At 69.1% G+C, this 91816-nt stretch carries 88 protein-coding genes, 3 tRNA genes and 1 other RNA gene; 42 read left to right on the forward strand and 50 right to left on the reverse strand.

What is annotated here, in order from left to right:
- The 12 genes from MYF83_RS32735 to dnaA form a co-directional block, all read right to left on the reverse strand.
- Positions 1-314, reverse strand: a 314-nt coding sequence (locus tag MYF83_RS32735; protein WP_248964628.1) for an NUDIX domain-containing protein, incomplete at its 3' end; no start/stop codon positions are given.
- A gap of 479 nt (positions 315-793) precedes the next feature.
- A complete protein-coding gene (locus tag MYF83_RS32740) occupies positions 794-1141 on the reverse strand; it encodes a hypothetical protein (RefSeq protein ID WP_248964629.1) in 348 nt (115 codons plus the stop codon).
- A gap of 496 nt (positions 1142-1637) precedes the next feature.
- Positions 1638-2108, reverse strand: a complete 471-nt coding sequence (locus MYF83_RS32745; protein ID WP_248964630.1) for an NUDIX hydrolase — start codon at positions 2106-2108, stop codon at positions 1638-1640.
- 383 nt (positions 2109-2491) lie between these two features.
- A tRNA-Ile gene (locus MYF83_RS32750) sits at positions 2492-2568 on the reverse strand.
- Positions 2569-2791: 223 nt separating this feature from the next.
- Positions 2792-3628, reverse strand: a complete 837-nt coding sequence (locus tag MYF83_RS32755; protein ID WP_248964631.1) for a DUF3566 domain-containing protein — start codon at positions 3626-3628, stop codon at positions 2792-2794.
- Between the two features lie 209 nt (positions 3629-3837).
- Complete coding sequence (gyrA, locus tag MYF83_RS32760; RefSeq protein WP_308201536.1) at positions 3838-6339, reverse strand: DNA gyrase subunit A; 2502 nt, start codon at positions 6337-6339, stop codon at positions 3838-3840.
- Positions 6340-6381: 42 nt separating this feature from the next.
- On the reverse strand, positions 6382-8325 hold the full coding sequence (gyrB, locus tag MYF83_RS32765) for a DNA topoisomerase (ATP-hydrolyzing) subunit B (protein WP_248964632.1): 1944 nt from the start codon (positions 8323-8325) through the stop codon (positions 6382-6384).
- Between the two features lie 347 nt (positions 8326-8672).
- Positions 8673-9191, reverse strand: coding sequence for a DciA family protein (locus tag MYF83_RS32770; RefSeq protein ID WP_248964633.1), 519 nt, complete (start codon positions 9189-9191; stop codon positions 8673-8675).
- Positions 9181-10431 carry a DNA replication/repair protein RecF gene (recF, locus tag MYF83_RS32775; protein ID WP_248964634.1) on the reverse strand — a complete coding sequence of 417 codons (1251 nt, stop codon included), beginning with the start codon at positions 10429-10431 and terminating at the stop codon, positions 9181-9183. Before recF ends, MYF83_RS32770 begins: the two co-directional genes overlap by 11 nt.
- A 61-nt stretch (positions 10432-10492) precedes the next feature.
- On the reverse strand, positions 10493-11440 hold the full coding sequence (gnd, locus tag MYF83_RS32780; RefSeq protein WP_372500313.1) for a phosphogluconate dehydrogenase (NAD(+)-dependent, decarboxylating): 948 nt from the start codon (positions 11438-11440) through the stop codon (positions 10493-10495).
- Positions 11441-11532: 92 nt separating this feature from the next.
- On the reverse strand, positions 11533-12669 hold the full coding sequence (gene dnaN, locus MYF83_RS32785; protein ID WP_248964636.1) for a DNA polymerase III subunit beta: 1137 nt from the start codon (positions 12667-12669) through the stop codon (positions 11533-11535).
- A 579-nt stretch (positions 12670-13248) separates the two neighbouring features.
- The gene (gene dnaA, locus MYF83_RS32790; protein ID WP_504974984.1) at positions 13249-15207 is read right to left on the reverse strand and encodes a chromosomal replication initiator protein DnaA; all 1959 of its coding nucleotides are present in this window, start codon (positions 15205-15207) and stop codon (positions 13249-13251) included.
- Positions 15208-15915: 708 nt separating this feature from the next.
- Here dnaA and rpmH point away from each other — a divergent pair.
- The 8 genes from rpmH (at position 15916) to MYF83_RS32830 (ending at position 21679) form a co-directional block, all read left to right on the forward strand.
- Positions 15916-16053, forward strand: coding sequence for a 50S ribosomal protein L34 (gene rpmH / locus MYF83_RS32795; RefSeq protein ID WP_010849920.1), 138 nt, complete (start codon positions 15916-15918; stop codon positions 16051-16053).
- A gap of 100 nt (positions 16054-16153) precedes the next feature.
- Positions 16154-16546, forward strand: coding sequence for a ribonuclease P protein component (rnpA, locus tag MYF83_RS32800; RefSeq protein WP_248964638.1), 393 nt, complete (start codon positions 16154-16156; stop codon positions 16544-16546).
- Between the two features lie 119 nt (positions 16547-16665).
- A complete protein-coding gene (yidD, locus tag MYF83_RS32805) occupies positions 16666-16899 on the forward strand; it encodes a membrane protein insertion efficiency factor YidD (RefSeq protein ID WP_229691613.1) in 234 nt (77 codons plus the stop codon).
- A gap of 4 nt (positions 16900-16903) precedes the next feature.
- Positions 16904-17863 (forward strand): membrane protein insertase YidC, encoded by a 960-nt coding sequence (gene yidC, locus MYF83_RS32810; RefSeq protein WP_248964639.1) that lies wholly within the window; start codon positions 16904-16906, stop codon positions 17861-17863.
- 27 nt (positions 17864-17890) lie between these two features.
- Positions 17891-18391, forward strand: a complete 501-nt coding sequence (locus tag MYF83_RS32815; RefSeq protein WP_248964640.1) for a Jag family protein — start codon at positions 17891-17893, stop codon at positions 18389-18391.
- 418 nt (positions 18392-18809) lie between these two features.
- Positions 18810-19499: a 16S rRNA (guanine(527)-N(7))-methyltransferase RsmG gene (gene rsmG, locus MYF83_RS32820; protein ID WP_248964641.1), complete on the forward strand. Its 690-nt coding sequence runs from the start codon at positions 18810-18812 to the stop codon at positions 19497-19499.
- Positions 19500-19723: 224 nt separating this feature from the next.
- Positions 19724-20572, forward strand: coding sequence for a ParA family protein (locus MYF83_RS32825; RefSeq protein WP_308201537.1), 849 nt, complete (start codon positions 19724-19726; stop codon positions 20570-20572).
- A 144-nt stretch (positions 20573-20716) separates the two neighbouring features.
- Positions 20717-21679 carry a ParB/RepB/Spo0J family partition protein gene (locus tag MYF83_RS32830; RefSeq protein ID WP_248964642.1) on the forward strand — a complete coding sequence of 321 codons (963 nt, stop codon included), beginning with the start codon at positions 20717-20719 and terminating at the stop codon, positions 21677-21679.
- Positions 21680-22813: 1134 nt separating this feature from the next.
- On the opposite strand, the gene MYF83_RS32835 is transcribed toward MYF83_RS32830, so the two are convergent.
- From MYF83_RS32835 to MYF83_RS32845, 3 genes are all read right to left on the reverse strand, one after another.
- Positions 22814-23869 (reverse strand): threonine aldolase family protein, encoded by a 1056-nt coding sequence (locus tag MYF83_RS32835; protein ID WP_248964643.1) that lies wholly within the window; start codon positions 23867-23869, stop codon positions 22814-22816.
- Between the two features lie 627 nt (positions 23870-24496).
- Positions 24497-25450: a D-alanine--D-alanine ligase family protein gene (locus MYF83_RS32840; RefSeq protein ID WP_248964644.1), complete on the reverse strand. Its 954-nt coding sequence runs from the start codon at positions 25448-25450 to the stop codon at positions 24497-24499.
- Positions 25451-25523: 73 nt separating this feature from the next.
- The gene (locus MYF83_RS32845) at positions 25524-26756 is read right to left on the reverse strand and encodes an aminotransferase-like domain-containing protein (RefSeq protein ID WP_248964705.1); all 1233 of its coding nucleotides are present in this window, start codon (positions 26754-26756) and stop codon (positions 25524-25526) included.
- Between the two features lie 510 nt (positions 26757-27266).
- Here MYF83_RS32845 and MYF83_RS32850 point away from each other — a divergent pair.
- A complete protein-coding gene (locus tag MYF83_RS32850) occupies positions 27267-27869 on the forward strand; it encodes a GNAT family N-acetyltransferase (protein WP_248964645.1) in 603 nt (200 codons plus the stop codon).
- Between the two features lie 150 nt (positions 27870-28019).
- Here MYF83_RS32850 and trxA read toward each other — a convergent pair whose 3' ends face one another.
- From trxA to MYF83_RS32890, 8 genes are all read right to left on the reverse strand, one after another.
- Entirely contained in the window at positions 28020-28343 is a 324-nt protein-coding gene (gene trxA / locus MYF83_RS32855; RefSeq protein WP_308201539.1) for a thioredoxin, read from the reverse strand.
- A gap of 59 nt (positions 28344-28402) precedes the next feature.
- Positions 28403-29344 carry a thioredoxin-disulfide reductase gene (gene trxB / locus MYF83_RS32860; RefSeq protein WP_248964646.1) on the reverse strand — a complete coding sequence of 314 codons (942 nt, stop codon included), beginning with the start codon at positions 29342-29344 and terminating at the stop codon, positions 28403-28405.
- 234 nt (positions 29345-29578) lie between these two features.
- Positions 29579-30595, reverse strand: coding sequence for an RsmA family anti-sigma factor (locus MYF83_RS32865; RefSeq protein WP_248964647.1), 1017 nt, complete (start codon positions 30593-30595; stop codon positions 29579-29581).
- Positions 30585-31229 carry an RNA polymerase sigma factor SigM gene (sigM, locus tag MYF83_RS32870; RefSeq protein WP_308201540.1) on the reverse strand — a complete coding sequence of 215 codons (645 nt, stop codon included), beginning with the start codon at positions 31227-31229 and terminating at the stop codon, positions 30585-30587. Before sigM ends, MYF83_RS32865 begins: the two co-directional genes overlap by 11 nt.
- A gap of 13 nt (positions 31230-31242) precedes the next feature.
- A complete protein-coding gene (locus tag MYF83_RS32875) occupies positions 31243-32751 on the reverse strand; it encodes a protein kinase family protein (protein ID WP_248964649.1) in 1509 nt (502 codons plus the stop codon).
- A 181-nt stretch (positions 32752-32932) separates the two neighbouring features.
- A complete protein-coding gene (gene murJ, locus MYF83_RS32880; RefSeq protein ID WP_248964650.1) occupies positions 32933-34546 on the reverse strand; it encodes a murein biosynthesis integral membrane protein MurJ in 1614 nt (537 codons plus the stop codon).
- On the reverse strand, positions 34543-36768 hold the full coding sequence (locus MYF83_RS32885; protein ID WP_248964651.1) for a DUF6049 family protein: 2226 nt from the start codon (positions 36766-36768) through the stop codon (positions 34543-34545). The genes murJ and MYF83_RS32885 overlap by 4 nt, the downstream gene beginning before the upstream one ends.
- Positions 36769-36814: 46 nt before the next feature.
- Positions 36815-37393, reverse strand: coding sequence for an aminoacyl-tRNA deacylase (locus MYF83_RS32890; RefSeq protein ID WP_248964652.1), 579 nt, complete (start codon positions 37391-37393; stop codon positions 36815-36817).
- 144 nt (positions 37394-37537) lie between these two features.
- Here MYF83_RS32890 and MYF83_RS32895 point away from each other — a divergent pair, with 144 nt between their 5' ends.
- On the forward strand, positions 37538-38977 hold the full coding sequence (locus tag MYF83_RS32895; RefSeq protein WP_248964653.1) for a CCA tRNA nucleotidyltransferase: 1440 nt from the start codon (positions 37538-37540) through the stop codon (positions 38975-38977).
- A gap of 203 nt (positions 38978-39180) precedes the next feature.
- Entirely contained in the window at positions 39181-40452 is a 1272-nt protein-coding gene (locus tag MYF83_RS32900) for an adenosylmethionine--8-amino-7-oxononanoate transaminase (protein WP_248964654.1), read from the forward strand.
- A 188-nt stretch (positions 40453-40640) separates the two neighbouring features.
- On the opposite strand, the gene MYF83_RS32905 is transcribed toward MYF83_RS32900, so the two are convergent.
- Positions 40641-41939: an MFS transporter gene (locus MYF83_RS32905; RefSeq protein WP_248964655.1), complete on the reverse strand. Its 1299-nt coding sequence runs from the start codon at positions 41937-41939 to the stop codon at positions 40641-40643.
- A gap of 480 nt (positions 41940-42419) precedes the next feature.
- On the opposite strand from MYF83_RS32905, the gene idi reads away from it, so the two are divergent.
- Positions 42420-43022, forward strand: a complete 603-nt coding sequence (gene idi / locus MYF83_RS32910; protein ID WP_308201541.1) for an isopentenyl-diphosphate Delta-isomerase — start codon at positions 42420-42422, stop codon at positions 43020-43022.
- A gap of 317 nt (positions 43023-43339) precedes the next feature.
- Here idi and MYF83_RS32915 read toward each other — a convergent pair whose 3' ends face one another.
- Both MYF83_RS32915 and MYF83_RS32920 read right to left on the reverse strand, forming a co-directional pair.
- Positions 43340-44419, reverse strand: a complete 1080-nt coding sequence (locus tag MYF83_RS32915) for an inositol-3-phosphate synthase (protein WP_248964657.1) — start codon at positions 44417-44419, stop codon at positions 43340-43342.
- Between the two features lie 13 nt (positions 44420-44432).
- Positions 44433-45089: a PadR family transcriptional regulator gene (locus MYF83_RS32920; protein ID WP_248964658.1), complete on the reverse strand. Its 657-nt coding sequence runs from the start codon at positions 45087-45089 to the stop codon at positions 44433-44435.
- Between the two features lie 146 nt (positions 45090-45235).
- Here MYF83_RS32920 and MYF83_RS32925 point away from each other — a divergent pair, with 146 nt between their 5' ends.
- The 4 genes from MYF83_RS32925 to MYF83_RS32940 all read left to right on the forward strand — a co-directional run bounded on the left by MYF83_RS32925 (position 45236) and on the right by MYF83_RS32940 (position 51140).
- On the forward strand, positions 45236-45667 hold the full coding sequence (locus tag MYF83_RS32925) for a DUF5318 family protein (protein ID WP_248964659.1): 432 nt from the start codon (positions 45236-45238) through the stop codon (positions 45665-45667).
- A 799-nt stretch (positions 45668-46466) separates the two neighbouring features.
- Positions 46467-48590 (forward strand): transglycosylase domain-containing protein, encoded by a 2124-nt coding sequence (locus MYF83_RS32930; protein ID WP_248964660.1) that lies wholly within the window; start codon positions 46467-46469, stop codon positions 48588-48590.
- A 12-nt stretch (positions 48591-48602) separates the two neighbouring features.
- Complete coding sequence (locus MYF83_RS32935) at positions 48603-49952, forward strand: glycosyltransferase family 87 protein (RefSeq protein ID WP_248964661.1); 1350 nt, start codon at positions 48603-48605, stop codon at positions 49950-49952.
- 96 nt (positions 49953-50048) lie between these two features.
- Entirely contained in the window at positions 50049-51140 is a 1092-nt protein-coding gene (locus MYF83_RS32940) for a mannosyltransferase family protein (RefSeq protein WP_248964662.1), read from the forward strand.
- A gap of 63 nt (positions 51141-51203) precedes the next feature.
- On the opposite strand, the gene MYF83_RS32945 is transcribed toward MYF83_RS32940, so the two are convergent.
- A complete protein-coding gene (locus MYF83_RS32945) occupies positions 51204-51959 on the reverse strand; it encodes a deoxyribonuclease IV (RefSeq protein WP_248964663.1) in 756 nt (251 codons plus the stop codon).
- A gap of 99 nt (positions 51960-52058) precedes the next feature.
- On the opposite strand from MYF83_RS32945, the gene MYF83_RS32950 reads away from it, so the two are divergent.
- On the forward strand, positions 52059-52241 hold the full coding sequence (locus tag MYF83_RS32950) for a hypothetical protein (RefSeq protein ID WP_248964664.1): 183 nt from the start codon (positions 52059-52061) through the stop codon (positions 52239-52241).
- A 68-nt stretch (positions 52242-52309) separates the two neighbouring features.
- On the opposite strand, the gene MYF83_RS32955 is transcribed toward MYF83_RS32950, so the two are convergent.
- Positions 52310-52621 (reverse strand): hypothetical protein, encoded by a 312-nt coding sequence (locus MYF83_RS32955; protein ID WP_248964707.1) that lies wholly within the window; start codon positions 52619-52621, stop codon positions 52310-52312.
- Between the two features lie 224 nt (positions 52622-52845).
- Here MYF83_RS32955 and rpsF point away from each other — a divergent pair, with 224 nt between their 5' ends.
- The 7 genes from rpsF (at position 52846) to MYF83_RS32990 (ending at position 57396) form a co-directional block, all read left to right on the forward strand.
- Positions 52846-53136: a 30S ribosomal protein S6 gene (gene rpsF / locus MYF83_RS32960; protein ID WP_248964665.1), complete on the forward strand. Its 291-nt coding sequence runs from the start codon at positions 52846-52848 to the stop codon at positions 53134-53136.
- A gap of 101 nt (positions 53137-53237) precedes the next feature.
- On the forward strand, positions 53238-53792 hold the full coding sequence (locus MYF83_RS32965) for a single-stranded DNA-binding protein (protein WP_248964666.1): 555 nt from the start codon (positions 53238-53240) through the stop codon (positions 53790-53792).
- A gap of 71 nt (positions 53793-53863) precedes the next feature.
- The gene (gene rpsR, locus MYF83_RS32970) at positions 53864-54100 is read left to right on the forward strand and encodes a 30S ribosomal protein S18 (protein ID WP_061256131.1); all 237 of its coding nucleotides are present in this window, start codon (positions 53864-53866) and stop codon (positions 54098-54100) included.
- Between the two features lie 17 nt (positions 54101-54117).
- Positions 54118-54564, forward strand: a complete 447-nt coding sequence (gene rplI, locus MYF83_RS32975) for a 50S ribosomal protein L9 (protein ID WP_248964667.1) — start codon at positions 54118-54120, stop codon at positions 54562-54564.
- Between the two features lie 254 nt (positions 54565-54818).
- The gene (locus MYF83_RS32980) at positions 54819-55694 is read left to right on the forward strand and encodes an ABC transporter substrate-binding protein (RefSeq protein ID WP_248964668.1); all 876 of its coding nucleotides are present in this window, start codon (positions 54819-54821) and stop codon (positions 55692-55694) included.
- Complete coding sequence (locus tag MYF83_RS32985; RefSeq protein ID WP_248964669.1) at positions 55691-56632, forward strand: amino acid ABC transporter permease; 942 nt, start codon at positions 55691-55693, stop codon at positions 56630-56632. The genes MYF83_RS32980 and MYF83_RS32985 overlap by 4 nt, the downstream gene beginning before the upstream one ends.
- A complete protein-coding gene (locus MYF83_RS32990) occupies positions 56629-57396 on the forward strand; it encodes an amino acid ABC transporter ATP-binding protein (RefSeq protein WP_248964670.1) in 768 nt (255 codons plus the stop codon). Before MYF83_RS32985 ends, MYF83_RS32990 begins: the two co-directional genes overlap by 4 nt.
- Positions 57397-57483: 87 nt before the next feature.
- On the opposite strand, the gene MYF83_RS32995 is transcribed toward MYF83_RS32990, so the two are convergent.
- A complete protein-coding gene (locus MYF83_RS32995; protein ID WP_248964671.1) occupies positions 57484-58794 on the reverse strand; it encodes an MATE family efflux transporter in 1311 nt (436 codons plus the stop codon).
- A gap of 305 nt (positions 58795-59099) precedes the next feature.
- Here MYF83_RS32995 and dnaB point away from each other — a divergent pair, with 305 nt between their 5' ends.
- Complete coding sequence (dnaB, locus tag MYF83_RS33000) at positions 59100-61799, forward strand: replicative DNA helicase (protein WP_443729305.1); 2700 nt, start codon at positions 59100-59102, stop codon at positions 61797-61799.
- A gap of 109 nt (positions 61800-61908) precedes the next feature.
- Here dnaB and MYF83_RS33005 read toward each other — a convergent pair whose 3' ends face one another.
- The 7 genes from MYF83_RS33005 to MYF83_RS33035 form a co-directional block, all read right to left on the reverse strand.
- Entirely contained in the window at positions 61909-62505 is a 597-nt protein-coding gene (locus MYF83_RS33005) for a dihydrofolate reductase family protein (RefSeq protein ID WP_248964672.1), read from the reverse strand.
- A gap of 134 nt (positions 62506-62639) precedes the next feature.
- Entirely contained in the window at positions 62640-63458 is an 819-nt protein-coding gene (locus MYF83_RS33010; RefSeq protein WP_248964673.1) for a metallophosphoesterase, read from the reverse strand.
- Positions 63459-63481: 23 nt separating this feature from the next.
- A complete protein-coding gene (locus tag MYF83_RS33015; RefSeq protein ID WP_248964674.1) occupies positions 63482-64327 on the reverse strand; it encodes a helix-turn-helix domain-containing protein in 846 nt (281 codons plus the stop codon).
- Between the two features lie 53 nt (positions 64328-64380).
- Positions 64381-65238: an SDR family NAD(P)-dependent oxidoreductase gene (locus MYF83_RS33020; RefSeq protein ID WP_248964675.1), complete on the reverse strand. Its 858-nt coding sequence runs from the start codon at positions 65236-65238 to the stop codon at positions 64381-64383.
- Positions 65239-65324: 86 nt separating this feature from the next.
- Positions 65325-65906: a TetR/AcrR family transcriptional regulator gene (locus tag MYF83_RS33025; RefSeq protein WP_248964676.1), complete on the reverse strand. Its 582-nt coding sequence runs from the start codon at positions 65904-65906 to the stop codon at positions 65325-65327.
- A gap of 77 nt (positions 65907-65983) precedes the next feature.
- Complete coding sequence (locus tag MYF83_RS33030; protein WP_248964677.1) at positions 65984-66775, reverse strand: ABC transporter permease; 792 nt, start codon at positions 66773-66775, stop codon at positions 65984-65986.
- Positions 66776-66788: 13 nt separating this feature from the next.
- Positions 66789-67700 carry an ABC transporter ATP-binding protein gene (locus tag MYF83_RS33035; protein WP_248964678.1) on the reverse strand — a complete coding sequence of 304 codons (912 nt, stop codon included), beginning with the start codon at positions 67698-67700 and terminating at the stop codon, positions 66789-66791.
- A 133-nt stretch (positions 67701-67833) separates the two neighbouring features.
- Between MYF83_RS33035 and MYF83_RS33040 the strand changes: the two genes are divergently transcribed.
- The 3 genes from MYF83_RS33040 to dnaN (MYF83_RS33050) all read left to right on the forward strand — a co-directional run bounded on the left by MYF83_RS33040 (position 67834) and on the right by dnaN (MYF83_RS33050) (position 71235).
- Positions 67834-69333, forward strand: a complete 1500-nt coding sequence (locus MYF83_RS33040) for a sensor histidine kinase (protein ID WP_248964679.1) — start codon at positions 67834-67836, stop codon at positions 69331-69333.
- The gene (locus MYF83_RS33045; RefSeq protein ID WP_248964680.1) at positions 69333-69986 is read left to right on the forward strand and encodes a LuxR C-terminal-related transcriptional regulator; all 654 of its coding nucleotides are present in this window, start codon (positions 69333-69335) and stop codon (positions 69984-69986) included. Before MYF83_RS33040 ends, MYF83_RS33045 begins: the two co-directional genes overlap by 1 nt.
- Before the next feature lie 154 nt (positions 69987-70140).
- Positions 70141-71235 (forward strand): DNA polymerase III subunit beta, encoded by a 1095-nt coding sequence (gene dnaN / locus MYF83_RS33050; protein ID WP_248964681.1) that lies wholly within the window; start codon positions 70141-70143, stop codon positions 71233-71235.
- A 6-nt stretch (positions 71236-71241) separates the two neighbouring features.
- Here the strand turns inward: dnaN (MYF83_RS33050) and MYF83_RS33055 are convergent, their stop codons facing one another.
- The 6 genes from MYF83_RS33055 to upp all read right to left on the reverse strand — a co-directional run bounded on the left by MYF83_RS33055 (position 71242) and on the right by upp (position 75293).
- On the reverse strand, positions 71242-71931 hold the full coding sequence (locus MYF83_RS33055; protein ID WP_248964682.1) for a FadR/GntR family transcriptional regulator: 690 nt from the start codon (positions 71929-71931) through the stop codon (positions 71242-71244).
- A gap of 103 nt (positions 71932-72034) precedes the next feature.
- The gene (locus MYF83_RS33060; RefSeq protein ID WP_248964683.1) at positions 72035-73372 is read right to left on the reverse strand and encodes a helix-turn-helix domain-containing protein; all 1338 of its coding nucleotides are present in this window, start codon (positions 73370-73372) and stop codon (positions 72035-72037) included.
- Between the two features lie 132 nt (positions 73373-73504).
- On the reverse strand, positions 73505-74032 hold the full coding sequence (locus MYF83_RS33065; RefSeq protein WP_248964684.1) for a PH domain-containing protein: 528 nt from the start codon (positions 74030-74032) through the stop codon (positions 73505-73507).
- Positions 74029-74187 carry a hypothetical protein gene (locus tag MYF83_RS33070; protein WP_184610310.1) on the reverse strand — a complete coding sequence of 53 codons (159 nt, stop codon included), beginning with the start codon at positions 74185-74187 and terminating at the stop codon, positions 74029-74031. The genes MYF83_RS33065 and MYF83_RS33070 overlap by 4 nt, the downstream gene beginning before the upstream one ends.
- A gap of 116 nt (positions 74188-74303) precedes the next feature.
- Positions 74304-74522, reverse strand: coding sequence for a three-helix bundle dimerization domain-containing protein (locus MYF83_RS33075; RefSeq protein ID WP_248964685.1), 219 nt, complete (start codon positions 74520-74522; stop codon positions 74304-74306).
- A 132-nt stretch (positions 74523-74654) separates the two neighbouring features.
- Positions 74655-75293 (reverse strand): uracil phosphoribosyltransferase, encoded by a 639-nt coding sequence (gene upp, locus MYF83_RS33080; RefSeq protein ID WP_248964709.1) that lies wholly within the window; start codon positions 75291-75293, stop codon positions 74655-74657.
- Between the two features lie 178 nt (positions 75294-75471).
- On the opposite strand from upp, the gene MYF83_RS33085 reads away from it, so the two are divergent.
- The 4 genes from MYF83_RS33085 to MYF83_RS33100 all read left to right on the forward strand — a co-directional run bounded on the left by MYF83_RS33085 (position 75472) and on the right by MYF83_RS33100 (position 77185).
- Positions 75472-75960, forward strand: a complete 489-nt coding sequence (locus MYF83_RS33085) for a tRNA adenosine deaminase-associated protein (RefSeq protein ID WP_248964686.1) — start codon at positions 75472-75474, stop codon at positions 75958-75960.
- A gap of 17 nt (positions 75961-75977) precedes the next feature.
- Complete coding sequence (locus MYF83_RS33090) at positions 75978-76469, forward strand: tRNA adenosine deaminase-associated protein (protein ID WP_248964687.1); 492 nt, start codon at positions 75978-75980, stop codon at positions 76467-76469.
- Between the two features lie 119 nt (positions 76470-76588).
- Positions 76589-77023 (forward strand): tRNA adenosine(34) deaminase TadA, encoded by a 435-nt coding sequence (gene tadA, locus MYF83_RS33095; protein WP_248964710.1) that lies wholly within the window; start codon positions 76589-76591, stop codon positions 77021-77023.
- Positions 77024-77095: 72 nt separating this feature from the next.
- Positions 77096-77185 (forward strand) — tRNA-Ser (locus MYF83_RS33100).
- Between the two features lie 107 nt (positions 77186-77292).
- Here the strand turns inward: MYF83_RS33100 and MYF83_RS33105 are convergent.
- Entirely contained in the window at positions 77293-77814 is a 522-nt protein-coding gene (locus MYF83_RS33105) for a GNAT family N-acetyltransferase (protein WP_279340394.1), read from the reverse strand.
- A gap of 255 nt (positions 77815-78069) precedes the next feature.
- Here MYF83_RS33105 and MYF83_RS33110 point away from each other — a divergent pair, with 255 nt between their 5' ends.
- Positions 78070-78468 carry a hypothetical protein gene (locus tag MYF83_RS33110; RefSeq protein ID WP_248964689.1) on the forward strand — a complete coding sequence of 133 codons (399 nt, stop codon included), beginning with the start codon at positions 78070-78072 and terminating at the stop codon, positions 78466-78468.
- 64 nt (positions 78469-78532) lie between these two features.
- Here MYF83_RS33110 and MYF83_RS33115 read toward each other — a convergent pair whose 3' ends face one another.
- The 3 genes from MYF83_RS33115 to ypfJ all read right to left on the reverse strand — a co-directional run bounded on the left by MYF83_RS33115 (position 78533) and on the right by ypfJ (position 80909).
- Positions 78533-79465 (reverse strand): hypothetical protein, encoded by a 933-nt coding sequence (locus MYF83_RS33115; protein WP_248964690.1) that lies wholly within the window; start codon positions 79463-79465, stop codon positions 78533-78535.
- Between the two features lie 138 nt (positions 79466-79603).
- A complete protein-coding gene (locus MYF83_RS33120; RefSeq protein WP_248964691.1) occupies positions 79604-79939 on the reverse strand; it encodes a type II toxin-antitoxin system VapB family antitoxin in 336 nt (111 codons plus the stop codon).
- 91 nt (positions 79940-80030) lie between these two features.
- Entirely contained in the window at positions 80031-80909 is an 879-nt protein-coding gene (gene ypfJ / locus MYF83_RS33125; RefSeq protein WP_248964692.1) for a KPN_02809 family neutral zinc metallopeptidase, read from the reverse strand.
- Positions 80910-81410: 501 nt separating this feature from the next.
- Between ypfJ and MYF83_RS33130 the strand changes: the two genes are divergently transcribed.
- Both MYF83_RS33130 and MYF83_RS33135 read left to right on the forward strand, forming a co-directional pair.
- Positions 81411-81641: a hypothetical protein gene (locus MYF83_RS33130; protein WP_248964693.1), complete on the forward strand. Its 231-nt coding sequence runs from the start codon at positions 81411-81413 to the stop codon at positions 81639-81641.
- On the forward strand, positions 81638-81778 hold the full coding sequence (locus MYF83_RS33135) for a hypothetical protein (RefSeq protein ID WP_248964694.1): 141 nt from the start codon (positions 81638-81640) through the stop codon (positions 81776-81778). The genes MYF83_RS33130 and MYF83_RS33135 overlap by 4 nt, the downstream gene beginning before the upstream one ends.
- Positions 81779-81998: 220 nt before the next feature.
- On the opposite strand, the gene MYF83_RS33140 is transcribed toward MYF83_RS33135, so the two are convergent.
- The 3 genes from MYF83_RS33140 to MYF83_RS33150 all read right to left on the reverse strand — a co-directional run bounded on the left by MYF83_RS33140 (position 81999) and on the right by MYF83_RS33150 (position 83880).
- Positions 81999-83090, reverse strand: a complete 1092-nt coding sequence (locus MYF83_RS33140) for a hypothetical protein (RefSeq protein WP_248964695.1) — start codon at positions 83088-83090, stop codon at positions 81999-82001.
- Positions 83087-83581: a SigE family RNA polymerase sigma factor gene (locus tag MYF83_RS33145; protein WP_248964696.1), complete on the reverse strand. Its 495-nt coding sequence runs from the start codon at positions 83579-83581 to the stop codon at positions 83087-83089. The genes MYF83_RS33140 and MYF83_RS33145 overlap by 4 nt, the downstream gene beginning before the upstream one ends.
- A 214-nt stretch (positions 83582-83795) precedes the next feature.
- Positions 83796-83880, reverse strand: a tRNA-Ser gene (locus tag MYF83_RS33150).
- Between the two features lie 116 nt (positions 83881-83996).
- Here MYF83_RS33150 and ffs point away from each other — a divergent pair.
- The 7 genes from ffs (at position 83997) to MYF83_RS33185 (ending at position 91008) form a co-directional block, all read left to right on the forward strand.
- Positions 83997-84092: signal recognition particle sRNA small type (gene ffs, locus MYF83_RS33155), an RNA gene on the forward strand.
- A 106-nt stretch (positions 84093-84198) separates the two neighbouring features.
- Positions 84199-86424 carry a DNA polymerase III subunit gamma and tau gene (locus MYF83_RS33160; protein ID WP_248964697.1) on the forward strand — a complete coding sequence of 742 codons (2226 nt, stop codon included), beginning with the start codon at positions 84199-84201 and terminating at the stop codon, positions 86422-86424.
- A 538-nt stretch (positions 86425-86962) separates the two neighbouring features.
- Positions 86963-87310, forward strand: coding sequence for a YbaB/EbfC family nucleoid-associated protein (locus MYF83_RS33165; protein ID WP_248964698.1), 348 nt, complete (start codon positions 86963-86965; stop codon positions 87308-87310).
- A gap of 5 nt (positions 87311-87315) precedes the next feature.
- Entirely contained in the window at positions 87316-87915 is a 600-nt protein-coding gene (recR, locus tag MYF83_RS33170; RefSeq protein WP_248964699.1) for a recombination mediator RecR, read from the forward strand.
- Positions 87908-88441 (forward strand): DUF5063 domain-containing protein, encoded by a 534-nt coding sequence (locus MYF83_RS33175; protein WP_248964700.1) that lies wholly within the window; start codon positions 87908-87910, stop codon positions 88439-88441. The genes recR and MYF83_RS33175 overlap by 8 nt, the downstream gene beginning before the upstream one ends.
- A gap of 189 nt (positions 88442-88630) precedes the next feature.
- Entirely contained in the window at positions 88631-89905 is a 1275-nt protein-coding gene (locus tag MYF83_RS33180) for an aspartate kinase (RefSeq protein ID WP_248964701.1), read from the forward strand.
- Positions 89902-91008 carry an aspartate-semialdehyde dehydrogenase gene (locus MYF83_RS33185; RefSeq protein WP_279340395.1) on the forward strand — a complete coding sequence of 369 codons (1107 nt, stop codon included), beginning with the start codon at positions 89902-89904 and terminating at the stop codon, positions 91006-91008. Before MYF83_RS33180 ends, MYF83_RS33185 begins: the two co-directional genes overlap by 4 nt.
- An 86-nt stretch (positions 91009-91094) precedes the next feature.
- Here MYF83_RS33185 and MYF83_RS33190 read toward each other — a convergent pair.
- On the reverse strand, positions 91095-91816 hold a 722-nt coding region (locus MYF83_RS33190; RefSeq protein ID WP_248964702.1), incomplete at its 5' end, for a hypothetical protein.

The raw sequence follows: 91816 nt of genomic DNA on the forward strand, positions 1-91816 counted from the left end.
GTGAGGCAGATGTTGAACTGCCGGCGAACCTCCCCGTCGGTGTAGGCGATGATGTGGCGAGCGTCGGTGTAGAGGCCGACCATGCCGGTGATCTCGATGTCGTAGCCGGTCTCCTCTTTGACCTCGCGGATCGCTGCCTGCGGTACGGACTCGGTGAGGTCCATGCCTTCTCCGGGGAGCGCCCACAGGTTGTTGTCTCTGCGTCGTTGCATGAGGATGCGGCCGTGCTCGTCGGTCACGACGGCGGAGACCCCGACTACGAGACTGTTGGGTGTGGGGGCCTGTGGGTCGTCGTAGTACTCAGTGCGGGCCATCGTCACTCCTCCGGCGCTGGGCGTGAGCAGTCCCAGACGGCCTCGAAGCTCTGGGCGTAGGAATCGAACAGGCCACCCTGACCTGCACGGCGCAAATGGTAGACCGGTGCCCCGTAGGCGATGGAGCGGTGCGGGGTGCGTCCGGTGCTGAGCCACCGTTCCACGGTCTACACGTCCACTCAGGTGGACGCGGCGAGTTCCCTGGTGGTGAGCCCTTTGCTGACCATGGCAAAAAAGGCCGCTTCCCGATCACCGGGAGCGGCCTTTGTGCAGGTACTTAGTGGTGGGGCTACCAGGACTTGAACCTGGGACCTCTTCCTTATCAGGCAATGATCAGCATTCGGTTACTGCTGTAGGCGCTGAGCTGCGAGAACTTTCCCGGAACGTTCATGCAAGTCCGGCGGTGTGCGCCCCCGTTGTCACTCAGTTCGTCACTCACCCGGCACCCGGCAGGCCCACCGCATTCCTCGGCCATACCATCACAGCCACGCACCGCCGGCATCAGTCAGGGTGACGACGATCAGCGCGGTGAACTCGTCACGCCATAGCCAGTTGTCCATCTCACGAACTATCTGGGCAAGCTGATCGAGCGGGATGAGGACAGCCTCGTTCGGATCGGTAGGCCACGCAGGAAAGGTGTGCACCTCCACCAGGCCGTAGCCTGCCAGAGACATAAGCGCATCAGCAAGAAGCGGCACTGCTTCGATGCGCTCATCTTGGGTCCCGTTGTGCGTCAAGGTCGCCGCAAGCTCCCATAACAGGGCGTCCGTGTCCGCTTCCTCCAGCACTAAGTGCTCGATAGGCGCCAGACCGGTGAGGTTGCTCACGAGTGGATTCCGAGCTGCCGTAGTCGCCGACGTATGCGCTGTATACGCGCTTCGCCTCGTTCCCGGCTTTCGATCCCGAGCCACATGCGCCTGGCGAGGGTTTGCTGCACGACTTCTCCAAGAGGGGCATCGGAGTACTTCTTCCAGGACTTCGGCCGCCTGCTCAGCAGGCGCTCTTCCACGGCCGCCTCGGCGACTTCGTCCACAGCGCCTCTGGCCGCTTCGAGTACCTGGGCCGCGCGGTGCCGGTTGGCCCGATGGGGTGCCCTCTTGTTCCGGGGAATGTTCTTACGAGAACTCTTGTCGTTCTCGCCATAGTCATTACGGCGATCCTTGGCGTAGCTCAGCCGCTTCTTCTCCTGCGGGCTCCTACGCCTCATGGGTCGCCTCCGAGCAGATCTGCTTACCCCTTGAGCACAGGCTAGCCAGCCAGAATGGCTGCTGGCGAGCGAAATACGGGTGAGCGTCCCGCTTCGCTGCTTGCTGACCAGGGACATCAGCCTATGTACGGGCTCGAGCGGCCTTCTAAGTAGTGGCGTAGCCGTAGCTGCTGCGTGTGGTGCATGTCGAGATCGTTCAGCTCGTCACTAGCTACCCATCGGACCTCTGTGGACTCGTCGCTGATCGTCAGTCTGCCTCCGACCTTGCCCGCGGTGAGGCAGATGTTGAACTGCCGGCGAACCTCCCCGTCGGTGTAGGCGATGATGTGGCGAGCGTCGGTGTAGAGGCCGACCATGCCGGTGATCTCGATGTCGTAGCCGGTCTCCTCTTTGACCTCGCGGATCGCTGCCTGCGGTACGGACTCGGTGAGGTCCATGCCTTCTCCGGGGAGCGCCCACAGGTTGTTGTCTCTGCGTCGTTGCATGAGGATGCGGCCGTGCTCGTCGGTCACGACGGCGGAGACCCCGACTACGAGACTGTTGGGTGTGGGGGCCTGTGGGTCGTCGTAGTACTCAGTGCGGGCCATCGTCACTCCTCCGGCGCTGGGCGTGAGCAGTCCCAGACGGCCTCGAAGCTCTGGGCGTAGGAATCGAACAGGCCACCCTGACCTGCACGGCGCAAATGGTAGACCGGTGCCCCGTAGGCGATGGAGCGGTGCGGGGTGCGTCCGGTGCTGAGCCACCGTTCCACGGTCTACACGTCCACTCCGGTGGACGCGGCGAGTTCCCTGGTGGTGAGCCCTTTGCTGACCATGGCAGAGCGCAACCGCTCGTTCGGCGTCATGGGACGTTTATACGCCCGAAGCGATGGACCGCATCTTCCCTCACGAGAGCAGGGGAGCGTAGTCACTCAGAAGATCACAAAGGCCGCTTCCCGATCATGGGCAGCGGCCTTTGTGCAGGTACTTAGTGGTGGGGCTACCAGGACTTGAACCTGGGACCTCTTCCTTATCAGGGAAGCGCTCTAACCGTCTGAGCTATAGCCCCGCCGGGTGGCGGAGGCAAGACTATCGCTTCCGCGGAGCGGAAGCGAACCGTCTCACCGACAGGGAAAAGCTTACCGTGCTCTGCGCCCGCCCGCGCCAATGGTTCGCCCCGTTATCGTCCGCTCCGGGTGACCCGACACGCGCGCCCGAAGCCGTACGACGCGTGCGGCCGGGGTCCTCAACGGCGTCTCGAGTTCCGGCGTGGTCCGGCCGCTTGGGCGTCCTTATTCGGCCTCGCTGAAGGTCACCTCGACGCCGCCGACCAGGTCGGAGGCGACGTTGTAGATGACGGCCCCGAGCGTGGAGAGCGCGGTGATGAGCACGACGTTCACCGCGCCGAGCAGGGCGGTGTACCCGAGGATGCGCACCGGCTCGAACCAGGACTTGATGTCGATGCCACTGGTCGTCTTGCCATCGGGCACGGTGAGCTGCGTCACGGTGTTCACGATGGAGTCGAAGACACCGAGCGCCGACAGCACGCCGTACAGGACCGCGACGGCCACGAAGAGCACCACGAAGCAGACCAGCGAGACGACGAAGCTGAACTTCATCGCCGACCAGGGCTCGACCCTGCGGAGCACCAGATGGGCCTTGCGGGGCGCCTTGGGCGACGCGGGCCTGTCGCGCTGCTCGGGACGCCCGACGACCGGCTCGGGGGTCGCCAGTGCCGAAACGGCTCCGAACCCTCCCTGCCGGGACTGGGCATTGGGCGCGGGCTTCGGCGCCGCCGCGGGACGGGACCCGGTAGCGGCGCCGGCACCTGGGCCGGAGCCCGAAGCAGGACCGGAGCCGGGACCGAGCCGCGGCGGGGCGCCGGGCGCCCCGGAGGGCCCCGGTGCGCCACTGGGCACGGGCCTGGCGGAGGTGCCGGGCCTCGCCGGCGTCGCCGGCGAGGGAGCGGAGGCGGGTGGCTTGGGAGAGGGCCTGGTCGGGCCCGCACCCTGGCCGTCGGCAGAGGGCGACCAAGAGTTGTCGGGGACGGACGAGGAGCGGATGCGCAGGGTCGCGTCTCCGCTGTCGCCGCCTCCGGCGGGAGCCGCCGCGTCGTCGTCACTGGACACGACCACAACCCTGTCATCACTCTGGTCCGCCGGGGAACGGACCTTGCCCGTACTTTCCGAGGAGTTCACGCTCTCCGTCACCTGGTTGCGTGTCGAAGAGTTTACCGAGGAGGCCGGGCGGGTCCCCTTGGGCGCGCCTCGCTTACGGTTCGACGACGTACCGGATGATTTGCCGGGACCACCGGGATCACCGGAGTTGGCCTGAGGGCTCATTCCTCGTCATCTCCCCCGCTGTCCTCGGTGTCCAGCGCTTCGGCGTTGCGGGCGAGGGCAACCACGCTGTCTCCATCCGAGAGGTTCATCAGGCGCACTCCCATGGTCTGGCGGCCGGACTGCTTGATCTCACCCGCACTGGTCCGGATCACCCCACCAGCCGAGGTGATCGCGAACACCTCATCCTCAGGGCTCACCATGACTGCTCCGACCAGCTTGCCACGGGCACTAACAATCTTCGCAGTCAGTACACCTTGCCCGCCTCTGCCTTGAACAGGATATTGATCCGAAGGTGTCCGTTTCGCATACCCACCTTCGGTCGCGATAAGCACATCCGCGCCATCGCTGACGACATTCATCGCCAGCAACTCGTCGCCGTCGAGGAACCGCATGCCGATGACGCCGCTGGTGGCGCGGCCCATCGGGCGCAGGGCCTCGTCGGAGGCGGTGAAGCGGATGGACTTCGCGCCACGGGAGATCAGCAGGAGATCGTCCTCCTCGGAGACCAGCCGGGCGGCGATCACCTCGTCGTCCTCGCGGAGGTTGATGGCGATCAGACCACCGGACCTGGGGGAGTCGTACTCCGACAGCCGGGTCTTCTTCACCAGGCCACTGCGGGTCGCGAGGACCAGGTAGGGGGAGACCTGGTAGTCGCGGAGGTCGAGGACCTCCATGACGTGCTCGTCCGGCTGCATCGCCAGAAGGTTCGCCAGGTGCTGGCCGCGCGCGTCGCGGCCGGCGTCGGGCAGCTCGTACGCCTTGATGCGGTAGACGCGGCCCTTGTTGGTGAAGAACAGCAGCCAGTGGTGGGTCGTCGTGACGAAGAAGTGCTCGACGATGTCGTCCTGGCGCAGCTGCGCGCCGCGCACGCCCTTGCCGCCGCGCTTCTGCGCGCGGTACAGGTCGGTCTTGGTGCGCTTCGCGTAGCCGCCACGGGTGATCGTGACGACCATGTCCTCTTCGGCGATGAGGTCCTCGATGGACATGTCACCGTCGTAGGCGATGATCTCGGTCTTGCGCTCGTCGCCGTACTTGCCGACGATGTCGCTGAGCTCGTCGGCGACGATCTGCCGCTGCCTCGGCTCCGATGCCAGGATCGCCTGGTAGTCGGCGATCTGCGTCATCAGCGATTCGTACTCGTCGATGATCTGCTGACGCTCGAGCGCGGCGAGCTTGCGCAGCTGCATGTCGAGGATGGCCTGCGCCTGGATCTCGTCGATCTCCAGCAGCTCGATCAGGCCGCCGACCGCCTGCGCCGCCGAGGGCGACCTGCGGATCAGCGCGATGACCTCGTCCATGCGGTCCATGGCCTTGAGCAGGCCGCTCAGGATGTGGGCGCGCTCTTCGGCCTTGCGCAGCAGGTAGCGGGTGCGCCGGACGACGACCTCGACCTGGTGGGCGACGTAGAACTTGACGAACTGGTCGAGCCGCAGTGTCTTTGGCACACCGTCGACCAGCGCCAGCATGTTGGCGCCGAACGTGGTCTGCAGCTGGGTGTGCTTGTAGAGGTTGTTCAGCACCACCTTGGCGACGGCGTCGCGCTTGAGCACGATGACCAGGCGCTGGCCGGTGCGCGAGGAGGTCTCGTCGCGCACGTCGGCGATGCCGTTGACCTTGCCGTCCTTGACCAGCTCGGCGATGGTCAGCGCGAGGTTGTCGGGGTTGACCTGGTACGGCAGCTCCGTCACGACCAGGCACTGCCGGCCCTTGGCGTCCTCCTCGACCTCGACGATGGCCCGCATCGTGATCGAGCCGCGTCCGGTGCGGTAGGCGTCGTCGATGCCGCGCCGGCCGACGATCAGCGCGCCGGTGGGGAAGTCGGGGCCCTTGACCCGGGCGATCATCGCCTCGAGGAGCTCCTCGTCGGTGGCCTCCGGGTTCTCGAGGCACCACCGGACGCCCTCGGCCACCTCGCGCAGGTTGTGCGGCGGGATGTTGGTCGCCATGCCGACGGCGATGCCGGCCGAGCCGTTGACGAGGAGGTTCGGGAACCGCGACGGCAGGACCATCGGCTCCTGGGAGCGGCCGTCGTAGTTGGGCTGGAAGTCGACGGTCTCCTTGTCGATGTCACGGAGCATCTCCATGGCGATCGGCGCGAGCCGGCACTCGGTGTACCGCATGGCGGCGGCCGGGTCGTTGCCCGGGGAGCCGAAGTTGCCCTGGCCGTCGACCAGCGTGTAGCGCAGCGCCCAGGGCTGTGCCAGCCGTACGACCGTGTCATAGATCGACGCGTCGCCGTGCGGGTGGTAGGAACCCATCACGTCGCCGACGACGCGGGAGCACTTGAAGTATCCGCGGTCGGGCCGGTATCCGCCGTCGTACATGGCGTAGAGCACACGCCGGTGCACGGGCTTGAGACCGTCACGCACGTCCGGCAGGGCCCGGGACACGATGACCGACATCGCGTAGTCCATGTAGCTGCGCTGCATCTCGGACTGGATGTCGACGGGCTCGATGCGGTCAGCGGGAGGCCCTGGCGGGGTGTTCACTTCCGTCACGGGTGGTACGTCCTTTTCGAAGATGAGTCTGTACGGCTGCCGCTACACGTCAAGGAATCGGACATCCCGCGCGTTTCTGATGATGAAGGATCTACGCGCCTCGACGTCCTCGCCCATCAGCACGGTGAACATCTCATCGGCTTGCGCGGCATCATCGAGGGTGACCTGAAGAAGAACCCGGGTCGCCGGGTTCATGGTGGTCTCCCAGAGCTGGGAGGCGTTCATCTCGCCCAGCCCCTTGAAGCGCTGAACGCCGTCGTGCATGCGCGGGTCGCGCCTGCCCGCCGTGATGCCGGCGTCGATGATGGCGTCCCGTTCACGGTCGGAGTAGGCGTAGCTGGCGTCCTCGCCCTTCCTGTCCCACTTGATCTTGTACAGCGGGGGCTGCGACAGGTAGACGTGCCCGGCCTCGATCAGGGGCCGCATGAAGCGGAAGAGCAACGTCAGCAGCAGGGTGGTGATGTGCTGACCGTCGACGTCGGCGTCCGCCATCAGGATGAGCTTGTGGTAGCGGAGCTTGGCGATGTCGAACTCGGCGTGCACGCCGGTGCCGAGGGCGGTGATCAGCGCCTGGACCTCGTTGTTCTTGAGCACCCGGTCGATGCGGGCCTTCTCGACGTTGAGGATCTTGCCGCGGATCGGGAGGATGGCCTGGAACTTCGGGTCCCGGCCGCCCTTGGCGGAGCCGCCCGCCGAGTCGCCCTCGACGATGTACAGCTCGCACTTCTCGGGCTCGGTCCACTGGCAGTCGGCGAGCTTGCCCGGCAGCCCTGAGCCGGCCTCCAGCAGCGACTTGCGCCGGGTGAGGTCACGGGCCTGGCGGGCGGCGATGCGGGCGCGAGAGGCCTGCAGAGACTTGTTGAGGATCTCCTTGGCCTCGCCCGGATTGCGCTCGAACCAGTCGCGCAGGGAGTCGTTGCAGGCTTTCTGCACGAACGACTTGGCCTCGGTGTTGCCGAGCTTGGTCTTGGTCTGGCCCTCGAACTGCGGGTCGGTCAGCTTCACCGAGATGATCGCGGTGAGGCCCTCACGGATGTCGTCACCGGTGAGGTTGTCGTCCTTGCCCTCCTTGAGGAACTTCTGCTCCCGGGCGTAGCGGTTGACGATCGTCGTCAGCGCCGCACGGAAGCCCTCCTCGTGGGTGCCGCCCTCGGCCGTGTTGATCGTGTTGGCGAAGGTGTAGACCGACTCGCTGTAGGAGGCGTTCCACTGCATCGCGATCTCGACGGAGATGCCCTCGCCCTCGGCCTCGAAGTCGATGACCGAGCCGTGGACGGGCTCCTTCTTGGCGTTGATGTGCTTGACGAAGTCGGAGATGCCGCCCTCGTAGTGGTAGGTCACCACATGGGGCTCGCCGTTGACGTGGTCTTCCCGCTCGTCGCGGAGGACGATCGTCAGCCCCTTGTTGAGGAAGGCCATCTCCTGGAACCGGCGGGACAAGGTCTCGAAGTTCCACGTCGTGGTCTCGAAGATGGTGCCATCGGCCCAGAAGGTGATCGAGGTGCCGGTCTCCTCGGTGGGCTCGCCCTTGACCAGGGGACCGGTCGGCCTGCTCTCGGAGTAGGACTGCCGCCAGTAGTGGCCGTCGGTCCTGATCTCCACCTCGAGCCGTGAGGACAGGGCGTTGACGACCGACACGCCGACACCGTGCAGGCCTCCGGACACGGCGTAGGACTTGCTGTCGAACTTGCCGCCGGCGTGCAGCACCGTGAGGACGACCTCGACGGCGGGACGCTCTTCGCCGGGGACGATGCCTACAGGGATGCCACGACCGTTGTCCACTACCCGGACGCTGTTGTCTGCGAGGAGCGTGACCTCGATGTGGTCGGCATATCCGGCGAGTGCCTCGTCGACCGAGTTGTCCACAACCTCTTGCACAAGGTGGTGGAGGCCACGCTCTCCGGTCGAGCCGATGTACATACCAGGGCGCTTACGAACCGCCTCAAGTCCTTCGAGAACGGTGATTGAGCTAGCGTCGTAGGACAAGTGCGAAATCCTCCTGCCGCGGACACGCGGCAGGAGAGACCATGATGCGGCTGCCCCTGCCGTGCCCGTCACCGTCGTGAGTGCCTCGATGCGACCACCCGTGGGAGATCGGCGCGCGGCCGGGGGTGACTCGCATGCGGACGTGTCCGGAATCCGATTTCATTCTACCGGTCAGAAGCGCATCAGGTGGCATTGACGGCCGCTGTGGTGGCCTGTCGGGCGTCCGACGCCCTTGTGAGCATCCCCCCACGGGGGATGGGGGTCACTGCCGCCAACGTGATTCTGATCGGTTTACCGGGGGTGAGCACCTCGCTTTCGCCGGCCGGACGAAGCTGTGAGCCCCCTCCTCACCCGTATGTGTCACGCGGACCCCGGCTGCCGGTCACGCGCAGCCCACCTGACGGACGGGGGCCGTTCTGCGGACCCCGGACCTTCACCCGGCGGACCGTGCCGTCGCCGAGCTCCTCGTTCAGCCGTCTGACCAGGGTCGACGCTAGCAGGCGCACCTGGGTTGCCCACGCCGTGGAGTCGGCGACCACCAGCACCTCACCCTCGGCGAAGGTCTCGGGTTTGGTGTGGGCGGCCAGATCGGGCCCGACGATCTCGTGCCAGCGCCCGAAGACCCCGCCGACCGCCAGGGGCTGCTCCCACCCCCGGTCGGTGAGCAGGTCGCGGATCGCCCGGCCGAAGAGTTGTGGATCGCCCGAATCACGCCGGGGCGACGATCGGCGGCGGGGCTCGCGCCGGGGCAGCTGCCCGCGCCTGGCCGCGTCGGCCTTCGCCTGGGCGAGCTTCTCGCGCGCGAGGGCCGCGCCGCGCGCCGCGACACCGTCGGGGGACTGGACTCCGGATGGCTCACCTGACACGTGTGACACTCCCTTCCGCCACATCGAACCGGGCGCCCGCGAGCTGCGCCGGAACGTCCTCCGGCACCGCCGCGGTGATCAGGACCTGCTCTGCGGGCGCCACGATGTCGGCCAGGCTGCGGCGCCTGCGGGCGTCCAGCTCGGCGAACACGTCGTCCAGGATCAGCACCGGGTCGCCGCCCTCGGCCTTGAGCAGGTCGTACGCGGCCAGGCGCAGCGACAGGGCGAACGACCAGGACTCGCCGTGGCTGGCGTAGCCCCGGGCGGGCAGCTCGCCGAGGCGCAGCAGCAGGTCGTCGCGGTGCGGCCCGACGAGCGTCACGCCGCGCTCGAGCTCCGCCTGCCTGACCTCCAGCAGGCTCGCCCGAAGGGCCTCCTCCAGCACCGATCGGTCGGCGGCCGCCACGTCCAGCACTGCGGAGGGCTCGGTGGCCGGCTCGTGGGATGCCGGGCCCGGGGCCTCAGGGGCCGCCGCCAGGCCTGTGGACAGGGTGTGGCGGTACTCGATGTCGGCGGGGGCCGACGAGGGCGCCAGGAGGGCGTACGCCTTCGCCACGAGCGGGCGCAGGGCCGTCACCAACTGCAGGCGCGCGGCGAGCAGTTCGGCGCCGTGGCGGGCCAGGTGGGCGTCCCACACCTCGAGCGTGCTCAGCGCGTCGCCGGCGCCCGCGGCCGAAAAGCCCGCCTCGGCCTCCTGCCGGCGGGAGCTCTGCCGCCGCCCGGGGCGCGCCTGCATGGCGCTGCGCAGGAGGGCGCCCCGCTGCTTGAGCACCCGCTCGTAGTCGGCCCGCACGCCGGCGAAGCGCGGCGCCCGCGCGACCAGCAGGTCGTCCAGGAACCTGCGCCGGTCGGCGGGGTCGCCCTTCACGAGCGAGAGATCTTCAGGGGCGAACAGCACGGTGCGGAGCAGGCCGAGGATGTCGCGCGGCCGGGACACCGGTGAGCGGTTGAGCCGCGCGCGGTTGGCCCGCCCAGGGTTGATCTCGAGCTCGACCAGGGCGCGCCGGTCGTCGCGGACCACCACGGAACGGATGATCGCCCTGGCGGCTCCCTGGCGCACGAGCGGCGCGTCGGTGGCCACCCGGAAGCTGCCGAGCGTCGCCACATAGCCCAGGGCCTCGACCAGATTGGTCTTGCCCTGCCCGTTCGGGCCGACGAACGCCGTCACCCCCGGCTCCAGGGCCAGCTCCACGGAGGAGTAGGACCGGAAGTCGGTCAGCGACAGGTGGGCGACATGCACCTCACGAAGGTTAGTCGGCCCCTACGACAACATCGGCACAACGAGCATCACTCGCCACCGATCAGCGCTGGGCCTCCACGGGAGGCGTCACGTCCGCGCCCGGCGCGTCGGCGCCCTTGGTGTGCTGTCCCTCGACGGAGGCGACGGCGTGGCCGCCGAACTGGTTGCGCAGGGCGGCGACCATCTTCATCGCGGGGGAGTCCTCCTGGCGCGAGGAGAAGCGGGCGTACAGGGCGGCCGTGATGGCCGGCAGCGGGACGGCGTGGTCCACGGCGGCCTGGACCGTCCAGCGGCCCTCTCCGGAGTCCTCGGCGTAGCCCTTGAGCTCCGACAGCTCGGGGTCGTCCTTGAGCGCGCGGACCAGCAGGTCGAGCAGCCACGAGCGGATCACCGTGCCGGTGCGCCAGCTCGCGAAGGCGCCGGGCACGTCGGTGACGATGTCGGTGGCCTCCAGCAGCTCCCAGCCCTCGGCGAAGGACTGCATGATGCCGTACTCGATGCCGTTGTGGACCATCTTGGCGAAGTGGCCCGCGCCGACCGTGCCCGCGTGGACGAAGCCGTTCTCGCCCTCCGGCTTGAGCGACTCGAAGATCGGCATCAGCCTGTCGACGTACTCGGGATCGCCGCCGACCATCAAGGCATAGCCGTTCTGCAGCCCCCACACCCCGCCGCTGACGCCGACGTCGGCGAAGCCGATCTGCTGGGCGCCGAGCTGGTCGGCGTGCTTCTTGTCGTCCAGGTAGTGGGAGTTGCCACCGTCGACGACGATGTCGCCCGGTGAAAGCAGCTTGCCGAGCTCCTCGATCGTCAGCCTGGTCGGCTCGCCGGCCGGCACCATCACCCACACCACGCGGGGGGCTTGGAGCCGCTGGACGAGCTCCCGGAGGCTGCCGACGTCGCTGGCCCTCGGGTCACGGTCGTAGCCGACCACGTCATGGCCGGCGCGGCGCAGCCGTTCCGCCATGTTGCCGCCCATTTTGCCCAGCCCGACCATGCCGATCTGCATCACAGCCACCCCTCGTGAAGATCTCCATCATCGACGACGCCTCGCACGCGCCGTACCCTGCCCCGCCCCGTCCAATCGATGTGGACGACCGGATCCTAGCTCGACAGGCGGATGGGCATGATCAGGTACCGGTAGTCGGGCGTGACGCCGTCGTCCACAGGCTTGCCGCCGGTGAGGATGGCCGGCTTGGTGGAGGTGGTGAACTGCAGGCGGGCCACGTCGGAGTCGATGGCGCCGAGCCCTTCGAGCAGGAACTGGTGGTTGAAGGCGATGTTGATCTCGTCGCCGTCGAAGTCCACCGGGAGCACCTCGACCGCCTGCGCCTCGTCGCCGCTGCCGGCCTCGAGCACGACCTCGCCGCCGCGGAAGGCCAGGCGCACCGGGGTGTTGCGCTCGGCCACCAGCGCGACGCGCTTGACGGCCTCGACGAACGCCGAGGTGGTGAGGTCGGCGTGGGCGGAGAACTCCGTCGGCAGCAGCGAGCGGTACTTCGGGAACTCCGGGTCGAGCAGCCGGGTGGTGGTGCGCCGCCCGGAGCTGGAGAACCCGATCATGCCTTCGCCGGTGCCGCCCGAGGAGCTGAGGGCGATCTCGACCTCGGCGCCCGTGGTCAGCGACTTGGCCGTGTCGGCCAGGGTCCTGCCCGGGATCATCGCGATGGCCGAGAAGTCGGGCTGGTCGGGCTGCCACTTCAGCTCGCGGACGGCGAGGCGGTAGCGGTCGGTCGCCGCGAGGGTCACGGTGTCGCCCTCGATCTCCATGCGGACGCCGGTGAGCATGGGCAGCGTGTCGTCCTTGCCCGCCGCGACGGCGACCTGTGCGACGGCCGAGGAGAAGATGTCGCTGCCGACCCGGCCGGCGGCCGGCGGCATCGTGGGCAGCGAGGGGTAGTCCTCGGCGGGCATCGTCAGCAGGGTGAACCGAGCGCTTCCACAGGTGACGACGGCCTTGGCGCCCTCCACCACGAAGTCCACAGGCTGTGAGGGAAGCGCGCGGGTGATCTCGGCGAGCAGGCGCCCGGAGACGAGCACCAGACCGGGGTCGCCGGTCTGCAGCTCCAGGGTCACCTCGGCGGAGACCTCGTAGTCGAAGCCCGAGAGCTTGAGCTGCTGCTGCTCGGTGACCTCCAGCCTCATGCCGGCCAGCACCGGCACCGACGGCCTGGCGGGCAGGCTGCGTGCGGTCCACGCGACCGCCTCTGCGAGTACGTCTCGGTCGACACGGAACATCACGTGGAACCGCCTCCTGTTGTCTGTGCTGTGTCCTGATCGCGGTCGTCATCCCGGCTGGGCCGCCGTTGATTCAAGTGTTCACTCTCCCGCACGGGAGCACCGCGAGAACCCTTCTATGGGTCTTGAGTTCTTAGTAGAGAGAGATACAGGTCATCTCATTAGGGGGCGTGGATACTGTGGAAGACGGGTGTCTTCCCAGCTCAGCGCCGATTTTTTGTCCACCGCGCCTGTGGGCGGGCGGTGGGTTTCCCGGCCGCGCCTGGGGACGGACGAGCGTTGCACACAGGCCGTCCCCAGTTTCCGGGGTCTTCATCCACTGGTCATCCACGAGGTTTCCACGGGTTATCCACGGGGTAGAAGAGGTGCTCGGGCAGGTGTTCCGACCCTACCCACAGGGCGTCCCCAGGTCGTCCACCAGTGGTCCCCAGGTCTTCCCCAGGATGTCCCCAGAGTTGTCCCCAGCGCCTGACGCGGAGTTTCCCGACCGGTCGCTTGCTTGTTCGGCCGCCGGCGGTGGTTTTCCCGCCATTCACCTGCCCTGAGCCCCGATCCACAGAGATATCCACAGGCTGTGGATCATCAGGAGTTGCGAGAGTTCTGTTTGATGCGGTTCGTCAGCTCTGTGACCTGGTTGTACATCGACCGCCGCTCGGCCATCAGCGAGCGGATCTTGCGCTCGGCGTGCATGACGGTCGTATGGTCACGCCCGCCGAACTGCTGGCCGATCTTGGGGAGGGACAGGTCGGTGAGCTCGCGGGCGAGGTACATGGCGATCTGCCGGGCCGTCACCAGCACGCGCGAGCGAGAGCTGCCGCACAGATCGTCGATCGACAGCCCGAAATAGGCCGCCGTCTGCGCCATGATCGTGGCGATGGTGATCTCGGTGCTGGAGTCCTCGGTGATGAGGTCCTTGAGCACGACCTCCGCGAGCTGCAGGTCCACGGACTGCCGGTTCAGGCTGGCGAACGCCGTCACCCGGATGAGCGCCCCCTCCAGCTCCCGGATGTTCGTGGAGATCTTGCTCGCGATGTACTCCAGCACGTCGCCGGGGGCCGCGAGCCCCTCCTGGATCGCCTTCTTCCGCAGGATCGCGATGCGCGTCTCCAGCTCGGGAGGCTGGACGTCGGTGATCAGACCCCACTCGAAGCGGTTGCGGAGCCGGTCCTCCAGCGTCACCAGCTGCTTGGGCGCCCGGTCACTGGAGATGACGATCTGCTTGTTGGCGTTGTGCAGCGTATTGAAGGTGTGGAAGAACTCCTCCTGCGTCTGCTCCTTGCCCTCCAGGAACTGGATGTCGTCCACAAGCAGGATGTCCACCGCGCGATACCGGGCGCGGAACCCGTCGGCCTTGTGGTCGCGGATCGAGTTGATGAAGTCGTTCGTGAACTCCTCGGAGCTGACGTACCGCACGCGGGCACCGTCGTACAGCCGCTGCGCGTAGTGCCCGATCGCGTGGAGGAGGTGGGTCTTGCCCAGGCCCGAGTCGCCGTAGATGAACAGCGGGTTGTACGCCTTGGCCGGCGCCTCGGCGACCGCGACGGCGGCCGCGTGCGCGAACCGGTTGGAGGCGCCGATGACGAAGGTCTCGAAGGTGTATTTGGGGTTCAGCCTGGCCGGCTCGCTCGGCTTGCCGCCGCGGCCGTCCCATCGGTTCTGCACCGGGCGGTCGTAGGCCTCCGGCTCCGGGCGGGGACGCGGAGACGGGCTCTCCGGCCTGCCGGAATACGGAGGTTGTCCACCGAAGCCGCCCGTCTGTGGTGGATAAGGACGCGCCCCGTCGCTCTGGGGATACGGCTGGGACGACTCGCCGCGCGGATACGGCTGCGAGCCCTCCGCGCGCTGGAACGGCTGCTGGCTCTCACCGCGCTGGAACGGCTGCGCGCCGTCCCCATGCGCGTACGGCTGGGACGGTTCGCCGCGGGGGAAAGCCTGCTGGCCGTCCCCGCCCGGATACGACTGCGCGGGCTCGCCGCGCTGGTACGGCTGGGAGCCGTCGCCGCGGGGATACGGCTGGGACGCGGGCGCCTCCTGCTGGGGAGGCTGCGCCTTCTCCTGGCCGGTCTGGCCCTGCTGGCCGGGGAAGCCCTCGGCGTTCTGGTAGCCGTCCTGCCGATAGGGCTGCGAAGGGCCCGCCGGGGTGCCTCCGTAGGAATCCTCAGAGCCATTCCCATAGGGATAGGAGTAAGGCTGGCCCTGTGGCCTGTTCTGTGGATAGTCGGTGGAAACTCCCTGGTCCGGAAAGGGCTGCTGGCCCATGGAACCCGGCCGGCCAGGCTGTCCGTACCCCGGCTGAGGCTGTCCACCATGGGGATAACCGGAGGCGGGCGCCTGGGGATATCCCTCCGTGCCCGGGCTCTGGGGGTCCCCCGCGCCGGCGACCGGGTCGACCATGACGGCCACCCTCATCGGCCGGCCGAACTCCTGCGAGAGCGCCTGCGCGATCAGCGGGCGGAGCTTGGTCTCCAGGACGTCCTTGGCGAAGTCGTTGGGTGCGGCGAGGATGATCGTGTCGTTCACGAGGCCGAAAGGCCGGGTCATGTTCAGCCACGCGCGCTGCTGAGGCGGAACGCTGCCCTCGGCGAAGCTTTCCAGCGCCCGAGCCCACAATGGGCCGAGGTCGACGCCATCCATTGGTCGGCCCCTCCTCCCTAACGCGGCCCCCGCACGCACGCCGCGATCCGTTTTCCACATGGACGCCTGCCGGAGCATGCTCCGTCGGCGCCGGGCCTCGCGGCTGTCCCCACAGCGTTGTCCGCAGGCTGCCTCCGGTGGTCCACAACGGGTCCACACGCGGTCCACAGAGTGTCCACAGGGGCCACTCGTGGTCCACAACCCTTTCAGACGCGCTGCCAAGCACATCGGTGAGATGGAGGGAAGGTCCGGAGGGCCGACAGTAGCGCTGTGCACATCCCTGTTCAAGACGTTGTCCACAGCCTAGTGGCAGGCTGGGGGCAGCATGGTGCACATACTGTGGATGACGCGGCGGCGGTGGATAGAGCCCCTGTGGAATAGTGGAAAACCAGAGACGGCCGACCTGCGCTGGACCTGCCATCGGCATCGCCGGCCGGTCCAGGGAGGGTCTCCGCCCCCTGTTCCGGTTTGACCTCCGGCCTGCTGGCCCCGTAACGTACGACGGTCGGCTTGTCGCGCGACGGCACTTTGGCGTGCCCACGCATTCGACAGGCCTAGCCCTGTGTGTCAATCGCTCGCACCGTGTGCGGGTGAACTCAAGCCTGGAGCCCACTCGTGAGCAAGCGTACTTTCCAGCCGAACAACCGTCGTCGCGCGAAGACCCACGGCTTCCGGCTGCGCATGCGCACGCGGGCCGGCCGCGCCATCCTCGCCGCCCGTCGTCGCAAGGGCCGCGCGGAGCTGTCCGCCTGACAGCGCGGAGCGCCCGGTGCGTGCTTCCCTCGCCCGTCGGAACTGACCGGCGGGCGATAGCCGTGCCCGGGCTCTTGTCCGTCTGAAAGCAGGTCCAATCGTGCTGCCGTCCGCCTCCCGCATGCGCAGTGCCGAGGAGTTCGCGAGCGCGATCCGGAAGGGAAGGCGCGCCGGACGTCCCACCCTGGTCGCCCACCTCGGCGAGCGAGGCGATCCCCACGATCCGCCTCTGGTCGGGTTCGTGGTCAGCAAGGCCGTCGGTGGCGCGGTCGTCAGGAACCAGGTCAAGCGCCGGCTCCGGCACCTGATGCGCGACCGCCTGCACTCGCTGCCGCGAGGTAGCCTGCTTGTTGTACGCGCCAATCCACAGGCGGCGTCCGCGCGAAGCGAGCACCTCGCCGCCGAGCTCGACGTCGCGCTGGACCGATTGATCGGACGGCGGGCGCCTGGGCGACGGTCCGATCGCCCGGCCGCGACGGATGGACAGGCATGACTACCGGTGACCCAGCGGCGAGAGAGCGGGACGCGGGCCGAGCGGATCTCCCTCTGCCGAGCGTGATCGTGAGTGAGGAGCGGCGGCCCCGCGAGATCTCCGCCGGCGCTCGCATTCTGATGGCTCCGATCCGGTTCTATCGAGCCTTCATAAGCCCCCTCCTTGGGCCGCGATGCCGCTTCGAACCGTCCTGCAGCGCCTATGGCCTCGAAGCGATCGCCGTCCACGGCGCGCTACGAGGGCTGTGGCTGACCGCCAGGCGAATCGGGCGTTGCCACCCCTTCCACCCGGGAGGTTACGACCCGGTGCCTCCGCGCCCGGTCCGGTCCCACGACGAAACGCAAGGGAGCTAGCTCGGTGGAGCTGACATTCCTGGAGCCGCTGTATACAGCTGTCGCTACGGTGATCGCCTGGATCCACGCGGCGTACAGCATCATCATTCCCCCCGACAACGGGCTTAACTGGGCTTTGACCATCATCACGCTCACCGTGCTGATGCGTCTGCTGATCTTCCCGCTGTTCCTTAAGCAGATGCGCTCCTCGAAGAAGATGCAGGAGCTCGCGCCGAAGGTTCAAGAGCTGCGCAAGAAGTACAAGAACGACAAGCAGCGCATGAACCAGGAGGTCATGAAGGTCTACCAGACGGCGGGGGCCAATCCTCTCGGCGGCTGCCTGCCTGTCGTGGCCCAGTTCCCGATCTTCATCTCGGTGTTCACCGTGCTGCGTGCGATCGCGGAGGACAAGGCCGCGCATGGCATGACCCAGCAGCTGGTGGACAGCGCGCGTGCCGCGCATATCTTCGGCGCGCCGATCCCCGCGACCTTCTTCACCAGCAGCGCGGAGATCCAGGCCCTCGGCGCCGACCCGATCGTCACGAAGATCATCCTTGGTATCTTCGTCGCGATCAGCTCCACCACGACCTTCCTCACGGTGCGGCAGAGCGTCACGCGTTCCATGGCGCAGATGCCGGACAACCCCATGGCGCAGCAGCAGAAGATCCTCATGTACATCTCGCCGCTGTTCGCGATCTTCAGCTTGAACTTCGCTCTCGGGCTTATCCTTTACTGGGTCACCACCAACCTGTGGACCCTCGGTCAGCAACACTGGTTCTACAGTCGGCACCCGATGCCGGTTGTGGACGCCAAGGGCAACGTGGTGGAGCCCGAGCCCAAGCCCGGGCTGCTGAGCAAGATCCTGCCTGGCAAGGTGGCCAAGGAGCCCGCTGACGAGCCTCCGCCCGAGCCCGAGCAGAAGATCATTCGACAGCAGCCCACGCGGCAGCCGCGCAGCAAGCGCACAGGTAGCAAGAAGCCGTAGCCGGTTGTCTTAAAGGAGAGTCCGGACGTGACCGAAGTCAACGAGGAGCAGGCCCCGAAGGCCGCGCCCGACATCGCCGCTCTGGAGCAGGAGGGCGAGATCGCGGCCGACTACCTCGAAGGTCTGCTGGACATCGCCGACCTCGACGGCGACATCGACATGGATGTCGAAGGCGACCGCGCCCTCGTGTCGATCGTTGACATCAAGGGAAATGACCTCGTCGGCGCCAACGGCGAAGTGCTCGAGGCGCTGCAGGAACTCACCCGCCTCGCCGTGCACCGGCGTACGGGCGAGCGCTCGCGCCTGATGCTCGACGTCGCCGGCTACCGCCAGGGGCGGCGCGTGGAGCTGAGCAAGCTCGGCGCCAAGGCGGCGGAGGACGTCAAGCGCTCGGGTGAGGCCAAGCCTCTCCAGCCGATGACGCCGTTCGAGCGCAAGATCGTGCATGACGCCGTCGCCGCGGCGGGGCTGAGGAGCGAGTCCGAGGGCGAGGAGCCCGAGCGCTACGTCGTGGTCCTCCCCGCCTGACGGCGCCGGCCGCGACTCCCGCGCGGCGCGAGGCCGCCCAGCGGGTGCCTTGCCCCGACCGGCGGAGAACCTCGCGGATGTGACAGGTCGTGTTAATGGGCCGCCGATCCACCTGGATCGGCGGCCCTACGGCTGTCCGGACCCTTCCGAGGTGGTCGAGCCGGGCGATCCGATGCGTCACTCCTGTTGTAGTGCCGCGGCGGCCCGTGCCCGCGACGGCTCGTGCCCGCTTTCCGTGATCACTTCCCGATCTTTGAGGGCTGCTGACGCGATCTTGCCTTCCCCCTGCCTGAGGGGCTTCTCGTACTCGCCGGGAAAGGGGGCCGTCGCCGGCCGCTCCGACGCGTCGAACCGAGGAGGACTGCCGGGAGGGCTACCCTTACGCGGAGATGTTGTGACCGTTCTAGTTGAGTGAGTGATGGCGGAAAGCGACGAGCTGCCCGACGCGCCCGATGTTGCGCGCGCGGTTTTCACCGGCGAGGCATGGCCACGGGCCCAGGCGTTCGCGGAGATGCTGGCAGGCCCCGGGGTCGTGCGAGGGCTGCTGGGACCGAGGGAGATCCCTCGCATCTGGGACCGGCACCTGCTCAACTGCGCCGTGGTCGCCGAAGCGGTGCCCGAGGGCGCCCACCTCGTCGACATCGGCTCCGGCGCCGGGCTGCCCGGCATCGTCCTGGCGATCGTACGGCCGGACGTGACGGTGACCCTTCTGGAGCCGCTGCTCCGCAGGACGACGTTCCTGGAGCAGTGCGTGGACGAGTTGAAGCTGACCAACGTGGAGGTGCTGCGCGGACGCGCGGAGGAACTGGTGGGCAAGCGGGTGTTCGACGTCGCGTCCGCTCGCGCCGTCGCACCGCTCGACCGTCTCCTTACGTGGTCGATGCCCCTTCTTCACGAAGGCGGCCAGCTTCTGGCGATGAAGGGAGAGCGTGCCGCCGAAGAACTCGACGCCGCGGAGCAGCAATTGCGGGCATACGGGGTGCAGACTGCCGAGCTTGTCACGGTCGGGCGCGGTAAGGTCGATCCGCCCGCGACTCTCGTCCGGGTGGTCGCCGGACGCTCGCCAGCTCGAAGTGCTCAGGGTGCGCGGCGCCGACGGAAGAGGTGACGGGTATGCCGGATACGGCAGGCGGCCTTGGCTGGCCGGCTGGTCATGTCTCCGCCGCGAGCGGAAGGCCTTCGGGTCTCGGCTGGCCTACTTCCCCTGCTGCTGTCACGCCGGTTGAAAGGACGACGACCGTGTCACAGCCCCCCCTTAACCCCGGCGATTCGCCGCTGGTCCGAGAGGCGCTCAGCTCAGTGGTTTCACGTGAAACAGCTCCATCCGCTCCCGTGGCGGCCGCTTCGATCGGCTACTCCTCATCGCTGCAGGAGGGCGACTGGCCCCGCCCCCCGAGGCAGCGGATCATCACCATCGCCAACCAGAAGGGTGGCGTGGGCAAGACGACGACGGCCGTGAACCTCGCGGCGGGGCTGTCCATGCACGGCCAGCGGGTGCTCGTCGTCGACCTGGACCCGCAGGGGAACGCCTCGACGGCCCTGTCCGTGGAGCACCGCGGCGACATCCCGTCCGTCTACCAGGTCCTGGTCGAAGATCTTCCCATCGGGGAGATCATCAGCCCGGTGCCCGACATGCCGAACCTGTACTGCGCTCCCGCGACCATCGGCCTGGCCGGTGCTGAGATCGAACTGGTGTCGCTCGTGGCCAGGGAGGCCCGGCTCAAGCGAGCGCTGGAGGCCTTCAACGCCATCGAGCTCGACTACATCCTCATCGACTGCCCGCCGTCGCTCGGCCTGCTCACCGTGAACGCCATGGTGGCGGCGGAGGAGGTCATGATCCCCATCCAGTGCGAGTATTACGCGCTGGAAGGCGTCAGCCAGCTGCTGCAGAACGTCGAACTCGTCCGCGTGCACCTGAACCAGGCACTCAAGGTCTCCACGATCCTGCTCACGATGTACGACGGGCGTACGCGGCTCGCCTCCCAGGTGGCCGACGAGGTGCGCTCGCACTTCGGCGACACGGTGCTCACCACCGTCATCCCGAGAAGCGTCCGGGTCTCGGAGGCGCCGAGCTACGGGCAATCCGTGCTGACGTACGACGCCGGCTCCAGCGGCGCCATGGCGTACATGGAGGCGGCACGGGAGATCGCCTTCCGCGCCGCGGCCGTGGCGGGAAGCTGACCCCGCCCGGCAGCGGTACTCTCCTGTGGAGTGTCCCGCGCCGGGTCCGATGGTCAGGTCAGGATCAAGTGGAATACGCGGCGACAGAGGCGGTGCCGGCAGTGGCCGTCTCCGTACGAGCGAGCCGTTGGGCGAGGAGGGGTCGTGGGCCAGCAAAGGCGTGGTGGACTGGGGAAGGGACTCGGAGCCCTGATCCCCACCGGGCCGATCGTCGAAGTTCCGGCCGTCGTGGGAGCGGGCCCGGAGACGCAACCGGCGAATGACGGGCTGAAGCCCGTCGCAGGGGCGTACTTCCTGGAGATCCCGGTCGAAGCGATCACCCGGAACCCGCGCCAGCCCCGGGACATCTTCGACGAGGACGCCCTGCGTGAGCTCGCCGACTCCATCCGCGAGGTCGGGCTGCTCCAGCCGATCGTGGTGCGCTCGGTGGGCGGAGGACGCTACGAGCTGATCATGGGGGAGCGGCGCTGGCGGGCGTCCCAGCTTCTCGACCTGAAGGTGATCCCCGCGATCGTCCGGAGCACCCAGGACGACGAGATGCTCCGCGAGGCCCTCATCGAGAACCTCCAGCGGGAGCAGCTCAACGCGCTCGAAGAGGCCGCGGCGTACCGCCAGCTCCTGGACGACTTCGGCGCCACCCACGAGCAGCTCGCCCAGCGCGTCGGACGATCCCGCTCACACATCAGCAACACGCTCCGCCTACTCAACCTCCCCGGCAACGTCCAGGTCAGGGTGGCCGCAGGAACGATCAGCGCGGGCCACGCGCGGGCGCTGCTCACCCTCACCGACCCGGGCGCGCAGGAGCACCTCGCGAGCCGCATCGTCGCCGAGGGTCTTTCCGTACGGAGCGTGGAGGAGATCGTCTCGATGGGCGAGGCGACGGCCGCCCCCGCCCCTCGCGCCCGGCGCACGAAGGACGCCCCCGAGCCCGCACTGGCCCACCTCGCCCACCGGCTCTCCGATCACTTCGAGACGCGGGTAAAGGTCGACCTCGGCCGGCACAAGGGCCGCATCGTGGTCGAGTTCGCCACCATGGACGATCTCGAGCGCATCATCGGCGCAATGGCCCCCGAAGCCGCCAACTCCATCCACACCACCGACGACTGACCCCGGCGCTTCCCACCCACCCCGCCAATCGCCCTCCCCCAAACCCCCGCCGCCCTTCCGTCTCCGCCTCCTCCATCTCCCGCCTCGCACGGCGACCCCTCCAGCACCGGCTCACTCTCATGTGGTGGTCCGTCCGCCGGACCCCCGATGCCGCCTCATGTGGTGGCCCGTCTGCGTCTCCTTGAGCACCGGCTCACAGCGGGGCCCTTAACCCTCTCCTCCTTCACCGCCGGACGCGGTGGCCTCTGCAGGCCCAGATGGCGATCTGTTCGCCGGAGCTTTCAGCGCCACCCCATTCCGGTGGCTTCGTCGCCGCCATCTGTGCCACCTCATACACGCGCGGCCTCGTTGTTGGTCATCTCCGACCCTCTAGCGTGGCTGGTGAGATCCCCGCCTCGCTTGGCCTGTACGTGTTTCACGTGAAACCACTTACCGAAGGGGCCGCCCGCTACGCGACGAGCGTCTCGCGCCCCCTTCGATGCTGAACTGTCGATCCGCCGCCCTCGGCTCGACGGGGCGGGGGAGTGCCTGGGCACCTGGACTGCGGCACATCGGTGTCGGCCGCGGCCATGTCATGGAGCCGGCCGATAGGGGCCACTCGATCGCGTCGCCCGGTGGATCGCTGCCTCATGGGTCCGCGATCGGGGCCGGCAGACCGCCTCGCGGACCGTCGGCGCCGTCTCGCTCGCCCAGCGGCCGCATGGCGGCTCATTTGTGCCAGAGCCAGTCTTCAGCCGAGATCAACGCCACCTGCTCGCATGTGCGTCCCTTGAACGCCAAGCCGTCCACCTGTCCACGCGGCCCGCCCACGCCTCCGGGGCGGCGCCGTTCCTCGGGTCGTGCGGTCCCCTTCTGTCTCTCCGCGCGCCCCTGTCCACCGGGCCCGCAGCCTTCCGCTGGTGTCCGGGCCTCCTCCCCCGCTGTGGTGTTGGATAGATCGGCGCCGCGGCGGCGGGGGTGTGGTGTGGCGGGGCCGGCGCCGGTGTACGGGGCAAGCCCTTGGTCCTCGCGTCCCGCCGGCTGGTCGGGGAGGTGCCGCCCGCCAGTTGGGGGTGGTTTCACGTGAAACTGTGCGCGGTATGGCGGGCGGCGACGGTGGTTCCTGAAAGTTGGGGAGTTGTTGGAGGGGCGCGCTCAGCCGGCGAGGCGCTTGAGGGTTTGGTGGATGTCGTTGACGAAGATGTCCACGTCGTCGGGGGAGGTGTCGAATGCCGTCATCCAGCGGACGATGCCGCGGGGGGCGTCCCACGTGTGGAACAGGTAGCGGGCCTGCAGTTCGCTGATCGCCTCGGTGGGCAGGGAGGCGAAGACGGCGTTGGACTCGACCGGCCACTGGATGCCCAACCCAGGGAGATCCGCCACCCCGTCCGCCAGCCTCCGTGCCATCGCGTTCGCGTGGACGGCGTTCCGCCGCCATAGCTCGTCCGTCAGGAGGGCCGACAGCTGGACGGAGACGAAGCGCATCTTCGAAGCGAGCTGGAGCGTCTGCCGCCGGAGGTACGCTCCCGCTTCCGCCAGCTCCGGACGGAGGACGACCACGGCTTCCCCGACGAGGGCGCCGTTCTTACTGGCGCCGAAGCTGACCACGTCCACTCCGGCATCGGTGGTCAGGGCGCGCAGAGAGCAGCCAAGGAAGGCCGCGGCATTGGCGATGCGGGCGCCGTCCATGTGGAGGAGCATGCCGTTGTCGTGGGCGGTCTCCGCCAGCGCCGCGATCTCGTCGGGGGTATAGCAGGTGCCGAGCTCGGTGACCTCTGAGATGGAGACCACTCGCGGCTGCACCTCGCTGATGTTGCCCCGGCCGCCGAGTCTTGCGGTCACGTCCGCGGGGACCAGCTTCCCGGCGGGTGTCGGCACCGTGACGAGCTTGACCCCGAGAACCCTCTCGCTGGCTCCGGTCTCGTGCGTGGCGATGTGCGCCGTCTCCGGGCAGATGATCGCGTGGTAACGGCGTTCCAGCATCAGGCTGAGCGCGACCATGTTGGCGCCGGTGCCGTTGAGGACGACCAGGCTCGTCGCCTGGTCACCGAACTCGGCGTGTATCTGTTCGGCCAGCGTGGCGGTCCACCTGTCGTCGCCGTACGCCGGAGCGTCACCGGTGTTGGCGGAACTGACGGCTTCCAGCACGGCCGGATGCGCTCCGGCATGGTTGTCGCTGGCGAAGCTCTTGGAGTAAAGCTGTTCGATCACGCCGCCAGGCTACGCCCGGCAGGATGCGCACACGTCCTCCGCCCCATCTCCCCCTCCTGCCCGGGGACGGCAGCCTCACGGACCTGGACCGGTTCCTCGCCGTACGGTGGCGCCGGCTTCGCCGTACGGCCTCTCGCCGTCCCGGCGCCGAAACCAGCGACATCAAGGAGGAGGGAAGGGGGAGCCCAGCCCGGCGAGGGACGAGGGAGGCGGGGTGCGTGCGGGGCCGTCCTGGCGGTCAGGGTGTCCGGGCCACTCACGTTTCCGGTGCTAGCGAGGACGGCAGCCTCACGGACCTGGACCGGTTCCTCGCCGTACGGTGGCGCCGGCTTCGCCGTACGGCCTCTCGCCGTCCCGGCGCCGAAACCAGCGACATCAAGGAGGAGGGAAGGGGGAGCCCAGCCCGGCGAGGGACGAGGGAGGCGGGGATGCGTGCGAGGCCGTCCTGGCGGTCAGGGTGTACCGACCGATACGAAGCGGGAGGGAAGGGGGAGCCCAGCCCGGCGAGGGGGCCGTGGAGGAGGCGATTCAAGCAGTCCGGTGGAGCGGGCAGGTTCAGCGGGTGCGGTGGAGCGGGCAGGTTGAGCGGGTGCGGTGGAGCGGTGGAGCGGGTGAGGGGAAGCGGGGTTAGGGGGTGCGGTGGAGGGCGGCTTGGAGGAGGCCGCGGCAGATGGCGCCGAGGTCCTTGCCTGCGGCTTCCACGGCCATGGGGAGAAGGGAGGTCTCCGTCATGCCGGGGGCGACGTTCACCTCGAGGAAGTGCGGGCGGCCCTCGGCGTCGACGATGAGGTCGGTGCGGGAGAGGTCGCGGAGCCCGAGGGCGGTGTGCGCGGTGACGGCCAGCTCCGCGCAGGCCTCCGCCACCTCGGGCCGCAGCCGTGCCGGCGCGAAGAACTCGGTGTGCCCGGCGGTGTAGCGCGCGGAGTAGTCGTAGACGCCCTCGTCGGCCACGATCTCCACAGGGGGAAGGGCGATGGGCCCGTCACCGAGGTCGATCACGGAGACCGCGACCTCGACGCCTTCGATGTACTGCTCGACCAGCGAGGTGTCCCCGTACGCGAAGCAGCCGACCATGGCCGCCGGAAGCTCGTCGGCCTTGCGGACGATGGAGCCGCCCAGGGCGGACCCGCCGTGGGACGGCTTCACGAACAGCGGGAGTCCGAGACGGTCGACGATGCGGGCCAGGACCGCGGACGCGCCGAGGTCGTGGAAGGTCTCCTTGGGCAGTACGACCGCGTCGGGCGTGCGGACGCCGACCGAGCGCACCATGGTCTTGGCGGTCGGTTTGTCGAAGGCGATCCGGCAGGCCTCGGGCCCGGCGCCCACGTAGGGCAGCGAGAGCAGCTCGAGCACCGACCGGATGGCGCCGTCCTCCCCGCTGCCGCCGTGCAGGGTCACGAAGACCACGTCGGGCGGGTCGGCCAGGACGGCGGGGACCAGGCTCGCGTCGGTGTCCCGTGTCTCTACGTCGATCCCGGCCGCACGAAGCACCTCGCTCACGCGGCGGCCCGAGCGGAGGGAGACCTCGCGCTCGTAGGACAGCCCGCCTGCCAGCACCAGCACATGGCCGAGATCGCTCATCAAGGACCTTTCTCACATCACAGGGCCGGCAGGCGCCCGCCTGGCCGGACGAGGCGCCTGCCGTGCGTCATCTTCAGGCTAGGTCGGGTCCGGGCGTGTCGACTCCGCTGTGGGCGGGGGCCGAGCCCGTGCCGAACGTGTCACGCATGAGCAGTTCCTGCTGGATCACCCCGGCCAGGCGGCGGACGCCTTCGCGGATGCGGTCGGGCTCGGGGTAGCAGTACGACAGGCGCATGTTGCGCGCGCCGGAGTCGTCGGCGTAGAACCCGGTGCCGGGCACGAACGCCACTCGTTCGGCGACGGCGCGGGGCAGGATCGCCTTGGAGTCGAGCCCGTCGGGCAGCGTCATCCAGACGAAGAAGCCGCCGGCGGGCCGGGTCCAGGTGCATCCGGGCGGCATGAGAGCGTCCAGGGCGCCGAGCAGGGCGTCACGGCGTTCGCGGTAGAGCTCGCGGAACGACTTGATCTGCTCCCGCCACGGCTGGGTCGCCAGATATTGCCCGACTGCCAGCTGTGCGAAGCTCGAATGCGACAGGACCGCGGACTCCATGGCGAGCACCAGCTTGTCCCGGACGGCGTGCGGGGCGAGGGCCCAGCCGACGCGGAAGCCGGGGGCGAGCGTCTTGGAGAACGAGCCCAGGTAGACGACTCCGTCCGGATCGTCCGCCCTTAACGCCCGCATGGGGTCGCCGTCGAAGCCCAGCAGGCCGTACGGGTTGTCCTCGACGACGAGCACGTCGGCACGCTGGCAGATCTCCATCACCTGGCGGCGGCGGGCGGCGCTGAGGGTGACGCCGGCCGGGTTCTGGAAGTTCGGCACCGTGTAGAGGAACTTGATCCGGCGGCCTTGGCGCGTGAGCGAATCGATGGTCGCGGCGAGGGCCTCGGGGACAAGCCCTTGGTCGTCCATGGCGACGTGCACCACGGACGCCTGGTAGGCGGCGAACGTCCCGAGGGCGCCCACATACGAGGGGCCTTCGGCGAGGACCACGTCGCCCGGGTCGATGAAGATCCTGGTGATCAGGTCGAGGGCCTGCTGGGAGCCGACGGTGACGACGACGTCGTCCGGGCCGGCCTCGATGCCCTCCAGGCGCATGACCTCGCAGATCTGCTCGCGCAGGTGGGGGTCGCCCTGGCCGGAGCCGTACTGCAGGGCCACGGTGCCGCGGCGCGCGACGAGATCGGCGACGATCTCGCCGACGATGTCGAGGGGGAGGGCCGTGACGTACGGCATGCCGCCGGCGAGCGAGACCACCTCGGGCCTCGATGCGACGGCGAAAAGAGCTCGGATCTCGGAGGCCACCATGCCGGTAGCCCGTGCGGCGTACCGATCGATGTAGGCGTCGATGCGCGACCCGTGGGCCACGGTCCTCCGACCGTGATCCTGCTCTTCCGTCACGGTCCACCTCCTAGGGCATAGCCGAGCTAGGTTTCATTGCGGAGAGACCAGAGTACGGCAGGCGCCGTCGATTCCTTCCCGCAATTCTTCACTTCAGGTGCTTCTCCTGGCATTTCACCCCGATTTCTGGGGTGCGCCTTTGAACGGGCGGGGCCATGTCCGGCCTGCCCGAGCTCGTCCCCGGCGGCGCTACGGGCGTCTTCGCCCTGCGCGGCGGCGCTCCGGCGTATCCCAGGGCCGTGCCCGGGCGAACTCCCCGGCGGCGACCGGCCACGCGGGTTCGGCGGGGAGGATCGCCGATCTCGGCTTTCACTCGGCTACCATGCCAGTTTGGAGACGCCGTAATTGGTGCGCTTTTCCGCCATGACTCGCGTTCGTCTCGCAAGGATTGGGGGCCCCGAGGTGTCGCGTCGGCTGGTGAGTGTCACGCTGGACAACCTTGACGATCTGCCACGCCGCTGCCGGCGGTGCGTCTTCTGGGAGCTTGATCCCGTCAGCGGGGAGCGCGCGCAGATGGGCGGCGATCCAGAGCTCGAGAAGGAGGCGTGGATCTCCGCGACCCTGCTCGAGTGGGGAAGCTGCGGCAAGATCTGCTACGTCGACGGTGTTCCAGCCGGTTTCGTGCTGTACGCACCGCCGCTGTACGTGCCTCGCTCGGTGGCGTTCCCCACCTCGCCGGTCAGCGCGGACGCCGTGCTGCTGATGACCGCGCACATCATCCCGGAGTTCTCCGGGGGCGGGCTCGGCCGGATGCTGATCCAGGGCGTGGCGAAGGACCTGACGCGGCGCGGGGTCCGGGCCATCGAGGCGTTCGGCGACCTGAAGTGGGAGCAGCCCGGCTGTGTCCTGCCCGCCGACTACCTCCTCGCGGTGGGGTTCAAGACCATCCGTCCGCATCTGCGCTTCCCGAGGCTCCGCCTGGAGCTCAAGACCGCGGTGTCGTGGCGTGAGGACGTCGAGGTGGCACTGGAGCGCCTGCTGGGTTCCATGACGCCAGAACGGGTACTTCGCCCCGTCTGAGACGATCTCAGGCCCGTAGCGGCCCAGTACTGGGCGACGGTCGCCTCAGCACAGAGCCCCCCGTGCCGGTGGCACGGGGGGCTCTGCTGGGGGTGGGTACCGCCCGGAAGAGGCGGTGGTACGGCTCGGGCGAGCGAGCCGCAGGGGCGTCTAGATGACGCCGTCGAGCTCGCGGAGCAGCATGGCCTTCGGCTTCGCACCGATGATCTGCTTCACGACCTCGCCACCCTTGTAGACGTTCAGGGTCGGGATCTGGAGTACGCCGTAGTCGCGAGGAGTCGCGGGGTTCTCGTCGATGTTGATCTTGACGATGGTGAGCTTGTCGGCGTGCTCGTTCGCGATCTCCTGCAGGATCGGCGCCACCTGGCGGCACGGACCGCACCACTCGGCCCAGAAGTCGACGATGACGGGCTTGTCGCTCTTGAGCACCTCGGCCTCGAAGGTGGCGTCGGTTACGGACTTGATGTCGCCCACGGTGTTTCTCCCCTTTGACTGGTGGCGTGGCTCGGTGACGGTGGCTCGGAGCGGTGGCTCTAACCGGCGGCGGTGGCGTGCTCCGCGAGCCACCGCTCTGCGTCGATCGCCGCCGAGCAGCCGGTGCCCGCTGCGGTGACCGCCTGACGGTAGGTGTGGTCGACGACGTCGCCGGACGCGAAGACGCCATCGACATTGGTCCTGGTGGTCTGCGCCTCGACCTTGATGTAGCCCTCGTCGTCGACCTCGAGCTGCCCCTTGAACAGCTCGCTGCGAGGGTCGTGCCCGATGGCGACGAACATGCCGGTGACGGGCAGCTCGGTCTGCTCGCCGGTCTTGAGATTACGGACGACGACCCCGCTGACCTTGGTGTCGCCCAGGATGTCGACGACCTGGCTGTCCCAGAGGAAGCGGATCTTCTCGTTGGCGAAGGCGCGGTCCTGCATGATCTTGCTGGCCCGCAGCTCGCCACGGCGGTGGACCACCGTCACGGAGCGCGCGAACCGGCTGAGGAAGGTGGCCTCCTCCATGGCGGTGTCGCCGCCGCCCACGACCACGATGTCCTGGTCGCGGAAGAAGAAGCCGTCACATGTCGCACACCAGGAGACGCCCCGGCCCGACAGCCGCTTCTCGTTCGGCAGGCTCAGCTCGCGGTATCCCGAGCCGGTCGCGACGATGACCGTCCTCGCCAGGTAGGTCTCGGTCACGGTCTTGACGACCTTCGGCGTCGCGGTGAGATCCACCTCGACGACGTCGTCCGCGACGAGCTCGGCGCCGAACCGCTCCGCCTGCTTGCGGAAGTTGTCCATCAGGTCCGGTCCGAGGATGCCGTCGGGGAAGCCCGGGTAGTTCTCCACGTCGGTCGTGTTCATGAGCGCGCCACCGGCGGTGACCGAGCCCTCGAACACGAGAGGGTTGAGGTCCGCGCGTGCCGCGTAGACCGCGGCCGTGTACCCAGCCGGCCCCGACCCAATGATGATCACATTACGGACGTCGCTCACGCCTCTCGCCTTTCATGCCCATGTGGTTCGGTCGGCTGCCGGTGTGCGTCGCCGCACGCGCCCGGCTCCTGGTTGACTGGTTCTTGGATGCCGTTGGCGTCAACAGATCCTAGGCGTCTGCGATTCCCGACCCCGCCAAGCCGCGCCCCCGACACCAAGAAGTCCTCCGCGCGATCACGCGGAGGACTTCGGTGCCACGAGCCGGGAGGGTCGTCCACCCGGCGCGGAGAGGCTCTACTGCCAGCGGCTGACGGAGGGCGGGCGCATGTTGCCGCAGTTGGAGTCCACGACGTACACCCAGACCGCGTTGCGGAGGCGATCCTTCCAGAAGGCCATCACCGTGGCCTCGTTCCCCTCGTAGAGGGCCTGGTCGACGCTGATCGGCTTGGGAGTGGTGTCGGAGTGGAGCCTGTTGCCGACCCGCTCGGAGATCTGCGACACGCATCGCAAGACCGCGGGATCCCCCGACGCGTCTCCGCCGGACCCGGGACCCGTGGCACCGACGATGGTGACCAGGGGGCCGTTGAGGTCCTTGTTGGAGTAGTTGAAGCCGCTCTTGCTGATCATGTAGCCGGCCGACGTCGACCCCGGGCTCAAGGTGCCCTTCTGCGGCACCGCGGACTGCGGAGCCGACAGCGCGATGGCCGGCTGAAGGTTCGCCCCTCCCTCGGTGCCGGTGGCCGACAGCAGGTTCGCGGACACCCCGACGCCGCCGATCACCGCCGCGGCGGCCACGCTCGCCATCGCGGGGATCCGCCAGGAACGCCGCCGCGACGCCTTGCGACGCCTGGCGGGCGCGATCGTGCCGTCGTCGGCCACCACGCCGAAGCGCACGACCTCCTCGGGCTCCGGGATCGCGGGCTCCAGCGGCTGCTCCAGGGGCACCGTGGGCATCTTCTGGACCGATGGCGCTGAAGCCGTCAACGGCAGCGCGGCCGGGACCTCCCAGGGGGAGTCCGCCATGATGCGATCCCAGTCGGGCGCCTCGTCGAGCCTGAGCCCGCCACCGGCCCGCCTGGTCTCGGCCTCGGCGCCGAGTGCCTTGTCGATTCGGAGCGCGACACCCATCGGCATCGCCGGCACCGGAACCGCCGCGAGCACCTCGCGGACCGCCGCCAGGTCGGCGAGGCTCTCCCCGCAGGGATCGCATACCGCGAGATGTTCGCGGACTCGCACAGCCATGGCGCCGTCGAGGAGACCCTCTGCCAGCTCGGCCAGGATCTCCAGGTCGTAGTGCGTATCACCCGTCACGAAGTTGTGCTCCCTTCGCGGATGAGACGCGGGTTAGGTCCGATCGGTTCCGCAGATGGGAAAGAATCGGGGCAAGTTTCGCACGGCCTCGCGCACAGCGGCTCTTGACGGTTCCGGTCGGCACACCCAGCACCTGGGCGGCGTCCTCTACGGAGTACCCCATCATGTCGACCAGCACCAATGCGGCGCGCTGGTCGGCCGGCAGCAGCTTGAGCGCGGCCGTGACCTCCATGGAGACGTCGCGATCTCCTGTCTGGTCGGGTATCGGAGTGTCCCGCTCGGCGGCCTCGACGAGCTCGTCGTCGGCGACCGGGCGGATGGACTTTCGGCGCATGCGGTCGAGGCAGGCGTTCACGACGATGCGGTGGAGCCAGGTGGTCACCGCCGCTTCGCCGCGAAAGCTCTCGGCCTTGCGGTAGGCGGAGACGAAGGCGTCCTGTACGGCGTCGGCCGCTTCGTCAGGGTCACCGAGCGTACGCAGCGCGACGGCCCACATGCGGTCGCGATGGCGGCGGACGATCTCGCTGAAGGCGTGTGGATCACCGCCGATATGGCTCGTCAGCAGGTCGGCGTCGGACAACGCGGACCGTGCGGCGTGCTGAGCCGCCGGCGGGCTATCGGGAGGAGGGTTCACAACGCGTGTCCTGTTAGGCCGATCCTGGAGAGTGCACCACTACGTCATAGATGGTGCCACGAAACTTCCCCTCAAAGGCCGGAAGGCGCGTAAACCAGATCAAAACGTACCGACCACTTGCGGCCTTCTCGGGTGTGAGGGTCACCGTGCCGGAGACATTCTCCTGCTTGGCGGCTGTTTTCAGCGAGCCGAGGTCGGGCGCGTCGCCGATTTTCAATTCGATGGACGAACCGGGCATGTCGCCGAGAGAGACGACCACATCGGAGATCGTGGTCTCCTTGCTCAGCTCCAGTATGAGGCCGACGCCCTTCTTGAGACGGCCGAACTCCGGGGTCTCGTACTTGTCGGTGTGCCACTCGGTCGACGGCTTGCCGTCGATGGCCAGCGGGGCCCACTCGGGATGCTCGGCACGGTCGCTGCCCAGCGGGTCGAACCCGTTGGCGCTCGACGGCTTCACCGTCGAAATCTTGGGGGCCCGCGCCTGGGACTGCGAGGCGGAGGCGGCGGGCGCGGGCGACCGCTTGCCGAGGGTCTGGCCCAGCGTCCAGGCGCCGATGCCGACCGCGGCGATGATCAGGAGGATCACCACGGTGATCATCGCGCGGCCGGCCATGCCGCCGGACTGGCGGGGCCTGGCCGAGGAGACCGGGTGCGTCTGCGCCGGCGGGCGGGGCTGCCTGGCCGACTCGGTGTCGGTGGGAGCCTCCGAGCGCAGGCTGATGGCGGGAGGCGTCGCCGACACCGACACCGGCACGGGCGCGGGCCTCGGCACCTCGGCGAGTGCCTCAGCCACCTCGGCCGGTGTCGTGAGCGCGGGCAGCCCGCGCCGGGGCTCCTGGAACAGGGCCCGGCAGGTGATGGCGTCGAGGAAGCCGGGAACGCCCGCCGTGACCTGGCGCGGCGTGCAGATCTTGCCGTCGTCGAGCGGCGCGGGCGGCAGGTCGACCTCCCCGTCACCCGGCCAGTGGCCCGTCAGCGCCGTGTAGAGCAGGCGACCGAGCCCTTCGGCGTCCTCGCGGCCGGCGTCGTCGCTCTGGATGTCGCACAGGGAGGCGTCCACGGCCAGCCCGAGCAGCTTGACGGTGCTGCCGGCGGTCCAGATGAGACGGTCGGGCGTGAGGCAGAGGTGGGCCAGGCCGGACTCGTGGGCGTGGGCGACCGCCTCGGCCGCCTCGGCGACCAGCGCGGCGGCGCGCTCGGGCGCCATGGGCCCAGAGGCCACCATGTCGGTCAGGGTCTCGCCGGTGACCCACTCGCTGACCACGTAGGCCTGGCCGTCCTCCTCGGCGGCGTCGAAGACCTGGGTGAGCCGGGGGTCGGTCAGGCGGCTGGCCCGGCGGGCCGCGGTCACGACCTCGGCGACGCGGTCGAAGTCGGGGGACAGCGTGAGGACGCAGACGGGCCGCGCGAGCACCTCGTCGATGGCCTTCCACAAGGTGGCGCCACCCGACTCGCTGACGCGGTCTTCCAGGCGGAACCGGTCGGCCAGGCGGCCGCCGGGCTCCACGGCCGGGGCGTTCATGAGGCGATCCTCTCCCTGGTCGCGGGCGATGTCCGTGCGAATGCCCCCACGCCCCTCCTGCTCATCGTCAGCCGGCGGCGCCCGGTCCTCACCGCGCGCCGGGCACCATCGTAGTCCGGAGCGGGTCTCGTCCGTGTTGCCCTTTGAACACGGGCGAACCGGACTTCCGGGTTACCTATGACTAGCGGCCTACCCGCCCCGCCACAAGCCCAATGATCGAGCTGATTTCGGCAATGCGCATCCATTGCGAGGTGACCAGGTAGACCAGCCCGCCCAGCCCACCGCCCGCGACCAGCATGATCGCCGAGCTGAGCGGTGTGACACCGGCCAGCGCCTCGGTCGCCCAGAGCGCGATCAGCGCGACGACGGCGGCCGGGATGGCGGCGCCGTACATGCGCGAGAGTCCGGAGGCCACGATGCGGCCGCCGAGCCCGCCGCCCACCTTGCGGCTCGCCAGCGTCCAGGCGACCGTGCCACCGACGACGTAGGCGGCCGTGAAGGCCAGGGCGAGCCCCATGACGATCAGGTGGGGCGGCAGTGTCAGGTACAGGATGTAGCTCAGCGTGGCGTTCACCGCGACGTTCCCCGCGGCGATGAGCGCGGGGGTGCGGGTGTCGCCGAAGCTGTAGAAGACGCGCAGCAGGAGCTGGTAGATCGAGAACGGCACGAGCGCGAGCCCGAACACCTGCAAGACGTTGCCCATGCTCAGGGCGTCCTCCACCGACGTGCTGCCGTGGCCGAAGATCAGCACGGTCACCGCCGGCCCGAGGACCATCAGTAGCAGCCCGCACGGCACGATCACGCAGGAGACCAGGCGCACCCCGGAGGCGAACTCCTCCCGGATGGCGCCGAACTCCCCCTCGTGCACGTAGCGGCTCATCCTCGGGAGCATCGCCGTGATCACCGAGACGGCGATGATGCCGTAGGGAAGCTGGAACAGCTGGAAGGCGTAGCTGTAGGACGCGATGCCCGCGACGTGCTCGCCGCCCGCCTTCGCGGTGGCGCCCGTGGCCAGGTTCGTGGTGACGATGTAGCCGACCTGGTTGAGCACGACGAAGGCGAGCGTCCACACGCCGGCCTTGCCCATCTCGCCCAGCCTCGCGTGGCGCAGATCGAACCGGGGGACGAACCGGAACCCCACCCGGTGCACCGAGATCACCAGCACGATCGACTGGATGACGATGCCCGCCGTGGTGCCGAGCCCGAGCAGCGCCAGGTCCGAGCCTGACACCGCGCCGATGTCGCCGCCGGCGCGGCTGACGAAGTGGTAGAGGAACCCGACCCCGATGACCACGACGTTGTTGAGCACGGGGGCCCACATCGGCGCCGCGAAGCGGTCACGGGTGTTCAGGATGGCCCCGGCGATCGCGCCGATGCCGAAGAAGGCGATCTGCGGCAGGATGTAGCGCGCCAGCGTGGTGGCGACCTCGGTGCTGCGCGGAGACAGGTCCGTGGTGAGGAGCCCGATCAGCAGCGGCGCGCACAGCACGCCCACCACCGCGATCACGATGAGCGCCAGCGTCGCCACGGTCATCAGCCGCTGCTCGTACGCACGGCCTCCGTCCGCGTCATGCTTCTGCGCCTTGACGATCATCGGCACGATGACGCTGCTGAGCACCCCGCCGATGAGCAGGTCGAACAGGATGAAAGGGATCGTGTACGCGACGTTGTAGGCGTCGCCCAGCGCGGCGACGCCGATGGCCGAGGCGAGCACCGCCGTACGCACGAAGCCGGTCAGGCGGGACACCATGGTGCCCGCGGCCATGATTGCGCTGGCGCGCAACATCCGGCTCATGAAGGCCCCTCTCGATGCTGGGCGGGTTCGGGGACGGCCCGCGGCCCGCGCTGCCCCGCGCCGCGCCCCTTGGCGGTCCGGCGTGAGCGGCGGCGCAGGATGCGCAACACCACGGCGGCGAGCATCACGGCGAGCGCGGCTCCCACGATCACCAGCGCGATGGCGCCGTACCCCGTGGTGTTGACGATCACCTCGACCGGCAGGCCGTACCGCACGCCGCTGGCGGTGGTGAGCTGCACCTTGACCGTCGTCTGGCCGCCACCGTGGGCGACCATCGGGATGTCGAGCGGCCTGGTCTTGCCGGGACTGATCGTGACCGGTGACTCGTACTCGCCGATGGTGAGCAGCTTGCGGTCGCCGGAGGTGATCCTGACGCCGACGGTGACCTCTTCGTTCTGCAGGTCGTTGCGGATGCTGATCGGCACGACGCCGTTCTGGCCCGCGACCGTGCGCTGCTCGCTGCTGGACACCGAGATGGCGTTGGTGCGCGTGGTGACCGACGAGTCGATCTGCTTGATCAGCGGATTGGCGTTGCCGGTGCGCCCGCGCCAGGCCGCCGAGGTGACGCGCAGCAGGGCGGTGTCGAAGACCCGCCGGTGGTCCTTGGTGACGGTGGCGGTGAGCTCGGCGCGGTTGCTGAGCTTCCTGACCACGCCGAGGTAGGCCTTGCTCAGCTCGGCCTGCTGGTCCTTGTCGGTGTACACCAGGTCGCCGCGGGGGACGGCGGTCTTGGACGGCTTGACCGAGCTCAGGGTGACCGGCTTGAGCCACGGCGCGGACGCGGCGGTCTTCAGCAGCGTGGTGACGAACGCCGGATCGGGGTTCCACCGGCGCGGGGGCGCCGCCACGACCGTACGGGACTCGGCGGGCCGCTCGGCGCTGATCATCGCGGTCTCGGCGAGGAAGCGCTGGGTGGTGAGGGCCGTGACGCCGGCGCCGGACGTGCCCGTCGTCGCGATGAGCTGGCTCAGCACCGGATCGGCCAGCAGCACGTTGACCGGCTTCTGCACGGTGTCCACGGTGGCGGCGGCGTCGGGCGTGTAGGTGAGAGGAGTGCTCGGCGGGAGGGCCGTCGCGGTGAGCAGCACCGTGCGGACGTCACCGACCGCCAGGACGTCCAGCGCGTCGCGGTCGATCACCCCGCCGACGGGCCAGTTCGTGGCGGTGCCGACGTCCTTGCCGAGCAGCTCGGTCGCGACGGCGGCGCCCTGCTTCAACGCGATGCCGGTGGCGGTGTCCAGCCCATGGTGGGTGATCGCCGCGACGTCGGGATCGGCGTACGGCGTGGCGGAGACGGGAGCCTTCTCGAGGGCGGTGCGGAGCCTCTGCAGCCATCGTGAGGTGGTCTGGTCGCCCGGCTTCCGTTCGGTGGCGGCGTCGGCGGCGGTGCCGGTCCGGAGGCTGTAGCCCTTCGCCATGGCCTGCGCGTCGTCCAGCACGGCCGGGTCGACGAACCAGCTCACGCCCTTGGACGGAGTCTCGGCGATCTTGAGGATCTTGCCCAGGCGCCCGTCGTCGGCGACGGTCTCGCGCAGGCCGTCGTCGACGAAGGTGGAATCGTCGCCGCGATGGGGCTGGTCGACGATGGGCAGCGCCCAGGCGATCTTCGTGCGGGAGACCTGCTGGTTTTTGGGGGCGTACGGCAGGAACGTGCGCTGGGCGGCGAGCTGCTGACCCGCCGCGTCGACGAGCTCGATCGTGACCGGGTACACGCCGAAGCGGTACATGCCGAGCTCGGCCGGTGTGACGACGAACTCCCAGGGGAACTGCCCGGAGGCGACCAGCTGGTCCACCAAGACGGTCTTGCGGGACTGGTCGAGGATCTGGCCGCCGTCGGCGAAGGACTGCATCTCGGTGCGGGTGGCGAACGGCTGCCGGGAGAAGCGCAACCGGATCGAGAGCCCGGTCAGAGTGGTGGCCCCGCTGTTGGCCACGACCCCGGAGATCTTGACCTGCGCGGCCGGCTCGCGAGGCGCCTGCGGCGTGATGGCGCTGACCTGGACCTGGGTGTCCTGGCGGCGGGTGACCTTCGTCGTGACCGGGGTCATGACGCTTTCACCAGGCGTTGCGCCCACGCGAGCCGTGCCGGCCGAGCCCTCCGCTCGTACGGCGCCCGTCCCCGCCACCTCGGCCACGGCCGCGCCGGTGGCACCGGAGACGGCCACCGGGGTCGTGAGGAACGCGGCGGTCAGTACGAAGATCAGGGCGGCTCCGCGGGTCACGTGCCGGCCAGGGGTGGAGTGGGACGCACGCCCAGAATGGTATGGCCTAAAGCAGAGCGGGCGGCGATTCGCAGCGAGGCAGGCCCATCACCGGGCGTACCTCTCTGGACCCGGGCATGCGCACCGTCTTGTGGCGTGTCGCCTGCAGGTCGACGTACTTCCCCCGGGTGAGTGATAGCAGGTCAAGGGTACGAAGCCGCAGGGCCGTGCGGCGCTCGCCGGTCGGGGAGTACACCAGCTCGTCGGGGTCGTCCGGGTCCGCCAGACGCTCGTCGATCAGGACGGTGAGCTCCTCGGGGAGCAGCAGGGGTGACACCGATGTGGCGGCGTAGTCGGTGGCGGAGTTGACCAGGAACGCGGGCGCCGGGCGGACGCGCCGGGCGCCGAGGAGGGCTCCGACGGCCCCGGGGCGCGGGGGCGAGGCGACCGTCGTGACCACGGCTACGGGCTCGCGCGACGCGCGGGTGGTGACCTCGAAGACCGTGACGCGAATGCAGGACGCCGGCTCGGCGTGGAGAATGGCAGGGAGGTCGTCGGCGCATGTCAAGGCGCGCGGAAGCCGTACGATCTCATGGTGGATCTGGTGGGACAGGAGCCAGCGGTGGATCGCGAGGGCATCTTTCATCTCTCGTGCTCCTTGTCTTGTCCGGGTGCCCCCGACAGATCTACGACCGACCGTAACCTGGTGATCGCTTGGGGTGTATCCCCGGGCGGGTTACACCAGGGCTAGCTCGGAGATTCTCTTCCGTAACCGAAGGACCTACCCAGCTTGTCCGTCTCAAATCTGAGCGTTAGTCAGCAGAGGGCCGTGATCGACCTATTTCGGCGGATTGCGCCGATAGCCGATGAGCTCGGCGAGTTGTTCGCCGCGCAACGGCATGAGCTCGCCGTGGTCGGCGGCTCGGTCCGCGACGTCTTCCTCGGCCGCATCGGCAACGACCTCGACCTGACCACCGACGCGCGCCCTGAGCGGGTGCTGGAGATAGTCAAGGACTGGGCCGACTCCATCTGGACGATCGGCATCGACTTCGGCACGGTCGGCGTCCGCAAGGGCAACTGGGTCCTGGAGATCACCACCTACCGCAGCGAGTCCTACGACTCCAAGTCCCGCAAGCCCGAGGTCGTCTACGGGGAGACCCTCGAGGCCGACCTCGAGCGGCGCGACTTCGCGGTCAACGCCATGGCGGTACGGCTGCCCGGGCATGAGTTCGTCGACCCCTACGGCGGCCTGTCCGACCTCGCCGCCAAGCTGCTGCGCACGCCGGGCACGCCCGAGCAGTCCTTCGACGACGACCCGCTGAGGATGCTCCGGGCGGCGCGCTTCGCCTCCCAGCTCGGCTTCGCCGTCGATCCTCCGGTGGTCGCCGCGATGACGGCGATGGCCGATCGCATCGAGATCGTGTCCGCCGAGCGCATCCGGGACGAGCTGGACAAGCTGATCTGCGGCGCCCATCCCCGGGAGGGCCTCGGCCTTCTGGTGGACACCGGGCTGGCCGCCCACGTGCTGCCCGAGCTGCCCAAGCTGCGGCTGGAGATCGACGAGCACCACCGCCACAAGGACGTCTACGAGCACACCCTCATCGTGCTCGAGCAGGCCATGGCGCTGGAGACCGCCGGGTGCGACCGGGTGCTCCGCTGGGCGGCCCTGCTGCACGACATCGGCAAGCCCAAGACGCGCCGGTACGAGGAGGCGGGGCGGGTCTCGTTCCACCACCACGAGGTCGTGGGCGCCCAGCTGACCAAGAAGCGCCTCAGCGAGCTGCGGTTCCCGAAGGACGTCGTCGCCGACGTCTCCCGGCTGGTGGAGCTGCACCTCCGCTTCCACGGCTACGGCACCGGAGAGTGGACCGACTCGGCGGTGCGCCGCTACGTCCGCGACGCCGGCCACCTGGTCGAGCGGCTGCACAAGCTCACCCGGGCCGACTGCACGACCCGCAACAAGCGCAAGGCGCAGGCCCTGTCGCGCACCTACGACGATCTGGAGCAGCGCATCGCCCGCCTCGCCGACGAGGAGGAGCTGGCGAAGATGCGGCCCGAGCTCGACGGCAACGAGATCCAGCAGGTGCTGGGCGTGGGGCCGGGCCCCGTGGTGGGCAAGGCGTACAAGTTCCTGCTGGACATGCGCCTCGACGAGGGCATCGTCGGCAAGGACGCCGCGAAGGAGGCCCTACTGGAGTGGGCACGCGAGCAGGGCATCACCTCCACCTGAGCCCGCCCGCCGGAGGCACGTCCTCCGGCGTGCGGGATTGGTCCGTTCGCCGCTGCCTTGTCGATGTTCCGGGTGAGGTTTGTCCACAGGCTGTCCGGGATACGGGAGGGTTTGTCCACAGGTTGGCTGGTCGTTCGGCGGAGTTGTCCACAGGCTCGCCGGTGCTCACGCCGATGGCCATGGCCCAGGGTTAGGGTTGCCGGGTGGACGCCGAGACCTTGCGCGATCTCGACCGGAGACACCTGTGGCATCCCTATGCCGCCGCCTCTCCGGCCGTCGCCGCCCACCCTGTCACCAGGGCCGAGGGCGTGCGGCTCACGCTCGCCGACGGGCGGGAGCTCATCGACGGCATGTCCTCCTGGTGGGCGGCCATCCACGGCCACAACCACCCCCGGCTCAACGCCGCCATCCGTGACCAGCTCGACCGCATGGCGCACGTCATGTTCGGCGGCCTCACCCACGAGCCGGCGGTACGGCTCGGGCAGCGCCTCGCGCGGATGACCGGGCTGCAGAAGGTCTTCCTCGCCGACTCCGGCTCGGTGGCCGTCGAGGTCGCCATCAAGATGGCGATCCAGTGCACTGGCAGGAGCCGCCTGCTGACCGTCAAGGGCGGCTACCACGGCGACACGTTCGGGGCCATGTCCGTGTGCGACCCGGTGAACGGCATGCACCACCTGTTCACCGGCGTCCTGCCCTCCCACGTCTTCGCCGACAGACCGCCCGGCGACTACGGCACCCGGCCGGGGGCTCCCGCCGCGCAGGCGGCCGACCAGGCGTATCTCGACCATCTGAGCTCCTTGGTCGCGCGGCACGCCGGCGAGCTGGCGGCGATCATCGTCGAACCGGTGGTGCAGGGCGCCGGGGGCATGCGCTTCTACCATCCGGCCTATCTCAGAAGGCTCCGCGAGCTGGCCGACGAGCATGGTCTGCTCCTCATCGCCGACGAGATCGCCACGGGCTTCGGGCGCACGGGCGAGCTGTTCGGCTGCGACCACGCGGGCGTCAGGCCCGACATCATGTGCGTCGGCAAGGCGCTGACCGGCGGCTCCCTCACCATGGCCGCCACGCTGTGCACGGCCGAGGTGGCCGAGCGCATCGGCGTTCTCATGCACGGGCCGACCTTCATGGCCAATCCACTGGCGGCCGCCGTGGCCGACGCCTCTCTCGCCCTTCTCGATGAGCGTCCCTGGCGCGAGGAGGTCAAGCGCATCGAGTCCGCCCTCGTCGAAGGGCTGGCCGCGGCCGCCGGCGCTCCCGGAGTCAAGCAGGTGCGGGTCCTTGGCGCGATCGGCGTCATCGAGACCGACGACCCCGTGGACGTGGCGAGAATCCAGGATGTCGTGATGGGGCACGGTGTCTGGCTGCGCCCGTTCGGGCACCTCCTCTACACGATGCCGCCTTACTCGACCGGCCCCGACGACCTCGCCGCGATCATCGAGGCGATGACCGCGGCGGCAGCCACCCTCTCCACCTGATCCTGGCCCCGGTCTCCCGGATCAGCGGGCCGCCTCCTGAAGGGTGCGGGCTGCCTGGTCCCGGTGTCCTGGGTGGGGGCCGCTTCCTGTAGAGCACGGGCTGCCCGGATCCCGGTCTTCCGGTTCAGCGGGGTGCCCGGGTCCCGGTGTGCTGGTTCAGCGGGGTGCCCTGGTCTTGGTCTGTCGGGTCAGCGGGATGCTTCCTGGGGGGCGTGGGGTGTGGGCACGCCGGCGATGAGGCGGTAGCACACGGCGGCGAGGACGTATCCGACCGAGGCGATCACCAGCACCACGTAGGACTTGCCATTCTGTGGAAGGAGCAACGCTGCGGCGACGGCGGCGAGGACGAACATGCCGTTGAAGAGCATGTCGTAGATGGAGAACACCCGGCCGAGGTAGGCGTCCTCGACATCGCGCTGCACGATCGTGTCGGTGCAGATCTTCACGCTCTGCCCGGTCACGCCCAGGACGAAGCCCGCGGCCAGGAAGCCGACCTGCTGGAACGGCAGGCAGAGCGCCAGCAAGAGCAGGCCTCCCGTCGCGAGCATGATGGGGATCCACGCCTCGGGACGGAACCGCGCGGTCGCCCACGGAGTGATCAGCGCGGCCATGAAGAAGCCGGCCCCGGACGTGGCGAGCACGCCGGTGATCTCGTTCAGGCCTGCCTCGGCGTTCGTGGTGAAGTAGAACCGGTAGAGCATCACGGTCATGACGATGGTCATGCCGTACAGGAAGCGGTGGGCGGCCATGCTGGCCAGAGCGGCCGCGGGAGCCCGCAGGTGCACCACGTGGCGCGCCCCGTCGACCAGCCCGGTGATCACGTGGCGCACGGCCTGGCGGGCCTGTGGACGCTCGGGATCGTACGAGGGGCCGAGCAGGTTCCTGTGCATGGTGGACGCGATCAGCGCGCTCAGGCCGAACACCACGCCGGACACCACCAGCAGCATGGCCGTGCCGCTGTGTTCCGGGCCGAAGACCAGGCGCAGCAGGTAACCGGCCCCGGCGCCGATGAACGTGGCGACCGTGCCCGAGGTCGGCGTGACGGCGTTGGCCAGCAGCAGGCGCTCCCCTTCGACCACGTGCGGCAGCGAGGCGCTGAGAGCGGACAGGAAGAAGCGGTTGACGCCCAGGACCGCCAGAGCGGCGCCGTAGAAGCACCAGTCGGGCGCGTTGAGCGCTACCAGCAGGGCGGCGGCCACCAGCAGGAGGCCGCGGACGACGGGTGCGACGACGAGGATCTGGCGGCGCGACCAGCGGTCGATGAACACGCCGGCGAAGGGCCCCAGAATGGAGTACGGCAAGAGGAGGACGGCGAACGCCACAGCCGCCTCGGCCGCGCTCGTCTGCTTCTCCGGGGTGAAGAAGGCGTAGCCCGCCACGGCGAACTGGAACACGCCGTCGGAGAACTGGGAGACGAGACGGGTCGCGAACAGACGTCTGAAGTCCCGGCCTCGAAGGACGGCGCGAAGGTCGGAGACGTATGACACGCGGGTCAGCCTACTGGCCGCGTGTCCTAGGCCACATCCGGAACATCCCTGATATCGCCTAAGAGAGCCGGATGGACGACGGTGCCGTCCCGGTCCGGCGCTCCGTGGGTGGACCAGGAAAACAGACCTCGCCGCCGGTGGTCCAGGGAAACGGACCCCGCCGCCGGTGGTCCGGTGTAACGGAACCTGCCTTGGGTCGTCCGGGGTAACGGAACCTGCCGTCGGGTCTTCCGGGAAACGGGCGCGGCGGTGGTCTGGGGGAATGGGCGTCGCCGTGTTCGTCTGTGTGGCGAGCGAAGGGGAGTCGGGTGGACACGCCGGGTGATGGGCGTGCGGTTCCCGGAGGCTTGCCCGAGGTAGATGCTTGGCCTACCGGGGATGATGTTTGCCTACCTGGGGATGACGCTTCTCCGGCCCGGCGGCGCCGCCCGCGCCGTCGCCGCGTCCGTCCAGTGAACATGATCACGTACCCTCGATCAGGTGACCCAAGACGAACATGTCGTGCTCGTGAACGCGCAGGGTGAGGCGATCGGCACCGCCGCCAAGTCGGTCGTGCACGGCGTGAACACCCCGCTGCACCTGGCGTTCTCGTGCTACGTGTTCGACGGTGAGGGAAGGGTCCTGCTGACCAGGCGGGCGTCCCACAAACGCACCTGGCCGGGGGTGTGGACCAACAGCTGCTGCGGGCACCCGCTGCCGGGGGAGCCCTTGGCCGAGGCGGTCGCGCGCAGGCTCTCCTACGAGCTGGGCCTGGCGGCCGAGAGCATCGAGCTGATGCTGCCCGGGTTCGCATACCGCGCGGTGATGCAGGACGGCACGATGGAGCACGAGATGTGCCCGGTGTACCGCGCCGTCGTCGCAGGGGATCCGCGTCCGAACCCCGAGGAGGTGGGCGCCGCCCGGTGGATGCCGTGGAAGGAGTTCACCGACGACGTTCTGAGCGGGCTGCTGGCGATCTCGCCATGGTGCGGGGAGCAGGTGCCCCTTCTGGCCGCGCTCGGCGGCGATCCCGCCGCCTGGCCCCCCGCCGACCCCGCGGGCCTGCCGCCGGCCGCGCGCGTCTCACACCGATCGGCGCGCTGACCTCTTCTCCGCACCGGCCCGGGCCTCTTCTCTACACCGGATCTCCTGTCGGTACCGGCCGGGCCCGGATCTCTTCTCTTGACCGGCCCCGGCCTGTTCTCAGCGCCGGCCCGGATCTCTTCTCTTCACCGGCGCGCTGATCTGTTCTTTCCACCGGCCCGAGCCTGCCCGTGAGCCGGGTGCTTCTCGCCTGAACGTGAAAGCGTCCGGGGGTTTCACGTGGAACCCCCGGACGCTTTCACGTCGCGGTCACAAGGTCGCCCGGGTTGCGGTCCCGGCGCGACCCGGCGTCGGCGTCACCCGGCGCCGGTGTGCCCTCAGCGCTCTACTTCGCCCCGGATGAACTTCTCGACGGCCTCGCGGGCGTCGTCGTCGGAGTACTGCTCCGGCGGCGACTTCATGAAGTAGGAGGACGCGGACAGGATCGGGCCGCCGATCCCGCGGTCCATGGCGATCTTGGCAGCGCGGACCGCGTCGATGATGACGCCCGCGGAGTTCGGGGAGTCCCACACCTCGAGCTTGTACTCGAGGTTCAGCGGGGTGTCGCCGAAGGACTTGCCCTCCAGGCGCACGTAGGCCCACTTGCGGTCGTCGAGCCACGGCACGTGGTCCGACGGGCCGATGTGGACGTCCGCCTTGGCCATCTCGTGCGGGATCTGCGACGTGACCGACTGCGTCTTGGAGATCTTCTTCGACTGGAGGCGCTTGCGCTCCAGCATGTTCATGAAGTCCATGTTGCCGCCGAAGTTGAGCTGGTACGTACGCAGCAGCTCGACGCCGCGGTCTTCGAAGAGCTTCGCCATGACGCGGTGGGTGATGGTCGCACCCACTTGGGACTTGATGTCGTCGCCGACGATCGGGATGCCGGCGTCGGTGAACTTCTGCGCCCAGACCGGGTCGGAGGCGATGAAGACGGGCAGCGCGTTGACGAAGGCCACGCCCGCGTCGATGGCGCACTGGGCGTAGTAGCGGTCCGCGTCCTCCGAGCCCACGGGGAGGTAGGACACGAGCACGTCGGCCTTGGCGGCCTTCAGTGCCGCCGCCACGTCGACCGCGGCCTCGTCCGACTCCTCGATCATCTCGAGGTAGTACTCCCCGAGGCCGTCATAGGTGGGGCCACGCTGCACCGTGACGCCCGTCGGCGGCACGTCACAAATCTTGATCGTGTTGTTCTCCGAGGCGACGATGGCCTCGGAGAGGTCACGGCCGACCTTCTTGGCATCGACGTCGAAGGCCGCCACGAACTCCACGTCGCCGACGTGATAGTCGCCGAACTGGACGTGCATCAGGCCCGGCACCCGGCTGGCGGGGTCGGCGTCCCTGTAGAAATGCACGCCCTGAACCAGCGCTGCGGCACAGTTGCCGACACCGACGATGGCTACGCGCACGGAACCCATCGCACTCGCTCCTTTACTCGTTCGTCTCATCAGGAACGGGCTCGGCGTCCTGCGCCTGCGCCCTGTCCGCTCTTGCCCGGACGGCTTGCGCTCGTTCGGTATCGATCAGCTCGTTCAGCCAGCGCACTTCCCGCTCGACCGATTCCAAGCCGTGGCGCTGTAATTCCAATGTGTAACTGTCCAGCCGCTCTCGCGTTCGCGCGAGGGCGGTGCGAACCCCGTCGAGCCGCTCTTCCAACCGGCTTCTGCGGCCTTCGAGAATGCGCAGCCGCACTTCCGCCTCTGTGTGGCGGAAGAAGGCGAAGTGGACGCCGAAACTCTCGTCCTCCCAGGAGGAGGGACCCGCCTGGGTCAGCAGCTCCTGGAGCCGTTCCTTGCCCTCGGCCGTCAGCTTGTAGACGATCTTCGATCGGCGGCCGGTGAGTGGTGGAGCGCTGTCCAGGGACCCCTGATTTCCGGTCCGCGCGGTGCCCTCGTCCGGCGGCTCCTCCACGATGAGCCCGTTGGCGAGCAGTTGCCGCAGGCATGGATAGAGCGAGCCGTAGGAGAACGCACGGAACATCCCGAGCAGGGCGTTGAGCCGTTTGCGCAGCTCATAGCCGTGCAGAGGTGTCTCGTGAAGGGAGCCGAGCACGGCCAGTTCAAGGACTCCGCCCTTGCCGACCGCCACTGGAACCGCCCCCTCTCGCACCGATGTGTCCCGCCGATGTATCGAGTCGATACATCCTGAGGATACGTCGCGTCGGCATACTGCGCAATCGAGAAATCCGTCAAGCGGTTGGGCGGAATAGACGAAAAAGTCGTAGTCTGACGCTCATGTGGTCACAGCGAGGGGTCGTGGACTACGGCCTCGCGAAGCGAGCGGCTCTCCAGTCGCTCCGCTCCGGTCGCACGGCCAGGCGCGATGTATGCGATGCCCATCCCTACCTTTTGCGTGCCGCCCGCTACCACGGTGAGCCGACGGAACGCGTCTGCCCCATATGCGAGCACCGGAACGTGACCCATGTCACATACGTGTACGGCGATGCGCTAGGTCGCAGCGCAGGGCGCGTAAAAGCCACGTCAGACCTTGTTCAGATGGCCCACGAATACGAGGAATTCCGGGTCTACGTTGTCGAGGTCTGCCAAGGTTGTTCATGGAATCACCTGACGGTTTCCTTCGTCCTGGGCAACGGCGGGCCACCGGGCAACTCCGGCACCAACGGACAGACCGACTCCGACACAGGCAGGCAGATCGCGGAGACGTAGTCGGGCGCAGTCAAGTCCCTCCGGGAGGCACGCTCTCGCCTGCCGCAGACAGACGTCGAAGACCCCTCCAGATCGCCAGATGACCCAACGAGGACGCGTGAGTTACAGCAGCTATGGCCCCGAGCCGACCGGCCGCCCCGACCCGACCGAGGGTCCCGGTGGATCAGCTCGTCCCGGGCGGCGCCGTCGCTCTTCCCAAGGGGACGCGCCCGCCGGCGGACACCCGGCACCACAAACTTCCACATCGGCGTACGACCAGGGCTCCGGGCGCCGCGCGGCGCCGCAGCGGAGCGCCGACGCCGGCTGGGACACGCCCCAGGGGCCGCCGTCCGGCCGTTCCGGTGGCGCGCCCCGCCCGCGACAGGCCTCCGCGGACCCGCGCTCGCGCGCGGCCGATCCGCGGCGGGCCGCCCCCGACGCTCGTCGCGCCGCACCCGATCCCCGCGCGGCGGCGGGCGACCCACGGGGACGTCGCTCCGAGGCGGCCTTCGAGGACACCCAGTCGATGGGCCAGGTCGCGGCCTCGCCCGTCCCGGGAGCCCCGCGGCGCGAGGTGTCCGATGCCGAGACGGTCGTGAACCGCGACGCCGACGGCGCCAGACGCTCCCGCAGGGCTCGAGGCGGGCCGGGCGGCCCGCCAGGCCCCGGTGGTCCTGTAGGCCCAGGCGGCCCAGGGGGGCCGGGTGGCCGCGGTCCGGGAGACGGGCCTCCCGGTGAGGGACGGGGCCGGCGGACTAGGGGCGAGGGGCCGCCCGACCGTCCCGCCTGGCGGCGGTTCATCCCCAACTGGAAGATCGTGATGGCGGCCTTCGCCGTCCTGGCGGCCGGCGTGTTCGGCATGATCGCCGTCGCGTACGCGAATACTTCTCTCCCGGACGTCAACGACGCCAAGGAGACCGCGATCGCGCAGGGCAGCACCTTCTACTACGCGGACGGCTCGGCGATGGCCCGCCTCGGCACCGAGCGCAAGCTCATCAAGCTTGACGACGTGCCGAAGCACGTCCAGGACGCGGTGGTCGCGGCCGAGAACAAGACGTTCTGGACCGACCCCGGCATTTCCCTGTCCGGCATCGTGCGCTCGGCCTGGAGCACCGCGACCGGATCGCAGGTCCAGGGCGCGTCCACCATCACCCAGCAGATGGTCAGGGGTTACTTCAAAGGCGTCAGCCAGGAGCGGACGATCAAGCGGAAGGTCACGGAGATCTTCATCGCGGTCAAGCTCGACAAGGAGTGGGACAAGAACAAGGTCCTCGAGTACTACCTGAACACCGTCCCCTTCGGTCGTAACACCTATGGCATCGAGGCGGCGGCCAGGGAGTTCTTCGGCCATGGCGTCAAGAACCTCACCCCGGCGGAGGGTGCTTACCTGGCCGGCCGAATCCAGCAGCCGGGCTCGTTCGACATCGCCGAGGAGAAGAAGGACTACTCCGGCACTGAGTACCGCTTCAACTATGTCCTCGGGCAGATGGCCGAGATCAACCCCAAGCTATACGGCGACTATCGGACGAAGCTGAAGTTTCCGAAGCCGAAGCCCCGACAGGTTTCGTCGGCGTTCGGTGGCCTGCGCGGTTACATGCTGACCGAGGTGATCAAGGAGCTGGAGGCCGCGGGGATCCCGCGCTCGGAGATCGAGACCGGGGGCTACAAGATCTACACGACCTTCGACAAGAAGCTCATGCTGGCCGCGAGGACGGCGGTCAAGCAGACCACCGCCGGGCTTCCCAAGGAGGTCCACACCGGCCTGGCCGCCGTCGACCCGACGAACGGCCGCGTGGTGGCGTTCTACGGCGGCGACAACTACCTCGGCAAGCATCCCGACCAGTTCAACGAGGCCTTCCAGGCCCGCAAGCAGGCGGCGTCGGCGTTCAAGCCGTACGTGCTCGCGGCGTGGCTGGAGGCGGGGCACAGTCTGAAGAGCTACGTGACGGGCAAACAGCCGCTCAAGCTGGAAGGCACGACGCCGATCTCGAACGGCCACTCGACCCCGGCCTCGATGGACATCATCTACGCGACCCAGCACTCCATCAACACGGCCTTCGGGCAGATGGGCGCCGAGGTCGGCCTGGACGCCGTCAAGAGGATCGCCGAGGACGCCGGTCTGAGCAAGGACAGCCTCGACAAGGACGTCGAAGAGCACAAGTTCCTGTTCTCCATCGGCAGCGCCGGCGTGACCCCCGTCGAGCAGGCCGGCGGGTATTCGATCTTCGCCAACGCGGGCAAACACTACAAGACCCACACCGTGATCCGCGTCCTCGCCCCCGACAAGACGGAGGTCGTGACCGAGGACAAGACGCCCAAGCGGGTCATCTCCGAGGAGGTGGCGGCGGACGCCATCGTCGCCCTGCGGTCGGTGGTCAAGGGGGGAACCGGTACCGCCGCCGCGCTGTCCGATCGCCCGGTCGCGGGTAAGACCGGTACGAACAACGACAACAAGGAAGCCTGGTTCGTCGGCTTCACTCCGCAGCTCTCCTCGGCGGTCGGCATGTACAAGGAGGATGGCAAGACGGGCGCGGAACTGTCGCTCGGCAACAACTTCGACGGAGGCACCGTTCCCGCCCGAGTCTGGCGGGCGTTCATGGCCGAGGCGATGAAGGGGAGGAAGGTCATGGAGTTCCCGCCGCCGTCGAACATCGGGACGCCGCTCGAGCTCGCGCCCAAGCCGACCCCGACGCCGAGCCCGACGCAGAACACCGACGGGTTCCCCGACAACGGCTGGCCGAACGACAACAACGGCGGTGGCAACGGAGGCGACAACGGTGGCGGCGACAACGGTGGCGGCTGCCTTCCGTGGGACGACACCTGCAACAACGGTGGAGGCACGGACCCCTTCAACCCGGGCAGAGCGCCGGGTGGCGCCGCCACGCCGGCGCCCACGCCGACCACGTCGAGCGGGCGCCGCCCGACGCCCACTCCATCGCGCTGATCGGACGACACCATGAGCCGATCGACGTACCTGCCGGGTCCCACCGGATCCGTGGCGCGCTCCGCGCTGCCGCTCGTCCCTCTGGGGCTGTTCGCGGTCCTCGGCGCGGTGCTCGCGTACGCGTGGAAGGCGCCGTGCAGGTTCGGCGGGGCGTGGAACGACGGCACCCAGCAGTTCCTCAACTTCTGCTACACCGACATCTATCCGCTGTGGTGGAACGAGAAGCTGGATCAGGGCCTCGCGCCCTACTTCGGGCACCCGGTGGAGTACCCCGTCGGCATCGGCGGCCTGATGTGGGTCATCCAGAGGCTCGTGGGCGGCCTGAACGAGCCGGGAGTCTGGTTCTACGACCTCACCGTGCTCGTCATGGCCGCGTCGCTGGTCGCCGGGGTCCTGGTCATGGCGTCGCTGACGCGGGCGCAGGGCCGGTCGTGGGACGCGGCCTGGTACGCGCTGGCGCCCGCGGTCGTGCTCACCGCGTTCATCAACTGGGACCTGCTGTGCGGCGCGCTGAGCCTGGGCGCCTTCCTCGCCTGGTCGAGGCGGGGCCATTTCCTGGCGGGGGTGCTGCTCGGGCTGGCCATCGCCACGAAGTTCTACCCGATCGTCTTCTTCGGCCCGCTGTTCCTGCTGGCGTTGCGCACGCGAAAGCTGCCGGCCTTCCTGTGGGCGCTCGGCGGGACGGTGATCACCTGGGTGGTGGTCAACCTGCCGTTCATGCTGTTCGCGTTCGAGGGGTGGAAGCGGTTCTACGTCTTCAGCAGCGAGCGCGGGGCCGACTGGGGCTCGGTCTGGTACTTCTTCCAGACCAAGCAGTGGCCGTTCCTCGGTGACGCGGGACGGGTGGACACGCTCGGCATCGTGTCGTTCGGTGTGCTGTGCGTGGCCATAGCCCTGCTCACCCTCACCGCGCCCACCAGGCCGAGGCTCATGCAGCTCTGCTTCCTGGTGCTCGCCGCCTTCATGGTCACCAACAAGGTCTGGTCGCCGCAGTACGTCCTGTGGCTGGTGCCCTTCGCGGTGCTGGCCCGGCCGAACTGGAAGCCGCTCCTGCTCTGGCAGGTGGCGGAGTGCTGGTACTTCTTCGCGATCTGGCTCTACCTGGTCGGCATCCAGCCGGGCAACGAGGCCCTCGGGATCGGCGACGGCACCTACTTCTCCGCCGTGTGGGCCCGGGCGATCACCATCGCCATCCTGGCTGCGTTCGTGGTGCGGGACATCCTGCGTCCCGAACACGACGTCATCCGGCAGGGCGGGGTGGACGATCCGGTGGGCGGCGTGTTCGACGGGGCCGAGGACCGCTTCGTCCTGCGGGTGACGCCTCCGGCGCGGCTGCGCGAGCCCGCCGCGGAGTCGCCCTGACAGCCGGGCCGCTGCGCTCCAAATGTGATCGAGAGTCCAGGTTGACCCTCTATTCTCCTATGTGTGCAAACCTCCCCCCAGGAGACCGTTTCCCAAGTGCAGGTGCGTCCCTCCGATGGGGAGGCGCTGCTGCTGTGGCTGGGATCGCGCGCGGGGATCATCGTCGCGGCGACGGTGGGGGCGGGGCTGCTGAGCGCGGAGATGAACCTCACGCCGTTCCTCGAGCGCTGGCTGCACTGGGACGCCCAGCACCTGGCGGACATCGCGAAGTTCGGCTACGACGGTGACCCGGCCGACGACCCCGATCCAGGGCTGCCCGCCTTCTTCCCCGGGATGCCCCTCGCCCTCCGCCTGGTCCACGTGATCGTGCCCGACTGGTCGATCGCCGGCCTGCTGGTCTCGTTCATCGCCGGGACGGTGGCGATGGTGGCGCTGGCCAGGCTCGGCGAGTTCGAGGGGCCGGAGGGCACCGGATGGCGTGCCGTGCTCGCCATCCTGCTCTTCCCCATGGCGGTGTTCCTCTTCGCGGGGTACACCGAGTCGCTGTTCCTGGCCTTCGCGATCCCCGCGTGGCTGTACGCGCGGCGCGGCGCCTGGGCCCCGGCGGCTATCCTCGCCGCCGGAGCGTCCTGCGTGCGCATCACCGGCCTGTTCCTCGCGCTGGCGCTGATCGTGGAGTTCGTCGTGCGCAGGGGACGGGCGCGCTCGGCCGCCTGGCTGCTCGTGCCGTTCCTGCCGCTGGTGGCCTACTCCGCCTACCAGCATTCACGCACGGGGGACTGGCTCGCCTGGCAGCACGCGCAGGAGGCCGGCTGGGGACGGCAGATGGTGTGGCCGTGGGAGTCGTTCCTGACGACCTGGCGGATGGCGTCGGGCGACGGGCAGTTCGTCTGGGCGTTCCGCATGGAGCTCGCCGGAGCGCTGCTCGGAGTCGCCGTGGTGGTCTGGCTGCTGGTCGCGCGGAGGTGGAGCGAACTGGTGTACGTCGGCCTGCAGCTCGGCGCGCTGCTGTTCTCGGCGTACTACCTTTCGGTCCCGCGCGCGGCGCTGCTGTGGTGGCCGCTGTGGGTCATGCTCGGCCAGGCCGCGGTGCGCCGCCGCTGGGTGCTGTTGCTGTACGGGCTGGTGGCGGGGCCGCTCATGGTGCTGAACACCATGACGTTCATGAACGGAGCCTGGGCGGGCTGACGGCCGAGGCGCTTACCCGCTTTCCGGACGGCGTAATCCAGGGATTTATCCACAGGCTGTGGATTAAAGACGCTCGCGCAGGAAGGCGATGTCGGCCGCCTGCCCGTCGCCCGGTGTCTCCACCACGATCGGGGCCCCCGCCGCACGGCACACGCTGAGGATCAGCTCCGGGTCGATCTGGCCCTTGCCGAGGTTGGCGTGCCGGTCGGCCCCCGAGTCGAAGGCGTCGCGCGAGTCGTTGCAGTGGACCAGGTCGATGCGGCCCGTGATGGCCTTGACCCGGTCGACCACGTCGGCGAGCTCCTCGCCGCCGGCGTGCGCGTGGCAGGTGTCCAGGCAGAACCCCACGTCGAAGCCGTCGAGGGCCTCCCACAGCCGCGCGATGCGCTCGAGGCGGCGCGCCATCGCGTTGCCGCCTCCCGCGGTGTTCTCGATCAGGACCGGGATCGGGGTGTCCAACCGCTCGAAGACCTTGCGCCAGTTGTCGAAGCCCACCTGGGGGTCGTCGTCCTTGTTGACGTGCCCGCCGTGCACGATCAGGCCCTTGGCGCCGATCGTCGCCGCCGCCTCGAGCTGGCCCGCGAGCAGCTTGCGGCTCGGGATGCGGATGCGGTTGTTCGCCGTGGCGACGTTGATGACGTACGGCGCGTGGACGTAGACGTCGACGTCCGACGCGGCGATGGCCTCGGCGTTCGCGGGAAGGACCGGCCCCTTCCAGCCCTGCGGGTCGCCCAGGAAGAACTGCACGACCTCGGCGTCGCGCGCGCTCGCGTGAGCCAGCGGATCATCTTGGTCGACGTGAGCTCCGATACGCACCATGGGTCGAGCCTAGCCGTTTCAAGACCTGCACCAGGGGCAGTAGGGGCGCCAGGCTGGTACGCCCAGACACCCGCGTACCGTGACACATAGGAGACGACTGTGGCCTACTACCGCCGCGGGATCAGCCTCTTAGGCCTGATCTACATCCTCATCGGCATCTACGTGGCATGGGTTCACGACTACATCACCCCGAGCCTCCTGAAGAGGATCGCCCAAGCCCTGCTCGCGATCTTCCTGTGGTTCCTGATCCTGCTCGGCGTCGATCTCCATATTGGAGGCTGAGAAGCGCGAGCGGCCCGATCTCAGGTCGCACGCGGGCGTAGGGCGCCTCGGGGGGCGCCCGCACCGGGTCAGGGGATGAACCCGCCGTGGTAGATGCCCACCGCGACGCCTACGAACGACATGACGATGCCGATGATGTTCACCGACCGCTCCGCGGTCGTGGCGGACACATATTGGGAGTACATCCCCACGACGAAACCGATCGCACCCGCCCACGACGCGATGACGTGGGCGGCGACCACCAGGCCGCTCACGAAGGCGATCAAGCCGCAGACCACCGTCACCAGCGTCAGGGTGTTCTCGAAGGTGTGCTTCTTGCCGTCGGAGTTGAGCGTCAAGCGGAAGTGCTCGGGGCCGGCGGAGCGCATGGCCTCTGGCATGGCGGCCACCTCCTCTCCTCACCATCGGACGTTCCCCCTGTGACGGTGGGCAATCGCGGCAGGTCGGCCGGGCGGCCCTGGTAGACTTCGTGGGCTGCGTCCATGTGCGCGTTCCCGAACCGCACGGTCGCTCCGCCGCCGAAGGCGAGAGTGAAGACGTCAGCGTCCTCCTGTCACGGCATGGTGTCGTGACCGCAAGAGTCCAGAGGAGGTTGGAAGTCCGCATGCGTCGTTACGAAGTGATGGTCATCCTCGACCCGTCTCTCGATGAGCGCACGGTGACTCCCTCGCTCGACCAGTTCCTCACCGTCGTCCGCAATGATGGCGGCACCGTGGAGAAGGTCGACGTGTGGGGTCGTCGCCGGCTGGCCTACGACATCATCAAGAAGTCCGAGGGCATCTACGCCGTCATCGACCTCACGGCCACTCCGGCCACGGTCAAGGAGCTCGACCGCCAGATGAACCTCAACGAGGGCATCCTGCGCACCAAGGTGCTGCGCCCGGACGTGCACTGAGCGGCCTCGAGTCATGCCGAAGCCCGGCTTTTGTCGGGCGGTAGCCGTACTCTGAGGCCCGACAGGCTGCGCAGACTCACGCAGGAAGGCGAAAGCGACCGATGGCAGCAGGCGACACAACGATCACCATCGTCGGCAACCTTGTCGACGACCCCGAGCTGCGTTTCACCCCTTCGGGGCAGGCCGTGGCCCGGTTCCGCATCGCGTCCACTCCCCGGTTCATGGACCGGCAGACCAATGAGTGGAAGGACGGCGAAAGCCTCTTCCTGACCTGCAACGTGTGGCGACAGGCGGCGGAGAACGTCGCCGAGAGCCTCCAGCGTGGGATGCGGGTCATCGTCCAGGGGCGGCTCAAGCAGCGCTCGTACGAGACCAAGGAAGGCGAGAAGCGCACGGTTTACGAGGTCGAGGTCGACGAGGTCGGCCCGTCCTTGCGCAACGCCACCACCAAGGTCAACAAGACCGCCCGCCAGGGCGGGGGCGGCGGAGGCGGCGGTTTCGGCGGCGGAGCCGACGACCCGTGGGCCTCGGCCACTCCGGCGCCCTCCGGCGGCGGTTACGGTGGCGGTGGCGGTGGCGGTGGCTACAACCAGGGCGGCGGCGGTTTCGGCGGCTCCGGTGGTGGCGGCGACCTGAGCGACGAACCGCCTTTCTGATCACCCATCCATTCCAGTAACCGATCGACCATTCCCGCGTAATGCGGGGCTCTCTTAGGAGGAGCACCAAGATGGCGAAGCCGGCACTGCGCAAGCCGAAGAAAAAGGTTTGCCTGTTCTGCCATGACAAGATCTCCTACGTCGACTACAAGGACACGGCGCTGCTGCGGAAGTTCATCTCCGACCGCGGCAAGATCCGTGCCCGCCGGGTGACGGGCAACTGCACCCAGCACCAGCGTGACGTGGCGACCGCGATCAAGAATGCCCGTGAGATGGCCTTGCTGCCGTACACGAGCACCGCGCGCTGACAGGAGGCTTTGTAGATATGAAGCTCATTCTCACCACTGAGGTCTCGGGCCTCGGCGCGCCCGGTGACATCGTCGAGGTCAAGGACGGCTACGGCCGCAACTACCTGATCCCGCGCGGGTTCGCCATGCGGTGGACCCGGGGCGGCGAGAAGCAGATCGACTCGATCAAGAAGGCGCGCGACGCCCGCGACATCCGTGACCTCGGCACCGCCAAGGAGGTCGCCGGCCGGCTCGGCTCCCTCCGGGTGACGCTGAAGACGCGCGCCGGTGACTCGGGCCGCCTGTTCGGCTCGGTGACGACCGGTGACATCGCCGACGCGGTCAAGGCCGCCGGCGGTCCCGCGCTCGACCGCCGCCGCATCGAGATCACCAACGCGATCAAGAGCGTCGGCTCCCACCGCGTCTCGGTCCGGCTGCACCCTGAGGTGTCCGCCAACCTCGATGTCGAGGTCGTCGGCTCCTGAGCGATCGGCTCAGCAGGTCCGCGAGGGCCCCTTCCCTGCCGGGAGGGGGCCCTCTGGCATTTCAGGGCGCGGCCACCGGACGCTCGACCTTCCCGGCCTGGGCTCTCTGGCATTCCGGGCCGAGACTTTCCCGGCTTCTGGTCGAGGTCGCTTGGTTGAGCTTTAGGTGCCATTGACGCTGTATGTACGAATGCAACGTTCCCGATATCCTGGGTCGACGAATTCCCTCGGGTAGACCCCCTCTGGAGGCCCAGATGCTCCGTCCCTCGATCCTGCTGGCGCTTGGCGCCCTTGCGACGGCGGCGGTGGCGTGCGCTCCGGCCTCGGACACCTCCACGGCGACCGGCACGGCCGGCCCGACCCCGTCGGCGTCCGCCACCTGCGCGAAGGACCAGCTCAAGCTGGTCAAGCCCGGCACCCTCACCATCGCCACCGACAAGCCGGCCTACGAACCGTGGTTCAAGGACGACAAGCCGGCCAACGGCCAAGGGTTCGAGAGCGCCGTCGCCTATGCCGTGGCGAGCAAGCTCGGATTCGCGAACGGCGAGGTGACCTGGTCCACCGTCCCGTTCAACTCGGCGTTCGCGCCGGGGCAGAAGCAGTTCGACTTCGACGTCAACCAGGTGTCCATCACCGCGGCACGGGCCAAGGCCGTCGACTTCAGCAAGGGCTACTACACCGTCAAGCAGGCGGTCATCACGCTGAACGGCTCGAAGTTCGCCTCGGCGACCTCGCTCGCCGGCCTGAAGGACGCCAAGATCGGCGTTCAGGTCGGTACGACGGCCCTGCAGGCCGTGAAGGACGTCATCCAGCCCGCGGCCGAGCCCAACGTGTACAACGAGCAGATCGACGCGGTGAGCGCGTTGAAGAACAAGCAGGTGGACGCTCTGGTGGTCGACCTGCCGACCGCGTTCTACGTCACCGCCGCCCAGGTGGAGGGCTCGAAGATCGTCGGCCAGTTCGGCACCGCCTCGGGCACGCCCGAGGAGTTCGGCCTGGTCTTCCAGAAGGGCAGCCCGCTGGTGAGCTGCGTCGACCAGGCCATCGGCGAGCTGTCGGCCTCGGGTGAGCTGGCGCAGATCGAGTCGCGGTGGCTCGGGTCGGCCGCCGGTGCGCCGGAACTGAAGTGAGCGGCCAGGCTCCCGAGGCCCCCGCCCCGCAGGACCCGGCCCCGGCGGACCAGGGCGCGACGCGGGTCCGTGGCGGCCTGGAGCCGCCGAGGGGAAGCGGCGGCGAGTGGGTCAAGAGCGACCGGCAGCGGGAGCGTGAACGGCTCCGGCGCCGCACGGACCTGCGATCGGGCTCGATCGCCACGGTCTCGACCGTGGTGTTCATCGTCCTGCTGATCTGGCTGGTCACCGCCTCGCCCGGCTGGCCCAGGGTCAAGGAGACGTTCTTCGACCTCGGGCAGTTCACCGGCGCGCTTCCCGACGTGCTGCGAGGGTTCCTGCTCAACATCAAGATCTTCCTGATCGCCGAGCCGCTGATCCTCATCGTGGGGCTGCTCGTGGCGCTGGCGCGCAACCTGCACGCGCCGGTGTTCTTCCCCCTTCGATCCCTCGCCGTGCTGTACACCGACGTGTTCCGCGGCGTGCCGACCATCCTGGTCATCTACCTGGTGGGGTTCGGGCTGCCCGCGCTGCAGCTCCAGGGCATGCCCACGGACCTCGCCACCCTCGGGATCATCGCGCTGACGCTGTCGTACGGCGCGTACGTCGCCGAGGTGTTCCGGTCCGGCATCGACTCGGTGCACCCGAGCCAGCGCGCCGCCGCGCGGTCGCTCGGCCTCACCCACGGCCAGGCCATGCGCTTCGTCGTGCTGCCGCAGGCCGTGCGCCGCGTCGTGCCGCCGCTCCTCAACGACTTCGTCTCGCTGCAGAAGGACACCGCCCTGGTCGCCACGATCGGGCCGCTGGAGGCGCTGCGTCAGGCGCAGATCCACACGGCCGACACCTTCAACTACACCCCTTATCTGGCGGCGGGGCTGCTGTTCATCCTGCTGACGATCCCGATGGCCCGCTTCACCGACCACCTGGCGGCCCGCTCCCAGCGGCGGAGGGGAGTGTGAGCGCCACGGCGGAGGGCCGGCGGGCTCTGCTGGAGATCGAGGGCGTCTGGAAGCACTACCAGCGCCACAGCGTGCTGCGCGGCATCGACCTGTCGGTGGACTCCCACGAGGTGGTCTGCCTGATCGGCGCCTCCGGCTCGGGCAAGTCGACGCTGCTGCGCTGCGTGAACCTGCTGGAGACCGTCGATGACGGCGCGATCCACCTCGACGGCACCGAGATCACCGACGTGCGGGCCGACCCGGACGACGTGCGCAAGCGCATCGGCATGGTCTTCCAGTCCTACAACCTCTTCCCGTACATGACCGTCCTGGACAACATCACGCTGGCGCCGAGGAAGGCGCACGGCGTGGGCAGGGCGCAGGCCGAGGAGCAGGCCCGCGACCTGCTGGCCCGGTTCGGCCTGGCCGGCAAGGCGGCGGCCTACCCCGACCGGCTGTCCGGTGGCCAGCAGCAGCGCGTGGCGATCATCAGGGCGCTCGCCACCCAGCCCCGGCTGCTCCTGCTGGACGAGGTGACCTCCGCGCTGGACCCCGCGCTCGTCGCCGAGGTACTGGAGATCATCCGAGAGCTCAAGGACTCGGGGATGACGATGATCCTGGCCACCCACGAGATGGGGCTGGCCCGTGACATCGCCGACAAGGTCTGCTTCCTCGACGGAGGTGTCCTGCTGGAGCAGGGGACGGCCGAGCAGATCTTCACCGACCCCCGCGAGCCCCGCACCCGCGAGTTCCTCCAGCGCGTGCTCGACGCCCGTCGCGTCTGACAGCCGCGTTCGCGTCGCGTCCGACCGGCCGCGTCCGACCGGCCGCGTCCGACCGCGTCCGACCGGCCGGGTCCGACCGTCGCGGGATCAGCCGCCGGTGACGAGCCACGCGCGGCCGTAGGCGCGCCACCCGAGGGTGACGAGCCGGGCGGCCATCCACAGGCCGAAGGCCGTCCACAGGGCCACCAGGCCGCCGCCCAGGTGGACGACGGCGAGCACCGCGGGAAGGTAGACGGCCGTCGTGATCGCGGAGGCCCAGGCGAGGTAACGCCGGTCGCCCGCGCCGATCAGCACGCCGTCCAGCACGAACACCACGCCGGCCAGCGGCTGGAGGAGCGCGACCGGCCACAGGACCGCGACGAGCTCGGCGCTGACGTCGGGGTCGGCGCCGAACAGGTGAGGGATGACCGGGCGCAGCAGGATGATGGCGATCCCGAGAACCGCCCCGTAGCCGACCCCCCAGGCCACCATGGTCCGGGTGGCGGCCCGCGTGTGGTCGACCTGCCCGGCGCCGAGCGTGCGCCCGGTGATCGCCTGGCCCGCGATGGCGATCGCGTCGAGGGCGAAGGCGAGCAGCGACCAGATCTGCGTCGCGATCGCGTGGGCCGCGAGCTGGGCGACGCCCATGCGGGTGGCCACGGCGGTGGCGACGACCAGCACGATCCGCAGGCAGATCGTCCGGATGACCAGGGCGATCCCCGCCGCGCCGGAGGCCCTGACCCCCGGGAGGTCGGGCCGCACCGGAACCCGGTGCTCCCGGGCCGCGCGGGCGACGACGACCAGGTAGACGGCGGCGCCGAGGGCCTGGGCGAGGACGGTCCCCCAGGCGGACCCCGCGATGCCCCAGTGAAGGACGAGGACGAAGACGGCGTTCAGCACGGCGTTGAGCGCGAAGGAGCCGACCGAGACGGCCAGCGGGGTCACCGTGTCCTGCAGGCCGCGCAGGACGCCCGTCCCGGCCAGGATGATCAGCATGGCCGGGATGCCGAACAGGCTGATCCGCAGGTAGGTGACCGCCTGGCCGGCCACGTCGGGGGTCGCGCCGAACAGCTCGACGATCCACGGGCCGAGCGGCCAGCACGTCGCGATCAGCGCCAGCCCGATGGCGGTGGCCAGCCAGAGCCCGTCGATGCCCTGCTTGATCGCGCGCGCTAGGTGGCCGGCGCCCACCTGCCGCGCCACCGCCGCGGTCGTGCCGTACGCCAGGAAGACGCAGACGTTGACCAGGGTGGTGAGCGCGGCGCCCGCGATGCCGAGGGCGCCGAGCGAGGCCGTGCCGAGGCGGCCGACGATCGCGTAGTCGACGAGGATGAACAGTGGCTCCGCCACCAAGGCGCCGAAGGCGGGAACGGCGAGCCTGAGGATCTCCCGGCTGCCGACGCGGGGGGTAAGAGTCACTTGTCTATCTTGCCCATTACGCGATGATGGTCGGCACCGGCCCCCACCACTCGGGGGCCGCCGGGCCGACTTTCTTTTCTCCACAGCTCGTGGATACCATTTCCCCTGCTCAGTCGGGGGTCTGTAGTTAACGAAAAGAGTTATCCACAGGGTTGTCCCCAGTGTGCCCACACCTCGTGACGAGAACTGCACACGTTATCCACAACGTTGTCGACAGGACGCGTTGCCGGTTGCTCCAGAACCCGCGAAACTGTCACCCCGGCTACTCAGGGGGGTGGCGCGGGGAGTTCGAGGGAGGGCCGCCAGTGAGCAGTGAAGTTGTCCCGGCCTTCGACGCACCTTTCGAGCGCACGCCCCCGAGCAACATCGAGGCCGAGCAGTCGGTGCTGGGCGGCATGTTGCTGTCCAAGGACGCCATCGCCGACGTGGTGGAGGTCCTGCGCTCCGACGACTTCTACCGTCCGGCGCATCAGATCGTCTATGACGCCATCCTTGACCTGTACGGGCGGGGCGAGCCGGCCGACGCGGTGACGATCTTCAGTGAGCTCTCCAGGCGTGGCGAGATCGCCCGCGTGGGCGGCGGAGCATACCTGCACACCCTCACCGCGGTCGTCCCCACGGCGGCCAACGCCGGGTACTACGCCAAGATCGTGCGCGAGCAGGCCATCCTGCGCCGGCTCATCGAGGCGGGCACCCGCATCGTCTCCTACGGGTACGGCGGGCAGAACGAGGAGGTCGACGAGCTGGTCGACCGCGCCCAGGCCGAGATCTACGCGGTCACCGAGCGCCGCACGAGCGAGGACTACCGCCCGCTCTCCGAGATCATGCCCGGCGCCCTCGACGAGATCGAGGCCATCGGCAGCCGCAGCGGCCAGATGGTCGGCGTTCCGACCGGCTTCCAGGACCTCGACGCCCTCATGAACGGCCTCCACCCCGGCCAGATGATCGTCGTAGCGGCTCGCCCGGCGATCGGCAAGGCATTGGCCCTCGACACGCCACTGCCCACCCCGAACGGTTGGACGACAATGGGAGAGGTGCGGCCTGGTGACCACTTGATCGGGGCGGACGGCAAGCCGACCCGAGTCATCGCGGCTACGGACGTCATGCGTGACAGGCCGTGCTACGAGGTGGAGTTCGACGACGGAACGGTGATCGTCGCCGATGCCGGGCATCAGTGGCGAACGACCACACGTGCGAGCCGTCGTCGGACACCGGCAAGCAAGCGCACTCTCTACTGGTCGGCTGATGCCATTCTCGGGGTGAAGGACGCATACGAAGCGGCTCTCAGTACGCGCGGGAGATCTATCACGCGCAAGGAGGCGCTTGCCGCTGTCGGGCAGGGGTTCCGCCATGTCCTGCACACCGCGCAGAAAGAAGTGGGCGCGAACGGCAAGGTGCTCATTGAAGTCAGTGGCCCACAGCGGAGCTACGTTTGGAATGCTCCTTCCTATCCGGCGGTGAGCCTCTTTGAGGCGTTGCAGGAAAGAGTGAGCAGGCCCAAGAACGCCGCCACGACCGTCCTGCACAGGAGTGTCGTCACCACAGAGGAAATCGCCGCGACACTGCGGTGCGCCTCCGCTGATCGGCGGCCGAACCACGCGGTCGAGGTCGCCGCACCGTTCGACCTTGAGGAGCAGGACCTGCCGTTGCCGCCGTACACACTCGGGGTTTGGCTCGGCGACGGTCATAGTGATCGAGCCCGCTTCACCACAACGGACCCTGAGATTGTGGCCAACCTTGAGGCAGAAGGTCTGCGAGTCACCCGAGTGGGATCCACCATCGCCTATGCGATGGCACTCCCGGATCCGGCGTCCGTGCCGCCCCGCGACTGCCGGGACCACCATGGCACCGTGCGGGCCATCCTCCGCACGTTGGGTGTTCTCGGCGACAAGCACATCCCGCGGCGCTACCTGCGTGCTTCCGTGGCCCAGCGGCGAGACCTGCTTGCCGGACTGTTGGACACCGACGGCTATGTGAGCCGCAGTGGGCAGATCCAACTGGCCGTCACGAACAGGAGGCTCGCCGAAGACGCTCTCGAGCTCGTCCTGAGCCTGGGCTTCAAGGCGACAATGCGAACGAAGGCCGTGAAGGGCCGGTCTCCCGAGTCCTCGACCTGTTACATGATCAACTTTACTACGGCCGAACCGGTGTTCCGGCTGCCTCGTAAGGCCGCGAGGCAGGTGGCAGAGGCGCGATCGTCGGCCCAGGTGCGATACATCGTGGACGTACGACCTGTCCCATCGAGGCCCGTGCGCTGTGTCGAGGTCGACAACGCCGATCACATGTACCTCGCCGGTCGTGCCGGTATACCTACCCACAACAGCACGCTCGGTCTGGATTTCGCCAGATCTGCCGCTATCAAGCACCATATGGCGACTGTCGTCTTCTCTCTGGAAATGTCGCGTAACGAGATCACTATGCGGCTGCTCTCGGCCGAGGCGCGGGTGGCGTTGCACACCATGCGTTCCGGGACGATGAACGACGACGACTGGACGCGCCTCGCCCGCCGCATGAGCGAGGTCGCCGAGGCGCCCCTGTTCATCGACGACTCGCCCAACATGTCGATGATGGAGATCCGCGCCAAGTGCCGTCGGCTCAAGCAGCGCCACGACCTGCGCTTTGTCATCGTCGACTACCTCCAGCTGATGAGCTCGCCGAAGAAGACCGAGAGCCGCCAGCAGGAGGTCTCGGAGATCTCCCGTGCGCTCAAGCTCCTCGCCAAGGAGCTGGAGGTGCCGGTCATCGCGATCTCCCAGCTCAACCGCGGCCCCGAGCAGCGTACGGACAAGCGTCCTCAGGTGTCCGACTTGCGAGAGTCTGGGTCGATTGAGCAGGATGCCGACGTTGTCATCCTGCTGCACAGGGAGGACGCCTACGAGCGCGAGTCGCCGCGCGCCGGCGAGGCCGACCTGATCGTGGCCAAGCACCGAAACGGCCCCACCGCCACCGTGACCGTCGCCTTCCAGGGCCACTACAGCCGCTTCGTCGACATGGCCCCGCACTGAGCCGAGGTCCGCGGGAGCCCGCTCCCGAGGGCGGAGCGTGCGGGGGATGCCGGACATGGGCAGCCACTACGGCAGGCCCGCCTCCTGGCCCGCAAACCGTCCGCGTCGGCTACCGTCCGGGAGATCGGGGAGCGGTGACGCGGAAGGTCAGGTGGGTGGCGGCCGGTGACTCGACCACCTTCGTGCGCTCCAGCTCGACCCTGCCGCCGTCGAAGAACCGGGTGCCGGCGCCGAGCAGCATCGGCACCAGGTGGAGGCGCAGCTCGTCGACGAGGCCGGCGTTCAGATACTGCCGGGCGACCTCCGCCCCGCCCATCACCAGGACGTCCTTGCCGCCCGCCACCGCCCTGGCCTGCTTGAGGGCGCTCTCGATGCCGTCGGTGACGAAGGTGAAGGTGGTGGGGCCCTTGACCAGGGTCTCCCTGGCCCGGTTGGTGAGCACGAAGCACGGCATGCCGAAGGCGCCGTCGTCTCCCCACGGAGCCTCACCCACGTCGAAGGTCCGCCTGCCGAGGATGAACGCGCCCGTCCGCGTGAACATCTCGGCGGAGATCTCGCGGTCGAGCTCGCTCACCGGGCTGCCGTCGACGCCGATCCAGCCGTGCAGGCGCTCGCCGTCCTCCCCCAGGGGGTGGTCGACGCCGATGTTCGGCGCCGCGGTGAAGCCGTCCAGTGACATGGTCATTTCCAGGACCAGCTTGCCCATGGGATCTCCTCGGCGGGTGACGGATGCCGATGATGTCATTCGCCACCGACAGATCAAGAGCTCTCGCATCGCCGGCGTCGGCGCGCATGGCGATTCGCCTGGCGCAGGCCGGTGACGGTGCATGGGAACGCCGGCTAGGGGAGGTGCACCACGCGGGCGTGGCTGGTCAGCCGGCCGTCGCCGGACAGGACGTGCAAGGCGAACCCGGGAGGCAGGCCGGTGTCGACCGGCGGCCACGCCGTGGTCTCCTGCGGGAGCAGGGTCGTCGAGGCCACGCCGGGCGCGACGTAGACCGGGAGGCCGGCGAACATGGTGGCGGCCGGCGTGTGGACGTGACCCACCAGGAGGCCCACCACGCGCGGGTGCGCACGCAGGACCTGCTCCAGGCGCTCAGGCTCGTTGAGCCGGATGTCGTCGACGTAGGGCACGCCCACCGGCACCGGCTGGTGGTGCATGCCCACGATGACCGGCGTGCCGCAGGAGTCCAGGACCTCGGTGAGCCACCGTAGCGTCTCGTCGTCGAGGCGGCCGTCGTGCCGCCCGGGGATGCTGGAGTCGCACAGGGCCACGGTGACACCGTCGAGGGACAGCACCTGGTTGACGGCCGAACCGGAGCCGTTCACGCCGGTGCCCTCGGACTTGGACTCGGACTCGGCGAGCATGACCTTGCGGAACTCCGGCCTGCTGTCGTGGTTGCCCGGGCAGATGATCGTCGGGTAAGGGAAGCGCAGGAGCTCACGGGCGAGTTCGTACTCCTCGACGGTCGCGTGGTCGGCGATGTCACCGGTCACGAGCACGGCGTCGATCGGCCCCGGCAGGCCGGAGATGTGCCGCACGACCCGCTCGACCCGCTCGGTGTTCCGCGGCGAACCGTCGATGTGGGGGTCACTGACGTGGACCAGGGTGATCACGTGTCCAGGCTGCCACGGTGGCCGGCCCGAGGGGATGGCCACTTGGCCTCACTTCCCCCAGGCCACTATTCGGCCGCACCGGCTCCAGGCCACTGTGCGGTCCCGGCGGATCGGGAAGCGGCCGACCTGAGGATCTCGGCGGTCTTCTGGTCGGCGGGGAAGAAGGACTCTATGGCGAGTTCGGCGACCGTGATGTCGAGGGGAGTGCCGAAGGTCGCGATCGTGCTGAAGAAGGCCAGCTCGCCACTCTCGTGGCGGAGGCGCAGCGGGACCACGATGTCACCGGGGCCCGGCAGCTCCACCTCCGGCTCCGGCTGGTCGCAGGGATAGGAGCGGAGCTCCTCGTGGAGGGCTTCGAGCTCCGCGTCGGCGGTGATCGCGATCTGGCGCCGCAGCCGTCCGAGCAGGTGTCCGCGCCATTCGCCGAGGTTGACGATGTGCGGAGCCAGGCCGTCCGGATGCAGGCTCGCCCGCAGCACGTTGACGGGCGCCGCGAGCACGCTCGGCGATGCCAGGTCGGTGAACAGCGAAAGGCTCGCGTTGGCTTCGACGAGGTTCCATCGCCCGTCCACCACGACCGCGGGGTAGGGCTCGTGCCCGGTGAGGATCTGCCTGAGCGCGCCGCGCACGGCCTCCATACGCGGCGCGTCGAGCGTGCTCTCGGAGTACACCGGGGCGAAGCCGGCCGCGAGCAGCAGACGGTTGCGTTCACGCAAGGCCAGGTCGAGCTCCTCGGCCAGATGGAGGACCATGTCGCGGCTCGGCTTCGACCGCCCGGTCTCCAGGAAGCTCAGGTGCCGGGTGGAGATGTCGGCCTGGATGGCGAGGTCGAGCTGGCTGAGCCGGCGGTGCTCTCGCCACTGGCGCAGCAGTTCGCCTACAGGCCGGTGGGAGAGCGCCGTAATCGTCATGTCCCGAGCGTATGGTCCCGTCCGACGAGTCGCGATTACGTCACGGGTAATCGTCAGGCGGTGGACCCGCCGTCGACGACCAGGTCGTGGCCGACGGCGAAGCCGGCGTCGTCCGACGCGAGGTACAGCACGGTCGCGGTGATCTCCTCGAGCGTGCCGACCCGGCCGATGGGGAGTTGCTCCTTCATGCGCGCGTCCCGGTCGGCCTCGGTGTCGCCGGGGCGCATGGACATCGGCGTGTCGTGCGGCCCAGGGCTCACCGCGTTGATCCGGATCCCCTCGCGGATGTACTCCAGCGCGGCCGTGCGGGTCAGCGCGGCCACCGCGGCCTTCGAGGCCGCGTAGGCACCGAGGCCGGGCACCCTGAGGTGGGCGCCGATCTGCGAGGCCACGTTGACGATCACGCCTCCGCCGTTCTCGCGCATGGCGGCGATCTCGTGCTTCATCGACAGGAAGACGCCGGTCGTGTTGATTTCGAGCGTGCGCGCCCAGTCGCTCTCGTCGATGTCGGCGACCTGGCCCATGGTGAAGACGCCCGCGTTGTTGATCGCGATGTCCAGCCTGCCGTGCCGCCGCACGATCTCGCCGACAAGCCGTGCGACGTCGGTGGAACTGGTCACGTCGGCGGTGAGCGCGGCCGCCTGGCCGGTCGCTCCGGTGGTCGGCGGCGCGGTCTCCGGGCCGGTCACGGCGGAGGTCGGGGTGGTCGCCGGTACCGTTCCAGTGGTGAGGGCGGCGGCCCGGGTGTCGCCGGTGTCGGCCTCGATGAGCTTGACGGTCTCGTCGAGAGGGTCCCGGCGGCGTGCGGCGACGACGACCGTGGCGCCCTCGCGGGCGAAGCCCCGGGCGATGGCGCGGCCGATGCCGGACCCGCCTCCCGTCACCAGGACCACCTTGTCGGTGAACCTCATGATTCCTCCTTTATATTTGACCGTTCGTTCTAATTGGTTGCCGCACGCGGCCGGTCCCGCGCTCGCGGGCGCCGGCTTCGAGGTGATCAGTCCAGGATCGACAGGGCCTGGGCCGCGGCGTCGTGGAGGCGTGCGGGGTCGGAGGACCCCTTGCTCACGAGCCGCAGACCCTGCAGGAAGACCAGCAAGAACCTGGCCATCGCCCGCGGGTCGCGGTCGGCGGGCAGCTCTCCCTGGGCCCGGGCCCGGGTCAGCGCGGAGGTCAGCGCCGTCTCGATCGCCGCCCAGTTGGCTTCCACGAACCGTGCGATCTCGTCGTCGGCGGGCATCATCTCGGCCGCCGCGTTGACCACCATGCATCCGCGACGCAGCACGTCGGTGACCGAGTCGGCGACATAGGACTCGACCAGCGCCCGCACGGCGGGCAGGGCCGGACCCGGCTGGGAGAGGATCTCGACAGGCGAGGGCCGGCGTGTCTCGATGTAGCGCCGCAACGCCTTCACGTACAGCTCGTGCTTGCCGCCGAAGGTGGCGTACAGGCTGGCCCGCCCGATGCCGAGGCGCTCGATCAGGTCGGACATGGAGGTGGCCTCGTAGCCGCGCTCCCAGAACAGCTCCAGAGCCTCCTGGAGCGCCGCCTCCGGATCGAACTCCTTCGTGCGTCCCATACGGGCGACTCTAACAAGAATGATCGGTCAAGTACAGCCGGTCGCGGCCGCCCCGCGCGGGCCGCGACCGGCGGGCGTCACTCCCAGCGGAAGGCCCGGGCCGCGAACACGCATCCGGCCACGGCCCACACCGCGAGCACGCCGAGGTGGAGCAGCTGCGGAGCGGCTCCGGCCCAGGTGTCGCGCAGCGCCTGGCCGAACGCGCCCGTCGGGGTGAAGTCACTGAGCCGGCGCAGCCCCTCCGGCATCAGCTCGCGGGGCAGCCACATGCCGCCGAGGAACAGCAGGGGGAACATCGCGATGGCGCCGACGCCTCCGGCGGCACGGCCGTTCGGGACCACGGCCGCGATGGACAGGCCGAGCGCGAACATGGCGCACACCCCGGCGACGAAGATCAGCACGAACCACAGGAGGTGCGCGGGCACGCGCGTGCCGAGGACCAGGTGGCCGAACAGGATGGTCAGGAACGCGGCGAGGATGGTCGTGGCCAGGTTGAGCAGCAGCTGGGCGCCCAGCAGCATCCCAGGGGAGGCGGGGGTGATGGACAACCGGCGCAGCACCCCGCGCTCGCGGTAGACGGCGAGCACGCTGGGGATGATGCTGAACGCCGACGTCACCACCGAGAGCAGGATCATCATCGCGGGCAGCTGCGTGTCCACCACCCGCTCGCCGCCGAGCGAGGGGTCGGGGTCGCGGAAGCCAGGGATGGCGCTGCCGAGTATCAGCAGCAGGCCGAGCGGAAGGACGAGCGTGAAGAAGGCCGTCAGCGGCTCGCGGACGTAGAGCCTGGCCTCCGTGAGCAGGAGCTTGCGCAGCCCCGCACGCCTGCGCGCTGATCCGCGGGGGAAGGTCGTGCCGATGGTCGACATGGCGGGGGGTCTCCTAGGACGCGTCGGTGGCCGCATGGCCGGTGAGGGCGAGAAATGCGTCGTCCAGCGTGGCGCGCTCCATCTGGAGCCCCGCGGGGACGATCCGGTTGGCCGCGAGGGCCGTGGTCACGGCGACCAGGAGGTTCTCCGACCCGGTCACGGTGAGGTCGTCGCCGTCGCGGGTGACGCTCGCCACCTCCGGCAGAGACTTCAGGACCTGGTCGGCGCCCGGCGGCGAGCGGAAGCGGACCCGCTGCCCGCCGTCCACCCTGGCGATCAGGCCGGCGGGCGTGTCCACGGCGGCGACCCGGCCCCGGTCGATCACGGCGACCCGGTCGCAGAGCCGCTCGGCCTCCTCCATGAAGTGGGTGACCAGGACGATGGTGACGCCGCGCCCCTTGACCAGCTCGATGAGCTCCCACGTCTCCCGCCGCGCCAGCGGGTCGAGCCCCGTGGTCAGCTCGTCGAGGATCGCCACCCGCGGGGCGCCGACCAAGGCGAGGGCGATCGACAGCCGTTGCCGCTGCCCGCCGGACAGCTTGGCGAAGGGCGTGTCGCGCTTGGGCCCGAGGCCGACGTCCTCCAGCAGCGCCCGCCAGTCGGCCGGACGGTCGTAGAAGGAGGCGTACAGGTCGAGGGCCTCGCCGACCCTCAGCCGGTCGGGGAGCGAGCAGTCCTGCAGCTGCACCCCGACCCTCTGCCGCAGCTCCGCGCGGTCCCGGCGCGGATCGAGGCCGGTGACCGTGATCGTGCCACTGTCGGGGGTGCGAAGGCCGGACACGCACTCGACCGTCGTGGTCTTGCCGGCGCCGTTGCGGCCGACCACGCCGAAGAGTTCGCCCTCCTCCACGGTGAACGACACGCCGTCGACCGCCACGTGCTCGCCGTACAGCTTGCGCAATTCGGTGATCTCGATGATTCCCATGCCGTCGACGCTAGGAATCGCGGCGCGGCGTCGGAATGCGCCTGCGGCCCGAACGGGGGTGTACCTAGCTACACCTCTGGACGGGCGTCACGGCTACTACGAGCCAAGGCTTCGATGAAGCAGACTGGGCCGCATGGTTCTCCGGACGGTGGTCGGCTTCGGGCGCGCTCTCATGCTGCTCGTCCTGGCCGTCGGGAACGCGGTGATCGCCACGCTGGCGGCGCTCGCGCTCCTGTTGTGCTTCGGTCTCGGCATGGTCTTCCTGTTCCCGGCCACCATTCGTGTCGTCCGGCGCCGAGCAGGTCAGGCACGCAGGCTCGCCCTCGCGTGGGCCGGGGTGCAGATCGCGGACCCCTACCGCCCCGCGCCGCCGCCGCCGGTGCCGCAGCGCGACGGATGGTACCGCGAGGGGCGCAACCTGTACCGCACGTCCCTGGTGCCCAACTTCAACAGCACCTGGGCCTGGATGATCAAAGATCCGGCCACCTGGCGTGATCTGGCGTGGTTGCTGGCCGACCCGCTGGTCGGCGGACTGCTGGTGCTGGCCCCGCTGCTCGTGACGGGATTCGGGGCGATGCTGGCCTACCAGGGGCCTCCGGTGGTGGCGGCGGCCGGCGTCGCCCTCGCTGTCGCGGGGGTGCTTCTGGCTCCGCTCGTGGTCCCCGTCCATGGCCTGTGGACGCGGCTCCTGCTCGCCCCCACCCGCAACGCCCGCCTGACGAACGCCGTGCGACAGTTGACGCAGGTGCACACCGAGGCGGTCGACTCGCAGGCCGCGGAGCTGCGGCGCATCGAGCGCGACCTGCACGACGGCGCGCAGGCCCGCCTGGTGGCCATCGGCATGACGCTGGGCGCGGCCGAGGAACTGGTCGACTCCGACCCGAAGGCGGCGAAGGCGCTGATCGCCAAGGTGCGCGAGGCCTCGGCGGCCTCGCTGGTCGAGCTGCGGCAGCTGGTACGGGGCATCCATCCGCCGGTCCTCGCCGAGCGCGGGCTCGGCGACGCCGTACGGGCTCTCGCCCTCGACAGCCCTTTACAGGTCAGCGTGAGCGTCGATCTGCCGGCGCGTCCCGAGGCCCCCGTCGAGTCGGCCGCCTACTTCGTCGTGAGCGAGCTGCTCACGAACGCCAGCAGGCACGGGGGAGGCCGCGAGGTCACGGTCGACATCAGCCGCCGCGGCGCCGCCCTGCGCATCACGGTCACCGACGACGGTCACGGCGGAGCCGATCCGTCGCGCGGCAGCGGCCTGCGCGGCATCGAGCGGCGGGTGGCCGCGTTCGACGGCGTCCTGGCCCTGCACAGCCCCGGGGGAGGGCCGACGACGGCCAGCGTCGACATCCCGCGGGCCTTCGCCGGACACGCCTCCTGCGAGAACACGCTGCCCCGGTGGAAGTACAGGCTGATCGGCGCGTGCTGGGGGCTCTTCTGGTTGCCGCTGTTCCCCCAGGGGCTCGTCGCGATGTGCTTAAAGATCTTCGGTGTTCAGGAACGGAGCTGGTTCCTCGCGCTGTACATGCCCACCCCCTTCCAGTGGCCGGTCATCCTCGGCATGATCGCTCTTGGTACGAGCATGGTCGTCTACGCGGCGATCGTCACGGGCCGGGGCAAACGAGCCGATGTGGAGCCCGACTGATGAGAGTGGTGCTCGCCGAAGATCTGTACCTGCTGCGCGACGGCCTGGTCCGCCTGCTGGAGGCGCACGGGTTCGAGATCGTCGCGGCGGTCGAGTCCGGGCCCGAGCTGCTCAAGGCCCTGCTCGACGAGCGCCCGGAGGTGGCGGTCGTCGACGTGCGACTGCCGCCCACCTTCACCGACGAGGGGCTCCAGGCGGCGCTGGCGGCTCGCCGCTCGATCCCGGGGCTGCCGGTGCTCGTCCTGTCGCAGCACGTCGAGCAGTTGTACGCCCGGGAGTTGCTCGCCGACGGCACCGGTGGTGTGGGCTACCTGCTCAAAGACCGGGTCTTCAACTCGGCCCAGTTCGTCGACGCGGTGCGCCGTGTCGCGTCGGGAGGCACCGCCATGGACCCGGATGTGATCGCCAAGCTGCTGGCCAGCAACGCCCGCCACGAACCGCTGGGGCGGCTCAGCCCGCGTGAGCGCGAAGTGCTGGAGCTGATGGCCGAGGGCCGCTCGAACGCCGCCATCGCCCAGCGCCTGTTCCTCAGCGAGAGCGCCGTGGCCAAGCACACGGCGAACATCTTCGCCAAGCTGGACCTGGCCGTCTCCGACGACGACAACCGGCGCGTGCTCGCCGTCCTCGCCTACCTCAACGGCACCAGAGGCTGAGCGGCCCGCGCCGTGACCCGGCGCCGGAACCGGCGATCGCGGGCGGCCGGGGGAGAGCGGGCGGCTGGGTGATGCTCGGGTTGCTTCGTGGGTAAATGTCCCACCCAGGCGCTACCTTCTGGGGAGCAGACGTTTTCGAAGGGGATGGATCAGGGTGAAGTTCCAGGTGAACCGCGATGTCCTGGCCGACGCGGTGGCGTGGAGCGCCCGGACACTGCCGGGCCGCCCCGCCGTGCCGGTGCTGTCCGGCATCCTGCTCGAGGCGCTCGACGACGTCCTCACGCTCTCGGTGTTCGACTATGACGTCTCCGCCCGCGCCGTGATCGAGGCCGACGTCGCGGAGCCGGGCAAGGTGCTGATCCCCGGCCGCGTGCTCGCCGAGATCACCCGCAGCCTGCCCGCCGAGCCGGTCCAGATCGTCACCTCCGGCGCCGAGGCGGTGCTGACCTGCGGGGGCGCCGAGTTCGGCCTGCTGACCATGCCGGTGGAGGACTTCCCGAAGCTCCCCGCGATGCCGCCCAAGGCGGGCGCGGTCGGGGGCGGCGTCTTCGCCTCCGCCGTCAACCAGGTGGCCGCCGCCGCGAGCCGCGACGACACGCTCCCCATGCTCACGGGCATCCGCGTCGACATCGACGGCGTCAACGTCTCCATGGCCGCCACCGACCGCTACCGCATCGCGGCCCGCGACTTCCTGTGGCACCCCGAGCGGCAGGAGGAGAAGGCGGCGGTGATGGTGCCCGCAAGGGTGATGGTGGAGGTCGGCCGTTTCCTGCGCGCGGGAGAGGTCTCGATCGGGTTCGGCGACGGGGTCGCGGGGTTCGAGTGCGCCGGCCGCACCACGACGGTCCGGCTGCTGGACGAGCAGTTCATCGACTACCGCTCGCGGCTCACAGACGACTGGCCGATCCACGCCGAGGTCACGGTGGCGCCGTTCGTCGAGGCCATCAAGCGTGTGGCACTGGTCGCCGAGCGCAACACCGCCATCCGGCTGACCTTCACCCAGGGCGAGGTGCTGGTGCAGGCAGGCGGGGGGGACATCGGGCGGGGAGCGGAGGCGGTCGCGGCCGAGCTGGCCGGTGACGACATCCAGATCGCCTTCCAGCCGCACTACCTGCTCGACGGCCTCGCCGGTGTGGAGACCGAGAAGGCCCGGATCAACATGGTCTCCCCGACCCGCCCTGTGCTGATCACCGACGAGGGCGACGATCCCGCGTTCCGCTACCTGGTGATGTCCCTGCGCCTGGCCTGAGCACGCTCAGTCGAGCAGCTCGGGGGTCTCGGCGAGCGCGATCGCGATGTGCTCCATGCAGGCGTGCCCGGCGCGCTCGGCGGCGGCCGCGTCGCCGGCGGCGATCGCACGGGCGATGGCGTCGTGCGGAATGTGCCCGTTCTCCAGCGGCGCTCCCGCGGCGGCGATGCTGGCCCGCAGCGCGGCGGAGAAGTCCTTGTACAGCTCGATCAGCACGCGGTTGTGGGTGGCCTCGACGACCGCGACGTGGAAGGCCAGGTCGGCCTCCACGAAGCCGTTGACCTCGGCCTCGGCCCACGCCTGCTCCCGCCGGAGCAGCGCGGCCTCGATCAGCTCGATGTCCACCTCGGTGCGCCGCACGGCCGCGAGCCTCGCGGCCTCGACCTCCAGCGCCCGCCGTACCTCGAGGATCTCCATGTGCTCGGCGGCGCGCAGGCGCCGCGCCATGGCACCGGAGAGCTCGCTCGTGGCACGCACGTAGGTGCCGTCACCCTGGCGGCATTCCAGGAGGCCGGCGTGGGTGAGCGCGCGCACCGCCTCTCGTACGGTGTTCCGGCCGACGCCAAGCTGCTCAGCGAGAACCGTCTCCGTAGGGATCTTGGCATGCAGCTGCCAGGACCCAGAGGTGATCTGCTCCTTGAGCTGCTCGATCACCTGGTCGACGAGGGAAGCCCGCTGCGCCGTACGCAGACTCACAGTCTGCCTCCTCCGGGTAACCAATCATCCTACGAGTCAATGATTGGTCGACCTTAATTATTCCAGGGGCTCCGCGCCAAATCCGGAGCCCCTGGCGGGAGGCCTACCGTGCGAAGACCGCGGATGTCACGGCACCGGTGACGGTCGACCTGACCCCGACCGCTTCGAGTGCCCTACGATACGCGCGTGTCTGCTGGCCGCGGTTACCGGCCTTGCCCCAAAGGTCACCCAGCTCGCGCCAGACCTCCGCGATCTCGCGGTCGCGGATCGCCCCGGGCGACGGCACCGCCGCCAGAAGGGCTCCAGCGCGCTCCAGATGGGCCGTGACGTCCCCCTCGGACCGTGCCAAAACACTTTCGGCCAGCACCAGGTGCGCGGACGCCGTGATGGTTCCAGGCTCGTCGGACAGCAACGCCAGCGCCTTGACGGCGAGGTCGTCCGCACCGCGTACGTCACCGGACCGCAGATGGACGCGGGCCAGCACGACGAGGCTGCGGGCGTACTCCACCGACTCGGCGGGAAGGACGGAGAACACCTCGGTGGCGCGGGAGACCAGCTGGTCCGCCTGGCCGAGGCCGGTGTCGGGCAGGGACGCGGAGATCTGCGCCCAGCGCATGGCGATCTTCGCCATCTGGACCGCGATCCGCGCGGGCCGCCCTGCGGACAGGGCGTCGTCGGCGAACTGCACCGCGAGCGCGGAGTCCTCGCCCTCGGCCGCCGAGACGCTGGCCTGCCAGAGCGACAGGATCTCCGTCGTGCGGTCGGCCGGCACCGGCACGCCGGTGACGGCGAGCACCTGCTCGATGTATGGCAGGCCGATCTCTGCGTCGGCAAGCGCCGCGGCGAGGTCGACGGCGACCTCACCGTGGAACAGCGACAGCTGCGTGACCTGCTCCAGGGCCTTGAGACCCAGGTCGCGGGCACGCATCACGTCGCCGGCCCTCTGGTAGCACCGGCACAGCGCCACGGTGAGCGGCAGGTCGGCCAGGCGCTCCGGATGCGCGGCGGCCTCGCGGCGGAGCCGCTCGTACGCCTCGACGGCACGGCCGATCTTGCCCTGTTCCTCGAGAGCACGGGCGCGCCCCAGGCGGGCGTGCGCGGCGAGGAGAGCGTTGTCCTCCCCCGCGGCCTTGACGATGTCGCCGAACCGGTCGGCGGCGAGGGCCGCGTCTCCGTGGTACAGCTCCAACTCGGCGTGGCGCAGCCCGAGTTCGGTGTCGATTCGCTGGCGCGGCTCGATCCCGTGGAGGAGGAACTCGGTGGTGCAACCAAGGCGCTCCGCGAGCAGTCGGGCGACCACTGGCGTCGGCGTGCGCTTGCCGGACTCGATGAGTGAGACATAACTGTCGGAGAGGTCCGGTCCTGCCAGCTGGGCCTGAGACAAACGCCTGCTCAGACGCAGCCCGCGGACGCGGTCACCGATGGTTCCCTGACTCGGCATGTGATCTCTTAAGGCGGGGTTATGGTCAATGGTCCCGCCATGATGGCACGAAGCAGCCGAATCGGGTATACCCACGTCAAGAATCCCGAGGGGAAGTCTGTCTCACCCCTCGGGATTCAGGACGAATCTGGACTAATCATCGTCGTCAGAACTGGGAAAGAGCATCTGGCAAACCTCGAGGTACAAGGTCTCCGGGTACGGAATGAAGGGGACCGTCGACAGCGCCTGATCTTGACCAGCCGACTCCAGCACGAACTCGCCGTACCCGAGCATGCGGCCGAGAAGCGAGCGCTGGAAGCTCATGTCGGTCACCTTGCCGAGTGGCATCATCGCCACCCGGCGGGTGATCAGGCCGGTGGTCAGGAGCATCCGTTTGGACGTCACGACGAAGTAGTCCACCGACCACTCGGCTACTTTCCAAACGAAGCGGATGAGTAAGAGAAGCCAGGCCCACCAGACGATCACCAACGCCTGTGACCCTTGGTTCTCGCCGAGCCACTTGCTCAGCAGCCCCGCCAGGACCAGGCCGCCGAAGACCTCGGCGACCGGCCGCAGCAGTACGGCCGGGTGACGCCGCACCATGATGACCTGGTGTTCGTGGGGGAGAAGGTAACGATTGACCGACGACGGAGCAGAGTCCCCGTGGGTCACAAGTCTCATGTCAGCTTCGTGAAGAATAGCGCCAGCGAATCCGCGGCGTTCACCACAGTGTCCATTGCTCCCTTGACCGCGCTTGCCGCGTCAGCCGGTCTGGTGAACAGGTAGAAAGCCACAAACGCGATGGCTGCGTACGTTAGAACCTTCTTGACCTGCACTGCTGCCTCCGTTAACCAACTCACCCACTGCACCCACCGTATACATTACCCAGCTCATTGGCTCGGTAAAGCGCATCCCGACCCCACAGTCTTTAGGGGTCTGGATGTGACCTGCGTCACCCTTGCTCGCCGGCGACCGTGGCCAGCACTTGGAGGTGCTTGCGCGCGATTCGCTCGACCAGGCTCGGGTACGCGTAACCAGTGACCTCCATCGCGCCGTGGTGAGCCGCTTCGATGCAGCGAGTCACCGTCGCGGCGGGATGGACCCCGGCGAACTCGACCTTAAGCACGGTCTCGACCTGTGTATAGGCGTCAAAATCCGGCGGCTGGTCCATTGCTCTCCCAGGGGTGCGTCCGCGGCCCAAGGGGACCGGGAACACAGTGACATCGTCATCACTCTGCGTACCCACAGAAACACAGTATGTAACTAGACGTGTGTCAACCAGCGGAAGAAAAAGGAAAAAGAATCAGACGACGCCGTACAGGCGGTCCCCGGCGTCGCCCAAGCCCGGCACGATGTAGCCGTGCTCGTTGAGCCGCTCGTCCAGAGCCGCGGTCACGACCCGCACGGGGTTGCCGGAGTCGGTGAACACCTGCTCCATGTAGGCCAGGCCTTCGGGGGCGGCGAGCAGGCAGATGGCCGTGACGTCTTCGGCGCCCCGCTCGAACAGCAGCTGGATCGCCGCGGCGAGCGTGCCGCCGGTCGCGAGCATGGGGTCCAGCACGTAGCACTGGCGGCCCGAGAGGTCCTCGGGCAGCCGGGTCGCGTACGTCTGGGCTTTGAGGGTGCCCTCGTCGCGGATCATGCCGAGGAAACCGACCTCGGCGGTGGGCAGCAGGCGGGTCATGCCGTCGAGCATGCCGAGACCCGCCCGCAGGATCGGCACGACCAGCGGCGCGGGGCGCGCCAGCCGTACCCCGTGAGCCGGGGCGACAGGGGTGGAGACCGTCGCGTCGACGACCCGCACGTCGCGTGTGGCCTCATAGGCCAGGAGCGTGACGAGCTCATCGGCGAGCCGCCGGAACGTCGGGGAGTCCGTGCGCACGTCCCGCAGTGCGGTCAGCTTGTGGGCAACAAGCGGATGGTCAACGACGAGGGTCTTCATGGCTGCCAACGCTATCTCCTGTGACCGGGTAAACGGTACGAGCAGCCAGGTAACGGCCATCACACCCTAAGCTGTCCGGGCGCACCCGTTTTTGATCACAATTTGCCCGAGGGGCCTACGGGGGCTGAGTGATTCTGGGAGCATTACCAACTGTAAGAACCGCGTCGGTGGGGTGAAGATGACAGACGTAGATGCTCTTGACTTCGCCATCGTGGTCTACCGCGAGGACGACCGCTGGGAAGCCGAGATGTTGCCCATAGGTCTCACTGCGGACCTTCATGGGCTCATCCATGCCCTTCGTCAGCAACCGAGTATGGGTGCCACGATTGGCCTGGTCGCCGTGGGGGATGACTTCTTCGTGGCATTAAGGGTGTTCGGGGAGCGGGTCGACGTCTTCCTGTCCGACATCACGGCGTCGTGGGACTGGCCCTTGGCTCAGCAGGTGCTGGAGCTCCTCGACGTCCCCGTCCCCGATGAGGAGGAACTCGACATGGTCCTCCCCGCGGGAGATCTGTCGATCTTCGCAGACCTCGGGCTCGACGAGATGGAGCTGGGCGCCCTCTCCGGTGACCTCGAACTGCTTCCGGATGAGGTGCTTTCCAGCATCGCCGCACGGCTCGGGTTCTCCCAGCCGTTTGAACGTGCCGTCGACTCAGCCATCGGCTGACCTCGGGAGCCCCGATCATGCCCTCGAGACCAACACACAGCGCTCTGTTCGCCGCCGCCTTCGTCCGCACGCCCGACGGGTGGAGCGGGGCCGAGGTCGATCTCACCAACGCCGAGATCGCCGACGACCTCGGCGACGCCGTGCAGGAGGCTCTGGGCCTCAACGGTGAGGAGCTCGCGCTGCTCTGCGTCGAGGTGGAGGACGAATGGTTCGCCATCGTCCGCTACGACGACGACGTCGAGCCGCGGGCGTTCCTCTCCGACGCCCACGCGGCGGCCGGTGACGGCCTGGGCGAGCTCTTCAACGAGCTCGCCGGGGTGCTGGTGCCGGACAAGGACGCCGACCTCGGGGTCCGGCCGGCCGGTGACTTCGAGCTGCTGAGCGACCTCGGGGTGACCTCCGAGGAACTCCTGGAGCTCAGCATGGAGGAGGGGGTCCTCCCCGCGGACACCCTGTCGGTGATCGCGGAGAAGCTCTCCTTCGCGGACGAGCTCGACCGGCTGCACTAGCGCCTCCGCCCGTGAGCCTGCGTGTGCCGAACCCCCGTGTGCCGAGCCTTCGTGGATGAGTCTTCCGCCATGAGCCTTCACCCGTGAGCGGCCCGTCGCCGGGGGAGTTCGAGGGCCCGATGAGGCTCGCGCTCGAGCAGGCGGTGCGGGCAGGCGAGCGCGGTGAGGTGCCCGTCGGGGCCGTCGTCCTCGGGCCGGCCGGCGAGGTGCTCGCGGCCGCGGGCAACGACCGCGAGGCGAGTGCCGATCCGACCGCGCACGCCGAGATACTGGCGCTGCGGGCGGCGGCCCGAGCACGCGGCGAGTGGCGGCTGGCCGGGTGCACGCTGGTCGTGACCCTCGAACCGTGCACGATGTGCGCGGGAGCCGCGGTGCTCGCCCGGGTGGACACGATCGTCTACGGCGCCGTCGATGAGAAGGCGGGCGCGGCCGGGTCACTGTGGGACGTGGTCCGCGACCGGCGGCTGAACCACCGTCCCGAGGTGATCCTGGGCGTCCTCGCCGAGGAGTGCTCGGCCCTGCTGAGGGACTTCTTCGCGGGACGGCGCGGCTGAACCGGTCTTTCCTCTGCATACCGGACACCTGCGACGCGCGAACATAGGCGTGCATCCGGTAGGCTGCTCGGCGGTGGAGTCGCCTAGTGGCCGAGGGCGCACGCCTCGAAAGCGTGTGATGGGGCAACCCATCCGTGGGTTCAAATCCCACCTCCACCGCCACCACGAAGGGCCTCCGACCGGATCACCGGTCGGAGGCCTTTTTCGATCTATGTGCGGGACCGGCCCGCACCTGTGGATCAGTGGTGGGTGACTGAGAATGTCCGCGGCTACAGGTCCTCGAACGGCTTCGCGTACCTGAACGCACCGCGCATGTCGGGCGCGTAGCCCGCCAGGGTGCGCACCTGGAAGTGGGGTCCCCACGCCTCGACCGGCGGGGTGATGCCGAACTCGCCCGCCGGTCGGAAACCGAACAGCGGATAGTAGTCGCGGTGGCCCAGGAGCACGACGAGCGGTTCGCCGAGCGCGTCCGCGGCCCCCAGCACGGCGTGCATGAGCGCGTGGCCCACACCTTGGCGCTGGTGGGCGGGGAGCACGCCGAGCGGGCCGAGCCCGAGCGCGGGGGTCGACCCGACGGAGGCCCGGCTGCAGACGACGTGCCCGGCGACGGCGCCGTCCGCCGTGATGGCCACAAGGGAAAGCTCCGGAATCCAGGCGTCGCACGCACGCAGCGCGTCCACCAGGCCGGCCTCCACGGAGGTGTCGGCGGGGGCGTCCGGTTTGGCGAACGCGGCGGCGTGCACGTCGCGGATGGCTGGGATATCTGCCGGAAGTTCGCGTCTTATCAACATCTGCCTAGGTTTTCCGGTGCCGAGTCAAGCCGTCAACCGATTAAACCCCGGCACCCGCAAGGCTCATGGCCTGAGCTGCGCAGCCTTGCCCCAACCAAGGCTTTGCCTCTTATGGGAAGCTCGCTGGATTTCGCCCGGTTAAGGTGATGTCTGTAGTTTTCGCGCCGTTTTGGCGAATCCCGAGTAAACCAGAACGACGCTCCTTATGTCGGGATATGTCCCGGCGGACCATAACGACAAATGGAGTGATCTCTTATGCTCAGACACACTCTTGCCACGGGAATCCTGGTGGCTTCCGTGCTCGCCATTCCGGGGGCGCTGGCGATGCAATCCGCCGACGCGTCCACCATGGCCTCGACCTCCGCCTCCGCGGCGGCGTCGAACGCCGGCCAGGAGTCCACCTGCAAGGGCAAGCGATGCTCCTCCAAGCAGCGCGGCCACCACAAGAAGAGGTCGGCCATCAGGCACCACAAGAAGAAGCGCGCCGCCAAGCACACGAGGCATGCCGTCGCCAGGCACGCCAGGCACGCTGGTGCCAAGCACAAGAGGCACGCCGTCGCCAAGCACAACCACAACCACATCCGCGCTCAGCACAGGAAGCCCCACGTCCACGCCGTGCACGAGGAGACGCCCGCCATCGTGCGCCACCACTGACCTCACCTCTCCGTCGCCCCGGGAGGACCTCCTCACGGGGCGACCTCCGGGCCGCGCCCGCCGGTCAGGGGTCGAGGGTGCTCTCCTCGACGTTCTCCGTGCGGCCGTAGAGCACCTGCTCGTTGATCTCCAGGTTGTTGATCAGCCGCAGGGTCGCCGCGACGGCGTTGCCCACCAGCTCGCCGGCGACCTCTCCGTACTCCACCTGCAAGAGGATGTTGGCGGCACGGTCGTCGTCCGCCACGCGCTCGGAGTCGCGCCAGGTGCCCTCCGCGCCGATCTCCGTGGCGGCGCGCATGAGGGGCGCGACGGCGTGCGCCTTGGCCCGGGGAACCGTGAGCGTCAGCGACTCGCGCTGCACGCGGTCGAGCCGGACCCCGTCCTCCTCGCCGCCGAACAGCAGGGCGTGCAGGAGATCCTTCGCCTCGCGGAGCAGCGCCTCTCCCCGGGGTGAGCGATGAGCGGCGGAGATGAGCGGGCCGCCCTTGTCCGGCGGGTCGAGAAGGTGACCTTCCTGCTGTAGCTCCTCGCGCCCCAGCGCACGGTAGCGCTCGACGTAGCGCGGCATGGACGCCTGGTCGAGGCCGAGGCGGCGGATCCGCGCCGCGTGCGCGGCACGGTCGTCCTCGCTCTCGTCGGTCTCGTGATCACTGCGGCTCCATGGAGGTGCCTGGTCCTCGTCCTGGGCGGACCGGCGTTCGTGGCCGCTTTCGCGGGCCTCCCCGCGCGCGTGCTCGCTCTCGCCGGCATCGTGCCGTTCGTGACCGCTCTCGTCCTGGCGGGCGGGATGGGCGGGCAGGGTCTCGCCGGCATCGGGACGTCGTGGCACCTGCCGAGGGATCATGTGCGCCACCTCCGTGGCGGGCAGCGCCAGTGCCATCAACTGCTCGACCAGCCACTCGGTGGGCTGCTGGCCGAGACGCTCGCGTACGCGCTCGCGCAGCTCTCCTGCGAGCTCTTCACGGATCTGTGCCACGAGCTGTGTGACATCTGGCATTTGATGACCGCCCCGGCGTTCGCGTTCCAGCGGCGTGAGCCGTGTCGCCCCTGCGACGGTCGAAGCCTAGGTAACCGAGGTGCGGCGGGTGGCGCGTACGAGAACTGTTTTACCTACGAGGCCGGCGGCCGGTATTGATCATTCCGGCCATTCGCTCTTTTCGGATGGCATCCCGCCGGGGGCGTCCACTTCGAGCACCCGCGCGTGGAGGACCGAGCGCTGGTGCAGGGCCGCGCGCAGCGCGCGGTGCAGGCCGTCTTCGAGGTAGAGCTCACCACGCCACTGCACTACGTGGGGGAAAAGGTCGCCGTAGAAGGTGGAGTCCTTCGCGAGCAATGAATGCAGATCGAGCACCGCCTTCGTGGTGATCAAAGAGTCGAGCCTGACCTGCCGGGGCGGTATCTTTGCCCATTCGCGATGCGACAGGCCATGCTCGGGGTACGGGCGGCCATCACCGACTGACTTGAAGATCACCCTACGCAGTTTAAGAGAGTTTTCGAGCTTTGCCTGCTTCAGCGGTCGCGTGGTGAGGTGTCGATCGGCTCAGATGCGGCTCAGATGCGGCTCAGATGCTGCCCGAGAAGGTGTCGCATCGCCCGGGGTCACCGGACTTGTAGCCGGTGCTGAACCACTTCATCCGCTGCTGCGCCGTGCCATGGGTGAAGGCCTCGGGATCGACGCGGCCCTGCGCCTTCTCCTGGATACGGTCATCGCCGACGGCCGCCGCGGCGTCGAGCGCCTCCTGGATGTCGGTGTCGGTGAAGGGCTTCTCGTAGAAGCCGGTGTCCACGGCGTTCTTGGCCCAGACGCCGCCGTAGCAGTCCGCCTGGAGCTCCAATCGGACGGAGGCGCTGTCGGGACCCTGGCTGTCACCGCTGACGCGGTCCATGGTGCCGAGGAGATCCTGAACGTGGTGGCCGTACTCGTGGGCGATGACGTACGCCTGCGCGAACGGGCCGCCCTTGGCGCCGAACTTGCTCTGCAGCTCGTCGAAGAAGCTGAGGTCCAGGTAGACCCGCTTGTCGCTCGGGCAGTAGAACGGCCCGACCTGCGAGGTGGCCTGCCCGCAACCGGTGTTCACGGCCTCGGTGAACAGGACTGTCTTGGCCGGGGTGTACTGGCCGTTGCCCCTCTGGTCGAACGCGTCTTTCCAGTAGGCCTGGATGCTGTTGACCACGCCGACCACCCGGCAGTTCTCCGACTGGTCGGCGTCGGAGCCCTTCTTGCACTCCTGGGAGAGGTCGGAGGTCGGCTGCACGCCCGTCGTCCCTCCGTCGCCACCGGTGATGTCACCGGGGTTGATCCCGAATATCAGGGCGGCGATCAGCGCGATGATGCCCGCCGCGCCTCCGCCGATGGCGAGCCCGCCACCGCGAAACCCGCCCCCGCCACCACGGTTTTCGACCTGGGAGGCGTCAAGGTCGACATCGTCACGGAAGTCCATCGGCCCGTTTTCCCTTTTTCTTCGTTTTCAGGGTGTCGTCTGCCCCCCTAGTTCCCCGCAAAAAAACGATCATGCACGTTCCGTATGGAGAGCCAGGCCAGACGGCCGGCCGGCCATCCAGACCTCACGCGGAGCCTGCCGCCCGGACCTCGCGCGCCGGTCACCGGGACCTCCGTGGACCCGGTCTCTGTCAAGACCGTCACCGCTGAGTGCCAACGGTGTGCCGTGATCGGCCCTGCCTGGGGCGCCGGTTCCGGGATGACAGGTGCGCCGCGATTACCGTGCTGATCGACGATCACTTTTGGTGAGACGGAGGTCACCTTGGGTGCCATGGACGAGGTACCACGGCCATCCCACGACAAAGCGCCATCTTCATCCCGCGACGCGACATGGCCTTCTCCTAGGGACGAGGCATGGTCCTCTCCTCGCGAGGAGCGGCCGCCTCCCGCGCGCGGTGACGAACTGCCGCCTCCCGCCTACTTCGTCCGGAGCCTGCCGATCATGCCGGTGAGCGCGTGGCTGCGGGCCAGGGTCATATCCCAGGGCCCGTACGTCGCCGGCCTGGTACTCGCCTTCGCGGCCGGCACCGGCCTGGGCCTCGGTCTGGGCCCGACATGCGCCCACGTCGGCGGCGCCGCCGATCCCGGCGTCGGCGACCAGCCCGCACCCGGCCACGCCGCCCGGCCGATCAACGGGAACGACGACCCTCGGTGGGCCAAGCCGCCTCCATGAGGCGCCAACGCCGGTGGGCCGGACCGCACCAAGCCGATCTCGACCACTACACCGCAGTCATGGACCACCTGAGCATCGTGGCCGCACCGGTCGTAGACACCCCCGGGCTGCTCGCCGCCATCCGCGACGAGATCTGATCGACGGCACGCAGGTCGGCATACGTGCGAGGCCGGTCCGACTCGAACGTCAAAGGGGCCGGATCGCTTGCGCGGTCCGGCCCCTTTGAGCTGGCGGAGGATAGGAGATTCGAACTCCTGAGGGGTTGCCCCCAACACGCTTTCCAAGTCTGCGGATCTCTGTTCGGAACAGGTAGGCCGGCCTCGCCCTACACCTGGTGATGCGCGGATACGGCCGCGGTCAGCGGATGAGTCCCGGCACTACGAACGGGCCACCGTCACGCGGCGCGAACAGCTCCCTGCTCTCGCCCGTCCGCACGTCCACCGCATACACCACCGACGCCAGCCCGTTCGGCTCCTGAGGTACGGCGAGCACGGTCAGTTCCGTGTCGTTCAACCAGTTCCCGAGCTGTGAAGGAGCGAGGCCCTCCGGAAGGCCGGATATCGGAATACGAGTCTCCCTGCCGCCACGAATCGCGTCGAAGATGACGATCGAGCCGTCCAGCCGAACCATCGGCTTTCGATTCCGGTCGACGGTCTGCCCCAGCCGGACGAGCATCCGCCCGTCGGGTCCGAGGGCGCTGTAGTAGTACGTGAAGTCCTGGATGGTGATCGGATCGTGGCCGAGTACCCACACCTGGCTGGTCATGTCATTCGGCTTGGCCAGCACGACGGGTCCGGACCCGTCCGACACGCTCACCGGCCACCATCCCCGGGCGAGGTCGGTCACGGTCTTGCGCTCCACGTCCACCAGCTTGTTCGGCTCTCGACGCCCGCCCCACCCCGACACGACGAACCGTAGCCCGCTGGGCGACAGTCGCAGCGTGTACTCGACCGCAAAGTCCTCCTCGGGCTGTTTCAGCGGCGCCTTCCACATCCTGCCGCTCGCCAGGTCGCGTACAACGATCCCGCGCTGCTTCGAGCTGTAGTACGCGATCCTGCGGCCGTCCGCCGTGACTGCCAGCGGCCCCGTCTCTGCCTCGGCCAGCTCGTAGGTGTCGCCTTCACGCGTCACGATCCGCCAGGCGCGCTCGGCGCACGGCCCGCCGTTGCTTCGGCACCTGGGCCGGTACGCCTGCTCGGCCGGTCCAACTCCCTTCCCTGGCAGTGGGAGCACTGTGGTCTCCGGAGGCGTGAACAGGATTTGGGGTGCGGGGGAGATATGCTGGAGCAGCGCGACTCCGCCACCGGAGATCACGCACAGCACGGCGGCCGTGGCCACGACCAGGCGGTTCACTCGCCTTCTGCGGGCGCCCTGAACCGCCCGAGTCGCCAGATCGACGGTGGGCGCCTGCTCGGCCAGCGTCCGCAGATCCTCACGTAGCGTTTTCATCGATACACCTCCTGAGGAGCGAGCGCGCGCAGTTTCGACAGCGCGTAGTTGGTCTGGCTCTTGACGGTGCCGATTGAGACGCCCATGAGCTGCGCGGTCTCGTGCTCGGTGCGATCCTCGTAAAAGCGCAGCACAATCACGGCCCGCTGCTTCGGCGTGAGCTGGGCCAGCGCGTGGTGCAGGGCGATACGGCGCAGGGTCGCCTCGTCATGCGACTGCCCGGACTCGGCCCGCTCGGGCAGTTCGGCTCCGGGCAGCTCGACCTGCTTGCGCCGGCGCCACGAGATGGTCTGATTCACCAGGGCTTTGCGGGCGTATGCCTCGGGGTTACCGCCGTTGGCGAGCTTGGCCCAGTGCGTGGCGACACGGGTGAGGACCGTCTGCAGCAGGTCCTCGGCGAGATGGGCATTCCCGGTGAGCAGGTACGCCGTCCGCATCAGCGATTGCTGACGAACGCGTACGAACTCATGGAACCCCTCGTAACGGTCCATGTATCAGAACAACTCTGCCGAAGGGTTCCAGGTTGGAACGTCAGCGTATCGGTCGGGTAACGCGGCCCCGACCTTGACCCAGGACGAGGTAGAGCCGGCGGCAGAGCGTTGCCGATCAGCTGCGGAGAGGGAGATGAGTCCTCTCAGAAGGCCAACTGAGACTGGAAAGCCGGAAGGGGTGTGGCGTGTTGCCGGCCCACCCCAACCCCGCGGGGGGGGGTTAGGCGAATGGAACACCTGAGGGGTTGCCCCCAACACGCTTTCCAAGCGTGCGCCCTAGGCCAACTAGGCGAATCCTCCGCCGAGAAGCTTACCGGACTTCGGAGGCTGCGGAGACCACGGGGATGACGACGAATCGGTCTCGGTGTTCCCGCTCGGGCCGCCCCGAGCACTGCCGCACACGGCTAGACTGTCACCGGACCCCTCGCACGGCGTCATCCTGTGAACCTCCCCAGGGCCGGAAGGCAGCAAGGATAAGCGGGCTCTGTCGGGTGTGCGAGGGGTCTCTTCGCTGGAGCCCCAGGACGGTGTCGTCACATGATCGAGCTGATCGACACATATGACCTTCGCGGTGCTCCGGTGGCTTTCCACTCCGACCCCCTAGGCGAGGAGACGGCATGAGTCTCGCCCTCTACCGCAAGTACCGGCCTGGGACCTTCGCCGAAGTCAAGGGTCAGGAGCACGTCACCGAGCCCCTGCGGCAGGCGCTCAGCACCGGGCGCATCAACCACGCCTATCTCTTCAGCGGTCCGCGTGGGTGTGGCAAGACCTCCAGCGCCCGCATCCTCGCCCGCTCGCTCAACTGCGAGAAGGGGCCGACGCCCGACCCTTGCGGCGAGTGCGAGTCGTGCGTGGCGCTCGCCCCCACCGGGCCCGGCCACCTGGACGTCATCGAGATCGACGCCGCCTCCCACGGAGGCGTGGACGATGCCCGCGACCTGCGCGAGCGTGCCTTCTTCGCCCCGGTCTCCGCGCGCTTCAAGATCTACATCATCGACGAGGCGCACATGGTGACGCGCGAGGGCTTCAACGCCCTGCTCAAGCTCGTCGAGGAGCCACCGCCTCACCTCAAGTTCGTCTTCGCGACCACCGAGCCGGAGAAGGTCATCGGGACCATCAAGTCCCGCACCCACCATTACCCGTTCCGGCTCATGCCGCCCGCGACGCTTCGCCAGCTCCTGGAGGAGATCCTCTCCTCGGAGTCGGTGCCGTACGAGCCCACCGCGCTGCCCCTGGTCGTACGCGCGGGCGCCGGCTCGGCGCGTGACTCGCTGTCGATCCTCGACCAGCTGCTGGCCGGCGCCGACGAGGCCGGCATCACCTACGCCCGCGCGGTGTCCCTCCTGGGGTACACCGACGGCGGGCTGCTCGACGAGATCGTCGCGGCGTTCGCGCGGCGCGACGGAGCCTCGGTCTTCCACGCCGTCAACCGGGTGATCGAGGGCGGCCACGACCCGCGCCGCTTCGCGATGGACCTGCTGGAGCGGTTCCGCGACCTCGTGGTGCTCGCCAACGTGCCAGAAGCGGTGAGCAACGGCCTGCTCGACCGTCCGGCCGACGAGCTGGAGCGGCTGGCCGAGCAGGCCGCGTCCATGGGCCCGGCCGGGCTGACCCGGGCGGCCGAGCTGTTCAACGCGGGTCTGACCGAGATGCGCGGCGCCGCCTCTCCCCGGCTGCTGCTCGAGCTGATGTGCGCCCGGGTCCTGCTTCCGGCCGCCGAGCAGGGCGAGGCCGCGTTGCTCGCTCGCCTGGAGCGCCTGGAGCGCGGCGGGGTGGTGGCCGGGGCGGTGCCCGCCTCCTCCTCGGGGCCCGGCGCGGCGCGCGAGCCCGCGGCAGGTGAGTCGTACGCCCAGCCGGGACAGGCCCAGCAGGCCCAGCCGGGGCAGGGCCCGCAGCCGGAGGCGCGGATGCCGGCCGCGCGACCGCCCGCGGACGACTGGCCCGCTCCTGCCAGGGCCGCCGCGCCGCAGGCGGCCTCCCGCGCCGCCGAGGGCTCTGCCGGCCACTCCGCGCCCGCGGCGTCGCAGGCGCCGTCACGCAGGGCGGAGGCATCCTCCCCCGGTCCGGTGGTCCAGGTGGCCGGCGGCGCCTTCCAGCAGACGTGGCCGCAGATCCTGGACGTGCTCAAGCGGCGCTCCCCGGCCGTGTGGGCGAACGTCAACACCAACTCGCAGCTCATCGGCGTCGAGGACAACATCGTCACGCTCGGCTTCAGCCAGGTCGGCGCCATGCGCAACTTCGTCAACGGCGCCAAGGACACCGTGGTCGCGGCGGCCATCGCCGAGGTCATGGGCGGCAACTGGCGCGTCGAGGCGGTCGTCGGCAACTCCCCGGGCGGATCCGGCCCTTCGGCGCCCTCCCCGGCCGCAGGACGCCAGGCCCCCGCCGCCAGGCCCGCGCCGGCGCGTCCAGAGCCCCCGCCGGTGACGCAGCCCCCGGCGGAGACCGGGCCCGCCGGTCCGCCGGCCGCGCAGCCACAGGCCCGGCGACAGGCGCCCGCCCAGAAGCCGCAGGCCGAGGCGTCCGCGTCGGACGAGCCATGGCCGGACGCGCCGCCGCCGGACGACGAGGGACACGCGCCGTCCCCAGGTCTCGGCGCGTCCCGCTCAGGCTTGGCCGCAGCGCGCTCGGCGGCGCAGGCGGCGGCCCAGTCGGGGCCCCGGCAGGCGGGTTCCGCCGGGTGGCCGGACGCCGTTCCGCGCCGTACCGGTCCGTCCCCCGCCGAGGCCGACGAGGTGGACCCGGACAACGACGCCGACGCCGACGCCGGCGCCCTCACGGGTATGGCCCTGGTCCAGCGCGAGCTGGGCGGCCAGATCATCGGCGAGATCGACCACACGTGAGTTCGGCGCCAGGTGGGAAGAGTGAGAGCCCACCTGGTGAGGGGCAGGCGCCCGCGACGCCGCCCGTTGAGTCCACCTGGCATGAGCGGCGTCGTGGTGATCGGCCAGGGCCAGATGAATCTTGGCCGGGTTCTGTGGTCTTGGTGACGGAATGTGGCCGGTGTCTGTCCTGGGCGGGTGAAGGGCGCGTGGGCATGGCCCGGGTCCGGGGGAGTGGTGGGGCCGTGTGGGCTTCGGCTTGACCGGGGCCGAGGCGGGTTCGGATGCGCCGGAACCGCTCGCTGCGGGGGCTTCGGTCCTGCCCGATGACGCGGTGCCGCAGGGCCGGATCCCGTGGTGGCGCAGGAGAACCGTGCTGTGACAGGCGCGAGGACGGCCGGGCGGGCCCTGGGGATGCGGGTGCGACCTGCGGCGGGCCGAGGTGTCCCAGCCCCCGGCGGCCGGAGCCTCCTCGCCAACACCGGCCCGCGCCAGTGCAACATGCGCGGCAAACCCCGTAGGCTCGTGCCACACGCGAAGCCATGAGGAGCGCACCATCGTGAATCCAGGTGATGTCAACCTGCAGCAGTTGCTCGAGCAGGCGCAGCTCATGCAGCAGCAGCTCGCGACCGCACAGCAGGAGCTCAACGACGCGGAGGTCGAGGGAACCGCCGGTGGCGGCCTGGTCGTCGCGACCGTCAACGGGAGTGGGGAGCTGCTCGAGCTCAAGATCAACCCAAAGGCCATCGACCCGGGCGACCCGCAGGAGACCGCAGACACGATCGCCGATCTGGTGATCGCGGCGGTGCGGGACGCGGTCCGCGCGGCGGCCGATCTCCAGCAGGAGAAGCTCGGGCCGCTGGCGCAGGGCCTCGGCGGGGGCGGATTCCAGCTGCCAGGGTTCTGACCGTCATGTACGAAGGGGTCGTCCAGAATCTGATCGACGAGTTGGGCCTGCTGCCCGGCGTCGGTCCAAAGAGCGCGCAGCGGATCGCCTTCCACCTGCTGTCCGCGGACCCGGCCGACGTCAAGCGGCTGGCGCACGCTTTGCTCGAGGTCAAGGAGCGGGTCCGGTTCTGCCGCGTCTGCGGGAACGTCGCGGCAGAGGAGGAGTGCCGGATCTGCCGGGACACCCGGCGCGACCCCCACGTGATCTGCGTCGTGGAGGAGTCCAAGGACGTCGTCGCCATCGAGAAGACCCGCGAGTTCCGTGGCCGCTACCACGTCCTCGGCGGGGCGATCAGCCCGATCGAGGGCGTGGGCCCGGACGACCTGCGCATCCGCGAGCTGATGACGCGGCTGGCGGACGGGGAGGTCACCGAGCTGATCCTCGCGACCGACCCGAACCTGGAGGGGGAGGCCACGGCGACCTATCTGGCCAGGTTGGTGAAACCGATGGATTTGAAAGTGACACGATTGGCCAGCGGTCTGCCAGTGGGCGGAGACCTCGAGTACGCCGACGAGGTCACTTTGGGCCGCGCTTTCGAAGGACGGAGGCTGCTGGATGTTTGATGAGTGGAGCGCTCTCGCGGATCGCATCGCGGCACACGCGCAGAACTACCTCGATGGCCTGACCAGGCTCGCGGGCGGTGAGGGCGGTGACGCCACGCTGCCGATGCTGCTGGTCGAGGTCTCGCAGGTGAGCCTGGCGGGCGCGCAGCTCGGAGCGGCCCAGGACGTGATCCTGCAGGGCAACTTCGAGCCCGCGACCGGCCCCGATCCCGACCTCGACGGGGTGCGCACGGCTCTGGCCACGCGTCTCGGCCCTGTGGACGACTACGCCGAAGTGTTCGACCCGTACAAGGACACCGGGGTGACGGCCTACCGGCTGTCGGACGACCTGGCGGCCGTCGCCGCCGACCTGATCCACGGGCTCGGCCACTACCGCGCGGGGCGCCCGCTGGAGGCGCTGTGGTGGTGGCAGTACTCCTACTTCAACACCTGGGGCAACCACGCGGGTGCCGCGATGCGGGCGCTGCAGGCGCTGGTGGCCCACACGCGGCTCGACGTGGTGGAGGAGACGACGACCACCGCCTGATCCCGCACAGGTCGCCCCCGCCCTCCGCGCGGCCGCGGTCTCCTCCCGAGCGGCCGGTGGGCGGCAAAGTGTCCACAGCGTGTGCCCGGTCCCGGGCGCCGGCTGTCCACATGCTGGCCATATCAGTTGGGGCTCAAGGAGCCGCCAGTAGACTGTGAGCTCCGCAGACTGAACTTTGGGAGACATCCCGTGGCGCTCGTTGTCCAGAAATACGGTGGTTCCTCCGTCGCCGACGCTGCTCGCATCAAGCGGGTCGCCCAGCGGATCGTCGCGACGAAAAAGGCCGGCAACGACGTCGTGGTGATCGTCTCGGCGATGGGGGACACGACCGACGAGCTGCTCGATCTGGCCCAGGCGGTGACGCCGCTGCCTCCGGGGCGCGAGCTCGACATGCTGCTGACCGCCGGCGAGCGCATCTCGATGGCGTTGCTCGCGATGGCGATCGCCAACCTCGGCCACGAGGCGCGGTCGTTCACCGGCTCGCAGGCCGGCGTGATCACCGACTCCACCCACGGCAAGGCGCGCATCATCGACGTGACGCCGGGCCGCATCCAGGAGGCGGTGCGCAGCGGCCAGATCGCGATCGTGGCCGGCTTCCAGGGTGTCTCCCAGGACACGAAGGACATCACGACGCTCGGCCGAGGCGGCTCCGACACCACGGCGGTCGCGCTCGCGGCGGCCCTCGCGGCCGACGTCTGCGAGATCTACACCGATGTCGACGGCATCTTCACCGCCGATCCGCGCATCGTCACCGCCGCGCGCCAGATCCCTCGCATCTCCTATGACGAGGCGATGGAGATGGCCGCCTGCGGCGCCAAGATCCTGCACCTGCGCTGCGTGGAGTACGCCCGGCGGTTCAACCTGCCGATCCACGTCAGGAGCTCGTTCAGCAGCAAGCAAGGCACGTGGGTCGTCTCCGATCCCAACACTGAAGGAAACGAGATGGAGCAGCCGATCATCTCCGGTGTCGCGCACGACCGGAGCGAGGCAAAGATCACTGTCGTCGGGGTGCCCGACAAGGTCGGAGAGGCCGCGGCCATCTTCAACACGCTCGCGGACGCCGAGATCAACATCGACATGATCGTGCAGAACATCTCGGCCGCCGCCACGGGGCGCACGGACATCTCCTTCACCCTGCCCTCGGCCGACGGCACGGTGGCGGTCACGGCGCTGAAGCGCATCCAGGAGCAGATCGGGTTCGAGAAGATCCTTTTCGACGACCAGATCGGCAAGGTGTCGCTGGTCGGCGCCGGCATGCGCTCTCACCCCGGCGTCACGGCGAAGTTCTTCGGAGCCCTGGCCGACGCCGGCGTCAACATCGAGATGATCTCCACCTCGGAGATCCGCATCTCGGTCATCGTCGGGCAGGACGAGGTGGACGCGGCGGTCACCGCGGCCCACCGGGCCTTCGACCTCGATGTCGACCAGGTGGAGGCCGTGGTCTACGGAGGCACCGGACGATGAGCGAGCAGCAGCACACCAGAGATGAGAGCGGCCGCGAAGTGAACACCACCAAGCCCACCCTGGCCGTTGTCGGCGCGACCGGCGCCGTCGGCACGGTGATGCTGGAGATCCTCTCCGGCCGTCCCGACGTGTGGGGCGAGATCCGCCTCATCGCCTCCCCGCGCTCGGCCGGCAAGAAGCTCCTGGTCCGCGGGCAGGAGGTCGAGGTCGTCGCGCTCTCGCCCGAGGCCTTCGACGGGGTCGACGTCGCCATGTTCGACGTGCCCGACGAGGTGTCGGCGCAGTGGGCGCCGATCGCCGCCGCCCGGGGCGCGGTCGCCGTGGACAACTCCGGCGCCTTCCGCATGGACCCCGACGTTCCTCTCGTGGTGCCCGAGTGCAACCCCGAGGAGGTCCTCCGGCGGCCCAAGGGCATCATCGCCAATCCCAACTGCACGACGCTGTCGATGATGGCCGCCCTCGGCGCGCTGCACCGCGAGTACGGCCTGCGCGAGCTGGTCGTGGCGTCCTACCAGGCGGTCTCCGGCATGGGCGTGTCCGGGCCCGAGCGCCTGTACGACGAGATCGCGGCGGTGGCCGGCAACCGTACGATCGGCACCGTCGCCGGTGACGTCCGGAAGGCCGTTCCCGATCTGGTCGACTCGCCCTTCCCCGCGCCGCTGGCGTTCAACGTGGTGCCCGCCGCGGGCTCGCTCAAGGAGGACGGCTGGTTCTCCGAGGAGCTCAAGGTGCGCAACGAGTCCCGCAAGATCCTCGGCATCCCCGACCTGAAGGTCTCGGCGACCTGCGTCCGGGTGCCGGTCATCACCACGCACTCCCTGGCCGTGCACGCGACCTTCGCCGAGCCGGTGACGGCGGAGGCCGCCCGGGCGGTGCTCGACGCGGCGCCGACGGTGATCGTTCTTGACGATCCGGCGAACGGCGTGTTCCCGACGCCCGCGGACGTCGTCGGCACCGACCCCACCTACGTGGGGCGCATCCGCCAGGCGCTCGACTTCCCCAACACCTTGGACATGTTCGTCTGCGGTGACAACCTGCGCAAGGGCGCGGCGCTGAACACCGCGGAGATCGCCGAGCTGGTCGCGGCGGAGTTCTCGGCGTAGGACCCGGGGTGTGCGGCCGCTCCATCGCAAGCGTCCGCACACCCCGGGAGCAGGTGGCCCGGCGCGTCAACCGGCCGGGCGCGGGGTCACAGGAACGTGATGTCCCAGTGGCTCGGCTCGTTGGCGTACACCGTGGAGCCCTGTGGGCGGTGCTCATAGAAGAGCCGGGCGCCGTCGCCACGGACGCGGCCCGCCGTCTTGTTCCGGATGTACCGGTCGATGCACCTGTTGTGCGCTACATCGATCTTGTAGCCCTTCCCGTGGCTGTGGACGCCGCCGGCGTGGCCGGTCTCGGTGCCGCCGGTCACGACGACGTCGCAGCCGCTGCGGCGCTTGAGGTTGACCAGGCCCCACAGCGTGCCCAGCCGTACGGCGTCCAGCGAGGTGCACGAGGGGCGGTGCCGGCTGACGCAGTTACCGGACGACCTCCACCTCAGGCCCGCGTGCCGGATGCGCCGCGCCGCCTGCGGATGCTGGAGGCGGACGGCCCGGTAGAGGCGATGCTGCCTCCACAGCATCGGGCTGACCATCCCGGCGGCCCTGGCCATGCGCCGTGCCGCCAGCCGGGAGGCCGCGGCGCGTCGGAGAGTCGCGGCGCGCCGCGGGACCGCCGCGCGCCGTAGAGCCCCTGCAGGACGGGAGGCCGCACGCCCGGAGGCCTCGGGCCGGGAGGCGGTGGCCCGCCTGGTGGCCGCGCGCCGGATGACGGCGTCCGGGATGGCCGCCTGCGGGGTCGCCCGCTGCGGGAGACCCGCCCGCCCTGCCCTGGTCACGTCCGCCGCGCGGAGCGCGCGGGGCAGTGCGATTC

It is taken from the genome of Sphaerisporangium perillae (genome assembly GCF_023276435.1).
Classification (GTDB): domain Bacteria; phylum Actinomycetota; class Actinomycetes; order Streptosporangiales; family Streptosporangiaceae; genus Sphaerisporangium; species Sphaerisporangium perillae.

What these genes read in the sequence shown, in the direction of transcription:
- murJ (WP_248964650.1), bottom strand. Translation starts at nt 34,546, where the DNA reads ATGAGCCGGATGTTGCGCGCCAGCGCAATCATGGCCGCGGGCACCATG.
- tadA (WP_248964710.1), top strand. Translation starts at nt 76,589, where the DNA reads ATGAGGCTCGCGCTCGAGCAGGCGGTGCGGGCAGGCGAGCGCGGTGAG.
- MYF83_RS33005 (WP_248964672.1), bottom strand. Translation starts at nt 62,505, where the DNA reads ATGGGCAAGCTGGTCCTGGAAATGACCATGTCACTGGACGGCTTCACC.
- MYF83_RS33090 (WP_248964687.1), top strand. Translation starts at nt 75,978, where the DNA reads ATGCCCTCGAGACCAACACACAGCGCTCTGTTCGCCGCCGCCTTCGTC.
- MYF83_RS33160 (WP_248964697.1), top strand. Translation starts at nt 84,199, where the DNA reads ATGAGTCTCGCCCTCTACCGCAAGTACCGGCCTGGGACCTTCGCCGAA.
- MYF83_RS33110 (WP_248964689.1), top strand. Translation starts at nt 78,070, where the DNA reads ATGCTCAGACACACTCTTGCCACGGGAATCCTGGTGGCTTCCGTGCTC.
- MYF83_RS32965 (WP_248964666.1), top strand. Translation starts at nt 53,238, where the DNA reads ATGGCAGCAGGCGACACAACGATCACCATCGTCGGCAACCTTGTCGAC.
- MYF83_RS33115 (WP_248964690.1), bottom strand. Translation starts at nt 79,465, where the DNA reads ATGCCAGATGTCACACAGCTCGTGGCACAGATCCGTGAAGAGCTCGCA.
- MYF83_RS33060 (WP_248964683.1), bottom strand. Translation starts at nt 73,372, where the DNA reads ATGCCGAGTCAGGGAACCATCGGTGACCGCGTCCGCGGGCTGCGTCTG.
- rpsR (WP_061256131.1), top strand. Translation starts at nt 53,864, where the DNA reads ATGGCGAAGCCGGCACTGCGCAAGCCGAAGAAAAAGGTTTGCCTGTTC.
- MYF83_RS32890 (WP_248964652.1), bottom strand. Translation starts at nt 37,393, where the DNA reads ATGAAAGATGCCCTCGCGATCCACCGCTGGCTCCTGTCCCACCAGATC.
- MYF83_RS33105 (WP_279340394.1), bottom strand. Translation starts at nt 77,814, where the DNA reads ATGTTGATAAGACGCGAACTTCCGGCAGATATCCCAGCCATCCGCGAC.
- MYF83_RS32875 (WP_248964649.1), bottom strand. Translation starts at nt 32,751, where the DNA reads ATGAACGCCCCGGCCGTGGAGCCCGGCGGCCGCCTGGCCGACCGGTTC.
- rpsF (WP_248964665.1), top strand. Translation starts at nt 52,846, where the DNA reads ATGCGTCGTTACGAAGTGATGGTCATCCTCGACCCGTCTCTCGATGAG.
- MYF83_RS33015 (WP_248964674.1), bottom strand. Translation starts at nt 64,327, where the DNA reads ATGACGATTACGGCGCTCTCCCACCGGCCTGTAGGCGAACTGCTGCGC.
- MYF83_RS32930 (WP_248964660.1), top strand. Translation starts at nt 46,467, where the DNA reads ATGGCGGCCTTCGCCGTCCTGGCGGCCGGCGTGTTCGGCATGATCGCC.
- MYF83_RS33035 (WP_248964678.1), bottom strand. Translation starts at nt 67,700, where the DNA reads ATGGGAATCATCGAGATCACCGAATTGCGCAAGCTGTACGGCGAGCAC.
- MYF83_RS33175 (WP_248964700.1), top strand. Translation starts at nt 87,908, where the DNA reads ATGTTTGATGAGTGGAGCGCTCTCGCGGATCGCATCGCGGCACACGCG.
- recR (WP_248964699.1), top strand. Translation starts at nt 87,316, where the DNA reads ATGTACGAAGGGGTCGTCCAGAATCTGATCGACGAGTTGGGCCTGCTG.
- dnaA (WP_504974984.1), bottom strand. Translation starts at nt 15,207, where the DNA reads ATGACCCGGCCTTTCGGCCTCGTGAACGACACGATCATCCTCGCCGCA.
- MYF83_RS32980 (WP_248964668.1), top strand. Translation starts at nt 54,819, where the DNA reads ATGCTCCGTCCCTCGATCCTGCTGGCGCTTGGCGCCCTTGCGACGGCG.
- MYF83_RS32915 (WP_248964657.1), bottom strand. Translation starts at nt 44,419, where the DNA reads ATGGGTTCCGTGCGCGTAGCCATCGTCGGTGTCGGCAACTGTGCCGCA.
- MYF83_RS33040 (WP_248964679.1), top strand. Translation starts at nt 67,834, where the DNA reads ATGGTTCTCCGGACGGTGGTCGGCTTCGGGCGCGCTCTCATGCTGCTC.
- MYF83_RS33065 (WP_248964684.1), bottom strand. Translation starts at nt 74,032, where the DNA reads ATGAGACTTGTGACCCACGGGGACTCTGCTCCGTCGTCGGTCAATCGT.
- MYF83_RS32745 (WP_248964630.1), bottom strand. Translation starts at nt 2,108, where the DNA reads ATGGCCCGCACTGAGTACTACGACGACCCACAGGCCCCCACACCCAAC.
- MYF83_RS33145 (WP_248964696.1), bottom strand. Translation starts at nt 83,581, where the DNA reads ATGGACCGTTACGAGGGGTTCCATGAGTTCGTACGCGTTCGTCAGCAA.
- MYF83_RS32845 (WP_248964705.1), bottom strand. Translation starts at nt 26,756, where the DNA reads ATGGTGGCCTCCGAGATCCGAGCTCTTTTCGCCGTCGCATCGAGGCCC.
- rplI (WP_248964667.1), top strand. Translation starts at nt 54,118, where the DNA reads ATGAAGCTCATTCTCACCACTGAGGTCTCGGGCCTCGGCGCGCCCGGT.
- MYF83_RS33085 (WP_248964686.1), top strand. Translation starts at nt 75,472, where the DNA reads ATGACAGACGTAGATGCTCTTGACTTCGCCATCGTGGTCTACCGCGAG.
- ypfJ (WP_248964692.1), bottom strand. Translation starts at nt 80,909, where the DNA reads ATGGACTTCCGTGACGATGTCGACCTTGACGCCTCCCAGGTCGAAAAC.
- yidD (WP_229691613.1), top strand. Translation starts at nt 16,666, where the DNA reads ATGGCTCCGATCCGGTTCTATCGAGCCTTCATAAGCCCCCTCCTTGGG.
- MYF83_RS33135 (WP_248964694.1), top strand. Translation starts at nt 81,638, where the DNA reads ATGAGGCGCCAACGCCGGTGGGCCGGACCGCACCAAGCCGATCTCGAC.
- MYF83_RS32955 (WP_248964707.1), bottom strand. Translation starts at nt 52,621, where the DNA reads ATGCCAGAGGCCATGCGCTCCGCCGGCCCCGAGCACTTCCGCTTGACG.
- MYF83_RS33045 (WP_248964680.1), top strand. Translation starts at nt 69,333, where the DNA reads ATGAGAGTGGTGCTCGCCGAAGATCTGTACCTGCTGCGCGACGGCCTG.
- MYF83_RS33030 (WP_248964677.1), bottom strand. Translation starts at nt 66,775, where the DNA reads ATGTCGACCATCGGCACGACCTTCCCCCGCGGATCAGCGCGCAGGCGT.
- MYF83_RS32925 (WP_248964659.1), top strand. Translation starts at nt 45,236, where the DNA reads ATGTGGTCACAGCGAGGGGTCGTGGACTACGGCCTCGCGAAGCGAGCG.
- MYF83_RS33130 (WP_248964693.1), top strand. Translation starts at nt 81,411, where the DNA reads ATGCCGGTGAGCGCGTGGCTGCGGGCCAGGGTCATATCCCAGGGCCCG.
- MYF83_RS33140 (WP_248964695.1), bottom strand. Translation starts at nt 83,090, where the DNA reads ATGAAAACGCTACGTGAGGATCTGCGGACGCTGGCCGAGCAGGCGCCC.
- MYF83_RS32945 (WP_248964663.1), bottom strand. Translation starts at nt 51,959, where the DNA reads ATGGTGCGTATCGGAGCTCACGTCGACCAAGATGATCCGCTGGCTCAC.
- rsmG (WP_248964641.1), top strand. Translation starts at nt 18,810, where the DNA reads ATGGCGGAAAGCGACGAGCTGCCCGACGCGCCCGATGTTGCGCGCGCG.
- MYF83_RS32840 (WP_248964644.1), bottom strand. Translation starts at nt 25,450, where the DNA reads ATGAGCGATCTCGGCCATGTGCTGGTGCTGGCAGGCGGGCTGTCCTAC.
- MYF83_RS33020 (WP_248964675.1), bottom strand. Translation starts at nt 65,238, where the DNA reads ATGAGGTTCACCGACAAGGTGGTCCTGGTGACGGGAGGCGGGTCCGGC.
- upp (WP_248964709.1), bottom strand. Translation starts at nt 75,293, where the DNA reads ATGAAGACCCTCGTCGTTGACCATCCGCTTGTTGCCCACAAGCTGACC.
- MYF83_RS33025 (WP_248964676.1), bottom strand. Translation starts at nt 65,906, where the DNA reads ATGGGACGCACGAAGGAGTTCGATCCGGAGGCGGCGCTCCAGGAGGCT.
- MYF83_RS33185 (WP_279340395.1), top strand. Translation starts at nt 89,902, where the DNA reads ATGAGCGAGCAGCAGCACACCAGAGATGAGAGCGGCCGCGAAGTGAAC.
- MYF83_RS32935 (WP_248964661.1), top strand. Translation starts at nt 48,603, where the DNA reads ATGAGCCGATCGACGTACCTGCCGGGTCCCACCGGATCCGTGGCGCGC.
- MYF83_RS33075 (WP_248964685.1), bottom strand. Translation starts at nt 74,522, where the DNA reads ATGGACCAGCCGCCGGATTTTGACGCCTATACACAGGTCGAGACCGTG.